Here is a 113,565-nt window from a genome sequence, read left to right on the forward strand (position 1 = left end):
TGCCCACCCCCGTGCGGGCCGTCCAGCTGCTGTTCCGCACCACCGACGCGCAGGGGCGTCCCAGTGCGGGCGTCACCACCGTGGTGCGCGGGCTGGGCAGCGACGGCAGCCGGGCCGTCTCGTACCAGTCGTTCTACGACTCGCTGAACCCCGCCGACGGCCCCTCGCGGGCGATCGCCGGGGACGTCAGCCTGGGCGGGGCGATCGCCAACGCCGAGTCGCTGTTCGTCGTCCCGTTCGTGCTGCAGGGCTACGACGTGGTGATCCCCGACACCGAGGGGCAGAGCGCCGACTTCGCCGCCGGGCCCGAGTACGGCACCACCACGCTCGACTCGATCCGGGCCGCCTCCGCCTCGCCCGCCACCGGCCTGAACGGTGACACCCGGTTCGGCATGATCGGCTACTCCGGCGGCGCGATCGCCACCAACTGGGCCGCCGCGCTCGCCCCCTCGTACGCCCCCGACGTCAACCGCCGCCTGGTCGGCTTCGCCGAGGGCGGCCTGCTGGTCGACCCCGCGCACAACCTCACGTACGTGGCCGGGGGCGTGGTGTGGCCCGGCGTCATCCCGATGGCGATCACCGGCGTCGCCCGCGCCTACGGCTTCGACCTGCAGCCCTACCTGAGCGACTACGGCAAGCAGGTGTTCGCGAAGACGCAGGACGCCTCGATCGTCAACGCGCTCGGCCAGTACCCCGGCCTGACCTGGCAGAAGCTCGCCAAGCCCGCGTACGCGAACCCGAACTCGATCCCCGAGTACCTGGCCGCCGTCAACAAGGTCAACCTCGGCTCGGCGCCCACCCCCACCGTCCCCGGCTACATCGCCCAGGGCAACGGCGGCGTCCTGGAGGGCACCTTCAGCAACGTCCCCGGCATCGGCACCGGTGACGGCGTGATGGTCGCCGGGGACGTCCGCGCGCTGGCCCGGCAGTACTGCGCCACCGGCAACGGCAGCATCAAGTACCAGCAGTACGACCTGCTCAGCCACCTCGGCACGGCCGTCCCGTGGGCGCCCACCGCCGTGCTCTACCTGAACGACCGCTTCGCCGGGAAGGCCGCCCCGTCCGACTGCGGCCGGATCCCGGCGGGCAACTCGCTGGCCCCCGAGCGGCCCGCCGTCGCCGGACAGTGAACCACCGGGCCGCCCGCCCGGCGCAGGGGCCGGGGCGGGCGGCCCGGGCTCACTTCCAGGCGACGGCCACCACGACCTCGGCCGCCGTGAGCGTTGCCACCGCGAAGAACGGCCACGGCCTCCGGTTGCGGATGCCGACCAGGGCGACCGCCGCGATCAGCACGTCCAGGGCCAGCTTCACGCCCATCTTCGGGTCCGACACCGGCAGGTCCAGCGCGTGCCGGACCCAGATCAGCCCGACGCCGGTGACCAGCTGCACCACCGCGCTGGTCACCACGTACCAGCCCACCACCGGGTCCTTCCCCCGCAGTTGGTAGAAGATCCCGCCCAGGATCGCGGCGAACCCGAACAGGTGGAACACGAGGAACACGTACCGCAGGATCTCCATGCCAGTGATCTCTCTCCAGAACCGAACGACGAGCTGACTTCCGGAACCGAGAGCGAACGGGCGGGCCGGGATGTGACATCCCCGGGCCCCGGCGGGACGAGATCCGGATCACACCGCGCGAGGGCCCGCCCACCGGCCTCGGTGGACGGGCCCTCGCGCGGTGCGGGAACTCAGAGGTCGCGCGGGTACTGCCTGGCCCCGCTGCGGATGCGCAGCGCCGCCGCGATCTCGGTGATGCCGAGCACCACCAGGCCGCAGGCCGCCAGCACCGCCAGCGCCTTGATCGAGTGGGCCGGCCAGACCATCAGCACGATGCCCGCCAGCACGCTCAGGCCGCCGACGAAACCCTGCCAGCCGCGGGCCGGCATCATCGGGTCCGAGGCGACCGCCGCCAGGTGCGTGATGCCGCGGAACAGCCAGCCGATGCCGATCCACAGCGCCAGCAGCAGCACCGACTGCGCCGCCGACCGGAAGCACAGCAGCCCCAGCAGCACGCAGATCGCCCCGCTGATGAACGCCAGCACCCGCAGCGCCGTCGACGCGTGGGTGCCGAACGCCCCCACCAGCTGCACCACGCCGATCACCAGCAGGTACAGGCCGAACAGCACGCCGACCACCCACAGCGTCTGCTTCGGCCACACCAGCACGATCACCCCCAGCGCCAGCGAGATCAGCCCGCCGGCCAGCACCGCCTGCCAGGCCAGCCGGGCCAGTTGTTGGAACGGCCCGGGCAGGTCGTCGCGGGAGTCGATCCGGTACGGGGCACTCATGGCTCCTCCGAGGGGGCGGGACGGACACGGCACACTCCCAGCCTCCGCGCCCCACCACCCCCGGGGCGCGGCGGGATCCGCCGGACGGACGAACCGGGCCGCCCCGTTCGCACCCGGATCCGCTACCGTCCGTTCACCCGTGGACGCTGACGGGCGGTCTACCATCGGACGCTATGACGGACCAGGGGCGGGGGAGCCCGGCGGGCGCGGCGGGAGCGGTCGACGGAGCGGTCGGCGAGGCGGTGGCGGTCGGCGAGGCGGTGGCCGTTCCCGGGCCGCGCGAGGCCGAGGCGGTGGACGCGGCCGAGGCGGTGGACGCGGAGGAAGCGGCCGAGGCGGCGGACGGGGGCGGGGACGGGGGCGGCGGGCACTACATCGTGTGCGGCGGCAACTCGCTCGCGCACCGGCTGATCCTGGAGCTCACCGAGCAGTACGAGGTCCCGGTGGTCGCCGTGGTGCCGGACCGCTCCCGCGAGCACGGGCCCGCGATCGCCGCGATCCCCGGCGTCCGCGCCGTGCTGGAGCACTCCACCGTCACCGGGGAGGCGCTCGCCGCGGCCGACGTCGAGCACGCCCGCGGGATCGCGCTGATGGACGGCACCGATCAGGAGAACATCCACGCCGCGCTCGCCGCCGAGAACCGCAACCCCGGCGTCCGGATCGTGCTGCGGATCTTCAACCAGCGCCTGGGCGAGCACCTGGAGAAGCTGCTGCCCAACTGCGCGGCGCTCTCCGCCTCCGCCACCGCCGCCCCCGCCTTCGCCAACGGCGCGCTCGGCCGCCCGCACACCGTCGAGGTCGGCGGGCGGCAGCTGTACGTCGCCCACGACGGCGACATCCGGCCCGACCAGCTCTGCCTGGTCGCCGACCGGATCGACCGCCAGGACCTCAGTCGGCTGCGGCTGCTGCCGGAGACCGGAGGCCGGGCCGCCGACTTCATCCGGATCGCCGAACTCATGGGCGGCGGCGAGCAGTTGGGCAGCACCGGCCGCCCCGACCCGGCGGTGGGACGGGAACCAGGCGGCCTGGCCGCCCTACAGGCCCTGGACACCGAACCGCCGCTGCGCCAGCCGCTGCGCAAGCGGCTCAAGTGGTGGCTGCTCGACGGCCTCAAGCACTTCACCAACACCCGGCTGCGGATGATCCTGATCACCGCGTTCGCGGCGATCGTGCTCGGCGGCCTGGTGCTGGCCCGGCACACCACCCACTCCGGCGGCTTCGGCTGGACGCTGTACTTCACCCTGCTGGACGCGGCCGGCGCCGTCCAGCCCGACGTGCCCGGGCAGCAGGTGCTCGGCGACTCCTGGGCCCGGGCCGCCCAGGTGCTGATCACCTTCTGCGGCATCACCTTCGTCCCGGTCGCCACCGCCATCGTGGTCGAGGCGCTGGCCAGTGGCCGCCGCGGCGTCCCCCGCCCGCCCGGGGCCCGCACCCGCGACCACGTCATCGTGGTCGGGCTCGGCAACGTCGGCACCCGGGTCGCCACCCTGGTGCACGCCACCGGGCTGCCCGTGGTCTGCCTCGAACGCGACCCGCAGGCCCGCGGCATCGCCGCCGCCCGCGCCCTCGGCATCCCCGTCCTGATCGGCGAGGGCCCGCTGGAGGCGCAGCTCAAGCAGGCCCGGGTGAAGCACGCCCGCGCCGTGGTCGCCGTCACCTCCGACGACGCCGCCAACCTGGAGGCCGCCCTGGAGGCGCGCGCGGTGCGGCCCGAAGTCCGGATCGTGGTGCGGCTGTTCGACGACGACTTCGCCCACCACGTGTACGCCACCCTCGGCAACGTCGCCTCCCGCTCGCTCTCCTACCTGGCCGCGCCCGCCTTCGCCGCCGCCCTGATGGGGCGCGAAGTCCTCGGCACCCTCTCGGTGTTCCGGCACGTGCTGCTGATCGCCGAACTCACCGTCGAGGAGGGCGCCGGGCTGGACGGCCGGAACATCGGCGACCTGGAGGGCCCCGGCGGCGTCCGCGTCCTCGCCGTCCGGCTGAACCGCCGCCCGCAGGACCACCTGTGGAACTTCGCCGACCGCTCCCGGCGGCTCGTCCCCGGCGACCGGATCGTGGTCGCCGCCACCCGGGCCGGACTTGCGCGCGTCATCCAATGAGGGCAAGATCCCGCGGAGCAGATCGTTCGGTGGCGGAGAATCTACTGACGTTGCGTCAAGTGACCTGTCACTGACGGGTGTTCGCCGAGCGGTATGGCGGTTTTCGGCGAACACACCGACGGAGCGACGATGATAGAAGCCATCCTGAACGGCAGCCCGGGCCTGGTCCCGGCGTTCGCCGTCCTCGCCCTGCTGCTCGGCCTCGCCGCCCATCGGCTGGCCCGCCGGTACGGGTGGCCGCAGGTGTTCACCGTGCTGTTCGGCGTCGCACTGGCCGCCGAGCTCACCGCGACGTTCTACCCGACCGGGCAGGGCGGCAGCACGCGCCCGGTCTGCGCGGTCAGCTCCGACCTGGCGTTCGTGTTCGACACCGAGCAGGGGCGGATGAACATCCTGATGTTCGTCCCGATCGGCCTGTTCGCGGTGCTCGCCTTCGGACGGCCGCTGGCGGTCGCCGTCGGCGCGGCCGGGCTGAGCGCGCTCACCGAGACCGGGCAGGGCCTGCTCCCCGGGGTCGGCCGGGCCTGCGACTCCAGCGACTTCGCCGCCAACGCGGTGGGCGGCCTGGCCGGGGTGCTGCTCGGCTGCGCGGTGCGGCTGGCCCTGCGCCGCCGGATCCGGCCCGGCCTGCGGGAGTGGAAGCTCAGCGGGACGCTGGCGGCGGGCGTCGCGGTGCCGGTGCTGCTGCTGCAAGCCTTCGTCTTCTCCCCGACCGCCCCGGGCGGCGTCGTCGAGGCGACCGCCGAGCAGCGCGAACTCGCCCGGCGCGACGCCGAGTTGCTGCTCGGGCCGGGCGTCGAGGTGGTCAAGGTCCAGCGCGAGGTGGGCGACGGGTACCCGGACCAGTTGGCGGTGATGACCAGGACCGGCGGCTCCTTCAACGTGGAGTGGCCGTCCGGCAGGCTCCGCTACGTCTTCGGGTCGACCGGTGTGCCGGGCCCCGGCGGGTGGCCCCCGGTGACGATCAGCGAGCAGGACGCCCGGGCGGTGGCCGACCGGTTCGCCCGGCAGTGGCTGGTCGGACGCGGGGCGGACACCGAACCCCGGCTCGCGCCGCGCGGCGGGCAGGAGGGGAGCCACCGGTTCACCTACGGCACCGGGGCCGCCGCGCTGGTCGTGGACGTCGGCGACGGCGGCCGGGTCGTCTGGTTCGGGGAGGGCTGACCGGCCGGGGCCGTCGGTGTCCCCGGCTAGGGTGCGACCGACCGCACCGCCGACGCCGTGGAGAGCGCCCGTGCCGCCCCAGCAGCCCACCGACCGACTGGCCGCCGTCCGGCAACTCGCCGCCACCGGAAGCCTCCAGGCCCTCGGCCGCCACCTCCACCGGGAGAACGCCGCCCACCGCGGCGACTGGACGCTGGACGGCGGCGCACTCGTCCGGCTGCTCCAGGAGATGCCGGTCGAGCGCCGGGTCGCGCTGCTGCGCCGGACCAGCGAGGGGCTGGCGGAGACCGCCGTGCACGCGCCGCCGGAGTGCCGTGGCCTGGCCACGCTCAACGTGCTGCTGGCCCGGGGGCTCTCGGCGCAGCAACTGGCGCCCTGGCGGGAGCCGCTGATGGCCGAGGCGGCGGGCAGGCTGGTGGTCTGGGAGGGCTGGCGGCTGACCGCCCTGCTGGAGGCGGACCTCGCCGCGGGGCGGGAACTGCCCGCCGAGGTGCTGGCAACGGCCCGGCGCACGGCCCTGATCGCCACCGTGCCGGGCGGACTGGCGTCCGTCGTCGGGCAGTTCACCGGCCCCGTGCTCAACCCCGGTGAACCCTGGGCCGACCGGGCCCTCGCGGACCTCGCCGAGGCTCCGGACGACACCGACTGGCGGGCCCTGCTCGGCCACGCGCTGACCGCCACCGGAGCCCGGCCCACCGCGAAGTGGCTGCGGGCCGGGCGGCCGCTGGTCGACGCGGTCGGGCCGCACCGGCTGCGGGCGGCCGTCGCGCAGTGGTTCGCCCTGGTCGGGCAGCCGCGCCGACGGGCGCTCGCGGCCTTCCAGCACTCCGGCCCCGCCCTGTACGACCCCGACCCGTACAACTGGTGCGCGCTGCAAGGCCTGGCGGCCCTGCTCGCCCTCACCCCGCCCCACCCCGAGGCCGCCGGGGCGCTCGGCGCCCTCGCCGAGGCCGCGCTGATCCGCATCCGCGGCTTCGGCCCGCGCTCCCCGCGGACCGCCGCTGCCGCCGTCCGCGCCCTCACCGCCCTCGGCGGCCCCGACGCCCGCGCCGAACTGGAGCGGCTCGCCCCGGTGGTGGCCGCCGGGCCGCTGGCGCACAAGCCGACGGCCAGGGCGGTCGCGGCGGCCCTGACCGGCTGGGGCGCCTGAGGTCGGACCGGGGCGGGGTCAGCCGTTGGTGAAGGTGGCGGGGCGCTTCTCGGCGAAGGCGGCCATGCCCTCCTTCTGGTCGGCGGTGGCGAAGGCGGCGTGGAAGAGGCGGCGTTCGAAGCGGACGCCCTCGGCGAGGGTGGTCTCGAAGGCGCGGTTGACCGACTCCTTCATCATGACGGCGGCGGGCAGCGACATCGCGGCGACGGTCTCGGCGACGGCGAGCGCCTCGGGGAGGAGCTGCTCGGCGGGGACGACGCGGGAGACCAGGCCGGCCCGTTCGGCCTCCTCGGCGTCCATCATCCGGCCGGTCAGGCACAGGTCCATGGCCTTGGCCTTGCCGACGGCGCGGGTCAGCCGCTGGGAGCCGCCGATGCCGGGGATGACGCCGAGCTTGATCTCGGGCTGGCCGAACTTCGCGGTGTCGGCGGCGATCAGGATGTCGCAGAGCATCGCCAACTCGCAGCCGCCGCCCAGCGCGTAGCCCGCGACGGCGGCGACGACCGGCTTGCGCAGGCGGCCCAGCTCGTCCCAGGGGCCGAGCCAGTCGTCCAGGTAGACGGCGGGGAAGCGGTTGTCCTGCATCTCCTTGATGTCGGCACCGGCCGCGAAGGCCTTGGCGGAGCCGGTGACGACCAGCGCGCCGATCTCCGGGTCGCGGTCGAAGTCCTTGGCGGCCGCGACCACTTCGTTCATCAGCCGGGTGTTGAGCGCGTTGAGCGCCTCGGGCCGGTTGAGGGTGATGATGCCGACCCGGCCCTTGCGGTCCACCAGGATCGTCTCGTACTCGGTCATCGCCGCTTCTTCCTCTCCACGCTGAGCGGAACCTCTGACGATGGATACGATCTCCGAACGCCGCCCCGGATGCCAGTCTCGACAGGCGAGACGATGGTCACCCCGCGGGGCGGCGGGGTGTCAGGCCAGGCCCAGGTCGCCGTCGGCGGGGGCGGTGAAGAAGCGGGCGACGTCGGCGGCGGTGACCTGCTCCAGGGCGGCGGGGTGCCAGTGCGGGTCGCGGTCCTTGTCGACGACCTGGGCGCGGATGCCCTCGACCAGGTCGTGGTGGGCCAGCGCGGCGCAGGAGATCCGGTACTCCTGGTCGAGGGTGGCGGCCAGGGTGGGCAGGGTGCGGGCCCGGCGCAGCGCGGCGAGGGTCACCTTGAGCATGGTGGGGGACTTGCCGAGCAGTTGTTCGGCGGCGTCCTTCGCGGCGGGCAGGCCGGTGGCGCGCAGCCGCTCCAGCACCTCCTCGACGCTGTCGGCGGCGTAGCAGTGGTCGATCCACTCGCTCTGGGCGGCGAGTTCGGAGGCCGGGGCGGGGGCGGCCAGCGCGGCGACGGCGGTGGCGGGGTCCTCGCCCGCGGTCAGCCGGGCGGTCAGGTCGGGCAGCGCCGCGGAGGGCAGGTAGTGGTCGGCGAAGCCGCAGTGCAGGGCGTCCCCGGCGGTCATGGTGGCGGCGGTGAGGCCGACGTGGGTGCCGAGTTCGCCGGGGGCGAGGGCGAGCAGGCGGCTGCCGCCGACGTCGGGGACGAGGCCGATCCGGGTCTCCGGCATGGCGACGGCGGAGCGCTCGGTGACGATCCGGGTGTTCGCGTGCGCGGAGAGGCCGACGCCGCCGCCCATGGTGATGCCGTCCATCAGGGCGACGTACGGCTTGGGGTAGCGGGAGACCAGCTCGTTGAGCGGGTACTCGACGCGGAAGAACGCCCGGGTGCCCGCGCCGCCGAGCTTGGCGTCGTCGTGGACGGCGCGGATGTCGGCGCCCGCGCACAGGCCGCGCTCGCCCGCGCCGGTGAGCAGGACGGCGGTCACGGCGTCGTCCGCGGCCCAGGCGTCCAGGGCGGCGCGGACGGTCTCCAGCATGGCGCGGGTGAGGGAGTTGAGGGCGCGCGGCCGGTTGAGGGTGATCCGGCCGAGCGGGCCGGTCCGCTCGATCAGCACGTCCGGCCGGGCCGCTGGGGTCGCCATGGTCGTCACTCCCGCCTGTCGGTTGGTACGAAGATCTTCCGGTGCACCGTACCGGGCCTGCCCGGCGGGTCGGCAGGCCCGGGTCGGCGGTGGGCGGCCGCTGTCAGCAGGGGCGCAGCGGCGTGGCGAGCAGGACGGGCGCGGCCGGGACGGACGGGCGCGGGGCGAAGCCGCAGAGCGTCACCGGGTGCGGGGTCAGCGGGGCGGCCTGGGCCTGCGGGACGGGCACCAGCAGGTTGGCGGCGGCGAGCGCGGCTCCGCAGACCAGGGTGCGCAGCTTCATCATCGGGTCCTCCGGGGAAGAGAGTCGTCCGTGGAACGGTCGCGGCCCGCCCCTTCGGCGCCGGGCGTGGGAGGCCCGGCTCGGGGGGAGGCCGCTGGGTTTCTGTCGGGACAACTTCTAGTGGCGGAGGGGTTTGCGGCCCCGGAATCTCACCCGTTCGGCGGCGTGCTGCGGACGCGCCGTTGACGGCTCCGGGGACATCGGAGCCGTCGACGGCGCGTCCGCCCGGCCGGTCAGCCGGTGATCGTCCCGGTGACCTCGCCGAACCCGACCCGCAGGCCCCCCGGCCCGGGGGCGGTCGCGGTGATGGACACCTCGTCGCCGTCCTCCAGGAAGGTGCGGGCGGTGCCGTCGGGCAGTTCGAGGGGCTGCTCGCCGTTCCAGGTCAGTTCGATCAGCGCGCCCCGGGTGTCCGGCTCGGGGCCGGAGACGGTGCCGGAGGCGTACAGGTCGCCGGTGCGCAGGCTGGCGCCGTTCGCGGTCAGGTGGGCGAGCTGCTGGGCGGCGGTCCAGTACATGGTGGCGAACGGCGGCCGGGAGACGAGGTGCCCGTTCAGCGAGACCTCCAGCGCCAGGTCCAGGCCCCAGGGCTCGGCCTTGCGGTCGTCCAGGTACGGCAGCGGCTCCACCTCGCGCTCCGGCGGGGCGACCCGGGCGTGCTGCAGCGCGTCCAGCGGCACCACCCAGGGGGAGAGCGAGGTCGCGAAGGACTTGCCGAGGAACGGGCCGAGCGGCACGTACTCCCAGGCCTGGATGTCGCGGGCCGACCAGTCGTTGAGCAGGCAGACGCCGAACACGTGCTCCGCGAAGGCGTCCAGCGCGACCGGGCTGCCCATCGCGCTGGGCGTGCCGACCACGAAGGCGACCTCGGCCTCGATGTCCAGGCGGCGGGACGGGCCGAAGCTCGGCGCCGCGTCGGCGGGGGCCTTGCGCTGGCCGTGCGGGCGCACCACCGGGGTGCCGGAGACCACGACGGTGCCGGAGCGGCCGTGGTAGCCGATCGGCAGGTGCTTCCAGTTCGGGGTGAGCGGCTCCTGCCCCGGGCGGAAGATCCGCCCCAGGTTGGTGGCGTGGTGCTCGGAGGCGTAGAAGTCGACGTAGTCGGCGACCTCGAACGGCAGGTGCAGCCGGACGTCCGCCAGCGGCAGCAGGCAGGGCTCGACGGCCGCCCGGTGCGCCGGGTCGGTCAGCCAGGAGGTGAGCGCCGCGCGCACCGCCTGCCAGGACGAACGGCCGGACGCCATCAGCGGGTTGAGGTTCTCCGCGGCCAGCAGATCGGACGGCGCGCCGACCGCCCGGGCGGCCGCCCCGGCGTCCAGCACCAGCTCGCCGATCCGGACGCCGATCCGCCGCCGGTCGGGCTGGTCGGCGGCGGTGAAGACGCCGTAGGGGAGGTTGTGGACGCCGAACGGGGAGTCGGCGGGCAGGTCGAGCCAGGTGGCGGCGGTGCTCAAGGGGTCTCCAGGAGGCCGAGTCGGGCGAGGTCTTCCAGCGGCTCGGCGATGCTACAGGTGCCGAAGGAGGTGAACGAGGCGCGGATCCCCGCGATCTGATGCTCCGTCAGGGACTCGACGGCGGTGGCCAGTCGGGCGCCGTCCCGCTCGGCGAGCAGCTCCACGGCCTGCGAGCGGTCCGAACTCCCGGCCGCCAGCAGCACGTTGAGGAAGCCGTGGTGCTCGTAGCCGGTGCCCAGGTCGGTGTGCCGCACCGCGTGGTGCAGCCCCGCCGTGCACTTGTACGGCAGGGCACGCTCGGCGCAGCCCAGCAGGAAGCCGGCCAGCTCGGTGACGGACGGGAAGGCGGAGTGGGCCAGGCCGCCGGTACGGTACTTGGCGCGGTAGCGGGTGCCGACCAGGGCGTCCAGGCCGTCCTCCGGCCGCTCCGAGCGGGGCAGCTCGACGGCCGCCCCGACGTCCTCCGGCAGCAGCGCGTCCAGCTCCGCCACCGCCGCCTTCACGTCCTCGCCCGCCGCGTACTCGACGCCGACCACCCGCAGGCCCTCGGCCGCCGCCAGCGCCTCGGCCAACCGGCCCGGGCCGACCACCAGGCCGACCGCGAACTCCGGCTCCAGCGACCGCAGTTCGGCCAGGGCGTCGACCGGCGCCAGCAGCGGGCCGACCGCCTCCGCGTACCGGGCGGCGCGGTGCGCCCGGTGCGCGGGGACGGCCTCGGCCAGCGGGAGGTCGCCGGGCGGGAAGACCGCCGCGTCGTCGAACAGCCCCCGGTACAGCTCGGGTACGTTCATCGCCTCGCCCAGGTCCACGCGTAGTTCGGGTCCTCGCTGGCGGTGGCGGCCTCGCCGAGCTCCAGCGGGCGGAAGGTGTCCACCATCACCGCCAGCTCGTCGAAGAACTCCACGCCGATCGAGCGCTCGTACGCGCCCGGCTGCGGGCCGTGGGTGTGGCCGCCCGGGTGCAGCGAGATCGACCCCTGTCCAATGCCGGAGCCCTTGCGGGCCTCGTAGTTGCCGCCGCAGTAGAACATCACCTCGTCGCTGTCCACGTTCGCGTGGTAGTACGGCACGGGGATCGACAGCGGGTGGTAGTCCACCTTGCGCGGCACGAAGTTGCAGATCACGAAGTTGTTGCCCTCGAACACCTGGTGGGCGGGCGGCGGCTGGTGCACCCGCCCGGTGATCGGCTCGTAGTCCGCGATGTTGAACGCGTACGGGTACAGGCAGCCGTCCCAGCCCACCACGTCGAAGGGGTGGTCGGGCACGGTGTAGCGCGTCCCGACCACGCCGCCGGGGCCGCGGTGCTTGACCAGCACGTCCACCTCGCCGCCGTCCACCAGCAGCGGCCCCTCCGGGCCGCGCAGGTCCCGCTCGCAGAACGGCGCGTGCTCCAGCAGCTGGCCGAACTTCGACAGGTAGCGGCGGGCCGGGGTGATGTGGCTGTTCGCCTCGATGCAGTACGCGCGCAGCGGCCCGTCCCCGGTCGGCACCCAGCGGTGGGTGGTCGCCCGGGGGATCAGCACGTAGTCGCCCCGCCCGACCGTCAGCGTCCCGAACACCGTCTCCAGCACGGCCGTTCCGGACTCCACGTATACGCACTCGTCGCCCAGCCCGTTGCGGTACAGCTCGCTGGGCGCGCCCGCCGCGACGTAGGAGATCCGCACGTCCGCGTTGCCGAGGACGAGTCGGCGGCCGGTGACCGCGTCCGCCGACTTCCACTCCTCGCCCGGGAACAGCTCGTGCAGCTTCAGGTGACGGGGCAGCAGCGGGAGGTTGGCGGTGGTCGCCTGGCTCGGCAGCTCCCAGACCGAGGCGGCCGTCACCGCCGAGGGGATGTGCCGGTGGTACAGCAGCGAGGAGTCCGAGGAGAAGCCCTCCTCGCCCATCAACTCCTCGTAGTACAGCCCGCCTTCGGGGGTGCGGTGCTGGGTGTGCCGCTTGGGCGGCACCGAGCCCAGCTGCCGGTAGTACGCCATCGCCCTACTTCTCCCTGTCGCCCGTGGTGCTCCGTCAGAGGTTGCCGCGCCGGTCCTGCTCGCGCTCAATCGCCTCGAACAGGGCCTTGAAGTTGCCCTTGCCGAAGCCCAGCGAACCGTGCCGCTCGATGAACTCGTAGAAGACGGTCGGCCGGTCGCCGATCGGCTTGGTGAAGATCTGCAGCAGGTAGCCGTCCTCGTCGCGGTCCACCAGGATGCCGCGCGACTGCAGCTCCTCGATCGGGACGCGGACCTTGCCGATCCGCTCGCGCAGCTCCGGGTCCTCGTAGTACGAGTCCGGGGTGGACAGGAACTCCACGCCGCGCGAGCGCAGCACGTCCACCGTGGTCAGGATGTCGTTGGTGGCCAGCGCCATGTGCTGGCAGCCCGGGCCGGTGTAGAACTCCAGGTACTCGTCGATCTGCGACTTCTTCTTCGCCACGGCCGGCTCGTTCAGCGGGAACTTCACCCGGTGGTTGCCGCTGGCCACCACCTTCGACATCAGCGCCGAGTAGTCGGTGGCGATGTCGTCGCCGACGAACTCCGCCATGTTCACGAAGCCCATCACCCGGTTGTAGAACGACACCCACTCGTCCATCTTGCCGAGCTCCACGTTGCCCACCGCGTGGTCCAGCGCCTGGAACAGCCGCTTCGGCGCGCCCTCCGGGCGGACCACCGTCGACTCGCGGGCGACGTAGCCCGGCAGGTACGGGCCGGTGTAGCGGGAGCGGTCGACCAGGGTGTGCCGGGTCTCGCCGTACGCCGCGATCGCGGCCCGGCGCACCGTGCCGTGCTCGTCCGAGACGTCGTTCGGCTCCTCCAGGATGGTGGCGCCCTGGGCGCGGGCGTGCGCGATGCACTTGTCCACGTCCGGGACCTCCATCGCCAGGTCGACCACGCCGTCGCCGTGGCGGCGGTGGTGGTCCAGCAGCGGGCTGTCCGGCGACACGCCGCCCTTGATCACGAAGCGGCAGGAGCCCGAGCGCAGCACGAACGCCTTGCGGTCGCGGCGGCCGGTCTCCGGGCCCGAGTAGGCGACCAGCTCCATGCCGAACACGGCCTGGTAGAACTGGGCCGTCTGGGTCGCGTTGCCCACCACGAAGACGACCGCGTCCTGCGCGGTGACCGGGAACGGGTCGGTCGAGGCGTCGTACTCCACCAGGCCCACCAGGGTGCGCAACTGCTCGGCCGTCAGACCGGCCTGGAGCTCCTCGGGGGTCAGTTCAACAGCGGCGTCGGCGGTCATGGGGCATTCCTCCACGTCGAGGTCGGTTGCGCAGAGCTTGCTCCTGCTCGGTGAGGTGGGCAACAGGTCCGCATCCGGCTGCTCAATGTGTACAAGATGAGCAGCGTACGGGGGATCCGACTGTACGGATTGCTCAGTGCTCCGGGCGTTCGCCCCCCGTGCCGGGCGGCAGCCAGCGGACGAACCAGTGCGCCGCCAGGTCGGCCACCGCCTCCAGCGCCCCCGGTTCGGCGAACAGGTGCCCGGCGCCCGGGACGACCTGCAGCGCGCTCGGACCGCGCAGCTCGGACGCGGCCCGCCGGTTCAACTCCACCACCTCCTCGTCCGCGCCGCCCACCACCAGCAGCGTCGGGGTGGCCACCAGTGACAGCCGCGCGGCCGCCAGGTCCGGACGGCCCCCGCGCGAGACGATCGCGGCCGGGGCGGTGTCCGGCTCGGCCGCCGCCCACAGCGCCGCCGCCGCGCCGGTGCTGGCCCCGAACCAGCCGTACGGCAGGCCCGCCAGCGCGTGGTGGCGCAGCACCGTCGAGGTCGCGGCGGCCAGCCGCCCGCCCAGCAGCCCCGGGTCGAACACCTTCCACGGCTCCGCGGCCTCCCCGGGCGTCAGCAGGTCGAACAGCACCGTCGCCAGCCCCGCCCGGCGCAGGCGCTCGGCGACCGCCCGGTTGCGCGGGCTGCCCCGCCCCGAACCGCTGCCGTGCGCGAACACCACCACCCCCAGCGGGTCCGCCGGCACCGCCAGCTCGGCCGGACCGGCGGCCAGCGGCACCTCGTGGCGGGCGTACCCGGCTCCCCCCGGCGGCCCGGGGCGCTCCAGCGCGGCCAGCACCTCGGCGTCCGTGGTCTGCCGGAAGTCCCGGTAGAACTCGCCGACCGCGCGGAAACCCTCCGGCGCGTGCACGGCCACGTAGGCGTCCGCCGCGCCGCCCAGGCGCCGCGCCCAGTCGTGCGGGGCCACCGGTACCGCCAGCACCACCCGGGCGGCGCCGCGCGCCCGGACGATCCGGCAGGCCGCCAGCGCGGACGACCCCGTCGCCACCCCGTCGTCCACCACCAGCACCGTCCGCCCCGCCAGCGGCACCGGCGGCCGCCCCCGGCGGTAGGCCGCCGCGCGGCGGGCCAGTTCGGCGCGCTCCCGGGCCTCGACCGCGGCGAAGGCCTCCGGCGGGACGTCCGCCGCGTCCACCACCTGCTGGTTCACCACCCGGGCGCCGTCCTCGCCGACCGCGCCCATCGCGACCTCCGACTGGCCCGGCACGCCCACCTTGCGCACCACGCACACGTCCAGCTCCGCGCCCAGCGCGGCCGCGACCTCGGCGGCGACGGGGGCGCCGCCGCGCGGCAGCGCGACCACGACGGCGCCGCGCAGCTCCGGCGCCTCCGCGAGCAGGGCCTCGGCGAGGCGACGGCCCGCGTCCGTGCGATCGGTGAAGTGCATGGCGGAACCTCTCCACCCTCCACGGTACGCGCCCGGGTAAGGAAAAAATAAGGACAAACCGGTGGGTAGCGTTACATACCGCCCAGGACGGGTAGCGACCAAGTGGCTCACATGTCCTGACTACGAGGAGGCGGTCCAGGTGTCGACCCACATGTCGTCGCGTATGGAACACCATCCGGACATCCTGGCCCTGCGCGAACACGCAGAGCGCGTCACATCCACCACCGCCGGGCAGGGGACGGAAGCCCTCGCCATCTGCGCCGGCCTCTTCCTGGCGATCTCCCCCTGGGTGGTCGGCTTCTCCGGCTTCACCGGCCTGACCATCAGCAACCTGGTGCTCGGCATCGCCTACGCCGTCCTGATGGCCGGCTACGGCTCCGCCTTCGGCCGCACCCACGCCCGCGCCTGGGCGTGCGTGGCGATCGGCGCCTGGACGATCATCGCCCCCTGGGCGGTCAACGGCGGGGCGCACATCCGCCGCACCATCCTGACCAACGTCATCACGGGCGGGGTCATGACCTGCCTGGCCCTGGCCGCGGTCGGCATGGTGATCGCGGGCACGGCGGCACGCCACCGCAGCTGACGCCCCGAGCGGGAACGAGGCACCGGGCCCCGGCGGGCCCGGTGCCTCTGCGATGCCTTTGCGCCAAAGTGCGGGTGCGCGGCGGGAGCGCGCGCGGACACCCGTCGGGTGCGGCCGACCGCTGGTTCGTGGACGCCCGGGAGCAGGTGCGTTCCCCGGCTTCGGTGCTGAAACCTCGGTCGGGCCGACCGCGCCGGGGCGCGCGCCCCGGCGCGAGCGCCGGAAGGGACGGAGGAGCAGGTCGGGACGGGTGGGAAGGGGGGTGACGGAGTGCGGGGGGAGGTTGGCCGGGACGACACTCGCCACATCGTGGGAAGCCGGGAAAAAGTGGTGCCCGCACCGGACCGAACCACCGTTCGGTCCGGGCACCGTCCGGAACACCGCCCCGGGCGGACCCACGAGCCCTCAGGAGGGGACATGCGCACCGAGATCACCCTGCAGGCCGACACCGCCGACCTCGACCTCGACCTCCGCATCGCGGAGGTCACGGAGCAGACCCAGGAGTTCGGCCAGGGCACCTACACCTCGCCGAGCAGCTACGCCATCGGCACCCGCTGCCCGGTCTGCTGCTGACCCTCCGTCAGCGGACCCCGCGCGGGGGGGGCCACGGCCCGCCCCGCGTCCCGTTCCTCCCTCCTCCCACCCGCGACCCTTGAGGGGCACCACCGACGTGCGCGCAGAGCAGGACCTGTTCGAGGTCAGGGAACCGGTGCTGGTCCGGACGGCCGGCACGCCCCGCACCGGCACCGAGGCCCGCATCGACCCGGCCGACCCCGCCCCGGGCGCGCGCCGCCTCGCCGCCGACCCGCTGCTGCGCCAGGCCGTCGAGGTCGCCAGCGGCAGCCTCGCCCTCAGCCTCCAGCGGCTCGGCGAACCCGACGGCGCCGCCGCCCTGGGCCGCAAGCGCACCGTCAGCGCCGCCCGCACCCTGACCCGCTACGCCCGCCGCTCGGGCGGCCGCCCCACCCCGTTCGGCCTGTTCGCCGGAGTCGGCCGGGCCCGCTTCGGAGCCGCCGCCAAGATCCCGCCCGCCGGGCCGGGACGCGTCCGGACCCGGCTGGACGGCGGCTGGCTGCACCGCCGGGTGCTGGACTGGCTCGCCGTCCCCGAGGTCCGCCGCCGGGTCGACGTGGTGCTCGACGACCTGTGCGTGCTGCGCGACGGCCGCCTGCTGCGGCACACCGGCGAACGCGAGGTCTCGGTGCGCGACAACGCCCTGGTCGCCCGGGTGCGGGAGGCCGCCGCCCGGCCGGTCGGGTACGCCGCACTGCTGGCCGACCTGGCCGCCCGCTTCCCGCAGGTCACCCCCGAGCGGATCGACGGCCTGCTCGCCGGACTCGTCCAGCACGGCTTCCTGCTCACCTCGCTCACCCCGCACCGGATCGACGACGCCCTGCTGGACCGGATCGCGACGGCCGTCCCCGGCGCCGCCGAGGGGCTGCGCGCCGTCCGCGCGGCCGCCGCCGCCCACGAGCGCGACCGCCCGGGCGAGGGTCTCGAGTCCTGGCGGCACCTGCTGGAGCGGGTCCGCGCCCTCGACCCCGCCGACCGGACCGGCGACCGCCCGCCCGTCCAGGTCGACCTGCACACCGGGGCCGACCTGGTGCTGCCCGAGGCGGTCGGCGCCGAGGTGCGCCGCTACGCCGCCGCGATCTGGGCGATCACCCCGGAGTGGACCACCCTGGCGCACCTGCGCGACTACCGGGACCGGTTCGTCGAGCGCTACGGCACCGCGAGCGCCGTCCCGCTCGCCGACCTCGCCGACCCGCACCGCGGCCTGGGCCTGCCGCCCGAGTACGGCGGCGCCGCGCCCGCGCACTCCCGCTCCGGACCCGGCGACGACGCCGACCGGCCGCGCCGCAACGCGGTCGCCGAACTCGTCCAGCAGGCCGTCCTCGCCGGAACCGACCTGGTGCTCGACGACGCCGACATCGCCCGCCTCGCCGACGCGGCCGGCCACGTCCCGGGCAGCAGCCGCCCGCCGCGCACCCTGGAACTCTGCTTCCAACTCCTCGCCGACTCCGCCGCCGCCCTCGACCGCGGCGAGTTCCTGCTGCTCGGCAGCGCGCACACCGGCTCCTGGACGGCCGGGGCCACCGCCGGGCGGTTCGCCGACCTGGTCGGGATCGCCGACGGCCTCGCCACCCTCGCCGCCGGGCCCGACGACGACGGGGCGCTGCCCGTCCAGGTCGAACTCGCCCCGCGCGACCCGCGCTCGCTCAACATCGTCCAGGTGCCGCCGCTGCTGCCGCACCGCCTGCCGATCGGCGTCGCCGCCGACCGCGGCGACCCGCACTGCCTGGACTGGCGCACCCTGCTGGTCGCCGCCGGGGAGGACGGCCTGCGCCTGCTGCACCCGGAGACCGGCCGCCCGGTCGTCCCCGTCCTCCCGCACATGCTCGCCCTGGACGCCCAGGCCCCGCCGGTCGCCCGCTTCCTGGCCGACCTGGCCGCCGCCCGCCCCCGGGTCTGGTCCGGCTGGGACTGGGCCGGCCTCGACACCCTCCCCTACCTGCCCGCCGTCCGCTACGGCCGGGTCGTCACCGCCCCGCGCCGCTGGCTGCCCGGGCGCCGCCTGCGCGACGCCGCCCGCACCGCGGGCCCCGCCGCCTGGACGGAAGGGCTGCGCGCCTGGCGCGAGCGCTACCGGGTGCCCGACCGGCTGCAGATCGCCAGCAACGACCGGACCTTCCCGATCGACCTGCGCGAGAGCTGGGACACCGACCTGCTGCGCGCCGAACTCACCGCGCCCGAACCGCGGTTCCAGCTCTTCCAGGACCTCACCGCCGACGGCGCCGGACTCGGCTGGAACCACGGCCGCAGCACCGAGATCGTCGTTCCGCTGTTCCGGGCCGCCCGCCCCGCCCCCGCCACCGGCACCGGCACCGGCCGGGCCCCGCTCGCCAGGTCCGCGGTCCGCACCGCCCCGACCCGCTTCCACCTCCCCGGCGAGGACTGGCTGTTCGCCAAGCTGTACGCCGAACCGGGCACCCACGACGCCCTGCTCACCGAACACCTGCCCGCGCTGCTCGCCGACGTCGAGGACGACGTCGACCGCTGGTTCTTCCTCCGCTACCGCGACCCCGAACCCCACCTGCGGCTGCGCCTGCACGGCGACCCGGCCACCCTGGCCGACCGCGTCCTGCCCGCGCTCACCCGGCACGTCCGCCGGCTCGTCCGGGCGGGCGCGCTGCGCACCATGGCGCTCGACACGTACCGGCCCGAGACCGACCGGTACCTCGGCCCGGACGCCCAGGAGGCCGCCGAACTGCTCTTCCGGACCGACAGCCGCTCCGCGCTGCTCCAGCTGCGGGCCCGCCGCGGCGCCACCGCGGCCCTCCCCGACGAGGTGCTCGCGGCCGTCGGCCACGCCGTCCTGCTGGACTCGCTCGGCGACTGGGACTGGAGCGCCTGGGTGGTGCACCTCTTCGACAAGGGGGCCGACCACCCCGTCTACCAGCGCCACCGCAGGCTGGTGGACCGGCTGGTCCGGCCCGGGGACGCCGCCCGGCACGCCGCCGAGCAGCTCGGCCTGCCCGGGCTGGCCGAGCTCTGGGCCGACTCCCCGGAACCGCGCGGCTTCGGCCGGCTGCTGTTCGCCGCGCCGGAGGCCGACCGCGACGAGGCCCTGGTGTCGCTGCTGCACATGCGGCACAACCGCCAGTTCGGCATCGACCCGGCCGCCGAGGCCCGCGGCTACGCCGTCCTGCGCGGCGTCGCCCACACCCTGCTGAGCCGTCGGGCCCACCGGGAGCGGCCGTGACGGCGCGCCGCCCCCGCCGGCCCGTCCGGCCCGTTCGCCCCGCCACCGACCGGAGGCACCGATGACCGACACCGCGACCACCGCCGCGACCACCGCCGCCGCGACCGCCGTGCCCTCCGACCGCGCCCGGCTGCGGGAGGCGGCCGGGCAGCTGTCCGACCTGATCCTGGACCGGCTCGCCGACCCGGTCGCGACCGCGGCCGCCACCCGGATCCCCGCCGAGGCCGCGGACGACGGCGTGGCCGAGGGCGTCTGGGCCGAACTGACGCTCGGCAGCGGCAGCCCCGGCCTGTCCCTGGCGTTCAGCGGCGGCGCCCGGCCCGGCACCGACCGGGCGGCCCGGGCCCACGGCTACCTGGCGGTCGCGACCCGGGCCGCCGCCGACGGCGGCACCGCGCCCAGCGGGATCTTCAAGGGCCCCGGCGCGCTGGCCTTCGCCGTGCTGGCCGCCCACCGCGCCACCGGGGGCTACACCGGCGCGCTGCACCGCCTCGACGCCTACCAGCGGCAACTGGTGCGCACCGCGCTGCCCCCCGTCCCGGACGGCCCGCTGACCACCATCGGGCACTACGAGGTGGTGCGCGGCATGACCGGCGTCGGCCGCTACCTGCTGGCCCGCGCCGAGACCTGCGACGGGGAACTGGAGCAGGTCCTCGGCTACCTGGTCGCGCTGGCCCGCGGCACCACCGCCCAGCGCGGGGCGCGCGTCCCGCGCTGGTGGGCGCTGGACGCGCCGCGGGTCGGCTCCGAGCACCTGCTGCCCGACGGCCACCTCAACCTGGGCCTGTCGCACGGCGTCGCGGGCCCGCTGATGCTGCTCGCCCTGGCCTGGCGCGACGGCGTCCGGCTGCCCGGCCACCGCGAGGCGCTGGAGAGCACCGCCGACCTGCTGGTGCGCTGGGCGGTGCGCGACGAGCACGGCACGTACTGGCCGGGCTACCTGGACCTCGCCGAGTACCTGGCCGGGCCCGAGGCGTACCGGACGCCCGCCGGGTGGCCGTCCTGGTGCTACGGCGCGCCCGGCGTCTCGCGCGCCCTCCAGGTGGCCGGAGCCGTCCTGGACCGGGCCGACTGGACGGCGACCGCCCGCGACTCGGTCGAGCGGCTGCTGCGCGTCCCGCTCGACGGGTGGGGCGTGACCGACCACGCGCTGTGCCACGGCTGGGCCGGGGCGCTGCACCAGCTCGGGCGGCTGAACGAGCACTTCGCCGACGAGCGGATCGAGCGGCGGCGCGACGAGGTGGCCGCCCGGCTGGTCGGCGCCTTCGACCCGGACGCCCCGTTCGGCCTGCGGTTCACCATGACCCGCCGCCCGTTCGCCAGCGACGTGTCCGGCTACCTGGACGGGGCGGCCGGCGTCGCGCTCGCCCTCGACTCGTACGCCTCCGGCGGCACCCCGCGCGACTGGGACATGCCGCTGCTGCTGTCCTGACGCCCGGCCGTCAGCCGGCCTCCTGCGGGCGGGTCATCCGCAGGACGTCGAGGGCCTCGTCGAGTTGGGCCTCGGTGAGGAGGCCGCGGTCGACGTAGCCGCGGTCGAGGACGACCTGGCGGATGGTCCGGCGTTCGGCGAGGGACTGCTTGGCGACCTTCGCGGCCTCCTCGTAGCCGAGGTAGCGGTTGAGGGGGGTGACGACGGAGGGGGAGGACTCGGCGTACTCGCGGGTGCGGTCCGCGTTGGCGGTGATGCCGGTGACGGTGCGGTCGGCGAGCAGGCGGGCCGAGTTGGCGAGCAGGCGGACGGACTCCAGCACGTTGCGCGCGATGACCGGGAGCATGACGTTGAGCTCGAAGTTGCCGCTCGCTCCGGCCACCGTGACGGTGGTGTCGTTGCCGATGACCTGCGCGGCGACCATCAGGACCACCTCGGGCAGCACCGGGTTGACCTTGCCGGGCATGATCGAGGAGCCGGGCTGCAGGTCGGGCAGGTTGATCTCGGCGAGGCCGGTGCGCGGGCCGGAGCCCATCCAGCGCAGGTCGTTGGCGATCTTGGTGAAGCCGGTGGCGATCGTGCGGAGCTGACCGCTGAGCTCGACCAGCCCGTCCCGGGCGCCCTGGGCCTCGAAGTGGTTGCGGGCCTCGGTCAGCGGCAGGCCGGTGGCGCGGGCGACCTCGGCGATGACGGCGGCCGAGAAGCCGGGCGGGGTGTTGATGCCGGTGCCCACGGCCGTTCCGCCGAGCGGGAGTTCGGCGACCCGGGGGAGCGTCGCGCGCAGGCGCTCGACGCCGTACCTGACCTGGGCCGCGTAGCCGCCGAACTCCTGGCCGAGGGTGACGGGGGTGGCGTCCATCAGGTGGGTGCGGCCGGACTTGACGACCTCCGCGAACTCCGCGGCCTTCGCCTCCAGGGCCTGCGCCAGGTGCTCCAGGGCCGGGACCAGCTCGTGCAGGACGGCGCCCGTCGCGGCGACGTGGATCGAGGACGGGAAGACGTCGTTCGAGGACTGCGAGGCGTTGACCTGGTCGTTGGGGTGCACCGGACGGCCCAGGCGCTCGGCGGCCAGGGTGGCGATCACCTCGTTGGCGTTCATGTTGGACGAGGTGCCGGAGCCGGTCTGGAACACGTCCACCGGGAACTGGTCGTCCCAGCGGCCCTCGGCCACCTCCTCCGCCGCGGAGCGGATCGCCGCCGCGGTCTCCCCGTCCAGCACGCCCAGCTCGGCGTTGACGACGGCCGCCGCCGCCTTGATCCGGGCCAGCGCCGCGATGTGGGCGCGCTCCAGGCGCTGCCCCGAGACCGGGAAGTTCTCCACCGCCCGCTGGGTCTGCGCCCGCCACTTGGCCGCGGCCGGGACGCGCACCTCGCCCATCGAGTCGTGCTCGGTCCGCCACTGCTGCTCCTGCTGCCCGTGGCCCCGCTGCCGCTGCTCCTGCTGCCCGTGTTCCTGCTGTCCGTCCGCCATGGTCGGTACACCTCCTGGACCGGTCAGCCTTCCACGGGCCCCCGGCATTCCCGGCGCGCCGCGGCCGTGTGTCGGCGGACCCGGCCGCCGTGGCGCCCTTGACCACGCGGCCTACCGACCGGTAAGGACGGCGGTGGCACACCCGCTCGCACCCTCCGAGGAGCCCACCCATGGCCACCGCCCCCGACCCGCTCGACCTGCTCGGCGTCGACGACCTGCTCACCGAGGACGAGCGACTGGTCCGCGACAGCGTCCGCGCCTTCACCGACCGGCACGTCCGGCCGCACCTCGCCGAGTGGTACGGGCGGGGCACCTTCCCGGTGCGCGAACTCGCCCCGGAGCTCGGAAAGTTGGGCGTCCTCGGGATGCACCTGGAGGGCTACGGCTGCACCGGGTCGACCGCCACCGAGTACGGGGTCGCGTGCATGGAGCTGGAGGCCGCCGACTCCGGGCTGCGCAGCTTCGTCTCGGTGCAGGGCTCGCTGGCGATGCGCTCGATCCACGCCTTCGGCTCCGAGGAGCAGAAGCGGCAGTGGCTGCCGGAGCTGGCCGCCGGACGGGCCGTCGGCTGCTTCGGCCTGACCGAGCCGGAGGCGGGCTCCGACCCGGCGTCGATGCGGACCCGGGCCCGGCGCGACGGCTCCGACTGGGTGCTGGACGGCGCCAAGATGTGGATCACCAACGGCTCGGTCTCCGACGTCGCGGTGGTCTGGGCGGGCACCGAGGAGGGCGTGCGCGGCTTCCTCGTCCCGCGCGGCACCCCCGGGTTCACCGCCCGCGACATCCCCGGCAAGCTCTCCCTGCGCGCCTCCGTCACCAGCGAACTCGCCTTCGACGGCGTCCGGTTGCCCGCCGACGCGGTGCTGCCGCAGGCCTGCGGCCTGCGCGCCCCGCTGTCCTCGCTCGGCGAGGCCCGCTACGGCATCCTGTGGGGCACCGTCGGCGCCGCCCGCGACTGCTACCGGGCCGCCGTCGAGTACGCCCGGGACCGCGTCCAGTTCGGCCGCCCGATCGGCGGCTTCCAGCTCACCCAGGCCAAACTCGTCGACATGGCCCTGGAGTTGGAGAAGGCCTACCTGGTCGCCGTGCGGATCGGCCGCCTCAAGGACGAGGGCCGCGCCCAGCCCGCCCACATCTCCTTCGGCAAGCTCAACAACGTCCGCACCGCCCTGGAGATCGCCCGCACCGCTCGCACGATCCTCGGCGCCAACGGCATCACCACCGCCTACCCCGTCCTGCGGCACGCCAACAACCTGGAGTCGGTGCTCACCTACGAGGGCACCGCCGAGATCCACACCCTGGTCCTGGGCGAGGCCATCACCGGCGAATCCGCCTACCGCTGACGGAAATTCGCTGGTCGCGGGGGCGGCCGGGCGGCCAGGATGGGCGGCATGACGACGCAGCAGCAGGCCGGGACAACCACCCTCTGGCGGCCCACCGGGCCCGAGGAGCTGGCGCTGGTCGAGGCCTCCGGCTGGCGGGCCTGGCCGCCCCGGCTGCCCGAGCAGCCGATCTTCTACCCGGTGCTGAACGAGGACTACGCGATCCGGATCGCCCGGGACTGGAACGTGCCCGCCTCCGGGGTGGGGTACGTCACCAGGTTCGAGGTGGAGACGGAGTTCCTGAAGCGCTACCCGGTGCGCCGGGCCGGGGGCGAGACGATCCTCGAACTGTGGGTTCCCGCCGAGGAGTTGGACGAGTTCAACCGGCACCTGGTGGGGGAGATCCAGGTGGTGCGCGAGTACCGCTGAGTCCGTCCGGGTGGGAGCGGGGGGTCCGTCGGAAGTCGGGGGTCGAGGGAGCGGGCTCCGACTTCCGGCGGACCCCGGTCGGTACCTGGTGCGCATGGATCGCGGGGGCGGGCGCGCGCAGCATGGAGGGGACGGGAACGGCGCGAAGGGGTGTGGGGCGTGAAGGGCGGACGGGTGGCGACGGTGGTGCTGGGGGCGGTGGCCGCCGTGGTGCTGGTGGTGATGGTGGCACCCGCGGCGCTCCAGCGGATGCAGGACCGGATGGACCACACCGTCCGCTACCCGAGCGGGGCCGCCGCCAAGGCCGACCGGGACGGCCACGCGCCGGGCTGGCTGCCGGACTCCGCGACCGGGGTGGCGCTGCTGGGCTCCGACCGGCAGGGCGACCGGCTGATCCGGGCCACCCTGCCGGAGCGGGCGCTGCCCGAGGGCTGCACCGCGGGCCGCCCGCTCGGGGACGTCCACCTGCGGGCGCCCTGGTTCCCGAGCGACGCCCCGCAGCGGGCCACCGCGCACTGCGGCCTGTACGACGTCGCCCTGGTCGGCGACCAGCTGTACGGCTGGCAGGACGCCGCGGTGGTCGCGGCGGCCCGCACGGCACCGCCCCGGTAGCCGGAATCCGGCTTTCCCGCGGGCGGGCGGATGGGATAGGACGGTGCGCGTACCCCGCCGTCCTCCCGAGGAGTCCCATTGCCAGGCCCGACCGTCGGATCCGACGGCGACCAGACCCTGCCCCTGCGGCCGCAGGAGGTGGCCGCGGAGACCCCGCAGCCCGCCGCCCCCTTCGCCACCGCCCCCTTCGCCCCCGCGACCGTGATCACCCTGGGCAGCCTGGTCGCGCTCGGGCCGCTCACCACCGACCTGTACCTGCCCGCCCTGCCCGACCTGACCGCGGACCTGCACTCCACCGCACCCGCCGCCCAGCTCACCCTGACCGGCTCGCTGATCGGCATGGTGATCGGCCAGCTGCTGTTCGGCCCGCTCAGCGACCGCCTCGGCCGCCGCCGCCCGATGCTGGCCGGGCTCGTCGCGTACACCGTCGCCAGCGCGCTGTGCGCGTTCGCCGGTTCGATGCCGGTGCTGGTCGCGGGCCGACTGCTGCAGGGCGTCGCGGGCTCCGCCGCGCTGGTGATCGCCCGGGCGGTGGTCCGCGACCGGCTGGAGGGCACCGCGATGATCCGGTTCATGGCCACCATGGGCCTGATATCCGGGCTCGCCCCGATCGTCGCCCCGCTGGCCGGGGCCCAACTGCTGCGCGTCACCGACTGGCGCGGCACCTTCGTCGCGCTGGTCGTGCTCGGCGTCGCGCTGACCGCCGCCTGCGCGTTCGGCGTCCGCGAGACGCTGCCGCCCGAGCGGCGGCACGGCGGCGGGCTGGGCACCACCGTCCGGGCGATCGGCGGGCTGCTGCGCGACCGGGTCTTCCTCGGCTACCTGCTGACCAGCACCTTCGCGTTCGGCGCGCTGTTCGCGTACGTCGGCGGCTCCTCGGTGGTGCTGCAGGACGTGTACCGGATCAGCTCGCAGACCTACAGCCTGGTGTTCGCGGTCAACTCGGTCGCGCTGCTGGCCGCCACCCAGCTCAACGGCCGGGTCCTGGTGCAGCGGTACTCCGAGCGGACGCTGCTGGTCTCCGGCCTGACCGTCGCCGCGCTGGCCGGTGCCTCGGTGGTGCTGTGCACCACCGTCTGGGACACCGGCCTGGCCGGGGTGTGGCCCGCGCTGACGCTGCTGATGGCCTCGATGGGCGTGATCCTGCCGAGCGCCAACGGCCAGGCGCTGACCATGGCCCCGCACGCCGCGGGCTCCGCGTCCGCGCTGCTGGGCACCGGCACCTTCCTGTGCGGCGCGGTGGTCGCCCCGCTCAGCAGCCTGGGCGGGCACCCGTCCGCGACGGTGCTCGGCGCGGTGGTGCTGGGCTGCGCGCTGCTGGCGCTGGCCTCGTTCCTGTCGCTGTGCCGCAAGGGCTGAGCGCTCAGCGCCTGCCGCGGGCCAGCAGCTGGTCCCGGGCGGTGGCCGCGAAGGACGGGCCGGCCGCGGTGGCGGTGGCGTCCGCCGCGGTGCCGCCCGGGTTCACGGTGCCGGAGACGGTCAGGTAGACGTACCGGCCGATCGAGGCGTGGGTGCTCTGGCAGCTGGCGCTGGTGCAGTACGAGGTGTGCCCGCCGGGCACCAGGCCCTGCACCTGGCCGGTGAAGGCCGCGATCACCGCGTCCGCCTGGGCCTTGCTGTCCAGCACCGCGATGCCGACGGTGACGGCGCTGTTGCCCGAGGTGTACGTCACCCGGATCAGCGAGCGGCAGCCCTGGGCCGCCAGCACGTTGCCGAGGCCGCCGGTGGTGGCCTGGTAGCAGGTGGCGGTCTGGGCGTCGGCCAGCCTGGTCCAGGTCTTGCCGTTGACCTGCAGCGTCGCGGCGGGCAGCACCCCGGCGGGGGTGAGCGGGGCGGTGTCGGTGGCCGCCGAGGAGATCACCGTCAGCGGGTCGGGCGGCCCGGCCGGGGAGACGGGGGCGGAGGAGGGCGCCTTGCCCGGGCCCTTGCTCGCGCCGCGCGAGGGGGAGGGCGAGGCCGGGCCGGACGCGGACGCCGAGGGGGAGGCCGAGGGGGAGGAGGAGTCGGAGGGCAGCGCGCTCGGGGACGGGTCGCCGCCGGTGTCGGGCTGCTGCGAGGCGGCCGAGGTGGCCTCGACCACGACCGTCGGGTCGGCCTTCGGCTCACCGGGCGAGGAGGTGGCGGCCGCGACCGCGGTGATCCCGCCGACCGCGACGACGGCGGCCAGCACGCCGCCCGCGGCCTTCATCCGCTTGCGCCGGGACCGCTCCCGCTGGTGCTGGTCGGCGAGGGCGGCCCAGTCCGGTTCGTCGAACTGCACCTGCCCTGCCGGAGAAGGCTGTTGGGGCGGCATCGGCCCGCCCCCGTTCGTTCCCCACCCGTTGGTCATGGTCGCTGATCCTAGAGCACCGGTAGAACACCGGTCCGAACGGGACGGACCCGGACGGGGCGGGCCCGGGCGGTGGCGGACCCGGACGAGAAGGACCCGAACGGGGCGGGCCCGGGCGGTGGCGGGGAGCCACCGTCCGGGCCCGGTCCGGGAGCCGTGCGGCCCCCTGCGGGTCGAGCCGGGGTCAGGCGATCGAGAAGTCGTCGCCGTAGACCGCGCCCTGGCCGTACCAGCCGTGCAGGTACACCGTGACGGTGCCGTTGGCGCCGGTGGTGAACGGGACGGTCAGCTTCGTCCAGGAGGAGCCGTTCGCCCAGGAGGAGGCGGTGGCGCCGCCGCTGACGCCGACGTACGAGTACGGGCCCTGGACCCAGGCGGTCAGGGTGTACGCGTGGTTCGGGGCCAGGGTGACGGTCTGCTCGCACTGGCCGGTGGTGCTCGCGGTCGGGACGGCCTTCAGGGCCTTGGAGCCGCCGTGCACCGGGGAGGTGACGACCGCGCCGCCGCTCTGGCAGGTCCACGGGGCGAGGTTGCCGCTCTCCAGGTCGCCGTTGCCCAGGCCGGTGGGCGGGGTGGTGCCGGTGACGGTCAGCGCGTAGGTGGCGGTGTGGGTCCTGCCCGCGCCGGTGCCGGTGACGGTCAGGGTGTAGGTGCCCGGGGCCGCCGCGGCGGTGGTGGACACGTTCAGGGTGGCGGAGCCGCCCGCGGTGACGCTGGAGGCGCTCAGCGCGGCGGTGACGCCCGCCGGGGCGCCGGAGACGGTCAGGTTGACGGTCGCGGCGGTGCCGGAGGTGACCGCGGTGTTCACGGTGCTGGAGGCGGCGGAACCGGCCTGGACGGACCCCGCGGCGGGCGACAGGGAGAGGGAGAAGTCGGAGGCGGTGGTGCCGCCGGTGACGGTCAGGGTGTACGTCGCCGAGTGGGTGCCGCTCGCGCCGGTGCCGGTCACGGTCAGCGGGTAGCTGCCGTTGGCGACGCCCGAGGTGGTGGACACGTTCAGGGTGGCCGAGCCGCCCGCGGTGACGGTCGAGGCGCTCAGCGCGGCGGTGACGCCCGCCGGGGCGCCGGTCACCGACAGGTTGACGCTCTGCGCCGAGCCGGAGGTGACCGCCGTGTTGACCGTCGCGGAGGTGGCGGCGCCGGCCGCGACCGAGCCGGAGGCCGGGCTCAGCGACACCGAGAAGTCGTTGGCCGGGACCGAGGAACTGGTGAACTTCGAGAAGATGCGGCTGAAGTCCCAGGTGCCCTGCGCGATGCCGGAGCAGTCGTCCCGGGCGCCGGTGCCCGCGCAGTTGCCGTTGTCGCGCTGCAGCGCCCAGAAGGACAGCGTGTTGATGCCCTTGGAGACGGCCCAGTTGTAGACCGTGGTGGCGTTGGCGAGGGTGAAGGTCTCGGCGGCGCCGAAGTCGTCGATGCCGACCATCTCGGTGATGCCGATCATGCCCCAGAGCTGGGCCGCGGTCTTCGTCGGGTACAGCTTCGCCAGCTGGTTGTACAGGCCCTGCGCGGAGGTCTGGGTGTCCGCGGCCATGTCGTGCGACTGGTTGTCGTAGTAGTCGAACGTCATCATGTTGACGACGTCGATCCGCGCATTGTTGGTGACCGCGTTCTTCAGCACCGCCAGGCCGCTCGAGGCCAGGCCGCTGGTGGTGGTCGGCAGGGTGTAGCCGAACTGGATGCTGCGGCCGTTGGCGGCGGCCCAGTCCTCGACGATCTTGATCGCCTTGTTGCGGCGGTCGATGCCGGCCGTGTTGGTCAGCGAGTTGTCCTCGATGTCCAGGTCGATCCGGGAGATGTCGTACGTGGTGATGACGTTCTCGAACTGGGCGGCGATCTGGTTGACGTCCGTGCAGGAGTCGGCGATCTCGGTGCCCGTGTTGTCCGCGGTGTAGCCGCCGAAGGACGGGATCACGTCACCGCCGTTGGCGCGGATGGTGTTGATGTCGGCGCCGAAGACGGAGCTGGACACCGGCATCGCGGTGTCGCCGTTCCACAGCGCGGTGCAGGAACCCTTGGTGGCGGCCTGCAGGAACGCCATGGTGAGGTGCTTGGCGCCGGACTGGGCGGCCAGGGTGGCCGGGCTCTCGCCGGTCCAGGCCTCGAAGTACGGGGCGAACACGTGCTGCGGCAGCGGGGTGGCGGCCTGCGCGGGGGCGGAGATCAGCCCCAGCGAGGCGGCCGCCATCGCGCCCGTGGCGAGCAGCGCTTGGAGTGGTCGGTGAAGGCGCATCGAGTCTCCATCAGGCATGGAAGGGTGGCCCGCGTGCCGGTGGTCGGGCACGGGGCAGGGGTCGGCCTGGTACAGGGAGTGCCGGGGTGGTGCGGGGCAGGACAACTCGCCCCGGCCGGTGGTCACACCCCCACGATGCGTTCCGGTCGGGAAGTACAGCGGACTCATGGTTGGTCTGGACCACTACATCTGTCAAGACTCTTTCCAGTTCCCCGGAAGGGCTGCTCCGGAGCTTTACCAACCCTTGGCGACAAGGCCCTTGACGTGCCGTCGGCCCCGCCCCCGAGCTGCTCGGGGCGGGGCCGACGGACGGCGCGCGGCGGGTGCGGATCAGCTCAGACCGGCACTCTTCAGCCAGCTCTTGGCGACCGCCGACGGGTCCTCCTTGTCCACCGCGACCCGCTTCATCAGCGCGGTCAGCCCGGCCGTGTCCAGCTTCGCCGAGACCGCGTTCAGCGCGGCCGTCCCGGCGGCGTCCAGGCCCGCGGTGTTCACCAGCGGGGTGACGTTCTGCGAGCTGAACACGTTCTTCGGGTCGTCCAGCGACACCAGCTTCAGCTGGACGATCTTCGGGTCGGTGGTGAACACGTTGCCGACCTGGATCCCGCCGTCCTTCAGCGCGTTGGCGGTGGTGTCGCCGGTCGGCTTCCACTCCTTGAAGGTCAGCCCGTAGACGTCCTTGAACTGCTGCTCGCGCCGGGTCTTGAACTCCGGCGGGCCGCCGATCACCAGGTCCTGGGCCTTGCCCGCCAGGTCGGCTATCGACTTCACGCCCAGCTTGTCGGCGGTCTCCTGGGTGAGCGTCAGCGAGTCCTTGTCCTCCGCGGCCGCCGAGTCCAGGATCGCCAGCCCCGCCGGGAGCTTCGCCTTCAGCTCGGTGTTCACCGCGTCCTTGCCGGTCGCGGTGGACTTCGCGTCCAGGTAGCCCAGCAGCGCGCCGTTGTACTCCGGCAGCACCGTCAGCGCACCCGACTGCAACTGCCCGTACAGCACCTCGCGGCTGCCGATGTTGAACTTCTCCTCCACCTTCACGCCCTTGGCCTGCAGGGCCTGCGAGTAGATCGAGGCCAGCAGCACGTTCTCCGGGAAGTTCGCCGAGCCGACCACCACGGTCTTCCCGGACGCGCCGCCCGCCGAGGCGGACGTCGACGGCGCCGGGGCGGGCGACTTCGCGGCCAGCGGGTCGCCGCCGCCGGAGGAGGAGCAGGCCGCCGCGCCCGCCACCAGCAGGGCGACGGCGAGGGCGGTACGGACCGGACGGGGCGTCATGGGGCTTCCTTCACGAGTGCGGGTGAGCTTGCGGGATCGGGTGAGGGGACGTCCGCGGCACCGCCGGTGCGGCGGACGCGGGCACGGGGGCCGGAGCGCGCGCCGGGCGGCGCGGCGAGCCGGATGAGCAGGGCGAACAGCAGTTGGACGCCCACCGCCAGCAGCACCACCAGCAGGGCGCCGCCGACCGTGGTCGGGTAGTTGCGGGTGGCCAGCCCGTCGATCACGTACCGGCCCAGGCCGCCGAGGCCGACGTACGCGGCCACCGTCGCGGTCGCGATCACCTGCACCGACGCCGTCCGGACCCCCGCCAGCAGGGTCGGCGCGGCCGCCGGGACGCACACCCGCAGCAGCGTCTGCGGGTGCGTCAGGCCGATGCCGCGTGCCGCGTCCCGGACGTCCGGATCGGTGCCGCGCACCCCCTCGGCCGCCGCCACCAGCATCGGCGGCGCGGCCAGCGCCGTCAGTGGCAGCAGCACCGCCGTGTCGCCGACGCCCGCCAGCAGCACCGCCAGCGTCACCAGGCCCAGCGTCGGCAGGGCGCGCGCGACGCCCGCCACCGCCGTCACCAGGAACAGGCCGCGCCCCGAGTAGCCGATCAGCAGCCCCAGCGGCAGCGCCACCAGCGCGGACAGGCCCAGCGCCTCGGCGGAGAACGCCAGGTGCTCCAGCAGCCGGTGGACGATCGAGTCCGGGCCGGAACGGTGCGCCGGATCGGCGAAGAAGTCGTGCAGCCAGCCCAGCCAGTTCACCGCGCCACCCCCCGCTCCCACGGTGCCAGCACCCGGCGGGCCGCCACCAGCAGCAGGTCGGTGGCCAGCGCCAGCAGCGCCACCAGCACGATCCCGGCCAGGATCGGGGTCGGGAACGTCCGCTGGAAACCGTCCACGAACAGGTAGCCCAGACCGCCCCGGCCGACCAGCGCCCCCACCGCCGCCAGCGAGATCGAGGACACCGCGGCCACCCGCAGCCCCCCGATCAGGTACGGCACGGACGCCGGGAGTTCGACCGCCGCCAGTCGCCGCCACGGCCCGTAGCCCATCGCGGTGGCCGCCTGTCGTACCGGCTCCGGCACCGCCCGCAGCCCGTCCACCGCGGTCGGCAGCAGCACCGCCAGCGCGTAGCAGGTCAGCGGCACCATCACCGTCTGGCGGGTGGCCAGCCCCGTGTACGGGATCAGCACCACGAACACCGCCAGCGAGGGCAGCGCGTACACCACGTTGAACACCGCCGCGAGCGGCTGGTAGAGGCGGGGGAAGCGCGCACAGGCCAGGCCAAGCGGCACCGCGAGCAGCAGCGCCAGCAGCACCGGGACGAGCGCGATCACCGCGTGGTCGGCCGTCAGGTCGGCCAGGTAGCCGAGGTGGTCGCCCAGCCAGTGCCAGCGGACCAGCGGCTCACCGTCCAGCATGCGGCACCTGCCCGGGCGTCGGGGTGCCGGCGCCGGTGCCGGGCGCGGCGGCCAGGGCCTCGACCACGGCGGCGCGGCTCGCGGTGCCGACTGCCCGGCCCTCGGCGTCCACCGCGACGGCGTGGCCGGACGGGGCCAGCAGCGCGGCGTCCAGCGCGGCGCGCAGCGAGTCCCGCGAGGGGGTGAACACCGGGACCGGGTGGCGCTCGGTGCCGCGCACCCAGTGCTCCGGGCGGCCGCCCGGGTCGAGCACCAACTCCCAGCCCTCGTACGGTATTCGGAGGTCGAGGTCGAGATCGGTGAGCGGGACGGAGCCGGCCGGGCGCAGGCCCAGGCCGCGCAGGCCGCGGTCGCGGCCCAGGAAGGCGGCCACGCCCGCGTCCGCCGGAGCGGTCAACAGGGTGTGCGGGTCGGCGAGTTGGGCGATCTCTCCGTGCTCGCGGAGCACCACCACCCGGTCGCCGAGCCGGACCGCCTCCTCGATGTCGTGCGTCACGAACAGCACCGTCTTGCCCAACTCACCCTGCAGCCGCAGCAGTTCCTCCTGCAGCCCGGCGCGCACCAGCGGGTCGACCGCGCTGAACGGCTCGTCCATCAGCAGCACCGGCGGATCGGCGGCCAACGCCCGTGCCACGCCCACCCGTTGCTGCTGGCCCCCGGAGAGCTGGGCCGGGTAGCGGCGGGCGGTCTCCGGCGGCAGGCCGACCAGCTCCAGCAGTTCGGCGGCCCGGGCCCGGGCCCGCTTGCGGTCCCAGCCGAGCAGCCGGGGCACGGTCGCCACGTTGTCGATCACCCGCCGGTGCGGGAACAGCCCCGCCTGCTGGATCACGTACCCGATGCCGCGCCGCAGCTCGGCCGCGGGCAGCGCGGCCACGTCCGTCCCGTCCAGCAGCACTCGCCCGGCGGTCGGCTCCACCATCCGGTTGACCATCCGCAGGATGGTGGTCTTGCCGCAGCCCGACGGCCCCACCAGCACGGTGGTCCGGCCCGCCGGGACCTCCAGGTCCAGGCCGCGGACGGCGACCGTGCCGTCGGGGTGGCGCTTGGCGGCGCCCTCGAATCTGATCACGGAAGGGTCCTCGGAGGGTCGGCCGTCGGGTGGTCGTCGGGTGGTCGGTGGATGGTCGTCGGGTGGTTCGTCGGTCAGTGGTGCGGGTGGTGCGGGTGGTGCGGGTGGTCGTGGGGCGTCGCTTGTCCGGCTTCCCGTGCCGCTCTCACCGCAAACCTTGATCAACCTGACGGGTCGGCAGCCCGGCCGCCGCCCAGGCGACGAAACCGCCGTCCAGGTCCGTGGCCCGGTGCAACCCCAACTCCTGCAGCGAGGCTGCGGCCAGCGAGGACGCGTACCCCTCCGAGCAGACCACGATCCAGCGCACGTCGTGGTCCACCGCCTCCGGGATCCGGTGGCTGCCGGTCGGGTCCAGGCGCCACTCCAGCACGTTGCGCTCGATCACCAGCGCGTCCGGGATCTCCCCCTCGCGGGCCCGCTGCGCCGCCGGACGGATGTCCACCAGCCGTGCCCCGTCGGCGAGTTCGGTCCAGGCCCGGGCCGGGTCCGGCCGGTCCAGGCCCGCCCGGGCCCGCGCCACCAACTGGTCCACCGTGGTCACCACTGCTCCGGTCCTTCCGTCGAGGTCTTCACCAGGCCGCCGGCCCGCAGGTCGTAGTGCGACATCTCGCTCAGCGGCGGCGAGTACGCGTGCAGCGTCACCGCCGGGCCCGGCGCGGTGTTGCGGACGTCGTGCAGGTACTGCGGGCCGAACGCCCGCTCGCTGCCCGCCGACAGGCGGCGCACCGTCAGCCCGTGCTCCGGACCGGCCAGCGCCAGCTCCTCCAACTCGCCCAGCGCCACCGTGAACGCGCCGCGCGAGCCGCCGTGGTCGTGGAAGCCGGTGGACTGCCCCGGCAGCCAGCTGATCAGCCACACCTCGTAGTCCTCGGCCAGCTCCAGGCGCTCGTACCAGCGGTCCTCCGCGGACAGCCGCACCCGGTGCAGCCAGCGCTCGGGCCGTTCGGCCAGGTCGCGGACGATCCGGCGCAGCGCGTTCGGGGAGAGCGGCTGGCGCGCGGGCGGGGCGGGGGCCTCGGTGGCGGGGGTGGCGGCGAGGTCGATGCTCATGGGGTCCTCCGGGGTGCGCCGGGGCGGCGGCCGCCGCCGGGGAGGCGGACCCGGAAGGGTCCGGACCGGGCGGGCGGCGCGCGGACGGCAGAGTGAAAGAAGGGGGGTGCGACGGGGCGGGCGGGGTGCGGGCGGCCCCGGTCAACTCACGGGGCGCACGCGGGATTTCACGCGGAGGGCGTCAACAGCAGGCACACATGTCGCTCGCCTGGCGTCGCAGATCGACGTGCAGGCGGCAGACCAGGAAGGTGCCGGAGTTCATGCCGCCGATGGTTCACGACCCGGCGGCGACCCGTCAAGTTCCGCCACGCCGAGGGTCGCATCGTGGACCCCCGCGTCCCGGCATGCGGACAGGCCGACGGCCCGCGCTCCGGGGAGGGCGCGGGCCGTCGGGGTCCGGGGGCTGCTTCGGCCGCCCCGTCGGTCGTGCTGTCAGGTGTCCTGTCAGTTGTCCTGGCCGGCGTCGGTATCGGCCTGGGCGGCGGCGCTGTCCGCGGCGTCCACCTTCTGCTGCATCTGCTGGACCTGCGCGTCGTCCGCGCCGCCCCCGGAGCCGGACTTGCCGGAGGTCGGGCCGCAGGCCGTCAGCAGGGCGGCGCAGGCCAGCGCCAGGGCCGCCACGGCCGCGCGCGCGGCGGCGGGCCGACGGGTCACTTCCCGGCCGCCGGGGCGTTCTTGGCACACCAGTCGGCCACCGCCGCCAGGTCCGCCTTGCGGGTCTGCAGCGTCGGCAGCAGGCTGCGGCGGAAGGTCAGCCGGTCGTTCAGGTACTTCTCGATCTCGGCGTGCCCCGCCTTGTGGGCGTCGTCCACCCGCTGCTGCAGCCGCGCCACCGATCCGCTGACGGTCGCGTCGCCGTTCAGCCGCTCCAGCGCCTTGTCGATCCGCTCCTGGGTCTTCGGCAGCCGCTTGCAGACCGCCTTCGCCCCGTCCCCCTTCGGCGCCGTCCCGCCCGCCGCCTGCGCGGGCCCCGCAGCCAGGAACGCGCCCGCCAACGCGAGCACCCCGACCGCGGCCGCCGCCCGGTTGATGCGCATGGGTATCCCCTTCCGTCCACTCCGAATCCCGGCCGGTTCCCCCGGCCCGCTCCGACAGTAGGGAGCCTTCTTGTGGAAACCCTGTGGAACGGCGGCCGCGGCCCACCGAAACGCGTCGCCCCGGGGCGGAGCGGGCGGCTACGCTGGCGCGACGGAACCGGACGAAGCCCTGGAGCCGCTGCGCCGGGTGCTGCTGGAACGCGGGACCGACGGCCGCCCGGAGACGGTCGCCGCGGCGGTGGAGGCCGCCCGGGCGGCGCTGGCGGGCGGGGCGGACGCCCCGGGCCTGTGGGAGCTCGGCACGCTGCCCGGGTGGGACGCCCCGGAGGCCCGCCGCCTGCTGAACGAGCTGGAGCAGGAGCTCTGGCGGGAGCTGCGGCTGCCCACCACCCCCGCGGGCCGCGACCTGGCCCTGGCCCGCTTCTGCGCCCAGGACCTGCTCGACGGCCGCCTCGACCCGCTGACGGCGGCCGAGCGGCTCGGGTACGAGCTGTGCCCCGTCGACGACCACGACTCCCCGCTGCGACCGTTCCGCGACCGGCTGCACCGCGCGGAGGACCGGCGCGAGTTCGGCGGCGGGCCGTCGGAGGACCTGCTCGCCGAACTGCCCGTCCTGGCCGCCCGTCTGCCGGCCGGAGGCGGGGAGGCGTAGTCGGCCCGTGCGCGGAACGCGGTGGCGGGGGAGTCCGGGGAAAACCGGCTGTGCCGTCGGTGGCTCCGGCCCTACGCTGCGGCCATGACCTTCTCGTCCGGCTGGAGCGACGGACCCGCGTTCGACGACCGGGCCGTCACCGTCGACATCGCCGGGTCGGTGCCGACGGCGGCCGACGCCCGGCAGGTGGCGGAGGTCCTCCTCGGGCAGGGCTGGCGCGTGCGCAGGCAGTCCTGGACGGAGTTCGAGGCCGAGCACGGCTACGCCCGGCTGTCGGTGCTCCCGCTGGACCCGGTGGTCTTCACGGGTGAGATCGCGGTCACCGGGGTCACCGAACTGATCGGGACCTTCGACCGGAGCGGCCACCGCTGCACCGTCGAGCTCTACGACCCGGACAGCGGCGAACTCCTCGCCGAACGGCCTAGCCCCGGCCCCGGGCCGACGGACCGCTGCGGCCGTTGACCGCGCACGCCCCGCGTCCCGGTGCTGGCCCGTCAGCCGGGCGTGCGGTTGCTCAGCCAGTCGCGGGGGGAGGGCGGCAGGGCGGTCGGGGCGTCGGGGAGGAGGAGGGGGAGGCGGACCTCCAGGCGGCAGCCCGGGGCGTCGGGGCGGTCGGCGACCAGGGCCGATCCGCGGTGCAGGGCGGCCTGTTGGGCGACCAGGGTCAGGCCGAGGCCGGAGCCCGGGCTGTCGGGGCGGCGGTGGAAGCGGTGGAAGACGGCGGCGCGGTCGGCGGGCGGGACGCCGGGGCCGGTGTCGTCCACGGTCAGGCGGGCGGTGCCGCCCTCGACGCGGAGGCGGACGTCCACCTCGGCGGGGCGGTCGGCCGGGTGGGCGGTGGGACGGCCGTGGACGGCGGCGTTGGCCAGCAGGTTGGCGAGCAGGATGCGCAGGCCCGCGTCCCAGCCGAACACCCTTGCCTCCGGCGGGAGTTCGGTGCGGTAGACGGTGCCCGGGTGGCGGCGGGCGGCCTCGGCGACGGCGGTGTCGACCAGTTCGGCGAGGTCGACCGGGCCGAACGCGGAGGCCTCCACCAGGTCGCCCCGGGCCAGCGCGGACAGCGCGCTCAGCAGGTCCAGCATCCGGGCGTGGTCCTGCTGCAACTCGCCCAGCACCTCGGCGCGTTCGTCCTCCGGCAGGTCCGGGTGCGCGGCCAGCACGTCCAGGTTGGTGCGCAGGCTCATCAGCGGGGTGCGCAGCTCGTGCGAGGCCGCAGAGGAGAACGACCGTGCGGTGTCCAGGGCCTGCGCGGTGCGGGCCGCCTGCTCGTCGTACCGGGACAGCAACAGGGCGATCGCGCCGGAGAGTTCGTCCACCTCGGCGGTGCCCGTCCGGGCGTGCGCGAACGCCGCGTGGCCGGTCCGCGGGTCCAGGGCGGCGGCCCGGCGGCCCAGGCGGCGCAGCGGCCGGGTGGCCCGCTCGGCGAGCGCGAAGGCGACCAGCCCCGAGAGCGGAGCCGCGACCAGTGCCACCAGCAGCACCCGCCGCCGCACCGCCCGCAGTTCGTCCGCGGGCTCCTCGGCCGGGGCCAGCACCCACAGCGTCCCGCTCGCGCTCCCGCTGTCCACCTTCACGGTCAACACACGCCAGGAAGTGCCGTTCTGACGGACCGTCACGGCCTTCCCGCCCGGCTCCTGCGGGAGCAGCAGCGGATCGTCCGGCTGGGAACCCGCCGAGAGCAGCACCGTGCCGTCGGCGGCGGTCACCCGGACGCCCGCGTCCAGCGCCGCGTCCATCAGCTTGCGCTGCTGGTTCTGCTCCACCTTCGAGCGGCCCCGGCTGTCCGCCGCGAGCAGCCCCCTGGCGTTCGGCAGGACGGCGGCCGCCCGGGCGCCCAACTGCGCGTCCTGGCGGCGGTGCAGGTCCGTGCTCACCAGCGGCAGCAGCAGCGCCCCGGCCGCCGCCACCAGCAGCGGCACCAGCACCGCCGCCCCGATCGCGATCCTGGTCGACAGCTTCACCGGCCCGCCCCGCCCTCGTCCGGCGCCCGCAGCACGAACCCCACCCCGCGCACCGTGTGCACTGTCCGGGGGCGGCCGTCGGCCTCCAACTTCCGCCGCAGGTACGAGACGAAGGTGTCCACGGCGTCGCTGCGCACCTCGAAGTCGTAGCCCCACACCCGGTCCAGCAGCACCTCCCGGGAGAGCACGATGCCGGCGTTCCGGGCGAGTTGGGCCAGCAGCTCGAACTCGCGCCTGGTCAGCCGCAGTTCGGTGTCCTCCCAGAACACCTGGCGGGTCTCCGGGTGGATCCGCAGCGGGCCGACCCGGAGCAGGTCCGCGGGCTGCGGCGGGCGGCGGCGCAGCAGTGCGTGCAGGCGCAGCACCAGCTCCTCCAGGGCGAACGGCTTCACCAGGTAGTCGTCCGCGCCCGCCTGCAACCCGGCGACCCGGTCGGCGAGCTCGTCCAGCGCGGAGAGCATCAGCACCGGGGTGTCGTCCGCCCGGGCCCGCAGCGTCCGGCACACCTCCGTCCCGGAGGGGCCCGGCATCCCGACGTCCAGCACCAGCACGTCCGGCGGCTCCGCGGCGAGGGCCGCCAGCGCCTGCGCCCCGTCCGCCGCGACCGCGACCCGGAAGCCGCTCAGCCGCAGCCCGCGCTCCAGACTCCGCCGGATCGCCGCGTCGTCGTCCACCACCAGCACCCGCCCGGCCGACCCGCTCACCTGCCGCACCTCCGCCCAGACCGTACCGTCGCAGAGGGAGATGCGTGGCGGCGGGGGAGGGTTCCGGCGGCGGGCGGGAAAGGTTCCGGCGGTGGGGTTCAGGTGGTGCGGTTCAGGGGCTGCGGCAGGTGTCGGTGTGGTGGCGCAGGAGGTCGTCGACGAGGCGGCGGACGTCGGCGGGTTCGACCGGGCCGAGGTTGAGGATGATCCGGAAGTAGAGCGGGGCCAGCAGGTGGTCGACGCCCTGGCGGAGGGTGGGGGCCGGTTCGCCGCGTTCCGCGGCCCGGGCCAGGATCGTGGCCAGTTGCTGTTCGCGCGCGGTCATCCGCGGGGTCGAGCCGGGGCCGGGGCAGGTGGCGAGCTGGCCGACGGAGTGGCGCACCAGCGCCAGGTTCTCCGGGGCGGCGACGGAGGCCAGGCTGCGTTCGGCCCACTGGAGCAGGTCGGTGCGGAGGGCGCCGGTGTCCGGCGGGGGGTCCTCCGGAGCCAGCCGGGTGGCGGTGACGTCGGCCAGCAGGCCGTTGAGGTCGCCCCAGCGCCGGTAGACGGAGGTGGGGTTGACGCCCGCCCGGGCGGCGACGACCGGGATCGAGAGCTGCTCCGCGCCGCCCTCGGCGATCAGTTCGGTGACGGCCCGGTGCACGGCGGCGCACACCCGCGCGCTGCGCCCGCCGGTGCGGCGGACCGGCTCGGCCGGGGTCGGCTCCGGGAGTGGCTCCGGGGTCGGCTCCGGGCCGGGGGGTGGGGTCGGCTCCGGCGGCTGGCTGTTCACTCTCCCATGTTAAGGCAAAGTGATTCGCTTTAACCCTGAGCGGTCACCTAGTATCTGTTAAAGCCAACCCTTTCGACTTAAGGGGTCACGCCTCCGGTCACCGACCGGCCTGCCACCGAGGTGCCCATGCCGAACTCCCGCGGGCTGTCCCGCACCCCGGCCTTCTGGCTGGTCGCAGCGGCCCTGCTGCTGCTGACCTTCGCCGCCGCCGCCCCCTCCCCGCTGTACGTCGTCTACCAGGCCGCCTGGGGCTTCTCCTCCGGCACCCTCACGGTGGTCTTCGCCGTCTACGCGCTGTTCCTGCTGCTCGCCCTGACCACCGTCGGCAGCCTGTCCGACTTCCTGGGCCGCAAGCCGCTGCTCTACGGTTCGCTGCTGCTGGAGGCGGCGGCGATGCTGCTGTTCACCGGCGCGGACGGGGTCGGCCCGCTGCTGCTGGCGCGGGCCGTCCAGGGCTTCGCGACCGGCGCCGCGACCGGCGCCCTCTCGGCCACCCTGGTCGACCTGCAGCCGCAGCGCTCCCCGGGCCTCGGCGCCCTCGTCAACGGCGCGGCCTCCACCCTCGGCCTGGCCCTCGGCGCCTTCGGCTCGGGCCTGCTGGTGCAGTACGGCCCGGCCCCGCGGGTCCTGGTCTTCGCGCTGCTCGCCGCCGGCTTCCTGCTCGCCGTCGCCGCCCTGGCGCTGGTCCCCGAGACCGCCGGACGCCGCCCCGGCGCCCTGGCCTCCCTGGTGCCGCGGGCCCGCGTCCCGCGGCAGGCCCGCCGCGCCTTCGCGGTCGGCGCCCCGGCCCTGGTCGCGGTCTGGTCGCTCGGCGGCCTCTACCTCTCGCTCGGCCCCTCGCTCGCCGCCGGGGTCCTGCACCTGCACAACCACCTGGTCGGCGGCCTGGTGGTCAGCACCATGACCGCGGCCGGGACGCTCGGCTCGCTCCTGCTGCGCGGCCGCCCCGCCCGGACCACGCTCCGGTTCGGCGGGAGCGCGCTGACCCTCGGCGTGCTCGGCACCCTGCTGGCCCTCGACCACGGCAGCACGCCGCTGTTCTTCGCGATGACCGCGCTGGCCGGGCTCGGCTTCGGCGCGACCTTCCTCGGCGTGCTCTCCGGCATCGCCCCGCTGGCCGCCCCCGCGGAGCGCGCCGAACTGTTCGCGGCCGTGTACGTCCTCAGCTACCTGGCCTTCAGCGCCCCCGCGGTGGCCGCCGGGTTCGCCGCCCCGCACTTCGGCCTGCTGGCCACCGCGACCGGCTACGGCGCCGCCGTGGCCCTGCTCGCCCTGGTCACCCTCGCCACGACCTTCGTCCGCCCCCGCCCCGCCGCCCGGCCGAACCCGGTGGAGGCGGCCTGCCCGGCGGAGACCGGGGGGGCGGTGCGGTCCTGAGCGGCCAGGGCCGAAGGGGCGGCGCGGGCCCGCGCGGCGGCTACGGCTCGTCGTGCCAGGAGAAGGCGGTGATCCGCCAGCCGTCGGGGGTGCGGGCGAACTGGAAGGTCTTGGTGCCGGTGCCCTCGTACGGTTCGCCGTTCAGCAGGCCGGACTTGCGGTAGGTGCCGATCCGGCAGGCCACGCCGTCGGCGATCTCGGTGCGCTCGTCGACCTCCCACTCGTGGAAGTCGGTCAACCGGCCGTCGGAGAGCAGGAGTTCGCGCGGGGCGATGAACTCCTCGACGCCGTACGCGGCGTAGCGGGGCGAGGTCACCACGATCACGCCGCCGGGCAGCATCAGCCGCCGGAGCCGCCCGACGTCGGCCGGGCCGCCGTGCCGGTTGTCGAAGGCGCCGAAGAACTCGCCGGTCAGTCGGTCGAGTTCGGCCTTGTCGGTGGAGGTGCTCGCGGGCATGATCCGCACCGTAGCACCGCGCCCCGCCGGGCGGGAGGGGTCGGCGACAGGAGGGAACCCGGTTGCCGGTCCTTACCGGGAGGGCCGAGAATCCGGCGCATGACTTCTGTGATCAGGCACGTGACCATCGACAGCCTCGACCCCTACCGCCTCGCCTCGTTCTGGTCCGAGGTGCTCGGCCAGCCGCTGCACGAGGAGGACTTCCCCGGCGACCCGCAGGCGCTGATCGAGGCCGCGGGGCTGCTGTTCGTGACGGTCCCGGAGGAGAAGGCGGGCAAGAACCGGATCCACTTCGACCTGCAGCCGCAGGAGCGCACCCGGGACGAGGAGGTCGAGCGGCTGGTCGGCCTGGGCGCGGTGCTGGTGGCCGACCAGCGGCGTCCGGACGGCACGGGCTGGGTGGTGCTGGCGGACATCGAGGGCAACGAGTTCTGCGTGGAGCGGAGCGCGGCCGAGCGCGCGGCCTGAGACCGGCCGTCCGCCGGGCTGCCGGGTCGTCGGAAAGAAGGGTGAATCCTTTTCGGCGGCCCGCGCCTCTCATGGGCACCACGCCGGACGGTGCACCGGGCACCGGGCGGCACGGAACAGCCCGGAGGAGAAGGACATGATGGTCGTCGTCGCGGTCGGTGCGGGTGCGGTGCTGCTCTGCACCTGCGTGCTGGTGCTCAAGCGGAAGCGGGGGAGCCGTGGTTGAGACCCGCTGGCCCGGCGAGGAGGTGATCCGCGCGGCGCGCGGCGGCGACCCGGACTCGCTGGCCGTACTGGTCGCCGGGGCGCACCCGAACGTCCGCCGGTTCGCGCACTCGCTGTGCGCCAGCCCGGAGGACGCGGAGGACGCCGCGCAGGAGGCGCTGATCGTCCTGTACCGGCGGATCGGCATGCTGCGGGCCAGCGGTGCGCTCGCGTCCTGGCTGTTCCGGATCGTCCGCAACGAGTGCCTGCGCCGGATCCGGACGGCGCGGCCGCCGGTCGCCGAACCGCCCGGCGGGACGGGCGCGGTGGCGGACTCGGCGGAGCAGGAGGCGCTGCGGCGGCTCGACACCGAGCGGGTCGCCGCCGCGATCGCCGCGCTCCCCGCCGACCAGCGCCGGGTGCTGATCATGCGCGACCTGCAGGGCCTCGGCGGGCGGGCCGTCGCCGACGCGCTCGGGCTGAGCACGGCCGCGATGAAGTCCCGGCTGCACCGGGCCCGGGCGGCCGTCCGGGCCGAACTCGGCGGCGTCCCGGGCGGCGTGCGGTGAGCGGGAGCGGCCCGGCGGACGGGAGCGGCCCGGCGGACGCAGGCGGCCCGGAAGGCGGGAGCGGCCCGGCGGACGAGGGGGGACGGGGAGGCGGGGGCGGTTCGGCGGGCAGGTGGTGGTCGCCGGGCGGTGGGGCCGACCACGCGAGCGCCACCCTGCCGCGCCACCTGCTGCGCGGCGCGGCCGGGTTCGGGGCGATCGGGGCGGGACCGGCCCTGTTGCCGGCGCTGGGGCTGCCCGCGCTGCTGCTGGTCCCGGTCGGGCTGTTCGCGCTGCGGGGCTGCCCGATGTGCTGGACGGTCGGGTTGCTGCAGGCGCTCTCCCGGGGGCGCCTGCAACGTTCCTGCGCGGACGGTCAGTGCAGCATCGCGGCCCGGCCCAAGGGCGCGGGGCGGTAGCGGGCGGATCATCGGATGAGCTGGCGGATCCGCCGGGTGGGGGAACGGCCGACGGTTCTGCGCCGCCCGGCCCGGACGGTCCAGCAGACTCGTCCCAGTCGGGCGGCGGATCCGCCCCGGGCCCGCCCCGGCGGGGCCGACCCGAAGCCGCCGCTCCGAAGCCGCCCGTCCCGAAGTCGCCCGGCCCGCCCGGGCGTCCGAGACACCCGGACGCCCGGGCGGCCCGTCCGACGCACCCACCCGTCCGACCCGCGCACCCGCCCGCGGCACCGGCCCGCGGCACCGGCCGACGCGTGCGCCGGACGCGCACCCCGAGGAGGACCCCGCCATGAGCCCCGCCACCGCGCACCGCCTCCCGGCCGGAGGGCTCGCCGGACTGCTCGAACGGATCCCCGCCCCCGCCCCCCACCCGCACGCCGACGCGCTCCGCGAGGAGGCCGTGCACTGGCTGTCCGGCACCGGTCTGCTCGACCGCGAGGGCGTCGAACGGCTGCTGGAACAGGGCCACTTGGAGCTGGCCTCGCTCTGCTGGGGCGACCTCCCGCCCGGCCCCGCGCTGCGGGCCGCCACCCAGTGGCTGCTGCTCGGCTGGATCCTCGACGACCACTTCGACCGGCACTGGCTCGGCGACCCGTCCGACGAACCCGACCGCACTGTCCGCGAACTCGCCGCCCTGCTCGGTCCGGAGCTCGGCCCCGGCGCCACCCCGCCCGCCCCCGGCACCCCGCTGGCCCGGGCCTTCCGCACCCTCTGGCAGGACAGCATCGCCCTCGCCGGGCCGTCCTGGCGGGCCCGCCAGACCGCCGACTTCCGCAGCTACCTGGAGAGTTCGCTCGACTTCCTGCGCCTGCGCGGCGCCACCCCCACCGTGCCGCAGTACCTCTCCCACCGCGACCAGGACGGCGCCACCCGCTGCGCCGCCGGGGCGGTCGAACTCGCGCACCGCCTCGACCTGGCCGAGCAGTTCCACCGCCACCCCCAACTCGTCGACCTGCGCACCCGGTTCGACCACCTGGTCGGCTGGGCCAACGACCTCTGCTCCCACCGGGTCGAGACCGCCGCCGGGCACGGCAACAACCTGATCAGCTCCCTCGAGGTGCACGAGCGGCTGCCCCGGGACGCCGCCGCGGCCCGGGTCGCCGCCCTCTGCGAAGCCGAGCTCACCACCCTGGAGTTCCTCGCCGAGGGCATCGCCCGCGGCTCCCACTGGCCGCCCCAGGTGCGCTGCTACGTCCGGGCGCTGGTCCGTTTCGTGCACGCGCTGCTGCACTGGAGCGCGACCAGCGCCCGCTACCGCCCGCAGCCCGTCCCCCCGCCCCGGGGACGCGAGTAGGCCCCGGGACGGGGGACGGATCCAGGGCACCCGGTCAGAGCGGGGGCAGCGGCTCCTGCGCGTCCAGCCAGCGCGCCGGGACGCCGGTGGGACCGGTGCGGGCGGCGACCACGCCGCCCGCGACGGCGCAGGTGGTGTCCATGTCGCCCCAGCCCGCCAGGGTCTGCCACAGCGCCTCGGTGAGGTCGTCCAACTGCCCGGCCGCGGACCAGAGCGCGAACGGGACGGTGTCCTGCGCGGAGACCGCGAAGCCGGAGCCGAGCACCGTCGCGGCGTGCCGCACGCTCGTCCCGGCCGGGAAGCGGGCCGCGATCCGCAGCCCGGAGCGGACGTCGCCCTCCGGGAGCAGGGCCGCGACCTCGGCCAGGAACTCGGCCCGCCCCGGCGCGGCCGCCCCGCGCGAGCGCACCGCCAGCGCCGCGGCCAGCGCCACCGCCTGCGCGCCCGCCACCGCCTCCGGGTGCGCGTGCGTGGCGCGGGCGGAGAGCGCCGCCTGCTCGGCGACGACGCCCAGGTCGTCCGCGAACCAGGCGCCGAGCGGGGCGACCCGCATCGCGGCGCCGTTGCCGTGCGAGCCCTGGCCGCCGAACAGGGCGGAGGTGACCGCGACGTGGTCGGCCCCGTCCTGCACCGCCCGCAGCACCTGGTGCATCGAGGGCCCGTACTTGCGGTGCGGGACGGCCGTGTACTCGGCCGCGAACTCCCGGGCCAGCGCCGCCGGTTCGACCTCGCCGCGGGCCCGCAGGTGCCGGGCCAGGACGAGCGCCATCGCGGTGTCGTCCGTCCAGTGCCAGGGCGCGGGGCGGACGATCCGGGCCGCGAGCTCCGCCGAGGCCTGCTCCACCGGCGGGTGGAACCAGCGGTCGCCGAACGCGTCGCCCAGCGCCAGCCCTCGCAGGCTGTCCAGGGCGGGGCGGGGGACGGGGCGGAGGGTGGACACGGGAAGCTCCGGGGCGGGGGAGGGGAAAAGGGAGATCGACGGGGCCGATTCTCCCGAGCGGAACGGGAGGTTCGCCAACGGATTTCCGTTCGGCGGCTGAACGCCGGGTGTCGCCCGGCCGACGCCCGGACGCCACCCGACTGGTACCAAAGGCTGATTCGCGGTCACCCATCGGACGGGGTTCGCTCGATCGTGGGCGGTTCGTGCTGCCGAACCGCCCCCGTGGGTCCAAGGTGGGTTCAGGACGCACTCGGAAGATCGCGTCCCGCTCGCCGCTCCAGGCCCGGGCCCGTGCACGCGCCCCGACGGACGCCGTCCGCCGGACGTGCGCCCCCGGTCCCGCCGCGACGCGCTGAGCGGCAGGCCACCTCGCAGGGAGGCGAACCGATCTTCTAGGCTCGCTCATCGGTCCCCTGCCGCGGTGCCCGTCCGCACCGAGGAACGGAGACCGACGTCCCCGGGCTCCGGGCCGAGCCGGAGCCGCGGACCGAGCGAGGAGGACGCAGTGTTGCCCAGCCCGAGGTCGCACCGTACGCCGCGACCGAGCCCGACGCCGCGCAGGACCCCCCGGCCGCTCGCCCCACCGATACCACCAGGCGCCCCGCGACCCGCCGGGGGTGAACAGTGAGTCCCCATACCGTGGCCCCCGAGCCGCACCCCGCCGAAGCACTGGGAGCACCCGCCGGTACGCCCGCCGCACCCGCGGCCGCCACCGTCGCGGACCCCGCCGAACTGCCCACCGCCGCAACGGCGGTGACCCCCACCGCCGCCCTGCCCGGCCTCCCGCGCACCCTCGCCGGGCGGGCCCGCACCCTCGCCGCGGCCGTCCGCAAGCGCTGCGGCGACCTCGCCCGGATCGAGTCCCCCTCCGGCGACGCGGCCCGGCTCGACTCGCTCGCCGAGGAACTCGCCGCGGGCTACGCCGCCACCGGCGCCACCGCCGTCCGGCAGCGCTGCGACCACGGCGACCACCTCGTCCTGGACTGGCCCGGACAGCAGGAGGACCTCCCGCACCTGCTGGTGGTCGGCCACCACGACACCGTCTGGCCGGTCGGCACCCTCACCGACTGGCCGGTCGAGGAGCGCGACGGGCGGCTCACCGGCCCCGGCGTCCTCGACATGAAGGGCGGACTCGCCCTGCTGGAAGGCGCGTTCGCGCTCCTCGCCGACCTCGGGCAGCGGCCGCACCGGCCCGTCCGGATGGTGATCGTCTCCGACGAGGAGGTCGGCAGCCCCGACGGCCGCCGCCTGGTCGAACGCCACCTGCGCGGCGCCGCCGCCGTCCTCGGACTCGAACCCGGGCACCCCGACGGCCGTCTCAAGACCGCCCGCCGCGGCTCCACCCGGGTCCGGCTCACCGTCACCGGACGCGAGGCCCACGCGGGCAACGACGCCGCCGACGGCGTCTCCGCGATCGACGAACTCGTCGACCAGCTGATCGACGTCCGCGGCCTCGCCCGCCAACCCGGCACCGAACTCAACACCGGACGGATCGACGGCGGCACCCGCGCCAACGTCATCGCCGGACGCGCCGAAGCCGAGCTCGGACTGCGCTTCGCCACCACCGAGGCCCAGCGCCGCACCCTCGACACCCTCGCCCACCTCACCCCCCACCGGCCCGGCGCCGACGTCCGCACCGAGGTCCTCTCCAGCCGCCCGGCCTGGCCCGAACGCACCGGCAACCCGCTGCTGCGCCACGTCCGCTCACTGGCCGCCGCGCTCGGCCAGCGCCTCGACGGGGCGCCCGCGGGCGGCGCCGGGGACACCAACCTGGCCGGGGCGAGGGGTCTGCCGACCCTGGACGGCCTCGGCGCGGTCGGCGGCGGCCCGCACGCCCGCACCGAACACCTGCGGGTCGATCAACTGGGCCCCCGCATCGCCCTGCTGGCGGCGCTGCTGGCGGTGCCGCTGCCCAGGCTGCGCGAGCGGTAGCGGGCGCGCGCATTCAGGGGCCCGGGGAACGGCGGGCTCGGGGCTGCTGACGGTGCACTGCCGGTGCGTGCCGTTGCTTCGGGTTCTTGTCACTACGGCCCGAAGCAGCACGGACACTCCGGTGGGCTCCGGCCGTCAGCAGCACGGACCCGCCGTTCCCCGGGCCCCTGGTCACTGCTGTCCGTGACCTCCTTGCCACGGTCCGGCCCCTGTGTACAGAATGGAACCGACCGAACGGTCAGTCGGGAGGTGGGTCGTGGAGGCGCAGGCTCAGGCGCAGGCGCAGTTCGACGCGGTGGTGGCCGCCGAGCAGCGGGTGGAGCCGCGGGACTGGATGCCGGACGCGTACCGGGCGACGCTGGTGCGGCAGATCGCGCAGCACGCCCACTCGGAGATCATCGGCATGCAGCCGGAGGGCAACTGGCTGACCCGGGCGCCCTCGCTGCGCCGCAAGGCGATCCTGCTGGCCAAGGCCCAGGACGAGGCCGGGCACGGGCTGTACCTGTACGCGGCGGCGGAGACCCTCGGGGTGGACCGCGCCGAGCTGACCGAGAAGCTGATCGACGGCCGGCAGAAGTACTCCTCGATCTTCAACTATCCGACGCTGACCTTCGCCGACGTCGGCGTGATCGGCTGGCTGGTGGACGGCGCGGCGATCTGCAACCAGGTCCCGCTGTGCCGCTGCAGCTACGGGCCGTACGCCCGGGCGATGGTGCGGATCTGCAAGGAGGAGTCCTTCCACCAGCGGCAGGGCTACGAACTGCTGATGACGCTGATGGCCGGGACGGACGCCCAGCGCGCCATGGTGCAGGACGCGGTGGACCGCTGGTGGTGGCCCTCGCTGATGATGTTCGGACCGCCGGACGGCGCCTCGCCCAACAGTGAGCGCTCGATGGCCTGGCGGATCAAGCGGCACAGCAACGACGAGCTGCGCCAGCGCTTCGTCGACATGACCGTCCCGCAGGCCGAGCACCTGGGCGTGGTGCTGCCCGACCCGGAGCTGGCCTGGAACGCGGAGCGCGGCAGCTGGGACTTCGGCGAACCGGACTGGTCCGAGCTGCAGCAGGTGATCAAGGGCCACGGCCCGTGCAACGCGCAGCGGATCGAGCGGCGCCGGGCGGCCCACCGGGACGGCGCCTGGGTGCGCGAGGCGGCCTCGGCGTACGCGGCCAAGCAGGCTGCGCGAGATGGGAGTTCGGGATGAGCGGGGAACGGGCCTCCTGGCCGCTGTACGAGGTGTTCGTGCGGCCCCGGCGCGGGCTGAACCACGTGCACGTCGGGTCGCTGCACGCGGCCGACGACAGGATGGCGCTGCTCGCGGCGCGCGACCTGTACACCCGGCGCAACGAGGGGGTGAGCCTGTGGGTGGTCCGCTCGGACGCGATCACCGCGTCCAGCCCGGACGAGCAGGACCCGTTCTTCGCGCCGAGCGGGGACAAGGTGTACCGGCACCCGACGTTCTATCCGATCCCCGAGGACGTCCCGCACATCTGACGAAGCGTCAACAACCTGGCAGGGAAGGCGACATGAGCGACGACCACGTGTACCTCTCGCTGGCCGAGGCGGGCCCGGGGCCGGAGGGCGAGGCCCGCTGGGCGTACGGCACGGGGTTCGCCGACCCGCTGCTGGGGGTGGACGCGGCGGCACCGGAGGGGATCGACCCGGCCGACCTCGCCGCGTACTGCCTGATGCTGGGCGACGACGCGCTGGTGCTCTCCCAGCGGCTGATCCAGTGGATCACCCGGGCACCGGAGTTGGAGGAGGAGGTGGCGCTGGCCAACCTCGGCCTCGACCTGCTCGGCCAGGCCCGCCGCCTGCTCACCCGAGCCGGACAGCTGGACGGCAGCGGCCGGAGCGAGGACGAACTCGCCTACTGGCGTGCGGAGTCCGAGTACCGCAACGTGCGGCTGGTGGAGCTGGAGAACGGCGACTTCGCGCAGTGCGTGGTGCGGCTGCTGCTGTTCGCCACCGCCCGCGAGGAGCTGTACCGGCGCCTGACCGACCACGCCGACCCGGTGCTGTCGGCCGTCGCGGCGCTCGGCGTCAAGGAGTTGGCGTACCACCGCGAGTACGCGGCCGCCTGGACGGTGCGGCTCGGCGACGGCACCGAGGAGTCGCACCGGCGGATGCGGGCCGCCCTGGACGCGCTCTGGCCCTGGCTGGAGGAGCTGTTCACCCCGCACGAGGTCGAACTCCGGCTCGGCGTCGACCCGTCGCCGCTGCGCGAACCCGTACTCGCCGCCCTGGCGGGGGTGTTGAACGAGGCCACGCTGCCCGTCCCCGACCTCCCCGGCCGGGCGTACGTGAACGGGCGGGCCGGGCGGCACGGGGTGCACACCGAGGCGATGGGGCCGCTGCTGGCCGAACTGCAGGTGGTGGCCCGGGCGCACCCGGGGGCGACGTGGTGAGCACCCTGCTGGAGCGCGCCCGGGAGGTCGCCGCCGCCGTGCCCGACCCCGAACTGCCCATGCTCACCCTGGCGGACCTCGGCGTGCTGGCCGACGTCGAGGAGGCGGACGGGGCGGTCACCGCCTGGCTGACCCCCACCTACTCCGGCTGCCCGGCCGTCGCCGAGATGGCCGCCGAGGTGGCTCGCAGGCTACGGGCCGCCGGGTTCGCCGAGGCGCGGGTGCGGCTGCGGATCGACCCGCCCTGGTCCAGCGACCGGATCAGCGCCGAGGGCCGCCGCAAGCTCGCCGAAGCCGGCATCGCGCCCCCGCACCCCGGCGGACTGCTGCAACTCGCCCCCACCCGGCGGGCGGTGGCCTGCCCGCAGTGCGGGTCCGCGGACACCGAGGAGCTCTCCCGGTTCGGCTCCACCGCCTGCAAGTCGCTGTGGCGGTGCCGCAGTTGCCGCGAACCCTTCGACCGGATCAAGGAGATCTGATGGCCGTCCGCCGCCCGCGGTTCCACCCGCTGCCGATCGGCACCCTGGAACGGCTCTGCGAGGACGCCGTCGCGGTCACCTTCGACGTCCCCGCCGACCTCGCCGCCGAGTTCGCCTTCCGCCCCGGCCAGAGCCTCACCCTGCGCCGGACGGTCGACGGCGCCGACGAGCGCCGCTCCTACTCGCTCTGCTCCCCGGTCGGCGGCCCGCTGCGGATCGCCGTCCGGGAGGTTCCCGGCGGCCTGTTCTCGCACTGGCTGGTGAGCGAGGCCGAGCCCGGCGAGGTCGTCGAAGTCCTGCCCCCCGCCGGGGCGTTCGCCGCCGACCCGGCCGAACCCGGCGAGCACGTGCTGATCGCGGCGGGCTCCGGCATCACGCCCGTGCTCTCCATCGCCGCCTCCGTCCTGGCCGGCCACCCCGCGTCCAGGGTCACCCTGCTGTACGGCAACCGGCGCAGCGACACCGTGATGTTCGCCGACGAACTCGCCGACCTCAAGGACCGCTACCTGGACCGCTTCCAACTCGTCCACGTGCTCTCCCGGGAGAGCCGCGACGCCGAACTCCTCAGCGGCCGCCTCGACCCCGACCGGGTCACCGCCCTGCTGACCGCCCTGGTCGACGCCCCCGCCGTCGACCACTGGTGGCTGTGCGGGCCGTACGGGATGGTGCTCGGGACGAAGCAACTGCTGGCCGAACTCGGCGTCCCCGCCGGGCGGGTGCACCAGGAGCTGTTCCACGCCGACGACGAGCGCCCCGAGGAGCGGCACGCCGAACCCGCGCCGGACGCGGCCGCCAGCGAGGTCACCCTCGTCCTCGACGGCCGCTCCAGCACCCTCGCCCTGCCGCGCGACCGCTCCGTCCTCGACGGCGCCCAACGCGCCCGCCCCGACCTGCCGTTCGCCTGCAAGGGCGGCGTCTGCGGCACCTGCCGCGCCCTGGTCCGCGACGGGAAGGTCGAGATGCGGCGCAACTTCGCCCTGGAGGAGGCCGAGTTGGCGGCCGGGTACGTCCTCACCTGCCAGGCTCGTCCGGTCTCCGACCGGGTCACCGTCGACTACGACGCGTGACCCTCACGCCCGATCGGCCACCGCGCCGATCAGGGCGGCCAGTTCGGCGGGACGGCTGAACATCGGCCAGTGGCCGGAGTCCAGGTCGACGTACTCGATCCGCTCCATCCGGGACACCTCCGGGGCCGCGCCCTGCGCGACCCACCCGCGCACCTGCTCCGGCGAGGCCTCGGCGCACAGCATCGTCACCGGCACGCCGTAGCGCCGCTCGTCCGACAGCCGGACCGGCGCCTGCGCGACCCCCGCCGGGACGGGGACGGCCGCCGCCTCGAACCGGGCCCGCAGCCCCTCGTCCAGATCGGCGGCGGTCGACCCCGCGAAGGGCTCCCAGCCGGGGAACGGCACCACGCCGTCGACCACCGGGAACAGGTCCGCGTACGGGTGCCCGTCCCCGTGCGGGAAGCCGTCCACCAGCACCAGCCCCGCGACCTCGCCCGGGCGGGCGTCCACCGCCATCCACCCCAGCGAACAGGCCGCCGAGTGCGCCACCAGCAGCGGCTTCCCCGCCGCCGCGTCCACCGCGGCGAGCACCGTCGCGAGCTGCTCCGCCAGCGTCGCGTCCGTCCGCCCGTCCCCCTGGCCGGGCAGGGTCAGCGGCACCGGGCGGTGGCCGCGCTCGGCCAGGGCGGGCACGACCGCGTCCCAGGCGGTGGAGCCGTTCAGCCAGAGTCCGCCGATCAGCAGGACGTCCATGGGGGGTTCCCTCCGTTCAACGGGGCCGCGAGCGGCCCGTTCGAGCAGGTCACTGCCCATGCTAGGGAGGATTCAGGACGATCGGCTTCCGGAATGTGCGGCGGAGTTCGGAGGCCGGTCCGTACGCTGTCGGTGTGTCGAGCACTGGAAGCAGCCCCACCGCCCGGGCGTTGCGGGCGCTGGAGATCCTGCGGGAGCGGCCGGGGACGACCTCGGAGCAGTTGGCGGAGCGGCTGGGGGTGACGGACCGGGCCGCGCGGCGGTACGTGGCGATCCTGCGGGAGGCCGGGGTGCCGGTGGAGTCGGAGCGGGGGCCGTACGGGGGCTACCGGCTGGGGCGGGGCGCGCGGCTGGCGCCGGTCTCGTTCACGCAGGAGGAGGCGCTCGGGCTGGTGATGGCGGTGCTGGACGGCCGTCCGGCCGCCACCGACCCGGACGACCTGGTGGGGGCGGCGCTCGGCAAGGTGGTGCGGGCGCTGCCGGAGGCGATCGGACGGCAGGCCGCCGCGCTGCGGGCGCACGCCGCGGCCGCGCCCGACCCGTACCCGGCGCACCCGGACCCGGCGGTGGCCAGCACGCTGGTGGAGGCGATCGCGGCGCGGCGACGGGTGCTGATCGGCTACCGCAGCGGCGGCGGCGGCGAGGAGTGGCGCGCGGAGGTGGACCCGTGGGCGGTGGTGGTGCGCCGGGCCCGCTGGTACCTGCTGTGCCACTCGCACCGGGCCGACGCCGTCCGCACCTACCGGATCGACCGGGTCCGGACCGCCGAGCAGTGCGGCACGCCGTTCACCATGCCGGAGGGCCTCGACCCCGTCGCCGTGCTGGAGGAGCACCTCGGCACCGGCTGGGCGTTCCGCACCCTGGTGCGCTTCGACGCCCCGCTCGAGCAGGTCGCCCCGTGGGTCGGCCCGGCGATGGGGCGGCTGCGGCCGGACGGGGCGGGCTGCGTGCTGGAGGGCAGCACCCGCAACCCGGCGATGTACGCGGGGGAGTGGCTGGCGGCCGTCCCGTTCCCGTTCCGGGTCCTGGAGGGGCCCGAACTGCGGGCGGCGGTCGCCGCGTTGGCGGCCAGGTTCACCGAGGCGGCCGCGGAGCGGGACTGAGGGTCAGACCGCGGCGGACCGTGCGGGTCAGACCGCCGCGGGCTGGGTCGGCGCCGGGGCGCCGAGCAGCCGGACCACCTCGTTGACGGCCGCGCGGCCCGCGCGGTTCGCGCCGACGGTGGAGGCGGACGGGCCGTAGCCGAGCAGGTGGACGCGCGGGTCGTCGGCGACCCGGGTGCCGTCCATCCGGATGCCGCCGCCCGCGGTGCGCAGGCCGAGCGGGGCGAGGTGGGTGAGCTCGGCGCGGAAGCCGGTCGCCCAGACGATCGCGTCGACGGGCAACTCCTCGTCGCCCCAGGCGACTCCGCGTTCGGTGAGCCGGTCGAACATCGAGCGGCGGTGCAGCACGCCCAGCTCCTCGGCGCGGCGGTAGGCCACGCTCGGGCCCAGGCCCGTCACCGAGACGACGCTGCGCACCGGCAGCCCGGCCCGCACCCGCGCGTCCACCTCGGCGACCACCTCGCGGCCGAACTCCTCGGTGAACGGCCCCTGGTGGAACACCGGCGGGGTGCGGGTCACCCACACCGTCCCGGCGACCGCGCCGAGCTCGGAGAGCACCTGGACGGCCGAGGCGCCGCCGCCGACCACGACGACCCGCTGCCCGGCGAACTCGGCCGGTCCGCGGTAGTCGGCGTAGTGCAGCTGCCGCCCGGCGAAGCGGCCCGGGTAGCGGGGCAGGAACGGCCGCGTCCAGGTGCCGGTGGCGTTCAGCAGGGCGCGGGTGGCCCAGCGCCCGGCGTCGGTCTCCACCAGCAGCCGCCCGTCCGGCCCGCCGTCGGCCCGCCCGTCCGGCCGCTCGCGCACCGCGCGCACCTTCACCGGCCGCAGCACCGGCAGCGCGTGCCTGGCCTCGTACGCGGCGAAGTAGCCGGGGACGGCGACGCGGGCCTCGGTGGCCGGGTCGGTGGCGGGGAGCTCGAAGTCCGGCAGGTCGTGGAAGCCGTGCACGGTCGCCATGGTGAGCGAGGGGGAGCGGTGCGCCCAGGCGCCGCCCGGGGCGTCGTCCGCGTCCAGCACCACGAAGCCGGTGTGCGGGGCGAAGCCGCGGCGGCGCAGGTGGTAGGCGGCGGACAGGCCGGCCTGGCCCGCGCCGATCACCAGCGCGTCCACCTCGCGGACGGCGCCGTCGGGGACGCCGCCCGCCTCGGTACTTGCACGCTCAACAGTCACGCCGGTGAAACACCGGGGCGCGGCCGGGTGTTCCCCGGCAGCAGGGCGAGGGTGGCGGCGGCCAGCCGCTCCGGGCCGCCCGGGCACAGGTCCAGGAACAGCCGCGGCTCGGTCAGCTCCAGCTCGATCAGCGCGGGCGACCCGTCCGGCAGCCGGACCAGGTCGACCCGGGCGTACAGCAGCTCGCCCGGCTCCGCCGACGCCGCCAGCACCCGCTCGGCGAGCGCCAGTTGGTCGGCGTCCGGCTCGCGGGCGACGTCCGCGAAACCGCCGCCCAGCATCGGCCCGCGGCGCACCGCGTGGCTGAACTCCCCGCCCAGGTACAGCAGCGAGGTCTCGCCCTCGTCCTCCACCATCGCCAGGTACGGCTGCACCATCGCCGTCCGCCCGGCCCCGGTCAGCGCGGCGACCTGCGCCAGCGCCGCGGTCCGGTCGGCGGTGCGGACGGTGTCCCGCGCGCCGGAGGAGACGGTCGGCTTCACCACCAGCTCCGGCCAGTCGACGGCCTCGACCGCGGCCACCGCCGCCGCCCCGTCCGCCGGGCCGCCCGGGGCCACCCACAGCGTCGGCACGATCGGCAGCCCGGCCTCCGCCAGGCCGCGCAGGTACGTCTTGTCGGTGTTGTGCTCCAGCACCCGGGCCGGATTGGCCAGCCGGGTCAGCGCGGAGACCCGGCGCGTCCAGGCCAGGAACTCCTCGCGGTACAGGATGTAGTCCCAGACGCTGCGCACCAGCACCAGGTCGTACCCCGCCCAGTCCACCGCCGGATCGTTCCAGTGCACCGCCTCCGCGCCCACCCCGAGCTGCGCGAACGCCGCCAGCACCGGCATCGCCTCCACGTCCTCCACGCCGCGGCAGGTGGCGTACGCGACCCGCGCGGGTCGGTGGACGGGCGGGCGCAGGGCGGTGCTCACGGGAGGGCTCCTGGGGTCGGGGCAGAACGGTGCGCAGCGAGCCTCCACCGCGCCCCTGACCAGTGTCAATCGTTATTTCGTACCGGTCGGTCCGGTGGCCGTGCCGCCCGGCGCCGCACCCCCGCCGCCGCGCCACTTGGTAGGTTCGCGAACACCCGGCCGACCGGCCCCGTCCGCCGGAGGGGGAGCCGGAGCCGCGGTGGGGGAGAAGGGGGACGCCGATGAGCCTGCTGGACGAGCTGTGGGCCGAGGGCTGGATGCCGTTCCGGGAGGGCCTGTACCGCGCGGACGGGCGCGCCCGCGACGCCGACGTCGAGGGGCCCGACCTGGGGGTCCTCCGGCTCGGCGAGCCGATCGACCTGGCGGACATGCTGGACGAGGATCCGAACGGGCTGAGCGCGGCCCTCGCCTGTGCGGAGGCGGGACTCCCGGACGGCCGGGGCCGGCTGGTCGGCGGCGGCGGTTCGCACGGGTCGGAAGGTTTCGTGGCCTGCCTCGACACCGAGGGCGCGGTGGTCTGGCTGCTGCACCTCGGCGAGTCCAACGAGTTCGTCCGGATCGCCGTCGACTGGCCGACGGCGACCTGCACCAACAACCTGGACCGGTCGATCACCCTCGACCTCACCTCGCCCGACTACTCCCCCGACCGGCCGGTCCGGCCGACGACCGAGGACCCGGACCCGGCCCGCCGGGCGCGCGGCGGCACCGGCCGACGGCAAGGGGCGACGACGGACGGGACGTGGATCACCGAACTGTGGCGCGACGGCCGGACGCCGATCCACTACGGGCTGTTCCGCGCGGACGGCACCGCACGGAAAGCCGACTGCGACGGCCCGCAGTTGACGTGGTTCAGGCCGGGGGAGCCGCTCGGCCCGATCACCCTGGCAGCGGCGGCGGACCCCGCCTGGACCACGGCTGCCGAGATCCTCGCCGAAGCGGCGCTGCCGGACGGCTCCGGGCGCCTGGTCGCCGGCGGGGACGCGGACGAATCGGACGGGTTCTTCGCCCGGATCGACGCCGGGGGCCGCCTGGTGTGGCTGGTGCACCTGCCGTGCGCCGAACTCGCCGGGGTCACCATCGAATGGCCCCGGGCGACCTTCGCCAACAATCGGGGGAACACGCTGACGATCGACCTCACCGCACCCGAATTCTCGGACGCTCCGCGGAATTGACGGCCCGTCGGCCCCGGCGGAATTGTCAGTGGCCCGCCGTAGTGTGGGAACAACGCTGGAGGGGGCGCCGGAAAAGGCGTCGGGCAATGGCGTGGGAAAAGGGGTCGAGCATGTCAACGAACGTTTCCGCGAACCGCATCGCACACAAGGTCAACCACGTCTCGCTGGTGGTCGACAAATCCGGCTCGATGCAGCGTCACGAGACCCAGCTGATCCGGGTGGTGGACGAATTCGTCAAGGGCCTCCAGGAGGAGTCCGACCGCCTCGGCCACGAGACCAGGATCAGCCTGTACGCCTTCGACCACGAGGTGCACAACCTGGTGTGGGACATGGACGTCAAGCACCTGCCGTCCCTGCAGGGCCTCTACGCGGTCGACAACGGCGCGACCGCGCTGATCGAGGCGGCGGTGAAGTCCGTCGACGACCTGAAGCACATCTGGGAGGGGTACGGCGAGCACTCCTTCCTCCAGGTCGTCGTCACCGACGGCGAGGAGAACGCCTCCGGCTGCTCCGAGCACGGCCGGATGCACGCCCGGATGAAGCCGGCCGAGGGCAAGGCCGTCCTGCGCGGCTGGATGGACCGCATCCGCGGCGCCATGGCCGAGCTCCCCGAGCACTGGACGTCGGCGATCCTGGTCCCCAACTCGCTGGCCAAGCGCACCGCCCAGGAGTACGGCTTCCCCGCGGGCAACATCGCGATCTGGGACGCCGACTCCACCGGCGGCGTCGAGGAGGCCATCGACACCGTCAAGACCGCCGCCACCACCTTCCTGCGCGGCCGCGAGCAGGGCGTCCGCGGCACCAAGCAGCTGTTCACCATGGGGCAGGACCTCAGCGCCGCCGACGTCAGCGCCGGGCTCGACGCGCTGGAGGCGGGCACGTACGCGCTCGTCCCGGTCGACCGGCAGGCGGCGCTGCGCGAGTTCGTCACCGGCGCCGGGCACCCGTACCGGACGGGCTGCTCCTTCTACGAGCTGTCCAAGCGCGAGAAGATCCAGGGCGGCAAGCAGCTCGCGGTGGCCGAGAAGGACCCGGTCACCGGGCAGCTCACCGGCCGGGTGTTCTCCGGCCCCGCGGCCCGCGGGCTGCTGGGCCTGCCCGCGGCGGAGGCCACCGTCAAGCCGGGCGACAACCCGGCGTACGCCGTCTTCGTCCAGTCGACCTCGGTCAACCGCAAGCTGGTGCCCGGCACCCGGCTGCTCGTCATGCTGTAGCCCCCACCGGTCCCCGGGCCCCGGACGGGCGGCCCCGGCGCGGTGCGCTCCGGGGCCGCCCCGCCGCGGGCGTCAGCCGATCGGCTCGATCACGGCGGCCGTGCCGTACGCGCACACCTCCGTGCCGACGTCCGCGGCCTCCGTGACGTCGAAACGCATCATCAGCACCGCGTTGCCGCCCCGGGCCTTCGTCTGCTCGACCAGGCGCTCCATGGCCTGGTTCCGGGTCTCGACGAGCGTCTTCGTCAGTCCCTTGAGCTCGCCGCCCATCAGGGACTTCAGGCCCGCGCCGATCTGCGAACCGATGTGCCGCGACCGCACCGTCAGCCCGAACACCTCGCCGATCACCTTGACCACCCGGTGCCCCGGGACGTCGTTGGTGGTCACCACCAGCACACCGCCGGACGGGTCCTGCCCGCCGCCGAAATCGTTCAGTTCGCTCATGCCCCCAGCCTCCCGCCCCGGCCCGCCCGTCGGCCACCCCGGCGCGCCGGGGGAAGCCGTTCCGCGCCCGCGTGCCACCGGCACCGGGCCCCGGATCGGAAGAGCTGATGGACACCGGGCACCGGGTTTGTCAACCTTGTCGCATGGGCGAGCGAAACGATCATCCACACGGGCCGCACGCGGCGGAGGAATCCGGCGCGCAGGAGATCGAGGCCACGGTGGTACTGGGCCTGCGGATCACCGACTGGCCGGCCTTGCGGGCCGCCGCACGGGCCGCCGTCGAGGACCTGGACTTCGACGGCATCGATCCCGAGGGCCAGCGCGCCCAACTGCTGCGCGAGGTCGCCGAGGACCCCAACGCGGCCCTCGGCGCGCTCCTCCACCCCGACCGGCTGGTCGCCTCGCTGCCCGGCATCGAAGCGCTCGGCGGCACCCTGGAGATCAGCGTCACCGACGACTTCGCCCCCGACTTCGCCGAACTCTTCCCGCTCGACGACGAGGGCGACACCGGCGACTGGACGCTCACCCCCCGCACCGCCTGCCTGCTCCACACCCAGCTGATCGGCCTCTCCGACGCCGCCTACGAGGACCTCGACGACCACGGCGACGACCCCGTCACCGTCGCCGACGAGAGCGACTGGACGGTCTTCGGCCGCCTCCCGCAGCGCACCTGGACCCTCCACCGCGGCTGGCGCCGCGCCTTCGCCCGGGCCTTCGACGACCTCGCCGACGACCTCGCCACCGGCGAGTGGCCGCTGCCCCGCTGCCCCGCCGAGGACGTCGCCCTGCGGCTGGCCCTGGCCGACGCCCGCGCCCTGCTCGGCGCCCAGCCCGAATCCGTCGCCGACATGATGGGCGACCTGCCCGCCGACCTGTACGACTACGACTGGGACGGCTGCGCCGACGAACTGTTCGGCGTCTACGGCCCCGACGAGGAGGACGGCGACCTCGACGCGGGCCAGCGCATCGACCAGCTCCTCGCCGCCGCCCACCCCGAGGGCTGGTTCCTCGGCTACGAGGACGCCGAGGAGCGCGACCCCGGCCGGGGCTACCGCCGCTGAACTGGCATGCTGGGAGGGTGAGCTCACCCTTCGACCCGCCCGCCCGGCCCCCCGTCGACGCACCCGCCGCCGACGCCCCCGCCCCCGCCGTGGGCGGGCACGCCGAGGACCGCGACACCCGCCCGCAGTACGTGCTGCCGCTGGTCGTCCGGCTGGAACGGGCCGACCCGCCCGCCCGCACCGACGCCCTGGAGACCTCGGCCCGCGCCGTCCTCACCCTGCTCGCCGACCCCCGGGTCACCGACCCGGACGGCGAGTGGGCCGAGCGGGTCGCCGCCTGGGAGGACGCCCGGATCCGCAAGGTCGTCCGGCGCGCCCGCGGCGCCGAGTGGCGCAGGGCCGCCGAACTGCCCGGCATCACCGTCACCGGCAGGGGCGGCGCCGAGGTGCGGGTCTTCCCGCCGGTCCCGCTCGACGGCTGGCCCAAGGAACTCGCCAGACTGCAGGTCTCCGGCACCGACCTCGACGACCCCGAACCGCCCGGCCCCGCCCCCGAGGGCGTCCCCGTGCTCTGGCTCAACCCCGCCCTCGAGATGAGCGCGGGCAAGACCATGGCCCAGACCGGCCACGCCGCCCAACTCGCCTGGTGGGAACTGGACGAGCCCCAGCGCGGGAAGTGGGCCGCCGACGGCTTCCCGCTGGCCGTCCGCACCGCCCCCGCCCCCGACTGGCCCGCCCTCACCGACGGCCGCCTCCCGGTCGTCCGCGACGCCGGCTTCACCGAGATCGCCCCGGGCAGCGCCACCGTCGTCGCCGACCACCCCGAGGTGCGCCTGCGGCGTCCGTGAGGGGGCCCTGCCTCGAGGGGAGTGACGTGGCGGGCCGGGCACCTCACGGCGCAGGGAGGTCAGCCGGCTGCGGGTGTGCGCCGCTCGTCGTGGCAGTGGCAGTGGCAGTGGGCAGGCGCGTACGGGGCGGCGGTCACGGGACGATGACCAGCTTCCCCCGGGTGTGGCCGGTGCGGCTGGCGTCGAAGGCGTCGCCCGCGCGCTCCAGCGGGAAGGTCCGGGCGACCTCCACGGTGAGTGCCCCCCGGTCGACCGCGGCCGCCAGCCGGGCCAGCTCGGCGCCGTCCGGGCGGACCCAGATCCAGTGGCCGCCGTGCTGCTCCACCTCCGGGTCGGCGACCGAGACGTGCCGGCCGCCGTGGGCGAGCACGGCCAGCGTCGTCTCCAGCTGGCCGCCGACGAAGTCCGCCACCGCCGACACCCCGCCGGGCGCCAGCGCGCGCACCCGCTCGACCAGGCCCTCGCCGTAGCTCACCGGCTCGCCGCCCAGCCCTTCGACGAAGGCGTGGTTGCGCTCGGAGGCGGTGCCGACGACCCGGGCCCCGCGGTCCCGGCCGAGCTGCACCGCCAGGCTCCCCACGCCGCCGGCCGCGCCGTGCACCAGCAGCACGTCACCGGGGCCGACCCCCAGCCGCTCCAGGCTCCGCAGCGCGGTCAGCCCGGCCAACGGCAGTCCGGCCGCCTGCGCCCAGTCGAGCGCGGCGGGCTTGCGCGCCACCGCCGGGGCCGCGACCGCGACGTACTCGGCGAAGGTGCCGGCCTGCACCACGTCCTTGCGGGCGTAGGCCATCACCTCGTCCCCGGGCGCGAACTCGGGCGTGTCGGGACCGGTCCGGACGACCACGCCGGCCACGTCCCAGCCGGGGACGACGGGGAAGACCGCGTCCATCATGCCGTCCAGGCCGCCCGCCATCACCTTCCAGTCGACCGGGTTGACGGCCGCCGCCCGGACCTCGATCAGCACCTGCCCCGGACCCACCTTGGGGTCCGCCACCTCGCCGCAGCTCAACCGCGAGTTGTCCGGGGCGTACGAGTCGTAGGTCACCGCGCGCATGAACCGACCTCCAGGGGTGCCGTTGTCGCCGTCCGGCGCGCCGCCAGCCGAGGTGCGGGCGCCACCGCCGACGCTATCCAAACAGCGGGTGCCCGGCGCTCCCGACAGGCCGTCGGCGCCGGTCGGGACGTTGCCGGACGGTGCCCCGCGCCTCCGGGCGGGCGGGGGTCACGGTGTCCGGACGGCCCGGGCCTCGACGACCAGGGCGTGGCCGGGACGGTTGGCCGTCTCCGGGGCGGCCAGGCCGACCCGGGCCAGGTAGCGGCCGGTCGCGGTGAGGGGGGTGGCCCGCCGCGCCCAGGCGGGCCAGGTGGGTTCGGGGGCGGAGAGCTCGGGGCGCACGCGCAGGGTGTAGCGGGCGTCGGGCTCCAGGCCCGGGAGGCGGACGGGGGCGCCGCGCTCGGCGGCGGAGGTCTCCAACTGGACGTGGGCGAAGAGGGCGTGGGCGCGGTCCCGGGAGACGACGCCGTGGACCCAGGCCGCCGGGTCGGGGTGGTCGGCGCGGACGACGTCGCCGCCGTGGAGCAGCGGCCGCAGCCGCTTGTAGGCGCCGACCCACGCGGTGAGCGCGCGCAGCTCGTCCGGCGACCAGGTCGACAGGTCCGCCTCGATGCCCGCGTGCCCGAACAGCGCGGTGGCGCAGCGGAAGGCGAGGTCGGTGCGGCGGTGGCTGATGTGGGCGGGGGAGGAGCCGACGTGGGAGCCGATCAGCTCGGGGGGCAGCAGCAGGCCGGTCCAGCGCTGGACGGACTGGCGCTCGACGGGGTCGATGTTGTCCGACCCCCAGATCCGGTCGGTGCGCTCCAGGATGCCGAGGTCGGCGCGGGCGCCGCCGGAGGAGCAGGACTCGATCTCCAACCCGGGGTGGCGGCGGCGCAGTTCGTCCAGCAGCCGGTAGACCGCCGCGGTCTGCGCGTGCACGCCGGGCCGGCCGTCGTGGACGGCGTCGGCGAGGTCGCGGTTGTGGTCCCACTTGACGTAGTCGACGCCCACCTCCCCGACCAGGGTGCTGATCCGCTCCAGCAGGTGGGCGTGGGCGTCGGGGTGCGCGACGTCCAGGACGTGCTGGTGGCGCTGCTGGTGGGGGAGGCGGTCGGGGTCGGCGAGGAGCCAGTCGGGGTGGGCGCGGGCCAGGTCGGAGTCGGGGTTGACCATCTCGGGCTCGAACCACAGGCCGAACTGCATGCCGAGCGCGTGGACGTGGTCGGCGAACGGACGCAGCCCGTCCGGCCAGACCTCCTCGTCGACGTACCAGTCGCCGAGGCCCGCCCGGTCGTGGCGGCGGTGCCGGAACCAGCCGTCGTCCACGACGAACCGCTCCACGCCGACCTCCGCCGCGGTGCGTGCCGCGGCGCGCAGCCGCTCGGGGTCGTGGTCGAAGTAGACCGCCTCCCAGATGTTCAGGGTGACGGGCCGGGCGGTGGCCGGGTGGTGCGGGCGGGCCCGGAGCAGGCCGTGGAAGGCCCGGCTGATCCCGTCCAGGCCGCTGCCGGAGTTCGCGAAGCAGACCCACGGGGTCCGGTAGGACCCGCCCCGTGCCAGCCGGACCTCGCCCGGCTCCAGCAGTTCGCCGCCGCCGAGGACCGTCGTCCCGTCGGGCAGCCGTTCCGCGTACTGGACGTGGTTGCCGCTCCAGGCGGGGTGCACGCCCCAGACCTCGCCGTGCCGGAAGCCGAAGCCCTCGGTGCCGGCCAGCAGCAGCCCGGCGTCGAAGCCGGTGCGGCCGCGGCGGCTCTCCCGCGACCGGATGCCGTGCCGCAGCGGGGAGCGCTGCGGGGAGCGCTCCCGGGCCCACCGGCCGGTGAAGTCCAGCAGTTCCGCGGCGTGCGCCGGGAGGGGCAGCAGGCACGCCAGCACGTCCAGGGTGTACGGGTCCGCGGCCGTGTTGGTCAGGGTGTGGCGCAGCCGCACCACGCCCTGCCCGGTCAGCTCCAGCTCGGTCTCCAGCGCGAGCCCCGCGCCGGCGTCCCGGGCCCGCACCCGGACGGTGCCGCCCCGGCCCTCCCGGGCGTCCACGGCGACCGGCTCGGCGAGTTCGAGGCGCAGCGGGCGGACCCGGCCGTCGCGGTGCCCGGCCAGGGCGGGCCGTCCGAACCAGCCCCCGCCCCGCCCCTGGGCGGGCAGCAGGCTCCCGGCCTGGTCGCCCGGGGCGCGGCCGGTGGCGTCGAGCAGTTGCGCGGCGTCCTCGGCGCCCAGGCCGGGGTCGGCGCCCCAGTGCAGCACCCGGGGCACCTCGGGGCCGGTGGTGTCGAGCACGAGGGCCGTGTCACCGGCCGACAGCACGACGAGGGTGGTCCGGTTCATGTCGTCCTCGTTCCGGGGGTGGTCGGGGCCGTTACCGGCAGGGTCGCCACGGCGGCGCCCTCCCGCAGCAGGACCGGGATGCGTTCCAGCGGGGCGTCGAGCTCGTGCACCGCGCCGCCCTCCAGCAGCCGCCCGGTGGCCGGGTCGAGCCAGCGGGCGCCGGACGGCAGGTACACCGGGCGGGACCGGACGCCCGCCTCGTACACGGGGGCGACCAGCACGTCCGGGCCCAGCAGGAACTGGTCGTCCACCGCCCAGGCGCGCTCGTCCGCGGGGAAGTCGAAGAACAGCGGGCGCATCGGCGGGGCGCCGGTGCGGTGGGCCTCCCCGGACAGCGCGTGCAGGTAGGGGCGCAGGCGCTCGCGCAGCAGCAGGTGGTCGCGGAGGATGCCGTACGCCCGCTCCCCGTACGACCAGACCTCGTTCGGCCCGCCGGTCATGTCCGCGGAGAAGGCCGGGTGGTGGGGCTGCCGGTCGCCGTGCAGCCGCATGACCGGGCAGAAGGTGCCGTACTGGAACCAGCGGACCAGCAGCTCGCGGTAGGCGGGGTCGTCGGGGTCGCCGCCGGAGAAGCCGCCGATGTCGGTGTTCCACCAGGGGATGCCGCTCATCGCGACGTTCAGGCCAGCCCGGATCTGCCGTGCGAGGGAGTCGAAGGTGGTCGGGATGTCGCCGGACCACAGCAGGGCCCCGTGCGCCTGGCTGCCCGCCCAGGCGGAGCGGACCAGCGACAGCGGGCGCTCCTCGCCCGCCGCGCGCAGGCCGTCGGCGACCGCGCGGGCGTGCAGCACCGGGTACAGGTTCGCGACCTCGGCGGCCGGTCCGGCCGCGTACACGGCGCGGGCGGCGAGGTCCGGCGGCAGGTCGGGCTCGCAGGCGTCCAGCCAGAAGCAGGCCACGCCGTGCGCCCGGTAGTTGCCGTCCAGCCGCCGCCACAGCGCGGCGCGCGCCGCGGGGTGGGTGGCGTCGTAGTACGCCATCGGCGCCAGCGGCGACTCCTCGGCGTACCGGGTCGGCCAGGGGAAGGTCAGCAGGCCGCCGGCCGCGTCCCGGACGAGCTGCCCGGCCGAGCGCAGTTCGTCGTAGCTGTCGCCGCCGGGCTCGACGGTCGGCCACACCGAGACCGCGAGCTTCACCCCGAGCTCCGCCAACTCCGCGACCATGGAGGCAGGTTCGGGCCACTCGTGCTCCTCGAAGCGCCAGTCGCCCATCCGCGGCCAGTGGAAGAAGTCGCAGACGATCACGGACAGCGGCAGGCCGCGCTCCCGGTACTCCCGCGCCACCGCCAGGAGTTCGTCCCGGGTGCGGTAGCGCAGCTTCGACTGCCAGAAGCCCGACGCCCACGCGGGCAGCAGCGGCGGCCGCCCGGTGGCCAGGGTGTAGGCGTCCAGGACCTGCGCCGGGGTGTCGCCCGCGGTGATCCAGTAGTCGATCCGCCCGCCCGCGTCGGCGGTCCACCGGGTCTGGTCGGCCCCCAGCTCGACCCGCCCGGTGGCGGGGTTGTTCCACAGCAGCCCGTAGCCGCGCGAGGAGTGCAGGAACGGGACGGCGGCGACGGTGTTGGCCTGGACGAGGTCGACCACGCAGCCCTTCTGGTCCAGGCGGCCGTGCAGGTGCTGGCCGAGCCCGTGCAGCCGCTCGCCGTCGTACGCCGCGAAGTGCTGCTCGGTCCGGCCGCCCGCCGCGTGGATCCGCGCGGCGGCGTGGTGGTGCGCCTCCGGGCCGCGCTCGGCGAGCAGTTCGCGGCCGGAGGCGGCGTGGCGGAACCGCAGCCGGCCATCCGCCGCGGCCTCGACCGCGATCCGGCCGTTGACCAGGCGGGCCCGGCCGTCCTCCGTCACCGACAGCTCGGCGAGGGGGGCGGGTGCCGGGCTGCCCAGCGCGCCGGGGGCGGCCGGGTCGATCGTCCCGGCCGAGGCCCGGACCCGGACCGCGTCCGGGCCCCAGGGCTCGACGCGCAGGACCTCCCGGGCGCCGTGACGCTCCAGCCCGCCCGCGCGGATGCTGTAGGACAAGGTGTTCCCTGTTTCTCTGGGTGCGGGTGGAACGGTCAGGCGGGGAAAGGCAGTTCGGCCTCGGCGGTGCCCGCCGGACGGGCGTGCAGCGGCCCCTCCGGCCCGCCCAGGCGCACCGACCAGGGGGCGGCGGAGTCGGTGGTGACGGTGAGCCGGTCGCCGGTGCGGCGCAGGTGGAAGCGGGCGCTCTCGCCTGGGCCGTCGCTGCGCGGGACGACCACGGTGCGCTCGGCGCCGTCGGCGAAGGCGTGCACCAGCAGGGTGACGCCGTCGGCCCAGTCGGAGACCGGCCGGGAGTCGTCGGCGGCCAGCGGGATCACCGAGTCGGGCCGGGCCAGCAGCGGCAGGGTGTGGAAGCCGTGCTGCTCGCGGACCCAGCGCGGGCCGGTGACCCGGTCGCCGGTCAGCAGGTTGGTCCAGGTGCCCTCGGGGACGTAGTAGTCGACCTCGCCGGAGTCGGTGAACACCGGCGCGACCAGCAGGTCGTCGCCGAGCAGGTACTGCCGGTCCAGCGTGGCGGCCGCCGGGTCGTCCGGGAACTCCAGGACCATGGCGCGCATCACCGGCGTGCCGTGCAGGTGGGCCTGCTGGGCGGCGCGCTGCAGGTAGGGGGCGAGGCGGTGCTTGAGCCGGGTGAAGGCCCGGGTCACCTCCACCGCCTCCTCGCCGTAGTCCCACGGCACCCGGTACGACTTGGAGCCGTGCAGGCGGCTGTGCGAGGAGAGCAGGCCGAACTGCACCCAGCGCTTGAACACGGTGGGGGTCGGGGTGCCCTCGAAGCCGCCGATGTCGTGGCTCCAGAACCCGAAGCCGGACAGGCCCAGCGACAGGCCGCCGCGCAGCGACTCCGCCATCGCGTTGAAGGTCGACTCGCAGTCGCCGCCCCAGTGCACCGGGAACTGCTGCCCGCCCGCCGTCGCCGACCGGGCGAACAGCAGCGCCTCGCCCTCGCCGCGCTCCTCGCGCAGCAGCTCGAACACGGCCCGGTTGTAGAGCTGGGTATACTGGTTGTGCATCTTCTCCGGGTCGCCGCCGTCGTGCCACACCACGTCGGTGGGGATCCGCTCGCCGAAGTCGGTCTTGAAGCAGTCCACGCCCTGGTCGAGCAGGCGGCGCAGCCGCCCGGTGAACCAGGCGACGGCCGCCGGGTTGCTGAAGTCCACCAGCGCCATGCCGGGCTGCCACAGGTCCCACTGCCAGACCGTGCCGTCGGCGCGCCGCACCAGGTAGCCGTTGCGCACGCCCTCCTCGAACAGCTCGGAGCGCTGCGCGACGTACGGGTTGATCCACAGCGAGATCCTCAGGCCCTGCTCCTTGAGCCGGGCCAGCATGCCCGCCGGGTCGGGGAAGGTGTCCGGGTCCCAGACGAAGTCGCTCCAGTGGTAGCCGCGCATCCAGAAGCAGTCGAAGTGGAAGACGCTCAGCGGGATGCCGCGCTCGGCCATGCCGCCGACGAAGCGGTTGACGGTGGCCTCGTCGTAGTCGGTGGTGAAGGAGGTCGACAGCCACAGGCCCAGCGCCCAGGCGGGCGGCAGCGCGGGGCGGCCGAGCAGGCCGGTGTAGCGCTCCAGGACCTGCTTGGGGGTGGGGCCGTGGACGACGAAGTACTCCAGCGTCTGGTCCTCGACGCTGAACTGCACCTGCCCGACCGACTCGGAGCCCACCTCGTAGGACACCTTGCCGGGGTGGTTGACGAAGACGCCGTAGCCGCGGTTGGTCAGGTGGAACGGCACGTTCTTGTACGCCTGTTCGCTGGTGGTGCCGCCGTCGGCCTGCCAGACGTCCACCACCTGGCCGTTCTTGACGAACGGGGTGAACCGCTCGCCCAGGCCGTACACCGACTCGCCGACGCCCAGCTCGAGTTGGCCGAGCATGAAGTGCCGGCCGGCGGCGTCGGTGACGAAGCCGGTGCCGCGCTCGCCGACGCCGGTCAGCACCCGGCCGTTCGCGGTGAACTCCAGTCGCCACGGCCCGGAGGTGTCGACGCGCAGCGTCAGTTCGCCGGAGCGCAGCTCCAGCACGTCCCCGTCGCGGTGGACCTTCCCGCTGCCGGGGTCGGCGCCGGGCAGGGCGAACTCCGGTCCGCGGCGCACCGATCCGGCGTGGTGGGTGGCGCGCACCCCGATCACGCCCTCGGCGGGGGACCAGCACTCGACGGTGAGCAGCGGGCTGTTGAGCGTGTCGCCGCGGCCCCGCACGTGCTTGACCGGCGCGTACAGGGTGAGCCGGTGCTCCTCGGCCCGGACGTCGGCGACCTCGGTGGCGTACCGGGCGGTCACGCCGGGGCGCATCAGCCAGTAGCCGTCGGTGAACTTCATCGGGCGGCTTCCTCCGTCCGCGCACGGTGCGCGGTGATCAGGCCCCGGTACCAGTGGTAGCTGTCCTTGGGCGTGCGGTTCAGGGTGTCGTAGTCGACGCGGACCAGGCCGAAGCGCTGGTCGTAGCCGCGGGCCCACTCGAAGTTGTCCAGCAGCGACCAGACGTAGACGCCGCGGACGTCCACGCCGAGGGCGATCGCGTCGGCGACGGCGGCCAGGTGGTCGCGCAGGTAGGCGATCCGCGCGGTGTCGTGGACGCCCCCGTCGGGGGCCACCGCGTCCGCGAAGGCGGCGCCGTTCTCGGTGATCCACACCGGCGGCAGCCGCGGGTGGCGGGCGTGCAGGTCGACCAGCAGCTCGGTGAGCGCGCCGGGGACGACCGGCCAGCCCATGGTGGTGTGCGGGGTGCCGTACGGGTCGAGTTCGGCGACGCCGATGTCCACGGCGGTGCGGGCCGCGGGGTCCGCGGCGCGGTGCGGGGCGGCGGCGACGGTGACCGGGCGGTAGAAGTTGACGCCGAGGAAGTCCAGCGGCGCGCCGATCACCGCCAGGTCGCCGGGGTGCCGCCAGGGGCCGTCGGCGAGGCCGCCCCAGACCTCGGCCTCCTGCGCGGGGTAGCGTCCGGCGAGCAGCGGCCCGGTCCAGACCTCGTTGTGCAGGACCTCGGCCCGGCGCCGGGCCGCCTCGTCCTCGGGGCTCCCGGAGGCGGCGTGGACGCGGTCGAGGTTGAGCGCGATGCCGACCTCCCGGGCCCCGGCGGCGCGCAGCTCCCGGACGGCCAGGCCGTGGCCCACCAGCAGGTGGTGCGCGGCGGCCAGCGCACCGCGCCCCTCGCGGGCGCCCGGCGCGTGCCGTCCCTCGGCGTAGCCGACGAACGCGGAGCAGTACGGCTCGTTCAGGGTGATCCAGCGCTCCACCCGGTCGCCGTAGCGCTCGGCGGCGAGGGCCGCGTACGACGCGAACGCCTCGGCGGTCTCCCGGACCCGCCAGCCGCCCCGGTCCTCCAGGGCCTGCGGCAGGTCCCAGTGGTAGAGGGTGACGGCGGGGCGGATCCCGGCGGCGAGCAGGTCGTCGAGCAGGCGGTCGTAGAAGTCCAGGCCCTCGGGGTTGGCCGGGCCGGTGCCCCGGGGCAGCAGGCGGGGCCAGGCGATCGACAGGCGGTAGGTGTCGACGCCGAGGCCCCGCAGCAGCGCGACGTCCTCGCGGTGGCGGTGGTAGTGGTCGCAGGCGGTGTCGCCGGTGGCGCCGCCGAGGGTGCGGCCGGGCGTGTGGCTGAAGGTGTCCCAGATGGAGGGGCCGCGGCCCCCTTGGTCGTGGGCGCCCTCGATCTGGTACGCGGCGGTGGCGGCGCCGAACCGGAAGCCGGGAGGCAGCTCCGGCGCGCCCGGGTCGACGGCCGCTCGGGGGTCGGGCACGGCGGTCACAGCTCCGGCGCCAGTCCGCGCGCGTGCAGCCAGGCCAGCTGGACCGGCGGGTTGGAGCCGCAGCCGCCGGCGTGGTCGGCGAACGGCCACACCGTCATGGTGCGCTCCTGCCCCGCGTACGAGTTGAAGGCGGCGTAGACGGTGCGCGGCGGGCAGATCGGGTCCATCAGCGCGACGCTGAACAGGGCCGGGGCGGTGGCCCGTCGGGCGAAGTGGACGCCGTCGAAGTACGCGAGGGTGGCGAAGGTCGGCTGCACGCGGTGGCGGCTGTGCCAGCGCAGGTACTTGACCAGCTCCTGGTACGGCCCGTCCAGGGACAGCTGCGCGCCCTGCCGGTAGTGGCACAGGAACGGCACGTCGGACAGCACCGCCGCGACCCGGTCGCCGAGCAGCCCGGCCACCGCGAGGGCCAGGCCGCCGCCCTGGCTGCCGCCGCTCACCACGACCCGCTCGGGGTCGAGGCCGGGCAGCCGGTCGACGGCGTCCACGGCGCGCACGCAGTCGGTCATCAGCCGCCGGTAGTAGTGGTTCTCCGGGGAGTCGATGCCGCGGGTCATGAATCCCTCGGCCCACTGGGTGCCGTCGCCCTCGCCGCGGTCGGGGGTGTCGTGGCCCTGGCCGCGGCTGTCGACGACCAGCTGGGCGTAGCCCGCGGCGGACCAGAACAGGTGCTCGGTGGGCAGCCCGCGGCCGCCGCTGTAGCCCTGGTAGCCGACCACCACGGGCAGCGGGCCCCGCGCACCGCGCGGGCGCAGCAGCCAGGCGGCCACCGGCTCGCCGTTCCAGCCGGGGAAGCGGACGTCCTCGACCTCGACGGTGCGCAGCCCGTACTGCGGGGTCACGCGCTCGGCCCGGACCTCGCCGTCGTGGGCGCGGGCCGTTTCGAGGGTGCGCCGCCAGAACGCGTCGAAGTCCTGCGGCTCGGGCGACTCGGGCCGGTAGGCGGCGAGTTCGTCGAGCCCGAAATCGGCGGGCGGTACGGGGGATTCCTCCGGGTGCTGCGAGGAGGAGGTGAGGTGGTGGGGCGTGAGCAGCGACATGCGGGCCGCCTCCGGGCGGCGGGTGACGGGGTAGGGGCGGACGCGGGCGGCGGGCGGGCGCTCCGCGCGGGCGGGTCGGGCCGGGCGGCCTCAGTCGGCCGGGCCGAAGCGCAGGTCGCCGAGGCGGAACGCGCCGTGCAGGCGCAGGCGCAGGTCGTGGACGCCGTCCGGGGTGCCGGTGAGCGGGGCGGTGACGGTGGTCCAGGCGTAGCGGTCGCCGGTGGTCGGGACGTCGATCTCGGCGAGCACCCGGCCGTCGGCCTCGACGACCAGGCGGGCGGTGCCGTCGGCGTCCTGGCGGGCCAGGTCGGCCTCGACCCGGGCGGCGCCGGTGAGGTCGAGGGCGCGGTAGCGCAGGGTGGCGCCGGTGGCCGGGTCGGCGGGGGTGACCGCGTTGCCGTGGGCCTTGCTCGCGTCGACCAGGGCGATGCCGGTGTGCTCGTCGAAGTCGACCGCGGCGAGCGGCCGTCCGAGGGCGGGGCGGGGCGCGGGGGCGGGGCCGGTGACGGTCAGCCGGGCGGAGTGCAGCAGGTGCTCGGCGGAGCGGGCCGCGATCACCTGGTGCTCGCCGGGGTCGACGGTGAACGCGCCGGTGCCGACGTCCCAGTGGGCGAACGCGGCGGCGGGCAGCTCGAAGGCGACCTCCCGGCTCTCGCCGGGCGCCAGGTGGAGCTTGCGGAAGTCGGCCAGCCGCAGCCGCGGCGCCTGGTAGCGGGCGTCCAGGGCGCGGACGTACAGCTGCACGACCTCGGTTCCGGGGCGGGTGCCGGTGTTGGTGACGGTGAGGGCCGCGCGGAGGGTGCCGTCCCGGCCGACGGTGTCGCTGTCCAGCGCCAACTCGCCGTGGGCGAAGGTGGTGTAGGACAGGCCGTGGCCGAAGGGGTAGAGCGCGGGGCCGCGGTGGTACTGGTACGTCCAGCCGGCCTGGATGATGTCGTAGTCCAGCGGGTGCGGCAGCTCGTCGTCGCCGCGGTACCAGGTCTGCGGGAGGCGCCCGGCCGGATCGCTGTCGCCGCACAGGACGGCGGCCAGGGCGTGGCCGGTCTCCTGCCCGGCGTGCGAGGTCCACAGCACGGCGGGCAGGTGCCGCTGGGCCCGGTCGACGGCGTAGGGGTAGCTGCTCATCAGGACGAGCGCGGTCTCGGGGCGGACGGCGGCGACCGCTTCGAGCAGGTCCTCCTGGGCGGGCGGCAGGGCGGTGTGCTTGCGGTCCTGGGTCTCGCGGGCGTGGATGAGGGGGTGGCTGCCGAGGACGACGACGGCCAGGTCGGCGTCGGCGGCCGCGGCGAGCGCCTCGGCCCGGCCGTCGCGCAGCAGTTCGCGGTGCCAGTGCTCGGCGTCCTCGGGGCGTTCGGCGCTCATCCGCACCCGGCCGTCGGCGTCGAGGGCGGCGTACCGGCCGGTGTGGACGGCGCGCAGCAGCACGGTGCCCTCGGCGGTCTCCTCCAGCCGGAAGGTCTCGTTGACGAACCAGCTCTTGATCACCGCGGCGTCGGCGGCCAGCGTGTCGTCGCTCTTCAGCGACAGGAAGCGGCGGCTGTCGGCGGCGCGCAGGGTGAGCACGCCCTCGCCCCAGTCGGCGAGGTCGAAGGCGGTGCCGGCCAGCGCCTCGCCGGTGGTGGCGGAGTTCAGCCGGATCCGGTCCAGGCCCTCGGCGACGGTCACCTCGCCGCCGAGCGGGGCCAGCCGCTCGCGCAGGCCGTCGGCGGCGGTGACCTGGTAGGGCATGGTGCCGGAGTACCAGTCCTCGTAGAGGCTGTCGGCGAGCGGGCCGATCACCGCGACCTTCTGCGCCGCGCCGCTCAGCGGCAGCAGGCCGTCGTTCTTGAGCAGGACGACGCAGGCGGTGGCGGCCTCGCGGGCCAGGGCGCGGTGCTCGGCGCTGTCGACCACCTCGGCGCCGATCTGCGCGTACGGGTCCAGCTCGGGGTCGAACTCGCCGAGGCGGAACCGCAGTTCGAGCTGGCGGCGGACGGCGAGGTCGACGTCGGCCTGGTCGATCAGCCCGCGCTCCAGGGCGGTGCGCAGCCGGCCGATGACGGTCTCGCTGTCCGCGTCGTGGTCGGTGAAGGAGTCGATGCCGGCCTTGAGGGCGGCGGCGTGCGACTCGGCGTGGTCGTCGAAGTAGTGCTCGGGGTCGACCAGGTTGGACGGGGCCTCGGCGTCGGAGACCACGAACAGCTCGTGGCCGGTCGGCTCGGCCCAGCGGCGCAGCTCGTCCCGCAGCAGCGGGGAGACGTGGCAGGGGCGGCCGTTGACCAGGTTGTAGGCGGCCATCACGCCGGTGGCGGCGCCGGAGGCGACCACGGGCCGGAAGGCGGCGAGGTCGTACTCGTGCAGGACGCGGGGGCGCACGCCGGAGGAGGTGGTGCAGCGGTCGTCCTCGTTGTTGTAGGCGAGGAAGTGCTTGAGCACCGGGGCGGCCCGCAGGTAGGTGGGGTGGTCGCCCGCGAGGCCGCGGCAGAAGGCCTCGCCGATCCGGGCGGTGTGCACCGGGTCCTCGGAGTAGCCCTCCTCGTTGCGGCCCCAGCGCGGGTCGCGCAGCAGGTTCAGCACCGGGGCCCAGGCCTGCAGGGAGATCGGGCCGCGGTCGGGGGCGACGGGGGCGGGGCGGTGGTGGTGGAAGGCCCGCAGCTCGGTGGAGACGGCTTCGGCGACCCGGCGCACCAGGGACTCGTCCCAGCTCGCGCCGAGGCCGACGGCCTGCGGGAAGGAGGTGGCCTCGCCCAGCCAGGACACGCCGTGCAGGGCCTCGCTGCCGGTGCGGAACGCCGCGACTCCCAGGCGGGGGACGGCCGGTGCGTACTGGTGGAGCATCGCGAGGCGCTCGTCGGGGGAGAGCCGTCCGAGCAGGTCGTCGACGCGCTTGTCCAACGGCAGCGCAGGATCGCGGAACGGGAACGGGTCGGTGGGGGGCATGGCGGTGGAACTCACGTGGGTGGACCCCTCGGGCAGATCGGAGCGGGTGCGTTCGTCGAAGCCCATCGACGCTGACACGGCGCGCTCAGGCGTGTCAACAGCCTTGCTGCGCCTGGAATTTATATGTGTCCAGGCTCTTGCCGAACCTGCAACCCGTCGTTAGTGTCGCCGAAACATTCAAGCGATTCGACATTTGCTGGAGAAGGGCCGCCCCATGAGACAAGGGTTGAACCGCAGAAGCTTCCTCGGCTCGGCCGCCGCCGTCGCGGGTGCCGCCGCCGCGGCACCCCTGCTGACCGCCTGCGGGGGCGGCGGCGGCAAGCACAAGTCCGGCGCCAACACCGCGCAGGGCATGAAGGCCGCCCTGCCCGCGTACGTGCCGAGCACCGCCGTCCCCGCGGACATCCCCAGCGTGTCGGGCGGCAGCAACGGCGCCGCGACCGACCCCGGGTTCCTCAGCTACCCGGCGAGCCCGGTCGCCACCGTCTCGGGCGTCCCCGGCAAGGGCGGCAGCTACACGGCCGTCGTCCCGCTGTGGGGCACCGTCCCGCCGGCCGGCAACTCCTTCTACCAGGCCATGAACAAGGCGCTGGGCGTCTCCTTCGAGATGAAGCCGGCCGACGGCAACAACTACAACACCATCATCCCGACCATGACGGCCGCCAAGAAGCTGCCCGACTGGATCAACCTGCCGGCCTGGTGGAACTCCAACTTCAACACCGGCGGCCTGGCCGACTCCCAGCTCGCCGACCTCACCCCGTACCTGGCCGGCGACAAGATCAAGCAGTACCCGAACCTGGCCGCCATCCCCACCGGTGCCTGGCAGACCGGCGTGTGGGGCGACAAGCTCTACGGCATCCCGTGCTTCTCCACCGCCATGCCGCTCCCGGGTGCGGTCTTCTACCGCCGCGACCTGCTGGAGGCCAGGGGCATCACCGCCGACCAGGTCAAGTCCGCGGACGACATGATGAACCTCGGCAAGGAGTTCACCGACGCCAAGGGCGGCGTGTGGGCCTTCGACGACGTCTGGACCTACCTGTCGATCGCCTGGGGCATCCCCGCCAAGTGGGCCCTCAAGGACGGCAAGCTGGTCCACAAGTACGAGATGCCGGAGTTCCTGGAGGCGCTGGACTGGCACTACAGGCTGGCCACCGCCGGCTACCTGCACCCCGACGCGATCGCCGGCAACAACTCCGACGCCAACACCCGCTTCTACGCGGGCAAGACCCTGATCGGCGGCGGCGGCCTCGGCACCTGGAACCTCGCCGACCACCAGTCCGGCACCGCCGCGAACCCGAACTACCGGCGCGGCGCGTTCGACGTCATGGCCGCCTCCGGCACCGGCACCCCGCAGATCTTCATGGGCTCCTCGGCCAGCATGCTGAGCTACCTCAACGCGAAGCTGAAGCCGGAGCAGATCGAGGAGCTGCTCGCCGTCGCCGACTACCTGGCAGCGCCGTACGGTTCGGCCGAGTACACGATGGTCAACTTCGGCGTCGAGGGGGTCCACCACACCCGGGTCAACGGCGTGCCCACCGCGACCGAGGAGGGCAAGAAGGACGTCCAGGCCACCACCTTCCCGTTCCTGGCCGCCCCGCCCTCGGTGATCTCCAACCCCGGCGGCGACCAGGTCACCAAGGACTACACCGCCTGGCAGGCCGCCAACGTCAAGACCCTGTACAAGCCGCTGTTCTGGAACATGAACCTCAGCATGCCGCAGCAGATGGCCAGCGCCGACAGCGGACAGGCCGTCGAGGACACCGTCAAGGACTGCTACCACGGCAAGAAGAAGGTCTCCGACGTGCAGGCCGCCATCTCCACCTGGAAGTCCAGCGGCGGCGACCGGTTGAAGGGGTGGATGACCGACAACGTCCTGGACAAGTACGGGACCGGGCAGTGAGCGCCGCGCGGTCGGAGCGGGGCGGCACCGGCAGGTCGCTGACCTGGCGGACGAGGCTGCGGCGCGACAGGTCACTGCTGCTGATGACCGTGCCCGCCGTGGTCCTCCTGCTGGTCTTCAACTACGCGCCGCTGTTCGGCCTGGTCACCGCGTTCCAGTACTACGATCCGCTGGACGGCGTGCGCAACAGCGAGTGGGCCGGTCTCGCGCAGTTCCAGCAGCTGTTCAACGACCCGCTGTTCTGGGGGGCGCTGAAGAACACCCTGTGGCTCAGCTTCGTCCAGCTGGTGCTGTTCTTCCCCGTTCCGATCGTGCTGGCCCTGCTGCTCAACACGGTGCTCAGCGAGCGGCTGCGGAACTTCATCCAGTCCGTGGTCTACCTGCCGCACTTCTTCTCCTGGGTGCTGGCGATCACCATCTTCCAGCAGATGCTCGGCGGCGCCGGGGTGCTCAACCACTTCCTGCGCCAGCACGACATGCAGCCCTGGGACATCACGACCAACCCGCACACCTTCGCCCTGCTGATCACCTCCCAGGCGGTGTGGAAGGAGGCGGGCTGGGGGATCATCGTCTTCCTCGCCGCCCTCGCCGCGATCAACACCGACCTGTACGAGGCCGCCGCTGCGGACGGCGCCGGACGCTGGCGACGGATGTGGCACATCACCCTGCCCGGCCTGCGCGGCGTGATCGTGCTGATGCTGGTGCTGCGCCTGGGCAACGCGCTGTCGGTCGGCTTCGAGCAGTTCCTGATCCAACGCGAGGCGGTCGGCCACGAGACCGCCGACGTGCTGGACACCTTCTCCTTCTACTACGGCATCGCCAACGGCAACTACAGCTTCGGCGCGGCGGCCGGCCTCTTCAAGAGCGTCATCTCGCTGCTGCTGATCTGGGGCGCCAACAAGCTGGCGCACGTCTTCGGCGAGGACGGGTTGTACCGGAAATGACGAACGCTCACCCCACCCTCCGCACCGGCGCCGCCCCCGCCGCCGCCCGGCCGCTCCGCACCGGCCGCCGCTCCCGGGCCCGGGCCGGGCGGGCCCCCTGGGAGGAACCGCCCACGGTCGTCGGCCAGACCGCCAAGGGCATCACCCTGACCGGCGTCCTGGCGGTGGTCGTCGTCCCGCTGTGGATCATCACGCTGACCAGCTTCTCCACCCCCGGCGCCGTCAACCGGGCCGGCGGACTGGTGATCTGGCCCGACGGCCTCAGCACCGAGGCGTACCGGCAGATGCTCGGCGACGGCACGGTGCGCACCGCGCTGATGGTGAGCCTGGGCATCACGGTCGTCGGCACGCTGGTGTCGATGGTGGTCTCGGTGCTCTGCGCGTACGGGCTCTCCCGCTCGCGCTCGCTCGGGCACCGCACGATCCTCGGCCTGCTGATCGTCACGATGTTCGTCAGCGGCGGCCTGATCCCCAGCTTCCTGGTGGTCACCGGCCTCGGCGGCTACGGCCAGTGGTGGTCGCTGATCCTGCCCAGCGCCGTGTCGGTGTTCAACATCCTGGTGCTGCGCTCGTTCTACTCCACCACCTCCGGCGACCTGATCGACGCCGCCCGGATCGACGGCGCGGGCGACTGGCGGATCCTGTGGTCCGTCGTGCTGCCCACCTCGCGCGCCGTCACCGCGGTGATCGCCCTGTTCTACGCGGTCGGCTACTGGAACTCGTTCTTCAACGTGATGCTCTACCTGCCCACCGACGCCCAGAAGTGGCCGCTGCAGTATGTTCTGCTCACGTACGTCAACCGCGGCAACGGCCTGCCCGGCTCGGTGAACTCCGGCTTCGGCAGCAGCCACGCGCAGACCGCGCCGCTCTCCCTGCAGATGGCCGTCGTGGTCCTCACCCTGGTGCCGCTGCTGCTGGTCTACCCGTTCATGCAGAAGCACTTCCGCGCCGGTGTGCTCACCGGCGCGATCAAGGGCTGAGCCGAAACACACCGAAGGAAGTGCACGCGATGGTGACCCTCGTCGATGTGGCCAGGTACGCGGGCGTGTCCGCCAGTACCGTGAGCTACGCGCTGAGCGGCAAGCGGTCGATCTCGCAGAAGACCCGCGACCGGATCGAGCAGGCCATCGCCGCGCTCGACTACCACCCCAACGCGGGGGCGCGGGCCCTGGCCGGGAAGCGGTCGCACATCATCGCCCTGATGGTGCCGCTGCACACCGAGGTCCACGTGCCGACCATGATGGAGATCGCGATCGCGGTCACCGTGGCGGCCCGCGAGCACGGCTACGACGTCCTGCTGCTCACCAACGACGAGGGCCCGGACGGCGTGCAGCGGGTCGCCGCCAGCGGCCTGGCCGACGGCGTCATCCTGATGGACGTCCGGCTGGACGACGAGCGCGTCCCCGTGCTGCACGCACGGGGCGTGCCCGCCGCCCTGATCGGCCTGCCCGCCGATCCGGCCGGACTCTCCTGCGTGGACCACGACTTCACCACCGCGGGCGCCCTGTGCGCCGACCACCTCGCCGACCTCGGCCACCGGGACGTGGCCTTCATCGGCTACGGCAGCGCCGTCTACCAGCGGCACGCCGGGTACGCCGAACGCACCCTGACCGGCTTCCGGGAGCGCGCCGCGGCCCGCGACCTGCGGTTCCTGCACCGCTCCTGCGAGGGCAGCTACGAATCCACGGCCGGCACCCTGGCCCGGATCCTCGCCGACCGGCCCGACACCACCGCCTTCGTGGTGCAGAACGAGGGCGCGATCGGGCCGCTGCTCTCCCTGCTGCGGGCCAGCGGGCGGACCGTCCCCGAGGACGCCTCGGTGATCGCGATCTGCCCCGACGTGCTGGCCGAACAGCACTCCCCCCGGCTCACCTCCGTCTCCAGCCCGAAGAAGGAGCTCGGCCAACTCGCCGTCGACCAGGTGATGGCCCGGATCGAGGCCCTCGCCGCGGGCCGCGAACCGAAGGACGAACTGCTGCTGATGGCCCCGGAACTGGTGGTCCGCGAGAGCACCGCCCCGGCCCCGCGCCGCGCCTGACCCGCCGCGTCCCTCTCCCCCCAAGGAGGGCACCATGACCGATCCGCACGAGACGATCCGCTGGGGCCACGACGCCCTGGAGCTGGAGATCGCCCCGGACGACCGGGGGACCGCCCGCCTGGTCCGCCTCGGCGCACCGGGAGAGGAGCGCACCGCCCCGCGCCCCGGCGCGCCGCTGCCCCTGGTGGAGGTGACGACCGCCGGCCTCGGCCGCCACTGGTCGGGCCGGCACCTCGTCGACACCGTCCTCGGCGGGCGCCTGCGCCACCGCGCGCACCACGCCGCCCGGGACGGCGACCGGCACCTGCTCACCGTCGAACTCCACGAACCGGGGACCGGTCTGACCGCCGTGGTGCGCCACCACTCGTTCGACGGCCTCCCGGTGCTGCGCAGCGAGGTCCTGCTGCGCAACGAGGGGCCGCGGACGCTGCACCTGGAGTCGGTCGGCTCGCTCGTGGCGGGCTGCCTGACCGGCGGCGGCCCGGCGGCCCTGGACGACGCCGAACTGCTCTGGGCGGAGAACGAGTGGTTCGCCGAGTGCCGCTGGCAGCGCCGGCCGTTGCGGGCGTCCTCGCCGGAGCGCGGCGGTCGTTACCGCACCACCTCCGGCCGCAGCGCCCGCGTGGTGGCCGGGCAGGGCGTGTGGTCCAGCTGCGGACGGCTGCCGATGGGCGGGCTGACGGACCGCCGCACCGGACGGACCTGGCTCTGGCAGATCGAGCACAACGGCGGCGGCTGGCGCTGGGAGTGCGGGGTGCGCGACGACACCGCGTACGCGGCCCTGTACGGACCGAACGACGCCGACCACGGCTGGCGCCACCCGCTGGAGCCCGGCGCCGAGTTCCGCACCGTCCCGGTGGCCCTCGCGCTCGCCCCGGACGGAGGCCCGGACGGCGCCTTCGCCGCCCTGACCCGCTACCGCCGCGCCACCCGCCGACCGCACCCGGACCACCACCGGCTGCCGGTGGTCTTCAACGACTACATGAACTGCCTGATGGGCGACCCCACCACGGAGAAGCTGCTGCCGCTGGTGGACGCCGCCGCCGAGGCCGGGGCGGAGTACTTCGTCATCGACGCGGGCTGGTACGCCGACCGGGGCGAGAACTGGTGGGCGAGCGTCGGGGCGTGGGAGCCCTCGGCCTCCCGCTTCCCCGGGCCGCGCGGCATCCACGAGGTGCTGGACCGGATCCGCGCCCGCGGCATGGTGCCCGGCCTGTGGCTGGAACCGGAGGCGGTCGGGGTGTCCAGCCCGCTGGCGCAGTCGCTGCCCGCGGAGGCGTTCTTCCGCCGCGACGGCCAGCGGGTCGAGGAGGGCGGCGGCCGCCACCACCTGGACCTGCGCCACCCCGCCGCCCGGGCGCACCTGGACGCCGTGGTGGACCGCCTGGTCGGCGAGTGGGGCGTCGGCTACCTCAAGCTCGACCACAACACCGACCCCGGCTCGGGCACCAGCGCCCACCCCGGCGAGGCCCCGGCGGCCGGACTGCTCGGCCACAACCGGGCCCAACTCGACTGGCTGGACGGGCTGCTGGACCGCCACCCGGAACTGGTGCTGGAGAACTGCGCCTCCGGCGGCATGCGGATGGACCACGCGCTGCTGTCCCGGATGCAGCTGCAGTCCACCAGCGACCAGCAGGACCTGCTGCGCTACGCCCCCATCGCGGCCGCCGCCCCCACCGCCGTCACCCCCGAACAGGGCGCCGTCTGGGCGTACCCGCAGCCCGGGGACTCGCTCGACGAGGTGGCGTTCACCATGGCCAGCGCGCTGCTGGGCCGCGTCCACCTCTCCGGCCGCCTCACCGAACTCTCGCCGCGGGCACGGGAGTCGGTGCACGAGGCGATCGCCGTCCACAAGTCGCTCCGGGCCGAACTCCCGCACGCCGTCCCGTCCTGGCCGCTCGGCCTCCCGGGGTGGGAGGACCCGTGGACCGCCCTGGCGCTGCGCACCCCGACCGCCACCCACCTCACCGTCTGGCGCCGCCCCGGCGGGGAGGCGGACACCGTCCTGCCGCTGCCGCACCTGGCCGGTGCCGACGTCCGGGTCGAGGTGCGCTACCCGGCGGCCGCCGAGGCCGTCACCGCCTGGCGCCCCGAGGCCGGCGAACTCGCCCTGACCCTGCCGACGGCCCCGGCCGCCGTCCTGCTGCGCCTCACCGGGGCACCGTCCGCGCGGAGTTGACGCCCCGGCGCGGGCCGCCCCCGGTCCGTCGGTGGGCCGCGGTGCGGGCCGACCCGGTCTATGTCATGCACTGATCACACTGCTCCGGCCCGCGCGGGACACCGCTCCCTCGCGCGCCGGACCCCCGAAAGGAACCGACCGCGTGTCAGCCCAGCCCCGGCCGACCGGCACCGTCCCCAACCCGGTGATCCCCGGCTTCCACCCCGATCCCAGCGTCTGCCGCGTCGGAGAGGACTACTACCTCGTCTGCTCCAGCTTCGAGTACTTCCCCGGCATCCCGGTCCTCCACAGCCGCGACCTGGTCCACTGGCGGCAGATCGGCAACGCCCTGGACCGCCCGAGCCAGCTGCGCCTCCCGCTCGACCAGCCCTCCTCCGGCGGCGTCTTCGCGCCCACGCTGCGCCACCACGACGGCCGGTTCCACCTGATCGTCACCAACGTCAGCGACCGCGGCACCGTACTCCTCACCGCCACCGACCCGGCCGGCCCGTGGTCCGACCCGCTCCACCTGCCCGGCGTCCCCGGCATCGACCCCGACCTCGCCTGGGACGAGGACGGCACCTGCTGGGTCACCGTGAACGGGATCGCGCAGGTCCGGATCGACCCGGCGACCGGCGAGACCCTCGGTGAACCGCAGCGGCTCTGGTCCGGCACCCCCGGCGCCCTCGCCCCCGAGGCCCCGCACCTGTACCGGATCGGCCGGTGGTGGTACCTGATGATCGCCGAGGGCGGCACCGAGCGCGGCCACGGCGTCTCGATCGCCCGCGGCCGCACCCCGTCCGGGCCGTTCGAGCCCTGCCCGCACAACCCGGTCCTGACCCACCGCAGCACCGCCCGCCCCGTCCAGAACACCGGCCACGCCGACCTCGTCCAGGCGCCCGACGGCTCCTGGTGGATGGTGCTGCTCGCCGTGCGGCCGCGCGGCGGCACCCCCGGCTGGCACGTGCTCGGCCGGGAGACCTTCCTCGCCCCGGTCGAGTGGGTGGACGGCTGGCCGGTGGTCGGTGAGGTCCCCCTCGAACTGCCCACCCCCTCCTGGCCGTTGCACCCCGTGCCGGAGGTGCCGACCCGGGACGACTTCGACGGGGCCGCACTGGACCCGCAGTGGATCTCGGTGCGCCGACGCCCGGCCGAACTCGTCACCACCGGCGAGCGCCCCGGCTGGCTGACCCTGCGCGCCGCCGGCGCCTCCCTCGACGCGCCCGACGTGGTCTTCGTCGGCCGCCGCCAGCAGCACCACGCCTGCCGGGCCCGCACCCTGGTCGACCCCGCCGGGGGCCGCGGCGGCCTGGCCGTCCGGCTGGACGAGGAGCACCACTACGAGATCGAGGCGGGCGGCGGCGAGGTGAAGGTCCTCGCCCGGGTCGGCCCGCTGCGCAGCGAGGTCGCCTCCCGGCCGGTGCCCGCCGGGGCGGTGGTGCTCGGCGTGGAGATCGTCCCGGAGCCCCCGCGCGGCTCGCGGACCGGCCCGGACACCCTCTCCTTCGGCATCGAGGAGCCGGACGGCAGCTTCACCGTGCTCGCCGCGCTCGGCGGCCGCTACCTGTCCACCGAGGTCGCCGGCGGCTTCACCGGCCGGGTCGTCGGCATGTACGCCGCGGCCGGGACGGTCCACTTCGACCGCTTCGACTACGAAGCCACCCCGCTTCCCTGACCACCCGTCAGGGGCAACCGTCAACTCCGCACGAAAGGGACGACCCGTGAACGACGCACAGCAGACCGCACCCCCGCGCAACCGCCGCCCCCGGTGGACGACCGGCCTGGTGGCGGCCCTGGTCACCGCGGGCAGCCTCGTCGGCGGCACCGCCGTCGCCGCCCCGGCCGCACCCGACGCCGCGGCCGCACCGGACGCCGCGGCCAAGGACAGGCACCGGCCGGTGCGGGTGCCCGGCGACCCGATGGCCGCGGTCGCCGCGATGCAGCCCAGCTGGAACCTCGGCAACACGCTGGACGCCCTCCCCGACGAGACCTCCTGGGGCAACCCGCTCACCACCAAGGCGACCTTCGACGGCCTCAAGGCGCAGGGCTTCCGCAGCGTCCGCATCCCCGTCTCCTGGTACCCGCACCAGTCCGCCACCGCCCCCTACACCATCGACCCGGCGTGGATGGCGCGGGTCAAGCAGGTCGTCGACTGGGCCCTGCAGGACGGCCTCTACGTGGAGATCAACGTCCACCACGACTCCTGGCAGTGGATCGCGAACATGCCCGCCGACCACGACGACGTGCTGGCCCGGTTCAACGCCACCTGGCAGCAGATCGCCACCACCTTCAAGGACGAGCCGCGCACGCTGCTGATGGAGAGCATCAACGAGCCGCAGTTCTCCAACGCGACCGACGCCCAGAAGACCCAGTACCTGCGGGAGCTCAACACCTCCTTCCACCGCATCGTCCGGGGCAGCGGCGGGCAGAACAGGGACCGCCTGCTCGTGCTGCCCTCGGAGGAGACCAACAACGCCCAGCACTGGCTCGACGACCTGGCGACCACGATGGGCTCGCTGCGCGACCGCAACCTGGTCGCCACCGTGCACTACTACAGCTGGTACCCGTTCAGCGTGAACATCGCCAACGGCCCGACCTACGACGCCACGGCCCAGGCCGACCTGCACGACGGCTTCGCCCGGGTGCACGACACCTTCGTCGCCAAGGGCATCCCGGTCTACGTCGGCGAGGTCGGCCTGCTCACCTCGCCCTACTCCGGCGTGGTCGAGCGCGGCGAGATGCTCAAGTACTTCGAGCACGTCAGCTACGAGGCGCGGGCCAACGGCTTCACCACCGCCCTCTGGGACGCCTACAACGACTTCCTGAACCGCTCCACCATGCAGTGGATGGTCCCCGAGATGAAGGCGCTGATCCAGGCCTCCTGGCGGACCCGCTCGGGCACCGCCTCCAGCGACAACGTCTTCGTGCCGGCCTCCGGCGCCGTCCCGGCGCAGACCCTCACCCTGAACCCCAACGGGCTCTCCTTCACGGGGGTGTGGCAGGGCGACACCCCGCTGGTCCCGTCCCGGGACTACACCCTCAGCGGCAACCAGCTCACCCTGACCGCGGCCGCCCTCACCCGGCTGGCCGGTGACCGCGCCACCGGGGTCAACGCCACCCTCGAGGTCCGCTACTCCGACGGCGTCCCGTGGAAGCTCTTCGTGCGCTCCTACGAGCGGCCGGTGCTCTCCGACGCCACCGGCACCACCGACGGCCTGACCGTCCCGACCCGGTTCAACGGCTCCCTGGTGGCCGACGTCGAGTCCACCTACGCCGACGGGAGCGCCGCCGGTCCGGCCTCCTGGACCACCTACCAGTCCTTCGACAACTACCGCGCCGACTACGGCGCCGACACCACCACCGTCAAGTCCGACTTCCTCAAGTCGCTCAAGGACGACGCCCCGGTGACGCTCACCTTCCACTTCTGGACCGGCGCGACCGTCACCTACCACCTCACCAAGTCCGGCAACACGGTCACCGGCACCGCCTCCTGACCCCGGGCCGGGAGGCCCCGGCGGGGTCGGGGTCTCCCGGTGGGGGAGGGGTGCGGCCAGGGCTGCGGTGGCCGTCACCCCGGAGGGGCGGGCGTGGTGCGGGGAGGGGGCGGCGGGTGGCTAGAGTGGCGGCCTGCCGCGGGGCCGCGCCCGGCCTCCCGCGCACCGTCAGGGGGGAAGAGATGACAGCGAGTTGCGGGCACGACGCACCGGCGTACGGCCCGCCGATGTGCGAGCACATCCGGGCGGCGGCCGGGCCGATCGACTACGTCACCCGCTACACCGGCGTGGGCACCGCCACCGACCGGGTGTGTCACGGCTGCCGGGACGCGGTGGCGGGCGGGCGGGCCGTCGAGACGGCCCGGGCCTGCGAGGAGTGCTTCGCCGCGGGCATGCGCACCCTGACGGGCGCGGTGGGGAGCCCGGAGGTCCGGGAGCGCCCCACGGCCGTCGACCCGACGCTGCGGGCCACGGCGGTCCCGGCCGAGTGGGGGGCCGTCGCGGACCTCGCCGCGGTCGACGGCGGGACGGCCGGGTGGCTGGTCCTGTGCGAGGACGGCCGGATCGTGCGCTGGGAGCCGGACTCCGGCGACTGGGCCGTCCTCGCCCGCACGGAGGTGCGGGTTCCGCCGGACGCCGAACCGTGGTCCGACCACTGGCCGGCGCGCCGCCTGCACGCCTCGTCCGACGGCCGGTTCGCCGCGGTCGTCGTGGACCACGGCCGGTACGGCGAGGTCCTCGACCTGTCGACGGGGACGAGGACCATGACGCTCGACGGCGGCGACTACTGCGCCGAGACCGTCCCGTTCTCGCTGGCCTTCGCGCAGCACCGCGACCGGACCGTCCTGGTGCACCGGACCGAGTGGAACAGGCTCGACGTCTCCGACCCCGGGACGGGCGAACCGCTCACCTCCCGCGCGTTCGCCCCCGTCGACTCCGACCGGCTACGGCCGCCGCACGACCTGGACTACTTCCACGGCGGCCTGCTGGTCAGTCCGGACGGTCGGCGCGTCGTGGACGACGGCTGGGTCTGGTCGCCCGTCGGGGTGGTCACCGCCTGGAGCCTGGCCGGTTGGCTGGACGAGAACCCGTTCGAGTCCGAGGACGGCGCGACCAAGTCGCACCTGGCCTCCTGCGACTACCACTGGAACCGGCCGCTGGCCTGGCTCGACGACCACCGGGTGGCCGTCGGCGGCCTGGGCGAGCACGACTACGAGATCGTGCCGGGAGCACGGGTCTTCGACGTCCGGCGGACCGACGGCGCGTGGGCGGCCGAGACCGCCGCGTTCGGTGGACCCGAGGGCCGGTTCTTCAGCGCCGACGGCCTGCTGTTCTCGGCCTCCCCGCAGGGCCTGGAGGTCTGGGACCCCGCGGACGGCGCCCGCCTCGCCGTGCTCCCGGGCTTCCGTCCGACGCACCACCACCGCACGGGGCGGGAGTTCGCCCGGATCGACGGCGGTGACGGTGGCGGCGCGCGGCTGCTGCGCTGGCGGATCGACCCGGGCCTGGTGGTCCGGCGCTGAAGCGGCCGCGCGCCGTCGGCGCTCAGCCCGCGCGCAGTTCGGAGCGGGCCAGGGCCGTCACCGAGAGCAGCAGGACCGCGGTGCCCAGCAGGGCCGCCGGGGTCAGCGGCTCGTCCAGCACCGCGGCCGCGAACGCGGTGGCGCTGAGCGGCTCGATCAGCGCCACCACGGAGGCCGTCGCCGCCCGGACCACGGCCGCGCCCGCGAAGTACAGCGCGTAGGCGAGCGCGGTCGGGACGGTCGCCAGGTAGCCGAGCAGCAGCAGCGTCGCGGGCAGCGAGCCGGTGGACGGCAGCGGGCCCTCGGCCAGCGCGAACGGGAACAGGCAGACCGCGCAGACCCCGAACGACCACAGGGTGGTGGTCGCCGGGTCGTCGGCGTTGCCGGTGCGCGAGGCCCGGTGGCGGGTGGCCACGGTGATCGCCGCGTAGCCCGCCGCCGAGGCCAACGCCCAGGCCAGGCCCACCGGTTCGACCCCGCCGCCGGAGCCCGCAGCGGCGCCGCCGAGCACCAGCACGCCCAGGCCGAGCACCGCCCCGGCCACCGCGGCCAGCCCGGCCCGGCCCAGCCGCTCACCCATCAGCAGCCGCCCGCCGAGCGCCACCAGCACCGGCGCCGACCCGAGCGTCACCACGGTGGCGACCGCCAGCCCGGTGTGCCGGACCGCCAGGAAGTACGCGGTCTGGAACAGCGTCAGCCCCAGGCCGTTGAGCAGGATCCGCGGCACGGACGGGCGCGCGGGGCGCACCGCCCGGCCGGTGAACGGGCGCAGGGCCAGCAGCACCGCCGCGCCGCCGGCCGAACGCCAGAAGGTCAGCGCGAGCGGGCCCAGGCCGCTGCGCTGGAACAGCAGCGCGGCCGCCGCCCCGGCGGTGCCCCAGGCGGTGGCGGCGAGGGCGACGTACAGCAGGCCCCGCCGCGCGGGCAGGGTGGAGGAATGCAACGAGAACACGGATGGACTCCCGGAGGGCCGTGACGGTCGGTGGGCCACGGAAGCGGGCAGCACCGACCGGCCCGGGGCGGCGTCCGGAGACGGACGGCCCGGGCGGGCTCAGGAAGTGGCCGGCCGCCCGCTCAGCGAGCGGGAGGCGGCAGGACGCCGTGATGCACGCCCGCCACTGTACGGGACCGGGGGGTGCGTACGGTGCTCGCGGGGTTCACCGGTCCGTGGTCATCGCGGCGTCGGGGCGAGGGTGGCGACCAGGTCGGCGGCGGTGAGGCGGCGCAGGGCGTCCGGTGCGGCGTCCAGCGGGCCCGGGTGCAGGCGGTACAGCTCGCCGTGGACGCCCGGGGGAACCGGCAGGTCGGCGTCCAGCAGGGCGAGGAACGCCCGTCGCCCGGACAGGAGTTCGGGCAGCGGCTCGGTGGCCGGCGGGCCGTCCGGGGCGTGCCGCAGGCGCAGCCGCTCGGCGAACTCGCCGAGCGGCTCGGCCGGTTGACGCCGCCAGCGCAGGACGGCGCCGTCCAGGCCGCGGACCAGCACCTCGCCGGTGGCGTGCGCGGCCCGGGCGCAGGCCACGTCCCACAGGGTGGCGCGCCGGTCCGGGGCGAAGTGGTCGAGCACGTCGCCGCACAGGGCGGCGATCGTGTCGCGGTGCCGGGCGACGCTGTGGAAGCCGCTGGGGACCGCGGTGTTGAGGTCGGTCCAGGTGAAGCGGCGCTCCGCCAGGTCGACGATCAGCGGGACGGACACCTTGGCGTTCCCGGTCAGATCCATCCGCTGGCGCACGGCCCGGGCCGACAGCGGACCGCCCCCGCCGCCGCCCCCGCCCCCGTCCCCGTCGACCGCGGCGAAGCCGGTGAACGCCTCCGGCAGCCGGTCGAAGGGGACGTCGTTGTAGCTGAACACGACCATCACCGCGTAGCGGAGTCCGGTGGCCCGCAGCGCGGCGAAGTCCAGGTCGACGAACTCGCTGGCGCCCAGCGGAGGCGGCGCCGAGGTGTAGTCGCCCGAGTGCACGGCCGCGCGCCGCCCGAAGACCAACTGCGTGTAGTCGCATGTCCCGCGGTGGCGCCAGCCGTCGTCGTACAGGGCCACCGACAGGTCCAGGTCGACGCGCTGGTGCTGCGGCTGCATCCAGTGCAGGAACAGCCGCAGCCGCTCGCCCGGCGGCAGCGGCAGCCTGCTGCCGCGCGGCACCGACACCAGCGCGCGGGCCGCCGAACGCTCCGCGAACGGCACCGACATGCCCGTCAACGCCTCGTCCAGCAGCGCGACTTCGGGCCGCACCGGCAGCGTCGCGGCGGACCGCCGAAGCAGCTCCGCCTCGATCGCGGCGACCACCGGAGCGCTCGACCGGGCCGGGACGACGGTGCCGTGGTCCTCCCGCCCGTACGCCGACGAGACCAGCCCGCGCGGGAAGTAGAGCCGCCGCTCGCCCCGGCTGCGCGGCCCGCGCAGCCGGCCGTACGCGCCCAGCAGCGGGCCCGGTCCGACCGCGGGCAGCGCCCGGGCCAGCGCCGCCGACAGCTCGGCGGGCGGCGGCGTGCCGGGCTCCATGATCTCGTGCACCCGCAGCAGGTGGTGCAGGCGGCGCACCAACTCGCCCGGCCTGCGCGCGAGTTCGGTCAGCGCGCCGGAGGTGTCGCCGACCGCGAGCAGGGTCTCCACCCGGGAGGCGAAACCGGTGTGCGCCAAGCGGCGGCGGCCGTCGACCCGCTCCACCCGCAGCGGTGCGGGCGGTTCGGCGAACCCGGGGCCGAAGCCGTCCAGGTCGGTGCCGCGCAGCAGCGCGAACGCGGCCGCGGTGGACGGGAACTGCCGCCGGTACTCGAACGGGTGCAGCGACTCGCCGACGCGCAGCCAGGGTTCGCGGTGCCGCCGGAGGTCCTCGGCCAGCGCGGCGGCGGGCAGCGCCTCCAGCGCGCCCAGCAGCCCGCGGCGCAGCGGCCGCGACAGCCCGCGCAGCCGCAGCCGCCGGGCGGTGCCCGGCAGCAGGTCCGGCTGCGCGCCCGCGTACGCCCACAGCAGGCGCAGCACGTCGGTCGCGGTGGTGAGCCGCTCGGCCAGCACAGGCAGCGCCGACTCGCCCTCGCGGCGCAGCAGTTCGGCCAGTGCCACCGCCTTGGTCTCGCGGACCGGGATCTCCGCGGGCAGCCGCGCCGCCAGGTCGGCCGGGGCGTGCGCCAGCAGGGTGGCCAGGTCGTCGCGGTCCTGCGGGCCCAGCGCCGTCCGACGGGTCAGCAGGGCGGTCAACTCGTCCATCGCGGCCGAGAGTTCGTCCTGCTCCAGCAGCCGCAGCGGACGCAGCACCGCCCCCGGTCGCTCCGCCCGGTCCGGCTGCCCCTTGCGCGGCGGGGCCTGCTCGCGCACCGCCTTGCGCTTGCCGCCGTACAGGAACGGCTGCGCGGCCAGCACCACGCCGCAGGACGGGCAGCGCGGCGGGCCGTCCTGCGCCTCCAGGCAGTCCGGGCAGAGCAGGTGCGCGCACGGGGCCAGCAGCCCGATGCCGACCTCCGCGCCCCGGCGGCCGCAGCGCGCGCACGGCTGGTACGGCTGGCTGCGCAGGAATGCCCGCATCCGGCGGCTGTGGTGGAGCTGCGCGACCTCCGGCACCGCGTCCGGGAAGCGGCGGAACAGCGGGGTGTGCTCGCGGTCGGTGCCCAGCAGGTGGTCCAGTCGGCCGAGCAGCGCGCCGCCCAGCGCGGCCAGCCGCAGCGGTGCCAACCGGGCCAGCGCGGACCGCAGTTCGACGGTCGGCAGGTAGCCGCGGGCCGCCAGGTCGGCGTCCAGCGCGGTCAGGCCGCGCAGGCTCCACGGGTCGGCGGCGGGCAGCAGCTCCGCCGGGTCGACCGCGACGGCGGTGCGGCGGCGGAGCAGGAAGGAGCCCAGGTCGCGGTCGACGCGCACGTCGAACTTCACCGGAACGGCTCGGGGCATGCGGAGCGGACCCCCACGGGCGACGGAAGACGAAGACGCGGGCGGAGAGAGGGCGCGCTGGATTCTTTTGCAGAGAAGGGAGAAGGAAGCACGCCGCGGAGCCGCCCGCACCCGCCACCCTAGCCCAACTCGCGACGTGCACCACCGAATTAACCGGCGGTGGGGCCAGGGGCTCAGCCCGCCGCGGGCTCGTCGGTGCCGGTGTCGGTGCCGGTGCCGGTGTCGGATTCGGCGTCGGCGTCGAAGGTGTCGGGGGAGATGAGGCCGCGCCGGAAGGCGGCGAAGTCGGGGGCCAGCGGCAGTTCGGTGCCGAACTCGGCGTCGTACCAGGTGACGGCGGGCTCGCCGGTCGGGCCGCAGCGGCGGTGGTCGAGCGCGATCCAGTGGTGGCCGTCGTCGCTGATCGGCACCAGGCCGGGCGGCGGGCCCCACTCGGCGGCCAGGTAGGGGCCGTCGAGCAGCGAGAACGGCACCTGCGGGTGGCGGCCCGCGCCGTGCAGCAGGTCGAACGGGACGTGGTCGGGCGCCCAGGAGGTCGGCCGGTCGGTGGGGAAGGCGCTGCACCCGTCCGCGACCGGGCCGCCGTCCTGCTCGCGCAGCAGGTCGAGCAGCGCGGCGGGCAGGGCGACGCCGAGCAGCTCCTCGGCGGCCAGGCGGTCGGACTCGGTCAGCGGCGGCGGGGCGGGGTGGTCCGCGTCCCAGAACGGGCGGTTCGCGTCCCGGAGCGGGCGGGGGTGGTCCATGGGGGAGAGGGTAGGGCCTGCCTGCGACGTTCGAGGGCGGCGAGGGCGGGGCCGGGGGCTCGTGGGGGTCAGGCCGGGTAGGCGTGGGTCTGGGTGGCCTTGACGGCGGCCCAGACGCGGGTGCCGGGGGTGAGGTCGAGGTCGGCGGCGGCGGTGGGGGTGAGGTCGGCGGCGAGCGGGAGCGGGCCGGTGAGGTCGACCCGGAAGCGGTCGCCGTGCAGGTCGAGCCCGGCGACGGTGCAGGGGAAGAGGTTGCGGGCGCTGGTCTCGGGGCGGTGGCGGTGCAGGGTGACCGCGTCGGGCGGGAAGGCGACGAAGGCCGGGCCGGTGAGGTCCTCGTCGGTGGCGAGGACCTGTCCCTCGGGGAGGGTGACGCGGCGGCCGTCGGCGGTGCCCTGGTAGAGGTTGAGGCCGACCAGCCGGGCGATGTAGTCGGTGCGCGGGTGCCGGGCGACCTCGGCGGGGCGACCGCTCTGGACGACCCGGCCGCCCTCGACGACGACGAGGCGGTCGGCGAGCACCATGGCGTCCAGCGGGTCGTGCGTGACCAGCACCGCGACGGCCTCGAACTCGGCGAGGCGGCGCCGCAGTTCGGCCCGGACGTCGAGCCGGGTGCGGGCGTCCAGGGCGGCCAGCGGCTCGTCCAGCAGCAGCAGGCGGGGGCGGACGGCCAGGGCGCGGGCCAGGGCGACGCGCTGGGCCTGGCCGCCGGAGAGCTGCGCGGGGCGGCGTCCGGCGTGCTCGGCCAGGCCCATCCGCTCCAGCCAGGGCAGCGCCGCGGCCCGGGCGGCGGCCCGGCGCAGGCCGCGGGTGCGCAGGCCGAAGGCGACGTTGTCGAGGGCGGACAGGTGCGGGAAGAGCAGGTAGTCCTGGAAGACCACGCCGATCGGCCGCCGCTCGGCGGGCCGGAACAGGCCGTCCGCGGGGGAGTCCAGCGGCGCGCCGTCCAGCCGCAGGTACCCGTCGGTGAGCGGCAGCAGCCCGGCCAGGGCGCGCAGCGCGGTGGACTTGCCCGCGCCGTTCGGGCCGAGCAGGGCGAGCACCTCGCCGGGTTCGGCGCTCAGCGGGACGTCCAGGGTGAACGCGCCGCGGGAGACGGTCAGCCGGGCGTCCAGGGCGGGACGGGCGTCGGGGGCGGGGGCGGCTTCGGAAGGCTTCACGGGGTCGACATCCAACGGTCGCGCAGCCCGGCGAGGACGGCGACGGAGACGGTGAGCAGGACCAGGCTGAGCGCGATCGCCGCCTCGGGGTCGGACTCCATGGCGAGGTAGACGGCCAGCGGCATGGTCTGGGTGCGGCCGGGGAAGTTCCCGGCGAAGGTGATGGTCGCGCCGAACTCGCCCAGCGCCCGGGCCCAGGCCAGCACCGCGCCCGCCCCGATGCCCGGGGCGACCAGCGGCAGGGTGACCCGGCGGAACGCGGTCAGCCGGGAGGCGCCCAGGGTGGCGGCGGCCTCCTCGTAGCGCGGGTCGGCGGCGCGCAGCGCGCCCTCCACGCTGATCACCAGGAACGGCATCGCGACGAAGGCCTCGGCGACCACCACGCCGGTGGTGGTGAAGGGGAGGGTGACGCCGGTCCAGGCGTCCAGCCAGCGGCCCAGGACGCCGTTGCGGCCGAGCACCAGCAGCAGCGCCACGCCGCCGACCACCGGGGGCAGCACCAGCGGCAGGGTGACCAGGGCGCGCACCAGGCGCCGTCCGGGGAACTCGGTGCGGGCCAGCAGCCAGGCCAGCGGGACGCCCAGCAGCAGCGAGACGCCGGTGGCCAGGGTCGCGGAGAGCAGCGAGAGCTTGAGCGCCTGCCACACCTCGGGGCCGGTCAGCAGCGCGGGCAGCGAGCGCCACGGGGCGCGGACCAGCAGCCCCAGCAGCGGCAGCACCAGGAAGGCGAGGCCGAGCAGCGCGGGCAGCAGCAGCGCGGCCGGGGCCCGCCCGGCCCCCCGGGGCCGCCGCCGGCCCCGGGGGTGCGGTGCGGGGGTGGTGCGGGGGGTGTCCGGGCCCGTCACGGCGCCTGGAAGCCGGCGTCGGTGAACACCCGGCGGGCGTCCGCGGAGCCGAGGTAGCCGAGGAACGCGGCCGCGCCGTTGGCGTTGGACGCCTTGCCCAGCGAGACGACCTGGTAGTCGTTGACGGCCTGTGCGGCCTCGGGGAAGTTCACGCCCTCGATCTTGCCTGAGTCGGCCTTCACGTCCGTCTGGTACACCAGCGACGCGTCGACCTCGCCCAGTTCGACCTTGGTCAGGGCGCCCTTGACGTCCTGCTCGTAGGTGGCGGGGGTGAGCTCCACGCCCGCGGCCTTGAGCGCGGTGACGGCGGCGGCGCCGCACGGCACCTCCTTGGCGCACAGCGCGGTCTTGACGCCCTTGAGGTCCTGCAGGCCGCCGATGTGCTTCGGGTTGCCCTTGGCGACGGCGATCTCCAGGGTGTTGCGGACGAACACCGTCGGGTCGCCGCCGGTCAGCTTGGCGTCGGTGACGGTCTTCATGGTGGCCGGGCTGGCCGCGGCGAACACGTCGGCCGGGGCGCCGGAGACGATGCTCTGGGCGAGCGCGGAGGAGCCGCCGAAGTTGAAGGTCACCGTGGTGCCCGGGTAGGCGGCCTCGAAGCGCTTGCCGAGCTCGGTGAAGGACTCCTTCAGCGAGGCCGCCGCGAACACCGTCACGGTGCCCTTGACCTCGGGCCGGGTCTGGGCCGGGTTGACCGAGGCGGAGCCGCCGCCGGAGCTGGTGCACGCGGTCAGGCCGACCCCGAGGGCGAGGACGGCGGAGGCGGCGAGGAGGCGTCTGACGCTGCGCATGGATGGTTTCCCCTGGTCGTGTGGGCGTGGCGGGCGAGGAGGTGAGGGTGCGATCAGGTGATCATAGTGCCGCAGCTGCGGGGCTCAAGACTGCTGTCTCATCGCACAAGCGACCTTAAGGTGAACTTAAGGGTTGCATGTGCAATGCCTCAAGCCCGCCCCGTCCCGGACCGGGGCACCCTCGCGCCCCACCACCCGCCGGGGGATACTGACGCGGTTTCAGCGGACCTCCCACGGAAGGGGGTTCGCCCACCGACGGAGGGGATCCCTTGACCGCCACCCGCGTGCCCGGCCCGCCCGGCCTGCCGCTGATCGGCTCGCTGCTCGACCTCAAGCGCGACCCGCTCGCCACCTACCTGGCCGCCCACCGCGACCACGGCGACGTGGTCCGCATCCAGGCCGGCCCGCCCGGCCTGCGCGCCGAGATCTGGATGGTCTTCTCGCCCGAGGCCGTCCAGCAGGTGCTCGCCACCGACGCCGCCAACTTCCGCAAGGACAACGTCTTCTACGGCGAGATCCGGGAGAGCTTCGGCAACGGTCTGCTCACCTCCCAGGACGCCGACTACCTGCGCCAGCGCCGCCTCGTCCAACCGCTGTTCACCCGCAAGCGGGTCGACCGGTACGCCGACGCGATCGGCGCCGAGACCGAGGCCCTGGTCGCCCGCTGGGCCGCCGCCCCCGACGCCACCGTCGACCTCGCCGGGGAGATGAACCGCTTCGCGCTGCGCACCGTCTCCCGGATCCTGTTCGGCCAGGACGTCGAGGAGGCCGTCGAGACCGTCCACCACGCCTTCCCGGTCCTCAACGGCTTCGTCCGCGACCGCGCCTTCTCCCCGCTGCGACTGCCCCGCCGGTGGCCGCTGCCCGGCCACCGCAAGGCCCTCGCCGCCGAACGCACCCTCTACGAGGTGTGCGACGGCATCATCGCCCGCCGCGCCGCCCAGGGGGAGGGCGGCTCCGACGACCTGCTCGGCCTGCTCGCCGACGCCCGCGGCGAGGACGGCGAGCAACTGGACGCCACCGAGCTGCGCGAACAGGTGCTGATCTTCCTGCTGGCCGGGCACGAGACCACCGCCACCTCGCTGGTCTTCGCCCTCCACCTGCTCGGCAAGCACCCCGAACAGCAGGCCCTCGCCCACCGCGAGGTCGCCGACCTGCTCGCCGACGGCCGCCGACCCACCGCCGCCGACTACGCCGAACTCCCGTACCTGACCCGGGTGCTGAAGGAGGCCATGCGGCTCTACCCGGCCGCGCCCGCGGTCGGGCGGCGCGCCGTCGCGGACACCGTGATCGCCGGCGTCCCCGTCCCGGCCGGGGCGGACGTGCTGGTCGCCCCCTACGTCACCCACCGCCACCCCGGCCACTGGGAGGACCCGGAGCGCTTCGACCCCGACCGCTTCACCCCCGAGCGCGAGGCCGCCCGGCACCGCTACGCCTGGTTCCCGTTCGGCGGCGGCCCGCGCGCCTGCATCGGCCAGCACTTCTCGATGCTGGAGTCGGTGCTCGCGCTGGCCGCGCTGCTCCGCGCGTTCGAGGTCACCGCGGTCGACACCGACGTCCCGCTGGGCCAGGGCATCACCCTGGAACTCGGCGGCCCGGTCCGGGTCCGCCTCACCCCGCGCGGTTAGGCCCTGCCCGGGTCCGCCTCACCCCGCGCGGTCGGGCCCTGCCCGGCCCAGGCCCTCCGGGAACGCCGGACGCCCGCCCGGCAGCGCTGCCGGGCGGGCGTCGGTCGGGTTCGCGCGGGTCAGCTGTGGGTGCCCCGGCGGCGGCGCAGGGCCACCAGGATCCCGGCGCCGAGCACCAGGGCCGCGGCACCGCCGACGGCGATCCGCTCCGTGTCGCCCGCGCCGGTCTCGGCGAGCTCGGCGTTCAGGGGGGCGGCCTGCGCGGTCGTCCGCGCAGCGGTCGGAGAAGCGGTCGGCGCAGTGCTCGACGCGCCCGCGGTGGCGGTGGCGGTGGCCGTCGCCGTGGCCGACGCGGTGGCCGTCGCCGAGTGCGAGGGCTGGGTCGACGGCGCGGCCGTCGTGGCGCTGTCCACCACGGTGAAGTCGTGGAACGCGTACCCGGTGAACTGCGTGCAGACCCCGGTGCCGTTCTGGTTGGACGCGGGCTTCTGATCGGCCGCGTCCCACGGGATGAACGTGTCGCTGTCGTCCTCCAGGAGCGCCGACCCGCCGCTCTCCGTGGCCTGGTAGTTCCCGACGGGCGCCTTGGCGGTGGCCGCGATGCGGAGCGAGAGCGTCAGCGAGGCGCCGTCCGGGATCTGGTACATGCCGGAGTCGATGATGGAGGACAGGTCACCGGTGCCGAAGTCGACCTTCTTCCACGCGCCGCCGGGAGCCTTGATCTCGACGGCGAAGGAGCCGGCCGGCAACGGGTTGTCCAGGTAGGCGACGTAGAGCGAGGTCCGGAAGTCCTTGACCTCGTGGGCCACCGAGTTCCGGAAGGTGACGGTCGACTCCACGGCCGGGCCGCCCTTGACCAGCTCGGCGGGGAATCCCGGCCAGGTGGTGGCGAGTTCGGGGTGGTTCTGGACGCCGCCGAAACACGGCGCCTTCAGGGTCTCGGTCGCCGACGCGGTGGCGGCGCCGAGGCCGACCGCGGCCGTGGCGAAAGCCGCCGACGCGGCCACCAGACGAATGGAGCGCATGGGAACATTCCCCCCAGGAACGTAGCGGAACGGGCGTCTCGCCCGTGGAAGTCACGGTGCGAACCGTGTCGTGCGCGTGAACGATACACACGCGCACGACGGCACGGTGCGGGTGGGGCGCGGTCCGGCCCGTCCGGGCTCAGTTGCCGCCGAGCCGGGCCAGGCAGAGGGTGTACGAGCTGCTGCCCCGCGTCACCACGTACGAGGCGACGCGGTCGGGGAACGCCGCGCAGGCGGTGTCGGAGGAGGACTCCACCCGGCCCAGCACCTTGTACTGGGCGTCGGGGCCGCCGCAGTCGACGACCGAGACGTCCGGCGAGAAGACCGTCCCGCTGTTGTGGACGCAGTCACCGGCCGACGCGTAGTCCGGGTCCTGCTGGACGTTGTAGACGATCGCGCCGACCGCCACCACGGGGATCAGCAGGCCGAGGATCTGCGGGCGCAGGTACAGCGGGCGGCCCACGGGCAGCGGCGTGCCGGGGGCGCCCGGGGCGGGCGGCGCGAGCTTGCGCAGCTTGAGCCAGGTCACCAGGTTCATCAGCATGGTGAACGGGTTGATCAGCGAGGAGGCCAGGCCCCACCAGCCCTGCCACAGGCTGTTGGCGGTCATCCGCCGGACGGTCGCCGTCCCGCAGTCCCGGCAGAACGGGCCGGGCAGGCGCAGGAACTTCATCATCACCAGGAAGCCCTGGTGGCCGCGGACCGTGACGTCCAGGGCGGGCACCGAGCCGCAGAAACGGCAGTGCGGCCGGGTCGGGTCCGCCTGGTACGGAGCACCCGCGGCGTACGGGAACTCGCCCCCAGCGTACGGAGACTCGGTCTGCTGGGGCGGGACGGGTATGGACACGCTGTTCCTCAGGGAAGTGGTTCGGCGGGGAAGCAGGCGGAGATTACCGGGCCCGGCCGACAGCGCGCAGGGGTTTTCCGGGGTCGCCTCGCACCGGAGCGGCGGGCGAGCACACCTCGTCGGGCCATTCGAGCACATAACCCCCACAGAGCGGGGTGCTTTTCACATCTTCCGGTGACCATTCATCAGCTCTGGGTAGCGTCCACGGTCCCTGGAACACGAGAGCGGGGCGAGCGGCGGACGCCCCCCGCAGGAGGCACCCGATGGGATCGATGGACCACTTCAGCTTCGGTTGGCTCACACCGACGCTCTCCTACGCGATGGCCTGCGTCGGCGCGGCCCTCGGCCTGCGCTGCACGCTGCGCGCGCTGTCCGCCACCGGCGCCTCCCGGCGGAACTGGCTGCTCACCGCGGCCGCCGCGATCGGCTCCGGGATCTGGACGATGCACTTCGTCGCCATGTTCGGCTTCACCGTCGACGGCACCGACCTGCGCTACGACGTGGCGCTGACCATCCTCAGCCTGCTGGTCGCGATCGCCGTCGTCGGCCTCGGCGTGTTCGTGGTCGGCTACGGGCGGCACCGCGGCCGCAGCCTGCTGCTGGGCGGGCTGACCACCGGCGTCGGCGTCGCCGCGATGCACTACCTCGGGATGTCCGCCGTCCGCATCCACGGCGAACTGCGCTACCAGGTCGGCACCGTGGCGCTGTCCGTGCTGATCGCGGTCGGCGCCGCCACCGCCGCGCTCTGGGCCGCCGTCACCATCCGCAACGTGTACGCGGCCGCCGCGGCCTCGCTGGTCATGGGCATCGCCGTCAGCTGCATGCACTACACCGGCATGGCCGCCGTCCACGTCCACATGGAACCCGCCCGCACCGGCCTCGGCGGCGCCACCCCCATGCAGTTCGTCTTCCCGCTCGCCGTCGGGCTCGGCTCCTTCCTCTTCCTCACCTCCGCGTTCGTCGCCCTCTCCCCGACCGCGCAGGAACGCGCCGCCTACCGCGAGGCGGGCGAGCTCACCGTCGAGGACCTCGGCCGCGCCGCCTGAGCCCGACGCCGTACGCCGGTCGCCCCGTACGCCAGCCGTCCCCGTCCGGGCGCTCCCGCACGCCCGCCGCCGCCCCGACGACCCCGTAGCCCGAAAGGCCGCCACACCCATGCGCGCAAGCCGAGGCACCTCCCGCAGCGGACCGCCCGCCCCCAGCACCCCGCGCGGACCGGCCCGCACCCGACCCGGTGCACCCCGGCGCGGGGCCCACGCCGGGCCGCCCGCCGACGAGACGCCGATCGCGCTGCCCGCGCCCGTCCGGGTCGGCCTGCGGCCCCGGACCGTCCGGGCCCGGATCGTGGCCGTGCTGATGGTGCCGGTGGTGTCGGTGATGGCGCTGTGGGCGTTCGCCACCGTCACCGCCGCCGAGGACGTCTGGGAGCTGCTGCAGGTCAAGCAGGTCGACGCCACCCTGCGCACCCCGCTCGACCGCACCGTCGCCGCCCTGCAGGCCGAACGCGCCGCCGCCGGGCAGCTGTCGGCCGCCCCCGGCGCCGACCAGGAGGCCGCCCTGCGCGCCGCCGCCCAGGAGACCGACCGGGTCGCCGCCCCGCTCACCCTCGCCCCCGGCTACAACCGGGCCGACGCCGAAGGGCTCGGCCCCGAGGCCGCCGACCGCCTCGACACCCTCGCCCGCGCGGTCGCCGCCCTCCCCGCGCTGCGCGGCCGACTGCTCGACCGCAGCATCCCCTGGAACGACGCCTACCTCGTCTACACCGCCGCCGTCGACGACGCCCTCGCCACCACCGGCTCGCTGACCGCCCTGCAGGACCACCGGGTCGCCGCGGACGCCCGCGTGCTGCTGGAGTTCGCCCGCTCCCGCGAGCAACTCGCCCGCGAGGACGCCCTGTTGCGCACCGCCCAGCGCAGCAGGCAGCTCACCGAGGCGCAGTACCGGCAGATCGTCCAGGCCGGGTACGCCCGCGCCCAGTTCGAGCAGACCGCCGTCCCCGACCTGCGCCCCGCCGACCGGGCCGCGCTCGCCGCCTTCACCGGCGGCCCCCAGTACCAGGAACTGCGCCGCTACGAGGAGCAGTTGCTCAACGCCTCGAACCCGTCCGACGCCCTGCAGAGCGTCCCCGAGAACCGCTGGGCCGCCGTCGCCGACGCCGTCGCGCACGCCCTGACCGACGTCGAACGGCAGGCCGGCGCGGCCGCCGCGGAACGCTCGAACCCGTACGCACTGGGCCTGTTCAGCACCTCCGGCGCCACCGTGCTGCTCGGCCTGGTCGCCGTCCTCGCCTCGCTGCTGATCTCGGTCCAGATCGGCCGCGGCCTGGTCGCCGAACTGCACGCCCTGCGCAACTCCGCCCTCGAACTCGCCGGACGCAAACTCCCGGCCACCATGCGGAGGTTGCGGGCCGGGGAGGAGGTCGACGTGGACGCCGAGGTGCCCCCGCGCGACCACGGCGGCGACGAGATCGGCCAGGTCCACCACGCCCTGGACAGCGTCCAGCGGGCCGCCGTCACCGCCGCCGTCGAACGCGCCGAGGTGCTCTCCGGGGTCTCCGGCGTCTTCGTCAACCTGGCCCGCCGCAGCCAGGTCCTGGTGCACCGCCAACTCACCCTGCTGGACGCGATGGAGCGCCGCACCGAGGACCCGGCCGAACTCGACGACCTGTTCAAGCTCGACCACCTCACCACCCGGATGCGCCGCCACGCCGAGGGCCTGATCATCCTCTCCGGCGCCGCCCCCGGCCGCGCCTGGCGCAAGCCCGTCCCGCTCACCGACGTGGTCCGGGCCGCCGTCGCCGAGGTCGAGGAGTACGCCCGGGTCGACGTCCACCGCCTCCCGCACGCCGCCGTCACCGGCCCCGCCGTCGCCGACCTCACCCACCTGGTCGCCGAACTCGTCGAGAACGCCACCGGGTTCTCGCCCCCGCACACCAAGGTCCAGATCCGCGGCGAGCAGGTCGGCAACGGTTACGCCCTGGAGATCGAGGACCGCGGCCTCGGCATGGGCCCCGAGGCGCTCGCCGACGCCAACCGGCGGATCGACGCCAGCGAACAGGTCGACCTCTTCGACAGCGACCGCCTCGGCCTGTTCGTGGTCAGCCGCCTCGCCAAGCGGCACGGCGTCAAGGTCGCCCTGCGGCCCTCCGCGTACGGCGGCACCACCGCGATCGTGCTGCTGCCCACCGACCTGCTCGACCAGCGCGGGAGCGAACCCCAGCCGGACGAACGGGAGTTGGTCACCGTTCCGGAACTCCCGCCGACGGCAAGGCCGTTGGCATCCTTCCCGGCACAGGCGCAGGTCCAGGCGCAGGCACGGGCGCAGGCTCCGGCCGGGTCGTTCCCGGCTCCGCGCCCCGCCGCCCCGACGGCTCCCGTGACGCCCGTGGCGCCCGCGCCGTCCGTGCAGGCGCTGCCCTCGCTGGTCGTGCCCGCCGAGCAGGAGGACGAGCTCCCGCGCCGGGTCCGGCAGGCCAGCCTCGCCCCGCAACTGCGCGAGGCCCCCGAACCGCCCCGCCCCGGCCCGCGCCCCGCCGGGCCCGCCGACCGCGACCCCGAGCAGGCCCGCTCCGCGATGACCGCCTTCCAGCGCGGCTGGCAGCGCGGCCGCGGCGACAACCCCGGCGGCAGCGGTGACCCGTACGACCACCGCACCGACCACCACCCCCACGACAGAGGAGACCGCGCCCGATGATCGGCACCACTCGCCAGAGCGGCGAACTCAACTGGCTCCTCGACGAGTTGGTCACCCGGACCGCCCGGGTCAGGTTCACCGTCATGCTCTCCGCCGACGGCCTCCCGATGGGCAACTCCACCGGCCTCGGCCGCGAGGACGCCGAACACCTGGCCGCCGTCGCCTCCGGCTTCCACAGCCTCGCCAAGGGTGCCGGACGGCACTTCGACGGCGGCGAAGTGCGGCAGACCATGGTCGAGTTGGAGCGCGGCTACCTGTTCGTCGCGGCCGCCGGGCAGGGCTCCTGCCTGGCCGTCTTCGCCGAGCCCGACGCCGATCTCGGCCTGGTCGCCTACGAGATGGCCCGCCTGGTCCGCCGGGTCGGCGAACACCTGCACGCCGCGCCGCGCGGCTACTAGACCGCACCGAAATCCCAGCAGAAGAAGGGGAGTCAGCCGATGGCCTACCCGCCCCGGGAGTACCTGCCCGGCACCCCGTTCGGCTACCCGCCGCCGCCCGACCGCCCCGTCCAGTGGTACGACGAGGACGCCGGACCGATGGTCCGCCCCTACGCCCTCACCAAGGGCCGCACCCGCCCCGGCCAGCCCTTCGACCTGATCGCGCTGGTCGTCACCGACATCCCCGACCCGACCGTGCTGCCGGTCGGGCCCGAGCAGATCGCCATCCTGGAGATCTGCCGGGGCAACGCCCTGTCCGTCGCCGAGATCGCCGCCGACCTCGACCTGCCGCTCGGCGTGGTCCGGGTCCTGCTCGGCGACCTGCTCGACGGCGAGCACATCCGGGTCAGCCGCCCCGTCCCGCCCGCCCTCCTCCCGCACGAACACATCCTCCAGGAGGTCATCCATGGGCTTCGCGCCCTCTGACAGCACCGACCTCGCCCTGAAGATCCTGGTCGCCGGGGGCTTCGGCGTCGGCAAGACCACCCTGGTCGGGGCCGTCAGCGAGATCAAACCCCTGCGCACCGAGGAGCAGTTGACCGCCGCCGGAGCCGAGGTCGACGACCTCGGCGGCGTCGAGCGCAAGACCACCACCACCGTCGCCATGGACTTCGGCCGGATCACCATCCGCGAGGGCCTGTCCGTCTACCTGTTCGGCACCCCCGGCCAGGACCGCTTCTGGTTCCTCTGGGACGAACTCGCCCAGGGCGCCCTCGGCGCCGTCGTCCTCGCCGACACCCGCCGCCTCACCGACTGCTTCCCCGCCGTCGACTTCTTCGAGCACCGCGGCATCCCGTTCGTGGTCGCCGTCAACCGCTTCGAGGGCAGTCGCTCCTTCCAACCCGCGGACGTCTCACGGGCGTTGGACCTCGACCAGGCGACCCCCGTGGTGCTCTGCGACGCCCGCGAACGCGCCTCCGGCAAGGACGTCCTGATCAGCCTGGTCGAGCACGCCGGGAAGGTGCACGCGGCCCGGGTGCTGGCCCAGGCCCGCAGCTGAGGCCCGGCGGTTCCCCGTCCCGTCCCGGTGCCGAGCGGTCACCGGGACGGGACGGGGCGGCCGGTCAGCGCTCCTGGCCGACCCGGTCGACGATGCGCTCCTCCAGCGCCGCCGTGGTGTAGACCGCGCTCCGGTCCGCCGCCAGCTGCGCCGCGGTGGGCTCGCCCACCGGCGGGGCGCCGTCCGGGCCCACCGGCGGGAGGTACTTGAGCAGCACCTCGCGCAGCCCCAGGTAGGCGCCCGTCCGCGCGTCGAAGATCAGGGCCACCCGCTGGGTGCCGTTCATGCCGACCACGGCCACGCCCCCGCGGCCCTCCGCGTCCACCTGGTCGGTCACCACCGAGGTGCCCGGGAGCATCGCCGCCGCCCGCATCAGGGCCCCGGCCACCGCCGGGGGAGCGGAGACGTTCTGGAAGACCGTCTGGATGTCCGCGAAGGCCAGCTGGTTGCGCTGGGCCTCCGTCATCGCCGAGGGCGGGGACACCTGCCGGGAGCGGTCGGCCGCCAGCAGCAGCTGCTTCAACGCGACCGGGTCGGTGGGCAGCGAGGCGAGGAACCGGTAGGTGATCCGCGCCGGGAAGCCCGGCTCCACGCGGACGCCGTCCTGCACGAACAGCCGCTCGGGGGTCGGCTCGATCGCGTTCGGGTCCCGCCCCGGGCGGGTCATCTGCGGATCGATCACCCCGCCCTCGGCCTGCCCGTCGACGGACCACCAGATCCTCCGCTCGTGCCGCGGCCACTGGCCGCCGTCCTGGACCTCCCTGGTGTAGGTGAACTGCCCGTCCCGCACCCCCGGATCGGGTCGGGCGGCCACGGCCGCGGCCGCCCGGTCGAGCAGCCCGGCGGCATCGGTCGGCTCCGGGGCGGGCGCCGACGGCGAGGGCGGTGCGGTGGCGGCGGACGGCGAGGCGCTGCCGCCCCGGGCCGGGCCGACGGGCGCGGGCCGCGCGCCGGGGTGCCCGGGCAGCAGCAGGGCGCCGGCGGCCACCGCGGTGACCGCCAGCGGCGACGCCACCAGCCACACCAGCCTCCGGCGCGGGGCCCGCCCCGCGCGCTCGGTGCGTTCGGCGTGCTCGGCTCGGCCGATCTCGTTCATCAGGTGCTCCTTCAGCAACCGGTGGCGGTCGGCGGCGAGCATCTCGGGCCTGTCGTTCATCGGATGTCCCCCTGCAGCGACCGGGCCGCGACGGCGCGACCCTCCCGTACCTGTCCGGAGCCGTCCGCCGGTTCCGGGCCTCCCGCCAGTTCCTCCTCGGCGAGCGCGCGCAGCCGCCCCCGGGCCCGGGAGAGCCGGGAGCGCACCGTGCCGACCGGCACGCCCAGCGCCTCCGCCGCCGAGGCGTAGTCGAGCCCGACCCACACGCACAGCCGGAACACCTCCCGCTCGCCGCGCCGCAACCGCCCCAGCGCCCGCCGGACGGCGGCCAGCCGGGCGCCGTCGTCGAGCCGGGTGACGAGTTCCTCGGTGAAGTCGGGCACCGCCTCCCGCTCGGGCAGCCGGGCCAGCGCCGCCCGGTGCCGACGCCCCGCCCGGGCGGTGTTGCGCAGCACGTTGGTGGCGATGCCGAACAGCCAGGGCCGCAGCGACCCGCCCTCCTCGTGCAGCGTGCCGCGCAGCCGCCACGCCTCCAGGAAGGTCAGCGAGACGACGTCCTCGGCCGCCGCCCAGTCGCCGAGCGTCCGCAGCGCGTACCCGTACACGGCGTCGGCGTGCTCGTCGAAGAGCTCCCCGCACGCCCCTTGGTCCCCGGCGCGCAACCGCGCCCGTATCGAGAGTTCCACGTCCCCTCCTGTCCGCAGCCGCCCCGGAGTTCCCGCCCCGGCGGGGGAAACCCGGGTGCCCGGCCCGCGCGACAGCCCCTACCATGACGGACGTGTTCCCCACCCGTGACTAGGACCCCGCACCGCGACCGCCGCCCGCCGCACCCGGCGCCGCGGTCGCTCCGGCGTCCCCGTCCACCGGCGCACCGCGTGCGCCGTCCCCGTTGAGGAACCCCCTTCGCCATGTCCACGTCCTACCTGGCCGTGCTGCGCACCCCCGGTGCCGCCCGGCTGATCCCCGCCGCCCTGCTCGGCCGCCTCTCCTACGGCACCGTCCCGCTCTCCCTGCTGCTCGCCACCGCCGACACCACCGGCTCGTACGCCCGGGCGGGCTGGCTGATGGCCGCGTTCTCCGCGGTCAGCGTCCTGCTCTTCCCGTTCCGCGCCGGGCTGGTCGACCGGTACGGCCCGCGCCGGGCCCTGTCCCCCATGGCGGTCGGCTACGCGGCCGCCCTGCTCGCCCTGACCGCCGCCACCTGGCGCCCCGGCACGCCGTACGGGGCGCTGCTGCTGCTCGCCACCGCCGCGGGCGTCCTCGCCCCGCCGCTCGGGCCGGTCACCCGGGCCCAGTGGAGCCTCCTCGCCACCGACCCCGAACTGCGCCGCCGCGCCTACAGCCTGGACACCGTCGCCGAGGAACTCCTCTACGTCACCGGCCCGCTGCTGGCCGGCCTGCTCGCCACCACGGCCCGCCCCGCCCTCGGCATCCTGCTCAGCGCGGCCCTCGCCCTCACCGGCACCCTCGCCCTGGCCGCCGTCGCCACCCCCGTCCCCGCCACCGCCACCGGCGCCGCCCCGCCGCCCCGCTCCGGCACCCGCCGCCTGCTCGACCGGGCCCGTCAGCCCCTCTCCGCCGCCGCGGGCGCGGGCGCGGGCCTCGCCGCGTTCTCCCTGCTCGCGGCGGTCTTCGCCGCCCGGCACGGCCGACCCGCGGACGTCGCCTGGATCGAGGCGGCCCTCGCCGCGGGCAGCGCCACCGGCGGACTCGTCCTCGGCGCCACCGACTGGCGGGCCCCCGCCGCCACCCGCCTCACCGTCCTGACCGCCGCCCTCACCACCGCCCTCGCCCTCGCCGCCCTCGCCCCCACCCTCCCGGCCCTGGCCGCCGTCGCCGCCCTGACCGGCCTCACCGTCGCCCCCACCCTCACCACCGCCTACCTCCTCACCGACGAACTCGCCACCCCCACCGAACGCACCCGTGCCGGAGCCTGGGTCAACACCTCCTTCAACGCGGGCAGTTCCACCGCCACCGCCCTCACCGGCACCCTCCTCACCCACCTCCCCCTCCCCACCTGCCTCCTCCTCGCCGCCACCCCACCCCTCGCCGCCCTCGCTCTCCGCCGACGGTAGGGAGACCCCGCCAGAGAGCCCCGCCAGAGAGCCCCGCCAGGGGCTCGGGGAACGGCGAGTCCGTGCTGCTGGCGGCCGGAGCCCATCGATGTGTCCGTGCTGCTTCGGGCCGTAGTAACAGAACCCGAAGCCACGGCGCGCACCGGCAGTGCACCGCCAGCAGCTCCGAGCCCGCCGTTCCCCGGGCCCCTGATTGCTCCCGCCCCGTTCGCCGATGAGTTCCGGCCGCGGGAGTCGTCCAACCCGGTATGACACGCATCGACGTCAACGGAACCACCCTGGGCATCGAGTCGTTCGGCGACGACCGCGCCCCGCTGCTCCTGCTCGCGGGCGGGACGACCATGCTCTCCTGGCCCGACGGGCTGTGCGGGCGCCTCGCCGCCGGAGGCCGTCGCGTGGTGCGCTACGACCTGCGCGACAGCGGCGAGTCGGAGACGGTCGACCCGGAGGCGCCCGCGTACACCCTGCGGACCCTCGCCGCGGACGCGGCGGCCCTCGTCGACGCGCTCGGCGGGGGCCCCGCGCACCTCGCGGGGATCGGCGTCGGCGGGATGGTCGCGCAGGTCGCGGTGCTCGACCACCCGGGCGCGTTCTCGGCGCTCACCCTGGTCGGCACCCGTCCGGTCGCCCCCGGCCCGGTGGACGCGGACCTGCCCGAGCACGACGGGCCGACGATGGGACGGCTGTTCGCGCGTCCGATGCCGGACTGGGCCGACCGCGCGGCGGTCGCCGAGTTCGCCGCCGCCGGGGCGGAGGTCCTCGGCAACGACCCGGTCGCCGCGCGCGCCACCGCCGCCCGGATCTGGGACCGCACGCCCGGCACCGCGCCCGCGGTCCAACTGGCCAACCAGCTCGGCCTGGTGTTCTCCGGGCTCGACTGCGCGCCCCGCTGGCGCGAACGCCTGCCGGAGATCGGCGTCCCCGCGCTGGTCGTGCACGGCGCCCGCGACCCGTTCTTCCCCCTCGGCAACGGCGAGGCGCTCGCCCGGGAGATCCCGGGGGCGCGGCTGCTCGTCCTGCCGGAGGCGGCGACGGCGCTGCCCGCGGCGGCGGTCGACGAGGTCGCCGCCGCGATGCTCAGGCTTCCCTGACGGTGACGGTGACGGGGCCTGCGGCGGGGGCGCCACGCAGCAGCTTCTCCGCGACGGCCAGGTTGAGGATCCAGGAGGCCCAGGCGCCGGAGGTGTAGACGACGGCGGCGGGCAGGCCGGTGGAGGAGAGCAGGACGAGCCAGAGGCGGAAGGTCACGGCGGTGAAGATCAGGGCGTAGGAGCGGAGCATCCACCTGCGGTGGGCGGCGGTGCGGCCCCGGCGGGCGTGGTGGACGCCGAGGGCGGTGCTGGTGAGGGTGAGGACGTCGAGCAGGGCGAAGCCGAGCGGGGAGAGCGGCGGGTGGAGGCCGTGCGGGGCGATGAGCAGGCCGCCGACGCCCAGCGCGGCGGTGGCCAGGACGTAGGCGCGGCCGGTCCGGCGGTGCAGGGCGGGGCGGCGGGCGCGCAGGCCGGGCAGGAACTGGAGCGGGCCGAGGGAGAGGGCGAGGACGCCGCCGCCGACGTGCAGCAGGAGCGGGGCGAGGTGGGCGAGGTAGACGGTGCGCTGCTCGGCGAGGAAGGTGTCGGGGTCGAGGGTGAAGTAGCGGGCCGAGAAGGCGGCGACCAGGAGCGCGAGGGTCGGGACGGCGATCCGTCCGGCCCGTCGCAGGGCGCCGGACTTCGGCGCGGCGGTGGGGAGTTCGGTCACGTCGGGGCGGTGCGGTGTCATGGCGTGGACGCTACGGAGCGCCGTCGGCCTGCGGCGTCCCCCCGCCGGGGTCCTCGCCCGTACCCCAGCTGGGGTACGACCCGGACGCGCCCCGGAGGTTCGCCGCCGCCGGGCCCGGTGGGCGGCGCGGTCGGGTAGGTTCTCCCCGGCCGCGCCGCCCCGCCCCCACCAGCACCGAGGACACCGCACGATGCCGCCCACCGTCGTCAGCAGACTCCGACTCCCCACCCTCACCCGGGCGTTGGGCCTCCTCCCGGCCCCGCTCGCGGACGTCGCGCCCGCCGCGGTGCTGTGCGGGGCGATGCTGGTCGAGCGGTTCGGGGCCGCGGCCCGGATCGGTGACCGGATGCCGCTCGCGCTGGCCCTGACCGGGCTGCTCGCCGCCGCGGTCGCGGCCCGCCGCCGGGCCCCGCTGGCGGCGTACCTGCTGGCGACGCTGGCGCTGGCGGTCGAGGCGCAGGCCGTCGCGCCGAGCCCGATCTCGCCGTACGCCAACCTGCTGGGGGCGTACGCGGCGGGCCGGTACGGGGGGCGCGGGCGGGCCTGGTGGGGGCCGCCGCTGGTGGTGGTTGGGGTGGTGGGCTACTTCGCCGGGCAGGACGTCGAGGCGGTGATGCCGGCGGGCGTGCTGGCGGTGTGGCTGGCGGTGTGGGCGTTCGGCTGGGCGGGTGCGTACCGGCTGGCCGAGCAGGCCGCCGAACGGCGGCGTGCCCGGGCGGAGTTGCTCGCGGAGGAGCGCAACCGGATCGCCCGCGAGGTGCACGACCTGGTCGGGCACTCGCTCAACCTGATGCTGGTGCAGGCCGGTGCGGCCCGCCGGTCGATCGACCGCACCCCGGAGCGCAGCCGCGAACTGCTGGTGGAGATCGAGCGCACCGGGACCGACGCGCTCGGCGAACTCGACCGGGTGCTGGGCCTGTTGCGCGGCACAGCACCCCAACCCCCGCCCGGCGCACCGGAGAACGATCCGGGTGTCGCCGAACTGCCGCGCCTGGCCGAGCGGATGACGCAGGCCGGACTGGCCGTCGTACTGCACCGCGACACCCCGCCGCTGCCCCCGGAGCAGGACCGCTGCGCGTACCGGGTCGTCCAGGAGGCGCTGACCAACGCGCTGCGGCACTCCGGCGCCGGGCACGCCACCGTCCGGATCGTCGGGCGGGACGACGGCACCCTGATCGAGGTCGCCGACGACGGCTCCGGCCCGCCGCCCGGCCACCGCCCCGGCCGCGGTCTGACCGGCATCGCCGAACGCGCCGCCCGCCTGAACGGCACCGCCCGGCACGGGCCCGGGCCGGACGGCGGCTTCCTGGTCCGGGTCGTCCTCCCCACCGGGGACGGACGGTGAACGCCCCCGCCCCCGGTGTCGTCCCCGGTGTCGCCCCCGCCCCCGTCCGGGTGCTGATCGCCGACGACGACCCGCTGCTGCGCGCCGGGCTCGCCGTGGTGCTGGGGACCGCCGACCGGATCGAGGTGGTCGGCCAGGCCGAGGACGGGCTGCGGGCCGTCGAGCTGGCCCGGGCGCTGCGGCCCGACGTGGTGCTGATGGACGTCCGGATGCCCGGCTGCGACGGCGTCGAGGCCACCCGCCGACTGGCCGGGTCGCCGAGCCGGGTGCTGGTGCTGACCACCTTCCACCACGACGCGTACGTGTGGGGCGCGCTGCGCGCCGGGGCGGCCGGGTTCCTGCTCAAGCGGGCCTCGCCGGAGCGGCTGATCGACGCCGTGCACGCCGTCGCGGCCGGGGAGGCCGTCCTCGACCCGGCCGTCACCCGCGACCTGCTCGACCACCTGCTGACCGCCCCCGCCCCGGAGCCCCCCGCGGGCGGTCCGGGCCCGCTGGCGGCGCTCACCGTCCGCGAGCGCGAGGTGCTGCGGCTGGCCGCCGAGGGCCACCCCAACGAGGAGATCGCCGCGCTGCTGCACCTCGCCGAGTCCACCGTGAAGACGCACGTCAAGCGGATCCTCGGCAAGCTCGGCGCGCGCGACCGCTCGCAGGCGGTGGCCGCCGCCTACCGGCACGGGCTGATGGGGCCGCGGCCCGGCCGTCCGACCGGGCCGGGTGCTCCGTGACACTCCGTCACCGACGGGGTGCCAGGGCAACGCGGCGGTACGGTCGTACATTGAGCGGATGATCGTGGAGAACGGGCCGGGGCCCGCGCGGCCGCTGCGCTACGGGTGGGGCCCGTCCGGGCGGCGGCTCGCCGAGCAGGGACGCTGGGAGGAACTGCTCCAGCGCTTCCGGCTGGCCAGGGCCCTCGGCGACCCGCTGTCCGGACCGCTCGGCCACCTCGTCGCGTACGGCGCGCCCGCGCCCCTCGCCGCCCGGCTCTTCGACCCCGACGGCGGCCCGGGCGCCCCCGCCACCACCGCCGACCACGACGCCGGACCGCTCTGGGAGGTCCTGGCCACCCGCCACCCCCGCCCCGTCCTCGACGCCCTCCCGCTGCCCCCCGCGATCCGCCGCCTCGCCGCCCACACCCGCGCCCTGCTCGGCGAGGAACCCGGCGACGGGCCCGGCGGCGGCCCCGGCGGTGGCCCCGGCGGGAGCGCGGCCGACGAGGGCGGCGTGCCGTACCGGCTGCTGCCCTGGGAGGACGGCGGCTGGGAGCGCGACACCCGGGTCCGCGAGTACCTGCCCGGCGGCGGCGCCCGTCGCGCCCTGCACCTGGCCCCGCCCACCCGCGAGGGGCTCGCCGTCCTCGAACTCCCCAACCCCGGGAGCAGGTTGACCGGAGTCGCGGCCACCGGCGCGCTGGCCGCGCTCTCCGACTGGACCACCGCCGTGTGCGTCCGCGGCCGCGCCACCGACGCCGTCGCCCAACTCGCCGCGGGCCCCGAAGTCACCGGCGGCCACCTCCCGTTCGCCGCGCTCTACCCCGCCCTGGTCCACCTCGCCTCCGCCCGCCCCGACCGCGGAGCAGCCCAAGGCCGTCTCGCCGTCTGGCAGTTGCTCGCCGCGATGGACGGCACCCCCACCCCCGACCGCGCCGCCGCCGACGCCCTGGTCGCCCGCCTGCGCTGCCTCGCCTGGACCGAACCGGCCGACGACCTCCGCCACCTCCACCTCGCCCTCGAGGACCCGGCCACCGGCCTCGCCTGGGCCCTCTCCGGCACCACCCCCGACCCGGCCTGAGCGAGTAGCTCCCATCAGGGGCTCGGGGAACGGCGAGCACGGGTCTGCCGGCGGTGCACTGCCGTTGCGTGCGGTGGCTTCGGGTTCTGTCACCCCGCGAACCGTCTGCCGAAAGCTTCCGGGAACCGCCGAACCCCCGCGCGCGTGGAGGTGGTTGATCACGCGAGCGGAGGCCGGATGGGAACGACGGTGCTGGGCTGGAAGGGCTGGCGGGTGCCGGCGAACGGGTGCGCCTGGGTGCCGTTGGCGGTGGCGTTCGGGGTGTGGGCGGCACTGCGCGGCAGCGGCCTCGCCGGCGAGGCCTGGCACTGGTGCCTGACGCAGAACGCCGAGGGGCTGCCGGGCCGGTTCTGGCCGAAGGCGGCGGTGACGGGCGTCTGCGTGGTGGCGGTGCTGCTGGTCGCCGCCCCGCTGTCCCGCCTGCCGGGCAGCGCCTGGTGGCTGTGGCCGGTGCTGCTGCTGGCCGGGTACGCCCTGGCCGCGCTGTACGCGTACGGGATGGGCGCCCCGGCGGACGTCCCGGCGGGGGTGGAGCCGGACTGCGACCCGATGCCGCGCTGGCCGTTCGGCCCGTCGTACTTCGAGTGGCTCAGGAGCCGGTGACCGGCTGCTCCGCGGCAGGTGCGCCGGACTGCGCGGGCAGTTCGGCGGCCGCGGTGGCCGTCGCGGCCGCGGTGGCCGTCGCGGCCGCGCCCTCGTCGTAGGAGAGCGCGCCGGACAGCACGGACGCCAGCCGGTCGCGGTCGAGTTCGCCGGTCCAGTGCCCGATCAGGACGGTGGCGACCGCGTTGCCCGCGAAGTTGGTGAGCGCCCGGGCCTCCGACATGAAGCGGTCGATGCCGACGATCAGGCCGACGCCGTCGACGAGTTCCGGCTTGTGCGACTGCAGGCCGCCCGCCAGGGTGGCCAGGCCCGCGCCGGTGACGCCCGCCGCGCCCTTGGAGGCGAGCACCATGAACAGCAGCAGGGAGAGCTGCTCGCCCAGTGACATCGGCTTGTCCATCGCCTCGGAGACGAAGATGGACGCCATGGTGAGGTAGATCGCGGTGCCGTCCAGGTTGAAGCTGTAGCCGGTCGGCACGGTGATGCCGACCACCGGGCGGCTCACCCCGAGGTGCTCCATCTTGGCGATCAGCCGGGGCAGCGCGCTCTCCGAGGAGGAGGTGGAGAGGATCAGCAGGAACTCCCGCCCGAGGTAGCGCAGCAGGGCGAACACGTTCACCCCGGCGGCCAGCCGCAGCAGCAGGCCCAGCACCACGACCACGAACAGCACGCAGGTGACGTAGAAGCCGATCATGATCACGGCGAGGCTCTTCAGCGCCGCGGTGCCGGTGGCGCCGACCACCGCCGCCATCGCGCCGAACGCGCCGACCGGCGCCACCCACATGATCATCGACATCACCTTGAACACCAGTTTCTGCAGGTGCTCCACCCCGCGCAGCACCGGCGCCCCGGCGCTGCCCATCGCCTGCAGCGCGAACCCGACCAGCAGCGCCACCAGCAGGGTCTGCAGCACCTGGCCGGAGGTCAGCGCCGACACCAGGGTGGTCGGGACGATCCCGAGCAGGAACTCGGTGGTCGACTCCGCGCCCGCCGCGGCCTGCGCGTGGCCGGACTTGGCGAGCGCCGCGGTCAGGTGCAGCCCGCTGCCGGGCTCCAGCAGGTTGCCGACCAGCAGGCCGATGCCGAGCGCGACCGTCGAGGTCAGCAGGAAGTAGCCCAGGGCCAGGCCGCCGACCCGGCCGACCTTCGCGGCCTTGGTGACCGAGCCGACGCCCAGCACGATCGTGCAGAAGATCACCGGGGAGATCATCATCTTGATCAGGTTGACGAACCCGGTGCCCACCGGCTTCAGCTCCACCGCGAACCCCGGCGCCGCCAGGCCCACCACCACGCCCGCGACCACCGCGGCGATCACCGCCAGGTACAGGTAGTGGGTGCGGTCGGACCTCCCGGTGCCGGGCTTCCCGGTCCCGGACCTCCCGGTCCCGGGCTTCCTCGCGCCGGGCGGCGTTCCGTGCTGGGTCGGCTCCATGCTCGCGGCTCCTTCGCCGTAGGCTCGGTGGGGGCTCGGGCCCGATGGGTGGCGGGCCGCGGCCCGACTATCCGGCCCGGCCGCGGCCGGGGCACGCTTGCGGTCATAGCGTTCACGCCGCCGCCCCGGCCCTCCGCGCAGGGCCTCCGGGCGTGCACACTGGTCGGCATGGATCCGACCGGCGCGCCGCCCCCGCCCCGCCGTCGGCGCAGCCTGGCCGGGCGGCTGTTCGCCGTCCAGGTGGTGATCGTCGCCGCCGTGGTCGCGGGCGGCGCCGTGCTGGCCTACCTGTTCACCGCCCACCGCGCCGAGGACGCCGCCCTGCGGCAGGCCACCGCCGTCGCCCTCGCCGTCGCCGACACCCCCACCGTCCGGGAGGCCGCCGACCGGCCCGACCCCAGCACCGTCCTGCAGCCGTACGCCGAGCGGGTCCGCACCGACACCGGCGTGGACTTCGTCACCGTGATGGCTCCCGACGGCACCCGCTGGACCCACCCCGACCCGGCCAGGATCGGCCTCCCCTTCCTCGGGCACACCGACCGGGCCCGGGCCGGGCAGACCCAGCACGAGACGTACACCGGCACCCTCGGCCCGTCCGTCCGGGTGGTCACCCCCGTCCTGGACGACCGGCACCGCGTGGTCGCCCTGGTCAGCGCGGGCATCACCGTCGACAACATCACCGCCCGGTTGCGCACCCCGCTGCTCGCCCTCACCGGCGTCGCCGCCGCCGCGCTCGCCCTCGGCGCCACCGCCAGCTACCTGCTGGCCGCCCGGCTGCGGCGGCACACCCACGGCATGGACGCCGAGCAGCTCGCCCACCTGTACGACTACCACCAGGCGACGCTGCACTCCGTCCGCGAGGGCCTGGTGCTGCTCGACCGCGAGCACCGCGTCCTGCTGTGCAACGACGCCGCCCGCGAGCTGCTCCAACTTCCGCTGGAAGCCGACGGATTGACGGTCCGTCAGCTCGACCTGCCGGGGTCGCTCACCCGGGCGCTGGAGAGCGACGAGCCCGTCCGGGACGAGGTGCACCTGACCGCCGAACGCGTCGTGCTGCTCAACACCTCCCCGGTCGGGCCCGGCCTCGGCAGCGTGGTCACCCTCCGCGACCACACCGAACTGCAGGGTCTCACCGGCGAGTTGGACAACGTCCGGGGCATCGCCGCAGCCCTCGACGCGCAGGCCCACGAGGCCGCGAACCGGCTGCACGCCGTCGTCTCGCTGATCGAACTCGGCCGCCACCGCGAGGCCGTGGAGTTCGCCACCGCCGAACTCGCCCTCGCCCAGCGGCTCACCGACCAGGTCGTCGGCGCCGTCGCCGAACCCGTGCTCGCCGCCCTGCTGTTGGGCAAGGCCGCCCAGGCCGCCGAACGCGGCGTCGACCTCGCCCTCACCGAGGACAGCCGGATCGACGACGGCGTGCTCCCCGAGCGCCTCACCCCGCGCGACCTGGTCACCCTGCTCGGCAACCTGCTCGACAACGCCATGGACGCCGCGATCGAGAACGCCGCCCACGCCGCCCCCGCGGTCGCGGTCACCGCCCGCACCGAGGACGGCCACCTGCTGCTGCGGGTCGCCGACACCGGCCCGGGCCTCGACCCCGCCGCCGCCGAGGACGTCTTCCGCCGCGGCTGGACCACCAAGCAGCACGGCCGCGGCCTCGGCCTCGCCCTGGTCGCCCAGACCGCCCGCCGCAACGGCGGCGAGGTCCGGATCGACCGGGAGGACGGGCCCGGCGCCGTGCTCACCGTCCGGCTCCCGCTCCAGCGCACCGGGCCCCAGCATGCCGAACCCCGGCGCACCGAACCGCAGCGCACCGAACCGCAGCGCACCGAAACGGACACCGCCCCGTGACCGACCGGCCCATCCGCGTCCTGGTCGTCGAGGACGACCCCGTCGCCGCCGACGCCCACGCCCGCTACGTCGCCCGCACCCCCGGCTTCGCCGTCGCCGCCGTCGCGCACTCCCGTGCCGCCGCGCTGCGCGCCCTGGACGCCCACGCCCCGGTCGACCTGCTGCTGCTCGACCTCTATCTCCCCGACGGCCACGGCCTGCAACTGTGCGCCGCGCTGCGCGCCGCCGGGCACGGCGCCGACGTCATCGCCGTCACCTCCGCCCGCGACCTCGCCGTGGTCCGCCGGGCGGTCAGCGCGGGCGTCGTCCAGTACCTGCTGAAGCCCTTCGGCGCCGCGGCCCTCGGCGACCGCCTGCGCCAGTACGCCCGCTACCGGGCCAACCTCGACCGCCCCGGCCAGGCGCTGGGCCAGGACGAGGTCGACCGGGCGCTGGCCCTGCTCCGCGGCGCCGACCGCAGCAGCCTCCCCAAGGGCCTGGCCGCCGACACCCTCGACACCCTCGCCGCCGCCCTGCGCACCGCTCCCGACGGCCTCTCCGCCGCGGCCGCCGCCGAGGCCACCGGCGTCTCCCGGATCACCGCCCGCCGCTACCTCGAGCACCTGGTCACCACCGGCCACGCCACCCGCGAACCCCGCTACGGCCAGGTCGGCCGCCCCGAACTCGGCTACCGCTGGAAGGACGCCTGAGGGCCCGCCCCTGCTCAGTGCCGCTCGGCCAGCACCAGGTAGCGGGTCGGTTCGTCGGTGTAGGACAGCGGGGTCCAGCCGTTGGCAGCGAGCAGCGGGAAGAGGTGCTCGCGGGCGCGCAGGTCGTCGGGGGTCAGCGGGCGGCCCTTGCGGGCGGCGAGGGCGGCGCGGCCGAGCGGGTGGAACAGGGCGAGGCGGCCGCCGGGGCGGGTGACCCGGGCCAGTTCGCGCAGGCCGGTGGCCGGGCCGGGCAGGTGGGAGACCAGGCCCGCGCCGAAGACCAGGTCGGCGACCGCGTCGGGCAGCGGCAGCCGGGTGCAGTCGGCCTGCAGCAGGGCGGCGTCGGCGCGGTGCGCGGCGGCCTGCGCCAGCATCTCGGGCGTCAGG

At 75.2% G+C, this 113,565-nt stretch carries 102 protein-coding genes (2 of these 102 cut by a window edge); 52 read left to right on the forward strand and 50 right to left on the reverse strand.

All coding sequences use genetic code 11. The features are described 5' to 3' along the window. On the forward strand, positions 1-1,130 hold the 3' portion of the coding sequence (locus ACFY00_RS03765; RefSeq protein ID WP_388026812.1) for a lipase family protein. Its footprint begins 196 nt before the window's first position; the window shows 1,130 of its 1,326 coding nt (coding positions 197-1,326); its start codon lies beyond the left edge, outside the window; the stop codon is at positions 1,128-1,130. Between the two features lie 49 nt (positions 1,131-1,179). Here ACFY00_RS03765 and ACFY00_RS03770 read toward each other — a convergent pair whose 3' ends face one another. Both ACFY00_RS03770 and ACFY00_RS03775 read right to left on the reverse strand, forming a co-directional pair. Next, positions 1,180-1,518, reverse strand: a complete 339-nt coding sequence (locus ACFY00_RS03770; RefSeq protein ID WP_388026814.1) for a hypothetical protein — start codon at positions 1,516-1,518, stop codon at positions 1,180-1,182. Positions 1,519-1,688: 170 nt separating this feature from the next. Then, complete coding sequence (locus tag ACFY00_RS03775; RefSeq protein WP_388026815.1) at positions 1,689-2,288, reverse strand: HdeD family acid-resistance protein; 600 nt, start codon at positions 2,286-2,288, stop codon at positions 1,689-1,691. A 173-nt stretch (positions 2,289-2,461) separates the two neighbouring features. Between ACFY00_RS03775 and ACFY00_RS03780 the strand changes: the two genes are divergently transcribed. The 3 genes from ACFY00_RS03780 (at position 2,462) to ACFY00_RS03790 (ending at position 6,704) form a co-directional block, all read left to right on the forward strand. After that, entirely contained in the window at positions 2,462-4,390 is a 1,929-nt protein-coding gene (locus tag ACFY00_RS03780) for an NAD-binding protein (protein WP_388026817.1), read from the forward strand. Positions 4,391-4,519: 129 nt separating this feature from the next. Beyond that, on the forward strand, positions 4,520-5,554 hold the full coding sequence (locus tag ACFY00_RS03785; RefSeq protein ID WP_388026819.1) for a VanZ family protein: 1,035 nt from the start codon (positions 4,520-4,522) through the stop codon (positions 5,552-5,554). A 70-nt stretch (positions 5,555-5,624) separates the two neighbouring features. Continuing rightward, a complete protein-coding gene (locus tag ACFY00_RS03790; protein ID WP_388026820.1) occupies positions 5,625-6,704 on the forward strand; it encodes a hypothetical protein in 1,080 nt (359 codons plus the stop codon). Between the two features lie 18 nt (positions 6,705-6,722). Here the strand turns inward: ACFY00_RS03790 and ACFY00_RS03795 are convergent, their stop codons facing one another. From ACFY00_RS03795 to ACFY00_RS03830, 8 genes are all read right to left on the reverse strand, one after another. Then, a complete protein-coding gene (locus ACFY00_RS03795) occupies positions 6,723-7,499 on the reverse strand; it encodes an enoyl-CoA hydratase (RefSeq protein WP_388026821.1) in 777 nt (258 codons plus the stop codon). A gap of 120 nt (positions 7,500-7,619) precedes the next feature. Beyond that, entirely contained in the window at positions 7,620-8,672 is a 1,053-nt protein-coding gene (locus ACFY00_RS03800; RefSeq protein ID WP_388026822.1) for an enoyl-CoA hydratase/isomerase family protein, read from the reverse strand. 103 nt (positions 8,673-8,775) lie between these two features. Next, positions 8,776-8,955, reverse strand: a complete 180-nt coding sequence (locus ACFY00_RS03805) for a hypothetical protein (RefSeq protein WP_388026823.1) — start codon at positions 8,953-8,955, stop codon at positions 8,776-8,778. A gap of 233 nt (positions 8,956-9,188) precedes the next feature. Further along, positions 9,189-10,409, reverse strand: a complete 1,221-nt coding sequence (gene fahA / locus ACFY00_RS03810) for a fumarylacetoacetase (protein WP_388026825.1) — start codon at positions 10,407-10,409, stop codon at positions 9,189-9,191. Next, entirely contained in the window at positions 10,406-11,218 is an 813-nt protein-coding gene (locus ACFY00_RS03815) for a hypothetical protein (RefSeq protein WP_388026826.1), read from the reverse strand. Before ACFY00_RS03815 ends, fahA begins: the two co-directional genes overlap by 4 nt. Next, positions 11,197-12,384, reverse strand: a complete 1,188-nt coding sequence (locus tag ACFY00_RS03820) for a homogentisate 1,2-dioxygenase (RefSeq protein ID WP_388026827.1) — start codon at positions 12,382-12,384, stop codon at positions 11,197-11,199. The genes ACFY00_RS03815 and ACFY00_RS03820 overlap by 22 nt, the downstream gene beginning before the upstream one ends. Positions 12,385-12,418: 34 nt before the next feature. After that, positions 12,419-13,630, reverse strand: a complete 1,212-nt coding sequence (gene hppD, locus ACFY00_RS03825) for a 4-hydroxyphenylpyruvate dioxygenase (protein ID WP_388026828.1) — start codon at positions 13,628-13,630, stop codon at positions 12,419-12,421. Between the two features lie 133 nt (positions 13,631-13,763). After that, the gene (locus tag ACFY00_RS03830; protein ID WP_388026831.1) at positions 13,764-15,068 is read right to left on the reverse strand and encodes a phosphoribosyltransferase family protein; all 1,305 of its coding nucleotides are present in this window, start codon (positions 15,066-15,068) and stop codon (positions 13,764-13,766) included. A gap of 163 nt (positions 15,069-15,231) precedes the next feature. Here ACFY00_RS03830 and ACFY00_RS03835 point away from each other — a divergent pair, with 163 nt between their 5' ends. The 4 genes from ACFY00_RS03835 (at position 15,232) to ACFY00_RS03850 (ending at position 20,846) form a co-directional block, all read left to right on the forward strand. Then, positions 15,232-15,651 carry an SPW repeat protein gene (locus ACFY00_RS03835; RefSeq protein WP_388026832.1) on the forward strand — a complete coding sequence of 140 codons (420 nt, stop codon included), beginning with the start codon at positions 15,232-15,234 and terminating at the stop codon, positions 15,649-15,651. A 417-nt stretch (positions 15,652-16,068) separates the two neighbouring features. Continuing rightward, on the forward strand, positions 16,069-16,224 hold the full coding sequence (gene lanA / locus ACFY00_RS03840; protein WP_388026834.1) for an SCO0268 family class II lanthipeptide: 156 nt from the start codon (positions 16,069-16,071) through the stop codon (positions 16,222-16,224). 97 nt (positions 16,225-16,321) lie between these two features. Further along, entirely contained in the window at positions 16,322-19,414 is a 3,093-nt protein-coding gene (locus ACFY00_RS03845; protein WP_388026837.1) for a lantibiotic dehydratase, read from the forward strand. Between the two features lie 61 nt (positions 19,415-19,475). After that, positions 19,476-20,846, forward strand: a complete 1,371-nt coding sequence (locus ACFY00_RS03850) for a lanthionine synthetase C family protein (RefSeq protein ID WP_388026840.1) — start codon at positions 19,476-19,478, stop codon at positions 20,844-20,846. Between the two features lie 10 nt (positions 20,847-20,856). Here the strand turns inward: ACFY00_RS03850 and ACFY00_RS03855 are convergent, their stop codons facing one another. After that, positions 20,857-22,224, reverse strand: coding sequence for a class II fumarate hydratase (locus ACFY00_RS03855; protein ID WP_388027356.1), 1,368 nt, complete (start codon positions 22,222-22,224; stop codon positions 20,857-20,859). A 263-nt stretch (positions 22,225-22,487) separates the two neighbouring features. Here ACFY00_RS03855 and ACFY00_RS03860 point away from each other — a divergent pair, with 263 nt between their 5' ends. From ACFY00_RS03860 to ACFY00_RS03875, 4 genes are all read left to right on the forward strand, one after another. Continuing rightward, positions 22,488-23,660 (forward strand): acyl-CoA dehydrogenase family protein, encoded by a 1,173-nt coding sequence (locus tag ACFY00_RS03860; protein ID WP_388026841.1) that lies wholly within the window; start codon positions 22,488-22,490, stop codon positions 23,658-23,660. A 48-nt stretch (positions 23,661-23,708) separates the two neighbouring features. Continuing rightward, a complete protein-coding gene (locus ACFY00_RS03865; protein ID WP_388026844.1) occupies positions 23,709-24,068 on the forward strand; it encodes a hypothetical protein in 360 nt (119 codons plus the stop codon). A gap of 159 nt (positions 24,069-24,227) precedes the next feature. Beyond that, on the forward strand, positions 24,228-24,680 hold the full coding sequence (locus tag ACFY00_RS03870) for a hypothetical protein (RefSeq protein WP_388026846.1): 453 nt from the start codon (positions 24,228-24,230) through the stop codon (positions 24,678-24,680). 78 nt (positions 24,681-24,758) lie between these two features. Further along, a complete protein-coding gene (locus ACFY00_RS03875; protein ID WP_388026848.1) occupies positions 24,759-26,039 on the forward strand; it encodes a multidrug effflux MFS transporter in 1,281 nt (426 codons plus the stop codon). Between the two features lie 4 nt (positions 26,040-26,043). Here ACFY00_RS03875 and ACFY00_RS03880 read toward each other — a convergent pair whose 3' ends face one another. The 10 genes from ACFY00_RS03880 to ACFY00_RS03925 form a co-directional block, all read right to left on the reverse strand. Continuing rightward, the gene (locus tag ACFY00_RS03880; RefSeq protein WP_388026849.1) at positions 26,044-26,940 is read right to left on the reverse strand and encodes a hypothetical protein; all 897 of its coding nucleotides are present in this window, start codon (positions 26,938-26,940) and stop codon (positions 26,044-26,046) included. Positions 26,941-27,193: 253 nt separating this feature from the next. Next, the gene (locus ACFY00_RS03885; RefSeq protein WP_388026852.1) at positions 27,194-29,239 is read right to left on the reverse strand and encodes a glycosyl hydrolase family 18 protein; all 2,046 of its coding nucleotides are present in this window, start codon (positions 29,237-29,239) and stop codon (positions 27,194-27,196) included. A 330-nt stretch (positions 29,240-29,569) separates the two neighbouring features. After that, on the reverse strand, positions 29,570-30,508 hold the full coding sequence (locus ACFY00_RS03890; RefSeq protein WP_388026854.1) for an ABC transporter substrate-binding protein: 939 nt from the start codon (positions 30,506-30,508) through the stop codon (positions 29,570-29,572). Continuing rightward, complete coding sequence (locus ACFY00_RS03895) at positions 30,505-31,281, reverse strand: ABC transporter permease (protein WP_388026856.1); 777 nt, start codon at positions 31,279-31,281, stop codon at positions 30,505-30,507. The genes ACFY00_RS03890 and ACFY00_RS03895 overlap by 4 nt, the downstream gene beginning before the upstream one ends. Next, positions 31,257-31,919, reverse strand: coding sequence for an ABC transporter permease (locus ACFY00_RS03900; protein WP_388026859.1), 663 nt, complete (start codon positions 31,917-31,919; stop codon positions 31,257-31,259). The genes ACFY00_RS03895 and ACFY00_RS03900 overlap by 25 nt, the downstream gene beginning before the upstream one ends. Further along, positions 31,906-32,988 carry an ABC transporter ATP-binding protein gene (locus ACFY00_RS03905; RefSeq protein ID WP_388026862.1) on the reverse strand — a complete coding sequence of 361 codons (1,083 nt, stop codon included), beginning with the start codon at positions 32,986-32,988 and terminating at the stop codon, positions 31,906-31,908. The genes ACFY00_RS03900 and ACFY00_RS03905 overlap by 14 nt, the downstream gene beginning before the upstream one ends. Positions 32,989-33,133: 145 nt before the next feature. Further along, on the reverse strand, positions 33,134-33,532 hold the full coding sequence (locus ACFY00_RS03910) for a rhodanese-like domain-containing protein (RefSeq protein ID WP_388026863.1): 399 nt from the start codon (positions 33,530-33,532) through the stop codon (positions 33,134-33,136). After that, a complete protein-coding gene (locus ACFY00_RS03915; RefSeq protein WP_388026866.1) occupies positions 33,526-34,038 on the reverse strand; it encodes a cysteine dioxygenase in 513 nt (170 codons plus the stop codon). Before ACFY00_RS03915 ends, ACFY00_RS03910 begins: the two co-directional genes overlap by 7 nt. Positions 34,039-34,482: 444 nt before the next feature. Next, positions 34,483-34,692, reverse strand: a complete 210-nt coding sequence (locus ACFY00_RS03920) for a hypothetical protein (RefSeq protein WP_388026868.1) — start codon at positions 34,690-34,692, stop codon at positions 34,483-34,485. Beyond that, positions 34,689-35,075 carry a hypothetical protein gene (locus tag ACFY00_RS03925; RefSeq protein WP_388026871.1) on the reverse strand — a complete coding sequence of 129 codons (387 nt, stop codon included), beginning with the start codon at positions 35,073-35,075 and terminating at the stop codon, positions 34,689-34,691. The genes ACFY00_RS03920 and ACFY00_RS03925 overlap by 4 nt, the downstream gene beginning before the upstream one ends. Before the next feature lie 187 nt (positions 35,076-35,262). On the opposite strand from ACFY00_RS03925, the gene ACFY00_RS03930 reads away from it, so the two are divergent. Continuing rightward, entirely contained in the window at positions 35,263-35,727 is a 465-nt protein-coding gene (locus ACFY00_RS03930) for a hypothetical protein (protein WP_388026872.1), read from the forward strand. An 84-nt stretch (positions 35,728-35,811) separates the two neighbouring features. Beyond that, complete coding sequence (locus ACFY00_RS03935; RefSeq protein ID WP_388026873.1) at positions 35,812-36,189, forward strand: hypothetical protein; 378 nt, start codon at positions 35,812-35,814, stop codon at positions 36,187-36,189. A 32-nt stretch (positions 36,190-36,221) separates the two neighbouring features. On the opposite strand, the gene ACFY00_RS03940 is transcribed toward ACFY00_RS03935, so the two are convergent. From ACFY00_RS03940 to ACFY00_RS03950, 3 genes are all read right to left on the reverse strand, one after another. Then, positions 36,222-37,688 (reverse strand): sensor histidine kinase, encoded by a 1,467-nt coding sequence (locus ACFY00_RS03940; RefSeq protein WP_388026875.1) that lies wholly within the window; start codon positions 37,686-37,688, stop codon positions 36,222-36,224. Further along, positions 37,685-38,401: a response regulator transcription factor gene (locus ACFY00_RS03945; protein WP_388026876.1), complete on the reverse strand. Its 717-nt coding sequence runs from the start codon at positions 38,399-38,401 to the stop codon at positions 37,685-37,687. Before ACFY00_RS03945 ends, ACFY00_RS03940 begins: the two co-directional genes overlap by 4 nt. Before the next feature lie 103 nt (positions 38,402-38,504). Further along, positions 38,505-39,164: a TetR/AcrR family transcriptional regulator gene (locus tag ACFY00_RS03950; protein WP_388026878.1), complete on the reverse strand. Its 660-nt coding sequence runs from the start codon at positions 39,162-39,164 to the stop codon at positions 38,505-38,507. A 126-nt stretch (positions 39,165-39,290) separates the two neighbouring features. Here ACFY00_RS03950 and ACFY00_RS03955 point away from each other — a divergent pair, with 126 nt between their 5' ends. After that, a complete protein-coding gene (locus ACFY00_RS03955) occupies positions 39,291-40,541 on the forward strand; it encodes an MFS transporter (protein WP_388026880.1) in 1,251 nt (416 codons plus the stop codon). A 40-nt stretch (positions 40,542-40,581) separates the two neighbouring features. Here ACFY00_RS03955 and ACFY00_RS03960 read toward each other — a convergent pair whose 3' ends face one another. Beyond that, positions 40,582-40,998: a DUF4440 domain-containing protein gene (locus ACFY00_RS03960; RefSeq protein ID WP_388026883.1), complete on the reverse strand. Its 417-nt coding sequence runs from the start codon at positions 40,996-40,998 to the stop codon at positions 40,582-40,584. Positions 40,999-41,097: 99 nt separating this feature from the next. Between ACFY00_RS03960 and ACFY00_RS03965 the strand changes: the two genes are divergently transcribed. From ACFY00_RS03965 to ACFY00_RS03980, 4 genes are all read left to right on the forward strand, one after another. Next, on the forward strand, positions 41,098-41,466 hold the full coding sequence (locus ACFY00_RS03965) for a VOC family protein (RefSeq protein WP_388026885.1): 369 nt from the start codon (positions 41,098-41,100) through the stop codon (positions 41,464-41,466). Positions 41,467-41,684: 218 nt separating this feature from the next. Further along, positions 41,685-42,239, forward strand: coding sequence for an RNA polymerase sigma factor (locus ACFY00_RS03970; RefSeq protein ID WP_388026887.1), 555 nt, complete (start codon positions 41,685-41,687; stop codon positions 42,237-42,239). 218 nt (positions 42,240-42,457) lie between these two features. Next, positions 42,458-42,637, forward strand: a complete 180-nt coding sequence (locus tag ACFY00_RS03975) for a hypothetical protein (protein ID WP_388026889.1) — start codon at positions 42,458-42,460, stop codon at positions 42,635-42,637. Between the two features lie 328 nt (positions 42,638-42,965). Further along, the gene (locus ACFY00_RS03980; protein ID WP_388026891.1) at positions 42,966-43,970 is read left to right on the forward strand and encodes a terpene synthase family protein; all 1,005 of its coding nucleotides are present in this window, start codon (positions 42,966-42,968) and stop codon (positions 43,968-43,970) included. 34 nt (positions 43,971-44,004) lie between these two features. On the opposite strand, the gene ACFY00_RS03985 is transcribed toward ACFY00_RS03980, so the two are convergent. Further along, positions 44,005-44,910, reverse strand: coding sequence for an ADP-ribosylglycohydrolase family protein (locus ACFY00_RS03985; protein WP_388026892.1), 906 nt, complete (start codon positions 44,908-44,910; stop codon positions 44,005-44,007). A gap of 639 nt (positions 44,911-45,549) precedes the next feature. Here ACFY00_RS03985 and ACFY00_RS03990 point away from each other — a divergent pair. From ACFY00_RS03990 to paaE, 6 genes are all read left to right on the forward strand, one after another. Further along, on the forward strand, positions 45,550-46,842 hold the full coding sequence (locus ACFY00_RS03990) for a M20 family metallopeptidase (RefSeq protein ID WP_388026894.1): 1,293 nt from the start codon (positions 45,550-45,552) through the stop codon (positions 46,840-46,842). 220 nt (positions 46,843-47,062) lie between these two features. Further along, a complete protein-coding gene (gene paaA / locus ACFY00_RS03995; RefSeq protein WP_388026897.1) occupies positions 47,063-48,046 on the forward strand; it encodes a 1,2-phenylacetyl-CoA epoxidase subunit PaaA in 984 nt (327 codons plus the stop codon). Next, positions 48,043-48,336, forward strand: coding sequence for a 1,2-phenylacetyl-CoA epoxidase subunit PaaB (paaB, locus tag ACFY00_RS04000; RefSeq protein WP_033257582.1), 294 nt, complete (start codon positions 48,043-48,045; stop codon positions 48,334-48,336). The genes paaA and paaB overlap by 4 nt, the downstream gene beginning before the upstream one ends. A 32-nt stretch (positions 48,337-48,368) precedes the next feature. Further along, positions 48,369-49,250, forward strand: coding sequence for a 1,2-phenylacetyl-CoA epoxidase subunit PaaC (gene paaC, locus ACFY00_RS04005; protein WP_388026900.1), 882 nt, complete (start codon positions 48,369-48,371; stop codon positions 49,248-49,250). Continuing rightward, positions 49,244-49,729: a 1,2-phenylacetyl-CoA epoxidase subunit PaaD gene (gene paaD, locus ACFY00_RS04010; RefSeq protein ID WP_388026901.1), complete on the forward strand. Its 486-nt coding sequence runs from the start codon at positions 49,244-49,246 to the stop codon at positions 49,727-49,729. Before paaC ends, paaD begins: the two co-directional genes overlap by 7 nt. Next, entirely contained in the window at positions 49,729-50,796 is a 1,068-nt protein-coding gene (gene paaE / locus ACFY00_RS04015) for a 1,2-phenylacetyl-CoA epoxidase subunit PaaE (protein WP_388026902.1), read from the forward strand. Before paaD ends, paaE begins: the two co-directional genes overlap by 1 nt. Positions 50,797-50,799: 3 nt before the next feature. Here the strand turns inward: paaE and ACFY00_RS04020 are convergent, their stop codons facing one another. Continuing rightward, a complete protein-coding gene (locus ACFY00_RS04020; RefSeq protein WP_388026904.1) occupies positions 50,800-51,489 on the reverse strand; it encodes an alpha/beta fold hydrolase in 690 nt (229 codons plus the stop codon). A gap of 134 nt (positions 51,490-51,623) precedes the next feature. Here ACFY00_RS04020 and ACFY00_RS04025 point away from each other — a divergent pair, with 134 nt between their 5' ends. Then, on the forward strand, positions 51,624-52,592 hold the full coding sequence (locus ACFY00_RS04025; protein ID WP_388026906.1) for a helix-turn-helix transcriptional regulator: 969 nt from the start codon (positions 51,624-51,626) through the stop codon (positions 52,590-52,592). Positions 52,593-52,619: 27 nt separating this feature from the next. Here ACFY00_RS04025 and ACFY00_RS04030 read toward each other — a convergent pair whose 3' ends face one another. Both ACFY00_RS04030 and ACFY00_RS04035 read right to left on the reverse strand, forming a co-directional pair. After that, on the reverse strand, positions 52,620-53,762 hold the full coding sequence (locus ACFY00_RS04030) for an NAD(P)-binding domain-containing protein (RefSeq protein WP_388026908.1): 1,143 nt from the start codon (positions 53,760-53,762) through the stop codon (positions 52,620-52,622). Further along, complete coding sequence (locus ACFY00_RS04035) at positions 53,759-54,676, reverse strand: RimK family alpha-L-glutamate ligase (RefSeq protein ID WP_388026910.1); 918 nt, start codon at positions 54,674-54,676, stop codon at positions 53,759-53,761. The genes ACFY00_RS04030 and ACFY00_RS04035 overlap by 4 nt, the downstream gene beginning before the upstream one ends. Positions 54,677-54,897: 221 nt before the next feature. Here ACFY00_RS04035 and ACFY00_RS04040 point away from each other — a divergent pair, with 221 nt between their 5' ends. Both ACFY00_RS04040 and ACFY00_RS04045 read left to right on the forward strand, forming a co-directional pair. Beyond that, positions 54,898-55,848 carry a hypothetical protein gene (locus tag ACFY00_RS04040; RefSeq protein ID WP_388026913.1) on the forward strand — a complete coding sequence of 317 codons (951 nt, stop codon included), beginning with the start codon at positions 54,898-54,900 and terminating at the stop codon, positions 55,846-55,848. Between the two features lie 110 nt (positions 55,849-55,958). After that, a complete protein-coding gene (locus tag ACFY00_RS04045) occupies positions 55,959-57,062 on the forward strand; it encodes a VWA domain-containing protein (RefSeq protein ID WP_388026915.1) in 1,104 nt (367 codons plus the stop codon). 72 nt (positions 57,063-57,134) lie between these two features. On the opposite strand, the gene ACFY00_RS04050 is transcribed toward ACFY00_RS04045, so the two are convergent. Beyond that, complete coding sequence (locus ACFY00_RS04050) at positions 57,135-57,506, reverse strand: YbjQ family protein (protein WP_388026917.1); 372 nt, start codon at positions 57,504-57,506, stop codon at positions 57,135-57,137. Between the two features lie 143 nt (positions 57,507-57,649). Between ACFY00_RS04050 and ACFY00_RS04055 the strand changes: the two genes are divergently transcribed. Beyond that, positions 57,650-58,567 carry a hypothetical protein gene (locus ACFY00_RS04055; protein WP_388026919.1) on the forward strand — a complete coding sequence of 306 codons (918 nt, stop codon included), beginning with the start codon at positions 57,650-57,652 and terminating at the stop codon, positions 58,565-58,567. 17 nt (positions 58,568-58,584) lie between these two features. Continuing rightward, positions 58,585-59,355, forward strand: a complete 771-nt coding sequence (locus ACFY00_RS04060; protein ID WP_388026920.1) for a peptidyl-tRNA hydrolase — start codon at positions 58,585-58,587, stop codon at positions 59,353-59,355. A gap of 133 nt (positions 59,356-59,488) precedes the next feature. Here the strand turns inward: ACFY00_RS04060 and ACFY00_RS04065 are convergent, their stop codons facing one another. The 7 genes from ACFY00_RS04065 to ACFY00_RS04095 all read right to left on the reverse strand — a co-directional run bounded on the left by ACFY00_RS04065 (position 59,489) and on the right by ACFY00_RS04095 (position 72,429). After that, complete coding sequence (locus ACFY00_RS04065) at positions 59,489-60,409, reverse strand: NADP-dependent oxidoreductase (protein WP_388026922.1); 921 nt, start codon at positions 60,407-60,409, stop codon at positions 59,489-59,491. A 168-nt stretch (positions 60,410-60,577) separates the two neighbouring features. Beyond that, the gene (locus tag ACFY00_RS04070) at positions 60,578-62,713 is read right to left on the reverse strand and encodes an alpha-galactosidase (RefSeq protein WP_388026924.1); all 2,136 of its coding nucleotides are present in this window, start codon (positions 62,711-62,713) and stop codon (positions 60,578-60,580) included. Then, the gene (locus ACFY00_RS04075) at positions 62,710-64,728 is read right to left on the reverse strand and encodes a TIM-barrel domain-containing protein (protein ID WP_388026926.1); all 2,019 of its coding nucleotides are present in this window, start codon (positions 64,726-64,728) and stop codon (positions 62,710-62,712) included. The genes ACFY00_RS04070 and ACFY00_RS04075 overlap by 4 nt, the downstream gene beginning before the upstream one ends. Before the next feature lie 35 nt (positions 64,729-64,763). After that, entirely contained in the window at positions 64,764-67,046 is a 2,283-nt protein-coding gene (gene yicI / locus ACFY00_RS04080) for an alpha-xylosidase (RefSeq protein WP_388026927.1), read from the reverse strand. After that, positions 67,043-68,470 (reverse strand): GH1 family beta-glucosidase, encoded by a 1,428-nt coding sequence (locus tag ACFY00_RS04085; protein ID WP_388026928.1) that lies wholly within the window; start codon positions 68,468-68,470, stop codon positions 67,043-67,045. Before ACFY00_RS04085 ends, yicI begins: the two co-directional genes overlap by 4 nt. Then, complete coding sequence (locus ACFY00_RS04090) at positions 68,467-69,510, reverse strand: acetylxylan esterase (RefSeq protein WP_388026930.1); 1,044 nt, start codon at positions 69,508-69,510, stop codon at positions 68,467-68,469. Before ACFY00_RS04090 ends, ACFY00_RS04085 begins: the two co-directional genes overlap by 4 nt. A gap of 90 nt (positions 69,511-69,600) precedes the next feature. Next, positions 69,601-72,429 carry a glycoside hydrolase family 3 C-terminal domain-containing protein gene (locus ACFY00_RS04095; protein WP_388027358.1) on the reverse strand — a complete coding sequence of 943 codons (2,829 nt, stop codon included), beginning with the start codon at positions 72,427-72,429 and terminating at the stop codon, positions 69,601-69,603. A 226-nt stretch (positions 72,430-72,655) separates the two neighbouring features. Between ACFY00_RS04095 and ACFY00_RS04100 the strand changes: the two genes are divergently transcribed. The 8 genes from ACFY00_RS04100 to ACFY00_RS04135 all read left to right on the forward strand — a co-directional run bounded on the left by ACFY00_RS04100 (position 72,656) and on the right by ACFY00_RS04135 (position 84,486). Next, positions 72,656-74,329 (forward strand): Tat pathway signal sequence domain protein, encoded by a 1,674-nt coding sequence (locus ACFY00_RS04100; RefSeq protein ID WP_388026931.1) that lies wholly within the window; start codon positions 72,656-72,658, stop codon positions 74,327-74,329. Beyond that, on the forward strand, positions 74,326-75,273 hold the full coding sequence (locus ACFY00_RS04105; protein WP_388026933.1) for an ABC transporter permease: 948 nt from the start codon (positions 74,326-74,328) through the stop codon (positions 75,271-75,273). The genes ACFY00_RS04100 and ACFY00_RS04105 overlap by 4 nt, the downstream gene beginning before the upstream one ends. After that, positions 75,270-76,253, forward strand: coding sequence for a carbohydrate ABC transporter permease (locus ACFY00_RS04110; RefSeq protein ID WP_388026935.1), 984 nt, complete (start codon positions 75,270-75,272; stop codon positions 76,251-76,253). Before ACFY00_RS04105 ends, ACFY00_RS04110 begins: the two co-directional genes overlap by 4 nt. A gap of 29 nt (positions 76,254-76,282) precedes the next feature. Then, on the forward strand, positions 76,283-77,311 hold the full coding sequence (locus ACFY00_RS04115; RefSeq protein ID WP_388026936.1) for a LacI family DNA-binding transcriptional regulator: 1,029 nt from the start codon (positions 76,283-76,285) through the stop codon (positions 77,309-77,311). 34 nt (positions 77,312-77,345) lie between these two features. Then, positions 77,346-79,490 (forward strand): alpha-galactosidase, encoded by a 2,145-nt coding sequence (locus ACFY00_RS04120; RefSeq protein WP_388026940.1) that lies wholly within the window; start codon positions 77,346-77,348, stop codon positions 79,488-79,490. A gap of 142 nt (positions 79,491-79,632) precedes the next feature. Further along, positions 79,633-81,144: a glycoside hydrolase family 43 protein gene (locus tag ACFY00_RS04125; protein WP_388026944.1), complete on the forward strand. Its 1,512-nt coding sequence runs from the start codon at positions 79,633-79,635 to the stop codon at positions 81,142-81,144. A 46-nt stretch (positions 81,145-81,190) separates the two neighbouring features. Further along, the gene (locus ACFY00_RS04130; protein WP_388026952.1) at positions 81,191-82,963 is read left to right on the forward strand and encodes a cellulase family glycosylhydrolase; all 1,773 of its coding nucleotides are present in this window, start codon (positions 81,191-81,193) and stop codon (positions 82,961-82,963) included. Between the two features lie 182 nt (positions 82,964-83,145). Further along, on the forward strand, positions 83,146-84,486 hold the full coding sequence (locus ACFY00_RS04135; RefSeq protein ID WP_388026955.1) for a hypothetical protein: 1,341 nt from the start codon (positions 83,146-83,148) through the stop codon (positions 84,484-84,486). Between the two features lie 22 nt (positions 84,487-84,508). Here ACFY00_RS04135 and ACFY00_RS04140 read toward each other — a convergent pair whose 3' ends face one another. The 6 genes from ACFY00_RS04140 to modA all read right to left on the reverse strand — a co-directional run bounded on the left by ACFY00_RS04140 (position 84,509) and on the right by modA (position 91,905). Beyond that, complete coding sequence (locus ACFY00_RS04140) at positions 84,509-85,438, reverse strand: DMT family transporter (protein ID WP_388026957.1); 930 nt, start codon at positions 85,436-85,438, stop codon at positions 84,509-84,511. 219 nt (positions 85,439-85,657) lie between these two features. Next, positions 85,658-88,366: an MXAN_6230/SCO0854 family RING domain-containing protein gene (locus tag ACFY00_RS04145; RefSeq protein WP_388026960.1), complete on the reverse strand. Its 2,709-nt coding sequence runs from the start codon at positions 88,364-88,366 to the stop codon at positions 85,658-85,660. Positions 88,367-88,539: 173 nt separating this feature from the next. Beyond that, entirely contained in the window at positions 88,540-89,109 is a 570-nt protein-coding gene (locus ACFY00_RS04150; protein WP_388026963.1) for an SMI1/KNR4 family protein, read from the reverse strand. Between the two features lie 68 nt (positions 89,110-89,177). Further along, positions 89,178-90,269: an ABC transporter ATP-binding protein gene (locus tag ACFY00_RS04155; protein WP_388026965.1), complete on the reverse strand. Its 1,092-nt coding sequence runs from the start codon at positions 90,267-90,269 to the stop codon at positions 89,178-89,180. Beyond that, on the reverse strand, positions 90,266-91,114 hold the full coding sequence (locus ACFY00_RS04160) for an ABC transporter permease (protein WP_388026968.1): 849 nt from the start codon (positions 91,112-91,114) through the stop codon (positions 90,266-90,268). The genes ACFY00_RS04155 and ACFY00_RS04160 overlap by 4 nt, the downstream gene beginning before the upstream one ends. Then, complete coding sequence (gene modA, locus ACFY00_RS04165; protein ID WP_388026970.1) at positions 91,111-91,905, reverse strand: molybdate ABC transporter substrate-binding protein; 795 nt, start codon at positions 91,903-91,905, stop codon at positions 91,111-91,113. Before modA ends, ACFY00_RS04160 begins: the two co-directional genes overlap by 4 nt. 269 nt (positions 91,906-92,174) lie before the next feature. Here modA and ACFY00_RS04170 point away from each other — a divergent pair, with 269 nt between their 5' ends. Next, positions 92,175-93,533 (forward strand): cytochrome P450, encoded by a 1,359-nt coding sequence (locus ACFY00_RS04170; RefSeq protein WP_388026973.1) that lies wholly within the window; start codon positions 92,175-92,177, stop codon positions 93,531-93,533. A gap of 119 nt (positions 93,534-93,652) precedes the next feature. Here ACFY00_RS04170 and ACFY00_RS04175 read toward each other — a convergent pair whose 3' ends face one another. After that, entirely contained in the window at positions 93,653-94,558 is a 906-nt protein-coding gene (locus ACFY00_RS04175) for a hypothetical protein (RefSeq protein ID WP_388026976.1), read from the reverse strand. A 139-nt stretch (positions 94,559-94,697) separates the two neighbouring features. Continuing rightward, positions 94,698-95,405 carry a hypothetical protein gene (locus ACFY00_RS04180; protein WP_388026978.1) on the reverse strand — a complete coding sequence of 236 codons (708 nt, stop codon included), beginning with the start codon at positions 95,403-95,405 and terminating at the stop codon, positions 94,698-94,700. Between the two features lie 263 nt (positions 95,406-95,668). Between ACFY00_RS04180 and ACFY00_RS04185 the strand changes: the two genes are divergently transcribed. From ACFY00_RS04185 to ACFY00_RS04205, 5 genes are all read left to right on the forward strand, one after another. Next, the gene (locus ACFY00_RS04185) at positions 95,669-96,451 is read left to right on the forward strand and encodes an MHYT domain-containing protein (RefSeq protein ID WP_388026981.1); all 783 of its coding nucleotides are present in this window, start codon (positions 95,669-95,671) and stop codon (positions 96,449-96,451) included. A gap of 109 nt (positions 96,452-96,560) precedes the next feature. Continuing rightward, complete coding sequence (locus ACFY00_RS04190; RefSeq protein WP_388026984.1) at positions 96,561-99,098, forward strand: nitrate- and nitrite sensing domain-containing protein; 2,538 nt, start codon at positions 96,561-96,563, stop codon at positions 99,096-99,098. Beyond that, positions 99,095-99,496 carry a roadblock/LC7 domain-containing protein gene (locus ACFY00_RS04195; RefSeq protein WP_033254616.1) on the forward strand — a complete coding sequence of 134 codons (402 nt, stop codon included), beginning with the start codon at positions 99,095-99,097 and terminating at the stop codon, positions 99,494-99,496. Before ACFY00_RS04190 ends, ACFY00_RS04195 begins: the two co-directional genes overlap by 4 nt. 39 nt (positions 99,497-99,535) lie before the next feature. Then, positions 99,536-99,961: a DUF742 domain-containing protein gene (locus tag ACFY00_RS04200; protein WP_388026987.1), complete on the forward strand. Its 426-nt coding sequence runs from the start codon at positions 99,536-99,538 to the stop codon at positions 99,959-99,961. After that, the gene (locus tag ACFY00_RS04205; RefSeq protein WP_388026990.1) at positions 99,942-100,535 is read left to right on the forward strand and encodes an ATP/GTP-binding protein; all 594 of its coding nucleotides are present in this window, start codon (positions 99,942-99,944) and stop codon (positions 100,533-100,535) included. The genes ACFY00_RS04200 and ACFY00_RS04205 overlap by 20 nt, the downstream gene beginning before the upstream one ends. A gap of 64 nt (positions 100,536-100,599) precedes the next feature. On the opposite strand, the gene ACFY00_RS04210 is transcribed toward ACFY00_RS04205, so the two are convergent. Both ACFY00_RS04210 and ACFY00_RS04215 read right to left on the reverse strand, forming a co-directional pair. Then, the gene (locus tag ACFY00_RS04210; protein ID WP_388026992.1) at positions 100,600-101,691 is read right to left on the reverse strand and encodes a CU044_5270 family protein; all 1,092 of its coding nucleotides are present in this window, start codon (positions 101,689-101,691) and stop codon (positions 100,600-100,602) included. Further along, positions 101,688-102,317, reverse strand: coding sequence for an RNA polymerase sigma factor (locus ACFY00_RS04215; protein ID WP_388026994.1), 630 nt, complete (start codon positions 102,315-102,317; stop codon positions 101,688-101,690). Before ACFY00_RS04215 ends, ACFY00_RS04210 begins: the two co-directional genes overlap by 4 nt. Positions 102,318-102,539: 222 nt before the next feature. On the opposite strand from ACFY00_RS04215, the gene ACFY00_RS04220 reads away from it, so the two are divergent. Beyond that, complete coding sequence (locus ACFY00_RS04220) at positions 102,540-103,706, forward strand: MFS transporter (RefSeq protein WP_388026997.1); 1,167 nt, start codon at positions 102,540-102,542, stop codon at positions 103,704-103,706. Positions 103,707-103,954: 248 nt separating this feature from the next. Next, positions 103,955-104,797 carry an alpha/beta fold hydrolase gene (locus ACFY00_RS04225; protein WP_388027000.1) on the forward strand — a complete coding sequence of 281 codons (843 nt, stop codon included), beginning with the start codon at positions 103,955-103,957 and terminating at the stop codon, positions 104,795-104,797. On the opposite strand, the gene ACFY00_RS04230 is transcribed toward ACFY00_RS04225, so the two are convergent. Then, positions 104,784-105,467: a DUF2306 domain-containing protein gene (locus ACFY00_RS04230; RefSeq protein ID WP_388027002.1), complete on the reverse strand. Its 684-nt coding sequence runs from the start codon at positions 105,465-105,467 to the stop codon at positions 104,784-104,786. The two genes, ACFY00_RS04225 and ACFY00_RS04230, sit on opposite strands and share 14 nt — an antisense overlap. Positions 105,468-105,657: 190 nt before the next feature. Here ACFY00_RS04230 and ACFY00_RS04235 point away from each other — a divergent pair, with 190 nt between their 5' ends. The 4 genes from ACFY00_RS04235 (at position 105,658) to ACFY00_RS04250 (ending at position 109,203) form a co-directional block, all read left to right on the forward strand. Beyond that, positions 105,658-106,812, forward strand: a complete 1,155-nt coding sequence (locus ACFY00_RS04235) for a sensor histidine kinase (RefSeq protein WP_388027003.1) — start codon at positions 105,658-105,660, stop codon at positions 106,810-106,812. Next, positions 106,809-107,537: a response regulator gene (locus tag ACFY00_RS04240; RefSeq protein ID WP_388027005.1), complete on the forward strand. Its 729-nt coding sequence runs from the start codon at positions 106,809-106,811 to the stop codon at positions 107,535-107,537. Before ACFY00_RS04235 ends, ACFY00_RS04240 begins: the two co-directional genes overlap by 4 nt. A gap of 58 nt (positions 107,538-107,595) precedes the next feature. Then, positions 107,596-108,600, forward strand: a complete 1,005-nt coding sequence (locus ACFY00_RS04245) for a hypothetical protein (protein WP_388027006.1) — start codon at positions 107,596-107,598, stop codon at positions 108,598-108,600. Between the two features lie 177 nt (positions 108,601-108,777). Further along, complete coding sequence (locus tag ACFY00_RS04250; RefSeq protein ID WP_388027007.1) at positions 108,778-109,203, forward strand: hypothetical protein; 426 nt, start codon at positions 108,778-108,780, stop codon at positions 109,201-109,203. On the opposite strand, the gene ACFY00_RS04255 is transcribed toward ACFY00_RS04250, so the two are convergent. Next, positions 109,190-110,635 carry a cation:dicarboxylate symporter family transporter gene (locus tag ACFY00_RS04255; RefSeq protein WP_388027009.1) on the reverse strand — a complete coding sequence of 482 codons (1,446 nt, stop codon included), beginning with the start codon at positions 110,633-110,635 and terminating at the stop codon, positions 109,190-109,192. The two genes, ACFY00_RS04250 and ACFY00_RS04255, sit on opposite strands and share 14 nt — an antisense overlap. A gap of 168 nt (positions 110,636-110,803) precedes the next feature. Here ACFY00_RS04255 and ACFY00_RS04260 point away from each other — a divergent pair, with 168 nt between their 5' ends. Then, a complete protein-coding gene (locus ACFY00_RS04260; protein WP_388027010.1) occupies positions 110,804-112,489 on the forward strand; it encodes an ATP-binding protein in 1,686 nt (561 codons plus the stop codon). After that, complete coding sequence (locus tag ACFY00_RS04265; RefSeq protein WP_388027013.1) at positions 112,486-113,178, forward strand: response regulator; 693 nt, start codon at positions 112,486-112,488, stop codon at positions 113,176-113,178. The genes ACFY00_RS04260 and ACFY00_RS04265 overlap by 4 nt, the downstream gene beginning before the upstream one ends. A 14-nt stretch (positions 113,179-113,192) precedes the next feature. Here ACFY00_RS04265 and ACFY00_RS04270 read toward each other — a convergent pair whose 3' ends face one another. Then, a protein-coding gene (locus ACFY00_RS04270; RefSeq protein ID WP_388027015.1) for a class I SAM-dependent methyltransferase crosses the window boundary here: on the reverse strand, positions 113,193-113,565 show its 3' portion. The gene runs 236 nt beyond the window's last position; the window shows 373 of its 609 coding nt (coding positions 237-609); the start codon falls outside the window, past its right edge; the stop codon is at positions 113,193-113,195.

The organism is Kitasatospora sp. NPDC001540 (assembly GCF_042894345.1).
In the GTDB taxonomy this organism is placed as follows: Bacteria; Actinomycetota; Actinomycetes; order Streptomycetales; family Streptomycetaceae; genus Kitasatospora; species Kitasatospora phosalacinea_C.

Bases quoted from the DNA above. Each gene is read 5' to 3' on its own strand.
- ACFY00_RS04255 (WP_388027009.1), bottom strand. From the start codon at position 110,635: ATGGAGCCGACCCAGCACGGAACGCCGCCCGGCGCGAGGAAGCCCGGG.
- ACFY00_RS04045 (WP_388026915.1), top strand. From the start codon at position 55,959: ATGTCAACGAACGTTTCCGCGAACCGCATCGCACACAAGGTCAACCAC.
- ACFY00_RS04250 (WP_388027007.1), top strand. From the start codon at position 108,778: ATGGGAACGACGGTGCTGGGCTGGAAGGGCTGGCGGGTGCCGGCGAAC.
- ACFY00_RS03890 (WP_388026854.1), bottom strand. From the start codon at position 30,508: ATGACGCCCCGTCCGGTCCGTACCGCCCTCGCCGTCGCCCTGCTGGTG.
- ACFY00_RS04120 (WP_388026940.1), top strand. From the start codon at position 77,346: ATGACCGATCCGCACGAGACGATCCGCTGGGGCCACGACGCCCTGGAG.
- ACFY00_RS03795 (WP_388026821.1), bottom strand. From the start codon at position 7,499: ATGACCGAGTACGAGACGATCCTGGTGGACCGCAAGGGCCGGGTCGGC.
- paaB (WP_033257582.1), top strand. From the start codon at position 48,043: ATGAGCGGGGAACGGGCCTCCTGGCCGCTGTACGAGGTGTTCGTGCGG.
- ACFY00_RS04065 (WP_388026922.1), bottom strand. From the start codon at position 60,409: ATGCGCGCGGTGACCTACGACTCGTACGCCCCGGACAACTCGCGGTTG.
- ACFY00_RS03855 (WP_388027356.1), bottom strand. From the start codon at position 22,224: ATGGGCGAGGTGCGCGTCCCGGCCGCGGCCAAGTGGCGGGCGCAGACC.
- paaA (WP_388026897.1), top strand. From the start codon at position 47,063: ATGGAACCGACCGAACGGTCAGTCGGGAGGTGGGTCGTGGAGGCGCAG.
- ACFY00_RS03980 (WP_388026891.1), top strand. From the start codon at position 42,966: ATGAGCCCCGCCACCGCGCACCGCCTCCCGGCCGGAGGGCTCGCCGGA.
- paaC (WP_388026900.1), top strand. From the start codon at position 48,369: ATGAGCGACGACCACGTGTACCTCTCGCTGGCCGAGGCGGGCCCGGGG.
- lanA (WP_388026834.1), top strand. From the start codon at position 16,069: ATGCGCACCGAGATCACCCTGCAGGCCGACACCGCCGACCTCGACCTC.
- ACFY00_RS03820 (WP_388026827.1), bottom strand. From the start codon at position 12,384: ATGGCGTACTACCGGCAGCTGGGCTCGGTGCCGCCCAAGCGGCACACC.
- ACFY00_RS04175 (WP_388026976.1), bottom strand. From the start codon at position 94,558: ATGCGCTCCATTCGTCTGGTGGCCGCGTCGGCGGCTTTCGCCACGGCC.
- ACFY00_RS04150 (WP_388026963.1), bottom strand. From the start codon at position 89,109: ATGGACCACCCCCGCCCGCTCCGGGACGCGAACCGCCCGTTCTGGGAC.
- ACFY00_RS04235 (WP_388027003.1), top strand. From the start codon at position 105,658: ATGCCGCCCACCGTCGTCAGCAGACTCCGACTCCCCACCCTCACCCGG.
- modA (WP_388026970.1), bottom strand. From the start codon at position 91,905: ATGCGCAGCGTCAGACGCCTCCTCGCCGCCTCCGCCGTCCTCGCCCTC.
- ACFY00_RS04185 (WP_388026981.1), top strand. From the start codon at position 95,669: ATGGGATCGATGGACCACTTCAGCTTCGGTTGGCTCACACCGACGCTC.
- ACFY00_RS03900 (WP_388026859.1), bottom strand. From the start codon at position 31,919: ATGCTGGACGGTGAGCCGCTGGTCCGCTGGCACTGGCTGGGCGACCAC.
- ACFY00_RS04110 (WP_388026935.1), top strand. From the start codon at position 75,270: ATGACGAACGCTCACCCCACCCTCCGCACCGGCGCCGCCCCCGCCGCC.
- ACFY00_RS03865 (WP_388026844.1), top strand. From the start codon at position 23,709: ATGACGACGCAGCAGCAGGCCGGGACAACCACCCTCTGGCGGCCCACC.
- ACFY00_RS04225 (WP_388027000.1), top strand. From the start codon at position 103,955: ATGACACGCATCGACGTCAACGGAACCACCCTGGGCATCGAGTCGTTC.
- ACFY00_RS04195 (WP_033254616.1), top strand. From the start codon at position 99,095: ATGATCGGCACCACTCGCCAGAGCGGCGAACTCAACTGGCTCCTCGAC.
- ACFY00_RS04220 (WP_388026997.1), top strand. From the start codon at position 102,540: ATGTCCACGTCCTACCTGGCCGTGCTGCGCACCCCCGGTGCCGCCCGG.
- ACFY00_RS03860 (WP_388026841.1), top strand. From the start codon at position 22,488: ATGGCCACCGCCCCCGACCCGCTCGACCTGCTCGGCGTCGACGACCTG.
- ACFY00_RS04050 (WP_388026917.1), bottom strand. From the start codon at position 57,506: ATGAGCGAACTGAACGATTTCGGCGGCGGGCAGGACCCGTCCGGCGGT.
- ACFY00_RS03785 (WP_388026819.1), top strand. From the start codon at position 4,520: ATGATAGAAGCCATCCTGAACGGCAGCCCGGGCCTGGTCCCGGCGTTC.
- ACFY00_RS04210 (WP_388026992.1), bottom strand. From the start codon at position 101,691: ATGAACGACAGGCCCGAGATGCTCGCCGCCGACCGCCACCGGTTGCTG.
- ACFY00_RS03830 (WP_388026831.1), bottom strand. From the start codon at position 15,068: ATGCACTTCACCGATCGCACGGACGCGGGCCGTCGCCTCGCCGAGGCC.
- ACFY00_RS04145 (WP_388026960.1), bottom strand. From the start codon at position 88,366: ATGCCCCGAGCCGTTCCGGTGAAGTTCGACGTGCGCGTCGACCGCGAC.
- ACFY00_RS03800 (WP_388026822.1), bottom strand. From the start codon at position 8,672: ATGGCGACCCCAGCGGCCCGGCCGGACGTGCTGATCGAGCGGACCGGC.
- ACFY00_RS03770 (WP_388026814.1), bottom strand. From the start codon at position 1,518: ATGGAGATCCTGCGGTACGTGTTCCTCGTGTTCCACCTGTTCGGGTTC.
- yicI (WP_388026927.1), bottom strand. From the start codon at position 67,046: ATGAAGTTCACCGACGGCTACTGGCTGATGCGCCCCGGCGTGACCGCC.
- ACFY00_RS03805 (WP_388026823.1), bottom strand. From the start codon at position 8,955: ATGAAGCTGCGCACCCTGGTCTGCGGAGCCGCGCTCGCCGCCGCCAAC.
- hppD (WP_388026828.1), bottom strand. From the start codon at position 13,630: ATGACCGCCGACGCCGCTGTTGAACTGACCCCCGAGGAGCTCCAGGCC.
- ACFY00_RS03885 (WP_388026852.1), bottom strand. From the start codon at position 29,239: ATGCGCCTTCACCGACCACTCCAAGCGCTGCTCGCCACGGGCGCGATG.
- paaE (WP_388026902.1), top strand. From the start codon at position 49,729: ATGGCCGTCCGCCGCCCGCGGTTCCACCCGCTGCCGATCGGCACCCTG.
- ACFY00_RS04055 (WP_388026919.1), top strand. From the start codon at position 57,650: ATGGGCGAGCGAAACGATCATCCACACGGGCCGCACGCGGCGGAGGAA.
- ACFY00_RS03780 (WP_388026817.1), top strand. From the start codon at position 2,462: ATGACGGACCAGGGGCGGGGGAGCCCGGCGGGCGCGGCGGGAGCGGTC.
- ACFY00_RS04135 (WP_388026955.1), top strand. From the start codon at position 83,146: ATGACAGCGAGTTGCGGGCACGACGCACCGGCGTACGGCCCGCCGATG.
- ACFY00_RS04040 (WP_388026913.1), top strand. From the start codon at position 54,898: ATGAGCCTGCTGGACGAGCTGTGGGCCGAGGGCTGGATGCCGTTCCGG.
- ACFY00_RS03935 (WP_388026873.1), top strand. From the start codon at position 35,812: ATGACCTTCTCGTCCGGCTGGAGCGACGGACCCGCGTTCGACGACCGG.
- ACFY00_RS04115 (WP_388026936.1), top strand. From the start codon at position 76,283: ATGGTGACCCTCGTCGATGTGGCCAGGTACGCGGGCGTGTCCGCCAGT.
- ACFY00_RS04200 (WP_388026987.1), top strand. From the start codon at position 99,536: ATGGCCTACCCGCCCCGGGAGTACCTGCCCGGCACCCCGTTCGGCTAC.
- ACFY00_RS03925 (WP_388026871.1), bottom strand. From the start codon at position 35,075: ATGCGCATCAACCGGGCGGCGGCCGCGGTCGGGGTGCTCGCGTTGGCG.
- ACFY00_RS04190 (WP_388026984.1), top strand. From the start codon at position 96,561: ATGCGCGCAAGCCGAGGCACCTCCCGCAGCGGACCGCCCGCCCCCAGC.
- ACFY00_RS03775 (WP_388026815.1), bottom strand. From the start codon at position 2,288: ATGAGTGCCCCGTACCGGATCGACTCCCGCGACGACCTGCCCGGGCCG.
- ACFY00_RS03955 (WP_388026880.1), top strand. From the start codon at position 39,291: ATGCCGAACTCCCGCGGGCTGTCCCGCACCCCGGCCTTCTGGCTGGTC.
- ACFY00_RS04070 (WP_388026924.1), bottom strand. From the start codon at position 62,713: ATGAACCGGACCACCCTCGTCGTGCTGTCGGCCGGTGACACGGCCCTC.
- ACFY00_RS03850 (WP_388026840.1), top strand. From the start codon at position 19,476: ATGACCGACACCGCGACCACCGCCGCGACCACCGCCGCCGCGACCGCC.
- ACFY00_RS04205 (WP_388026990.1), top strand. From the start codon at position 99,942: ATGGGCTTCGCGCCCTCTGACAGCACCGACCTCGCCCTGAAGATCCTG.
- ACFY00_RS04095 (WP_388027358.1), bottom strand. From the start codon at position 72,429: ATGCCCCCCACCGACCCGTTCCCGTTCCGCGATCCTGCGCTGCCGTTG.
- ACFY00_RS04245 (WP_388027006.1), top strand. From the start codon at position 107,596: ATGATCGTGGAGAACGGGCCGGGGCCCGCGCGGCCGCTGCGCTACGGG.
- ACFY00_RS04230 (WP_388027002.1), bottom strand. From the start codon at position 105,467: ATGACACCGCACCGCCCCGACGTGACCGAACTCCCCACCGCCGCGCCG.
- ACFY00_RS04260 (WP_388027010.1), top strand. From the start codon at position 110,804: ATGGATCCGACCGGCGCGCCGCCCCCGCCCCGCCGTCGGCGCAGCCTG.
- ACFY00_RS03960 (WP_388026883.1), bottom strand. From the start codon at position 40,998: ATGCCCGCGAGCACCTCCACCGACAAGGCCGAACTCGACCGACTGACC.
- ACFY00_RS03835 (WP_388026832.1), top strand. From the start codon at position 15,232: ATGGAACACCATCCGGACATCCTGGCCCTGCGCGAACACGCAGAGCGC.
- ACFY00_RS04020 (WP_388026904.1), bottom strand. From the start codon at position 51,489: ATGGACGTCCTGCTGATCGGCGGACTCTGGCTGAACGGCTCCACCGCC.
- ACFY00_RS04090 (WP_388026930.1), bottom strand. From the start codon at position 69,510: ATGTCGCTGCTCACGCCCCACCACCTCACCTCCTCCTCGCAGCACCCG.
- ACFY00_RS03915 (WP_388026866.1), bottom strand. From the start codon at position 34,038: ATGAGCATCGACCTCGCCGCCACCCCCGCCACCGAGGCCCCCGCCCCG.
- ACFY00_RS03965 (WP_388026885.1), top strand. From the start codon at position 41,098: ATGACTTCTGTGATCAGGCACGTGACCATCGACAGCCTCGACCCCTAC.